The sequence below is a fragment of the Collinsella tanakaei genome, assembly GCF_021531055.1.
GTDB classification, from domain to species: domain Bacteria; phylum Actinomycetota; class Coriobacteriia; order Coriobacteriales; family Coriobacteriaceae; genus Collinsella; species Collinsella tanakaei_B.
The window spans coordinates 1-115,343 of the sequence record NZ_JADYTL010000001.1 but is presented as its reverse complement, the minus strand read 5'-3'; the positions used below and the strand labels follow the sequence as shown (position 1 = coordinate 115,343).

The window sequence follows — 115,343 nt, the reverse complement described above, 5'->3', positions numbered from 1 at the left end:
GAAAGCTCGGTCCACACGTCGTTGAACGAGCCCCACGCGTCGCCCTTGACGTTGGCACGGGCGCGCTCGCGCTGCGCCTCCATCTCGCGGTTGAAGCCGTCGATATCGACCTCATGGCCGGCACCCTGGGCGATCTCGACGGTCAGGTCGATCGGAAAGCCGAACGTGTCGTGCAGCATGAAGGCGGACGCACCGTCGAGCACCTCGCCCTCGCCGAGCTTGGCGAGCGCTTCGTCGAGATAGACGCGGCCGTTGTCGAGCGTCGTGGAGAAACGCTCCTCCTCCGCGCTCACGATGCCCTTGACCAGCGCGACGTTCTTGGTGAGTTCCGGATAGGCGTCGCCCATGAGCTCGTTCACGCGATCGATGAAGCGACCGAGGAACGGCTCGGTCACGCCGAGCAGACGTCCGTGGAACACCGCGCGGCGCAGCAGACGGCGCAGCACGTAACCGCGGCCCTCATTGCCCGGCAGGATGCCGTCGGAGATCATGAAGTCGACGGAGCGCGCATGGTCGGCGATGATACGCAGCGAACGGCTCGGACCGATGTAGTCGTCGCTCACATAGGACGCCCCCGAGATCTCCTCGCCGAGCCTGATGAGACCCTGCATGATGTCGCCGTCGAAAAACGAGGTCTTGCCCTGCATGATGGCGCTCATGCGCTCGAGGCCCATGCCGGTGTCGAGGTTGCGATGCGGAAGCTCCGGCATCGAACCGTCCTCCTGACGGTCGAACTGCGTGAACACGAGATTCCAGTACTCCAGGAAGCGGTCGCAATCGCACCCCGGCGCGCAGTCGGGACGACCGCATCCGACGTCCTCGCCCATGTCGTAGTAGATCTCGGAGCACGGACCGCACGGACCCGTGGGGCCGGCCGCCCAGAAGTTGTCGTCCTCGCCGAGACGCGAGATGTGACTCTCCTCGACACCGAGGGAACGCCAGATCTCGTAGGTCTCATCGTCGTCGGTGAAGACCGTGAAGTACAGACGCTCGATCGGGAGCTTGAAGACCTCGGTGGACAGCTCGAGCGCCCATGCGCACGCCTGCTGCTTGGACACGCCGCCGAACGAGAAGTTGCCGAGCATCTCGAAGAACGAGGCATGGCGGCCATCGGTGCCGATGATGTCGATATCGTTAGTGCGGACGCACTTCTGGCAGGACGTCGCACCGATCTCGTGCATGGTCTTCTTGCCCTGGTAGTACTGCTTGAACTGGTTCATGCCGGCGTTGGCGAGCAGCAGGGACGGATCGTCGGGGATCAGCGACGAGCTCGGGAACAGCTTGCACCCGCGCTCCTCGAAGAAGTGAAGGAACGCCGAGCGGATCTCGGCGGTCGTCATGGTCGGATTACCAGCGGTCATGCGTTCGTCTCCTCATGTTCAACACGGTAGATAGGCGTAAACGCACCTAGTATAGCCGACGCGTGCGGCCGTAAAGGTAAAAACAGCCGCACGCACCGAAGCACCGCATATGACCGCGAGAGTATGGGATCGGGCCGCGATCAGCGGCCGTCGTCATCCGTTCCGTCATCCGACGGGGAACCCGTCTCCGAAGACGATCCGAACGGGATCTTGAACATGCCGGTCGAGCCGGGCTGCATGGATGCGAGCTTGACCCACGGGTTATCCAAATCGGATTTGGGCTTGGGCAGGGCCGTCGCATCGGGCACGACGTCATCCGGGATGAGCTCGGAATCGCTCACGAAGGTATCGTCGCCCAGCGCATCGAAGGCGGGAACCGGGTCCCCGTTCTCATCGCGATAGGGCGTGCCGCGGAAGATCGCGCCGTCATAGCCGACGAGCTGGCGCTTGGTGCTCTTCTCGAAGTAGAAGATGAACAGGCCCTTGAGCGCCGCGCACAGCGGGATGGCGATGACCATGCCCATCGGCCCCATGAGGGCCGAACCGATGACGATCGCAGCCAGGCTCATGGCGGGATGCACCTGTACGGTGGATTGCATGACCTTGGGCGACAAGACGTTGTCGGTGATGTTTTGCGCGACGACGACGATCACGAGCGTCCAGATCGCAAGCGCCGGGCTGTAGAACACGGCGATGATGATGGCGATCGCGGCGGAGAACCACGGACCGATCACGGGGATAAGGTGGAAGATACCGGTCGCGATGCCCATAAGGCCCGCATAGGGATGCCCGGCGATCAGAAGGCCGACGAACACCATCACGCCGTTGATGGCCGACGTGATGATCATGGAGCGCATGTAGCCGCCGACGGAACGCGAGAGGATGGCGACGATGAAGCGGTAGTCGTCGTCTTTACCCTCGCCGAGCGCATAGCCGATCTCGCCGTGGATCTTCGGGTAGTCGCAGGCGAGCCAGTAGGCCAAGACGAGACCGAGGAACACGGTGAACAACGTGTTGGCCACGCCCCCGAGCGCCGGCATGACGCCGCGGCCCAGGTCGGTGGCAAGGTCGGTCACGAACGCGGTGGCGTTATGCTGCAACGACAGCAACACGTCGTCGACGCCGCCGAACATGTCGCTCGAGGTGAGCGACCGGACGTTCTCCATGAGGTCTTGGATCTGCAGGGAGAACGCCGAGAAGTAACGCGGCATCTGGTTGAGCACGTCGACGATCTGCTCGATGAACATGGGCAGCAATAGCGTGAACAGGAGTGCCACGACGGCGATCACAAGCAGAAGGCCCACGAGCGCCCCGAGCGAACGCGGCACACCGCGATGCTCGAGCGCGTTGACGATCGGCGACTCGACGAAGGCGATGAGCGAGCCCACGGCCAAAAACTCGACGACCGGTGCGAGCACGCCCACGACGTTCAAGAGCATGGCGCCGATGATCAGAAGGCCGACGACCGACCAGATGCGCAGCGTCACGATACGGGTGTCACGCAGAATCCTATCCTGCGGATGCTCGGGTTGGGAGGAACCGCTCATCGCTTCTGCATGACCCCCTCGGGATCGATCTTCTCTTGGATCTTCTTGAGCGTGCGGCGCAGCAGGCGCGACACCTGCACCTGCGAGACCCCGAGCTTCTCGGCGATCTCGATCTGGGTCATGCCCTGCACGAACCGCATCTCGATCACCTCGCGCTCACGCGGTGAGAAGCCCTTCAGGGCCTCCTCGATGACGAGTCGATCGTCGGTGAAGGACAGGGCGCTGTCCTCGGAGGCGTAGCGGTCGAGGACCGAAGGCGTGTCATCGGAATCGGTGCTGCCGGGCGCCTCGAGCGGCACGGAGGTATAGGCCGAGGAGGATTCCATGGCCTCGAGGACCTCGTCGACCGATGCATCGAGATAGTCGGCGATCTCCTCGACGGTCGGAGAACGCTGGAGCTGCGTGGTCAGGGTATCGGTCGCCTGGTTGACCTTCGCGGATAGTTCCTGCAGACGGCGGGGTACGCGGACGCTCCAGCCCTTATCGCGGAAATGGCGCTTGATCTCGCCCATGATGGTGGGCGTGGCGTACGTCGTGAACTCGAGTCCGCGATCGGGGTCGAAACGGTCGATAGCTTTGAGCAAGCCGAGATAGCCGACCTGCATGAGGTCGTCGAGCGGCTCACCGCGGTTCTTGAATTTGTTGGCAAGGAAGCGGACGAGGTTCAGGTGGGACATGACGAGCTTCTCGCGGGCGTCCATGTCGCCGTGTTCCTTATAGCGCCGGAACAGCTCGTGCGTCTTCTCCTTATCCCATGCCGCCTTGCCGGAAGCGGTCTTATCTGCCATTACACATCAGCTTTCAAGGTCATGACGAGGGCGGTCGGAGCGGTGCGCTTCTCGTATTCGTCGCACACGGCGCCCAAGATGAGGTCTGCGTAGACCGCCGACTCGGAACCCGCGGCATCTTCGAAGGACGCATCGCCGAGCTCGAAGACCATGCCCACGCGCGTCGCATCGACGTCGAAGCGGATGGCGACGTCGGTTCCGGGGCACAGCCCGCACGAGAAGACGAACGCCTCCTCGGCGGCCATGCGCATATCCTCGACGCGCTCGACCGACATCGAGCTCAGCATGGCGACGTTGGCGGCCGTCATACGGACGAGGCGTGCAAGATGCGGATCGGCAGCCACGGTCAGGCGTACCGTCGTCATGGAATCACTCATCGGACTTCTCCTGCTGCTCGGTTACGGGATCATCGTAGGTGTAGTACTGGCGACGCGGGGCGGACTCGGGCGTCGCCGCGCCGTCGGGGTCTTCGTCGTGCGAATCGGCGGCATCGGCGCGATCCTCCTGGACGTCGGACGTCCTGTCCGCGATCGCGCGATCGGTGGCGGCTGTATCGACCCCGTGCTTGGAGAAGAGACGCTGGACCTTCTCCGAGGCGGCGGACGCGATACCCGAGACGGCGCCGGATGCGCTCGACATGCTGCCGGTCACCTCGGAGACGTCGCGCAGCACGCCGTTGACCTCGATCAGGTCGGCGGAAAGCGCCTCGATGGCGATGCTTCCCTGCTTAAGCAGCGGTTCAACCTGATTGAGCGCGGGCTGCAGGTCGTCGAGGGTGGTATCGAGCTTGGCGATGACGGGACGCGCCTCGCCGAGCGTCTCGTTCAGCTCGCCCACGGCACGGTCGACCGTCTGAATCGTCGAACGGCTTTTGCGCAGCGTGAGGGCGAGCTCGACGACGGCCCAGACACCGGCGACCGCGAGCACGATAAGGACAATCTGTAGGGGCTCCATGCTAACTCCCAACGTCGAGATGGACCCTCCGCGTCGATCGCGGAAGATGCATATTCAATCATAGTACCCAACCCGCATGGCTCCATGCGGGTCATCACATCAATTCGCCGCTTCATCGTCCGATACGTCGGGGGCGTTTCCCGACCGGTCGCGAGCCGACTGCTCGAAGCGCCACTGCTCCCATCCCCTGCCGGATGGCTGCCAAAAAGCGCCGCGTTCGAGCCCCTCGGGCAGGTAGCGCTGATCGACCCACCCGCAAGGGTAATCGTGCGGATAGCGATAGGTGCCGTACTCGTCGGAGCCAGGGCGATGCCGGTCACGCAGATAGCTCGGCACCTCGCGCTGCCCGCTCGACCGCACGTCGGCGAGCGCCGCATCGATGGCGGCCTCGCAGGCGTTGCTCTTGGGGGCGAGTGCGTTGTAGAGCGCCGCTTGGGCGAGATTGATGCGACACTCGGGATACCCGATGACCTCGGCGGCCTTGAACGCCGCCTCGGCGATGAGGAACGCCTGCGGGTCGGCGTTGCCGATATCCTCGGATGCCTGGATCATGATGCGCCGCGCGATGAACTTCGGGTCCTCGCCGGCATCGATCATGCGCGCAAGCCAATAGACGGTGGCATCAGGATCGCTGCCACGCATCGACTTGATGAACGCCGAGATGATGTCGTAGTGCATGTCGCCGCTCTTGTCGTAGGACAGCCCGCGACGCGGGTTGGCGGCCCGAACGTCGGCGACCTCGATCGCGATGGGCGCATGGTCCACACCCTGCAGCTCGGCGGGGTCGTGGCGCGTGAGGGCGATCTCGCTCGCGAGCTCGAGCGTCGTCAGCGCGCTGCGCGCATCGCCCGCGGCAAGCGTGCAGATGGCCTTCACGGCGTCATCGTCGAGCGTGTAGGCTCCGGCAAGGCCGCGCTCGTCGTCGACTGCACGACGCACGAGCACCTCGATATCGGCATCGGAGAGATGCTCGAGCTCCACGACGCGGCTGCGGGACAACAGCGCCGAATTGACCTCGAAGTACGGATTCTCGGTCGTCGCGCCGATCATGATGACGGTCCGGTTCTCGACCGCATGGAGCAGCGCGTCCTGCTGCGAGCGCGAGAAACGGTGGATCTCGTCGATGAACAGGATCGTTCGGCGGCCGAACGCCATCAGGCGCCTCGAGGCCTCATCGATCTCGCGGCGCAGGTCCTTGACGGAACCGGTCACCGCCGAGACCTCGACGAACTCGCTGCGGGTATGCGCGGCGATGATATGCGCGAGCGTCGTCTTGCCGGTACCGGCCGGGCCGTACAGAATCACGCTCGAGAGCACGTCGTGCTCGATCGCACGACGGAGCCACGAATCGGGGCCGACGGCCTTCCGCTGCCCGACGTACTCATCGAGCGTCGTCGGGCGCATGCGGACGGCGAGCGGGGCGTACTTGACGCGCTGGGCTCGCTCGTTGTTGCTGAATAACGTTTCCATAGCGTCCAGTCTACCCTATCCCGCGCCAATTGGTGCGCCCTAGCGCTCGTTGATGTAGGTACGCTGTGGAAAGCGGATCTCCGGGAACAGCTTGCTGGCGAGCTCCGCGAAGTACCCGTCGCTCATGCTCGCGATATAGTCGACCACGGTCTGGTCGAGATCGCGGTCCCACTCGTAGCGCTTCCCGTAATGGGAGAGCGCGGCATCGATGCGCCTGATGTGATGGCGGAAGATGTAGCTCGATTCGTCGCGGGCGCGCAGATCACCCAGGCAATGCTCGTACATGAGACTGAACGCGCGCGCCAGCACCTCGGCACGCTCCCCTTCGATGCCGTTGGATCGGTAGATCTTCGCGTAGTTCTCGGCCTTGGCGCGACGAAGCTCGGCGAACATCTCCTCGCTCATCTCGATGCGGTCCTTACCGTAGCTGTGCTCGATGATGTCGACCGTCGCATGGGATAGGATCCACGAGTTGTAGCGCCCGCCGAGTCCGTCGGAGAACACGTCCTCGTCGAGCAAGCCGGCCGCGATGGCATCCTGACGATCGCGCCCGACATAGGCGATGATGTCGGAGATACGCACCACGCAGCCTTCGAGCGTCATGGGACGGAGCTTCCCGATCGCAAGGTCGCCCATCGAGGCGCATTGCTCCACCGTCCGGTCGAACTCCTCGAACGACGACAGCCCCGATAGCTCGAAGGTGCGCTGCTCGTATTCGCCGTTGTGCGTCAGGCACCCATCGAGCGTCTGCAGGGTGAGGTTGCGGCCGTACAGGACATCGAGCACGCGAACCGAATGGACGTTATGGAAGAACCACCGTCCGGTACGCGCATGGTACACGTCGTTCAGCGCGCGTTCCCCGGCATGGCCGAAGGGCGTGTGGCCCAGATCGTGGCCGAGCCCGATCGCCTCGATGAGATCGCAGTTGAGGCCGAGGGCGTATCCGATATCCCGCGCGATGCGGCTGACGAGCTGCACATGGATGCCGCGGCGCGAGAGGTCGTCGTTGCTCCTGAAGCTGAACACCTGGGTCTTGCCGGCGTACCGGTTGTACGCTGGCGTGTGCATGATCTTCTCGACGTCGCGCACGAACGCGGGCCGCCAAATGCTCGCCGCATCATGCGGGCTGTCGTCTCGACGGATCGCCCGGGCGTCATCGGTGCGGAAGGGATTCACCCAGCCGCGAGCCCGATCGTCGCGCATGCGCTCGGTCAGCTCGGGAGACAGGTCGTCGGGCAAGGAGGCGATACGACGCAGCACGTCCTCGCGAAGCGTCGAGTTGGTCACCGTATCCATACATCTTCCTCTCATCGTGTTCTCGGCGATATCATCGCACACCGCACGGACACATCGCCGCATGGACGCCGTGCGGACGGATGGGCGACCTAGAAGGCGGCGCAGATGACACTCGCCACGGGAAAGCACGTGACGGCAAACGGAAGCAGCGGCAACGATGCGCGGCGAAGCGCGATGCCGGAGGCGGCGAGCAGCACCAGCGCGCAACAGAACGCGAGCACCGCCACGACAGGATCGAACAGGCAGGTTGCGAACAGGTACTTGATATCGCCCATGCCGATGCCGATCGCGCCGCGATATCGCCGCCAGACGAGCTCGACGGCAACCAGGAGCATGCAGATCGCGAACCCGACCGCGGCGTTGCAGGCAAGCCGGATTGGCCCCTGCGCGATACCGGTTCGGACGGCGGTGCATAGTCCTAAAGCCAACCCTACCGCACACGGAAAGCGCCGATGGCGGGCGTCGACCAACGCGGATACCACCATGAGCACCGCGAAGATCGCATCGATGAAGGCAAGCACGCCGATCGCCCTCCCCACATCGCACGGAGCAGCATCGTTCACATGGGTATATGGTAGAGGCGGCGGTGGCGAGCGGATGCGGAATCGAACCTTCGAATCCCCGCGCCCGACAAACGCCCGACACCGCACGCTCGAACACGATACCGAAGAGAAGATGCCATATACTCAAGACATGTCTGATGAGAGGAAGCACCCGTGCACCCAAGCGATACCGCATCGACGGCAAAAGACGATCGACCCGCGTCGATCATCCCATCCGAGCGCCACATCGAAAGCGCGAGCGCCTCGACGGCGCAACAGGACTCGACGCGCTTCGCCTACGCGCTGACCCTCGGCGTGCTCGTCATCGTGTCGCTTTTCGTCATCGCGCTGGCGCTGCTCATGTACACGGTCGCCGCCCGCGCCGCCCAAGAGGGTGATCAGTGGTCCTGGCTCCAGGAGTACCGCGAAGCGCCCCTGGCGTCAGGAGGAGAGCCGTCTCGCACGATCGGCCTCGATTTCTAAGGGACGATCGACGGCACCCCGTTATCGGCTAGGGGCGCCGGTATGGCCCGAACCGCTACCGGGCACCTTCCATGACCTCGTCGAGCGTCACCGAGACGTCGTGGGGCGTAGGCACCCAGTCGACTTTGAGGAAGAGCGCCGCGACGGTGATCGGGATATAGGTGAACATGAACAGCGGGAACGTGAACAGGTTCGTCACGATGCGCAGCTTGCTCGGGCAATGGATATGGGAGCGCTCGATCACCGTGGTGAGCAAGCCGAGCACGAAAAACGTCGCGTACATGGAGACGAGCGTCATCACCATCGAACCGAAGCACATGGAGAGCTCCGCCTCGGTGGCCAGAAAACCGTGGCTGAGCGACCCCACGATGATGAACGTCACGTTGACGAGCACCGAGATCAGCGTGAGCAGCATGCCGGGGGCGATGGTCATGAGCAGATCGTACGCGGCAAAGCGCCGGAAAAACGCGATCGATTTGACCAGGTGCGCACCATAGGTGAAGAAGACCTGGTAAAAGCCCTTCGTCCAGCGCATGCGCTGCTTCCACGACGCGGCGAGGGTGACCGGCTGCTCGTCGAAGAACTCCGCCGGCGCGTAGCCGATGCGCACCCCGTGGATGGCGCAGAACGTCGAGAACTGGATATCCTCGGTGAGGGTATGGAAGTCCCAGCCGTGCATGCCCTCGATGATCTTCGCCGACACGAGATAGCCCGAACCCGAGACGGCGCACGAGGTACCGCACAGCATGCGCGCGTTGTTGAGGAAGCGCGCCTCGCGCAAAAACCACGTCGCGTACCCTGCCGAGATCCACGAGCTGCCGAAATTCTTGGAATTGCGATAGCTCGTGATGGCGAGGTAACCCTGATCGAACACGTCGTTCATGACGGACACGTAGTTCTTGGAGAGCAGGTTGTCGGCATCGAAGATGATGAACGCCTCGTACTTGCCGGGATACTCGTTGAGGATCCGGTCGAACCCGTAGTCCATGACCCAGCTTTTGCCCTTGCGTGCGAGGTCGTTGCGCTCATAGACGATGGCGCCGGCCTCGCGGGCGACGCGGGCGGTGTCGTCGGTGCACGCATCGGCGACGACGAAGATATCGATCAGCTCGGAGGGGTAATCCTGGTCCTGGATCGAATGGACGAGGTTGGCGATGACGGACTCCTCGTTATGGGCGGCGATGAAGAAGGCGTAGCGATGCTTGCGGGTCGCGGGCGGGACCTTCACCTCGCCACGGAAGAAACCGACGAGGAAGAAGACGACCTGGTAGAGGAAGCAGACCGAGAACAGGCCGCCGACGATGAAGTTGAACATCACCAGCGGGGTCATATGCGAGAAATCGAATAGCATGCCAAGCCCCTATCGATAACGAACGTACCGGCAAGTGTAGCGCAGGGGTGTCAACCGTTGGTGGAGCTTATGTGGCAACACGGACGTCGCAAAGAGGTGGCACACGTCGTTCGCGACGCCCGCCATCCGACTACTCCTCGAGCAGATACGGGATGATGCCGTCCCCCGCCTCGGTGCGGCCCATGGAGCGATCGGCGATCTCGTCGTACGCCGCCGCAAGATCCCAGGGCAGGACATCGCGCCGCTCGATCACCTCGCCGGTCACCGGATGATCGAACTTCACGCGCCATGAGTGGAGGAACTGGCGTGTGAGGTCGAGATTGGACCGGACCGACCCGCATCCATAGAGCGGGTCGCCCACGAGCGCGTGGTTGATATGGCGCATGTGGACGCGGATCTGATGGGTACGGCCGGTATACAGATGACATTCGACAAGCGTGTAGCCCTCATCGCCCCGATGGGCCTCGAAGCGCTCGAGCACCTGGAACGTCGTGATGGCCTGGCGCGCGAACGGGTCGTCGGATACGGCCATCTTCACGCGGTCGCGGGTCGAACGCGCGATACCCGTGTTGATCGTGCCGGAATCCATGGCGATGTAGCCGTGGCAGAGCGCGATGTAGCGCCGATCGAGCGTGCGCAGGCGGATGAGATCCTGCAGGGCGCGCTGGGTGTCATCGTCTTTTGCCGCGAGCATGAGACCCGAGGTGTCCCGGTCGAGCCGGTGCACGATGCCGGGGCGATCCTCCCCCTGGAGGGTCCCCAGGTGGTCGATACCGCAATGGTAGACGAGCGCGTTGGCGAGCGTTCCGGAATCGTGACCGTGCGCGGGATGGCACACCAACCCGCGCTGTTTGGAGAGCACGATCAGGTACTCGTCCTCATAGCGGATATCGAGCGGGATCGCCTGCCCCTCGATAGCGCCGGGTTCGCGGATCTCGGGAAGGTCGACCTCGATACGGTCGCCAGACGACACCGCGTATTTCTTGGAGTAGCAGTCCTCGCCGTTCACCGCGACGGACCCCGCCTCGATTAGCTTAGCGCAAGCCGAACGGGTGGGGCAGCTTTCCTGGGCACCGAGGAACGCGTCGAGACGCATGCCCTCGTACTCGGAGGTGACCAGCAGGTGGACGTCGGCCATCCTCTACTCCCCCTTTCCCTCGCCGCCGGCAGGTCCGAACGCGAATCCGATAAAGGCGAGCACAGCCCCGCACGTGATACCGATATCGGCGATGTTGAACACGGGAAACGACACGAACAGCGTCGCGATGAAGTCGGTCACGAACCCGAACAGCATACGGTCGACGGCGTTGCCGAGGGCGCCCCCGACGACCATGCCCATCCCTGCGACCTCGAGCCACGAGACGCGGGGCGCACGCAGGAGGTAGACGATGCAAAACGCGGTGACGACGATCGCGAGCACGGCGAACAGCGGCGCGAAGCCCTCGCCCAAGCTGAACGACGCCCCGATGTTCTCGACGTAGCGCAGACCCACAACGCCCGGGATCACATCCATGCCGGAAAACCCGTGCGCGACGGCATCGCGCACGATGATCTTGCTCACCTGATCGACGAAGAAGAAAAACGATGCGAGCACGCCGGCGACGAGCATGCGCCCCAAGATGGACGGGTCATGTGATTGGGATCCGCGATCCAAGTCCGCTCCTTGTCGTACGAGATGGAAACGGCGTGCCGCCGTCGGAAGCCCGCGAGCGCACACGCCATCGCAGGCGGGACGCCGCACTTGAGGCGCGGCGTCCCGCATTGCATGCGACTTATGCGTCGATAGCCTCGGCGCAGCGGTCGCAGATATGGGCATGCTCGCCGTGAACGCCCGTGGAGGCACGGAAGTTCCAGCAACGGTCGCAGCACTCGCCGCGCGCAGCCTCGACCGTGGCGGTGAACTCGTCGCCGCAGGTGAGCTCGAGCTCGGACACGATGAAGAACTCGGCGAGATCGCACGCCTTGTCACCGATGAGCAGCGTATAGGCCTCGGCGGGCGCCGTGGCGACGACGCGCGTCGCCTGACTCTTGGTGAAGGTGCCGGCGGCGCGGGCCTCCTCGAGCGCCTTCGTCACCGCACCGCGCAGCTCGAGCGCGGCCTCGAGCACAGGCTTGTACTCGTTGGCCTCCTCGAGCGTGATCGGAGCATGGTACCAGTCGAGCAGGGCCGCGTAACGCTGGTTGTCACGGCAGCCGGCAGGCGCGAACTCCATGACCTCGTCACAGGTGTAGGCCAAGATGGGCTGCAGGTCGCGCAAAAGCATCGAGAGCAGCTCGGCGAGCACCGTCTGGGCGCTGCGACGCGCGAGCGAACCGACCTTCTCGCAGTAGAGACGATCCTTCAGGGCGTCGAGGTACACGTTGGAGAGCTCGGTGACGACGAAGTCGTACAGCGTGCGGTAGACGCGGTTGAACTCGTAGCCGGCGAACGCCTCATCGACCTCGGCCTGCACCTGCGTGAGCCGTGCGAGCATGAGCTTGTCGAGCGGCAGCAGGTCGGCGAAGGCCACGCCCTCGGTCGCCGGATCGAACTGGTCCTCGAGCTCGCCGAGCAGGAACCGGAAGGTGTTGCGGAAGCGGCGGTACGCATCCGAGGTGCGCGCGAGGATCTCGTGGTCGATCGCGACGTCCGTGGAGGTGTCCACGCTCGCGACCCACAGGCGGATGATGTCGGCGCCCATCTCGTCGCAGACCTTGTTGGGGTCGATCACGTTGCCGAGCGACTTGGACATCTTGCGACCCTGGCCGTCGAGCGTGAAGCCCTGGGACACGACCGCCTTATACGGCGCGATCCCGTTGGCGCCCACGCTCGTGAGCAGCGAGCTTTGGAACCAGCCGCGATGCTGGTCGGAACCCTCGAGGTAGACGTCCGCGGGATACTCGAGCTCCTCGCGGCCCTGGCACACGGCACGCCAGGACACGCCGGAGTCCCACCACACGTCCAGGATGTCGCGGTCGGCTTTGAGATGATGGCCGCCGCACTTGGGGCACACGCAGGCGTCGCCCAGGTAGCTCTCGGGCGCGTCGGTGAACCAGGCGTCGGAGCCCTTCTCGTGGAACAGCTTGATGACAGCGTCGAGCGTGTCGTCGTTCATGATCTTCTCGCCGCAGTCGGCGCAGGTATAGCTCGGGATGGGCACGCCCCAGTTGCGCTGACGGGAGATGCACCAGTCGGGGCGCTGCTCGACCATGGCGCCGATGCGGTTGGCAGCGTGCGCCGGATACCACGTCACGTGGTTCTGGATCGCGTCGCTCGCCTGGTCGCGCAGGCCGGTCTTGTCCATGGAGACGAACCACTGGTCGGTCGCGCGGAACAGCACCGGATGCTTGCAGCGCCAGCAGTGCGGGTAGCTGTGCGTGATCTTGACGGACGCGACGAGTGTGCCGCGCTCGCGCAGAAACTCGATGATATGCGGGTTGGCCTCATCGGTGTCCATGCCGGAGAACGGGCCGCCCGTGCCGAAGGTGTCGCCGACGTAGAACTTACCGTCATCGTCGACGGGCATGCAGATGTCCATGCCCTCCTTCATGCAGACGTAATAGTCGTCCACACCGTGACCGGGCGAGTTGTGGACGATACCGGTACCGTCCTCAGTGCCCACGTAGTCGGCGAGCAGCGCCACACCCTCGACGTCATCGAAGATCGGCTGCTTGTAGTGCAGGTGGTCGAAGGTCTCGGCCGGCACCTCATACGGCTTTCCGTCGACCATGACCGGCGTGCACTCCCAGCCGGCGATACCGCAGACCTTCTCGGCAAGATCCTTCAGCATGATCTCGGCGCGGCCCTCGTGCTCGATGGCGGTGTAGATGGCGCCAGGCTTGAGCGACACAGCCTGATCGGACGGGATGGTCCACGGCGTGGTGGTCCAGATGATGAAGTCGACGGGGCCGTCGAAGGACTCCAAGCCGGCGGGCTTGGACGTCAGCTCGAAGCGCACGTAGATGGAAGGCGACGTCTCGTCGGAGTACTCGATCTCGGCCTCGGCGAGCGCGGTGTGGCAGTGCTTGCACCAGTGCACCGGCTTATGGCCGCGGTAGATCATGCCGCGGTCGAACATCGCCTTGAAGACCTCGATATCGGCGGCGTCGTGCTGGTGATACAGCGTGAGGTAGGGGTTATCCCAGTCGCCCAGCACGCCCAGGCGCTTGAAGCCTTCGCGCTGCAGGTCGATGTTCTCGACGGCGAACTTGCGACACAGCTCACGAATCTCGGCCACCGGGGTCGCGTTGAACTTCTCGGTGCCGAGCATCTCCTCGACCTTGTGCTCGATAGGCTGGCCGTGGCAGTCCCAACCGGGGACATACGGCGTCTGATAGCCCTGCATGGCCTGATAGCGCTCGATCATGTCCTTGGAGATCTTGTTCATGGCGTGGCCGATGTGGATCGGACCGTTGGCGTAGGGAGGTCCATCGTGCAGGATGAACTTGTCGTGACCCTCGTTCTTCTTGAGCATCAGCTCGTAGACCTTGTCCTGCTGCCAGCGGCGCAGGCGCTCGGGCTCCCGCTGCGCGAGGGCCGCGCGCATGGGGAATTTGGTCTTGGGCAGGTTCATGGTGCCCTTGTACTCGTTAGCCACGAATACCCCTTTCGTCGTGGGCGCTCATGCGTACGAAAAAAGCGCCCGTCCCTGCAAGCTGGGACGAAGCGCTTTTGCAACGCAGGACATCGCCTGCGGACAAGCTCCTCGTTCTACCACCCAGCTTAGGCACGTTTCGTGCCCGTACTCGGCCGACCTCATGACGGCGGTCGTCCCGGCGACGTCTACTGGGATGCGAAAACATGTCTGGCATAATATCGCATACCGTTCGGGCCGCGGCTCCGGGGTGATATTCGCTCGGTCGCGCGCGCGGACTTCACAGCTACCGTCCGCTCTCTTGTGCACGCGGGGGCCGGCTACTCCTCCCCTTCACAGCCATTGCGCGCTATTGTAGCACGCAGCGTCGCACACGACGCCATCTCGCACGCGAATCCATATCACAGCTCGATGACGTCCAGATCGTCGGGAACGAGCAGATTTCCGTGGTAATAGCGTGACCCTTCCGCCGTGTACAGCTCGCGACGGCGTGCGATGTTCCTATCCTCCGTGTGATAGAGCACCAGGTTCTCGACGCCGAGCCGTTCGGCAAGTTCACAGGCGTCCTTGACAGTGGAATGGTGCTTTTCGTACGGATGGAAGATATCGGCTTGCCCGTGGAGGCAAAAAGCCTCATGCAAAAGCCACGTGGCGCCCGAGGCGTACGGCTCCTCGCGCTCGTTGTAGGGCTCATCGCCGCAGCAGCACAGGCTGCGGCCGTCTCCCAGATCCATATGGAAACCGAACTGCTTGGCCTTGGTCGAGGCGATGTCGAAAAACGTCACGTCATGGCCGATGAGCTCGACGTGCTCGCCATCCTCGACGACCGCCAAGTGCAGACGATCGTCGATATAGGCGGCATCTTTGGCGGCAAGCAGGGTCTGCGCCATATCTCGCAAGATCTTGATGACCTCATCGTGCGCGTAGATGGTCGCCTCCCCCTCATAGGTCCCACGACGCATGTTCTGGCAGATCATACGCATGAGCCACGCGATTCCGAGCAGATGATCGATGTGCTTGTGGGTGACGAAGATCTCGCGCAGATCCTTCCAATCGATGCCCGCGCGTTTGAGCTGCGCGAGCACGGTGTTGCCACCGCCGCCGTCGACAAGCAGATGACGCGCGCCGTCGGAGATGACGAAGCAGGTGTTATAGCACTCGGTGACCGGCGCGTTGCCGGTGCCCAGCATGGTGAGCTTCATGTACACTCCATTGTGGGGACGATTCGGATACGGCCGACCCATTGTGGCGCATCGGCATGCAGAAGAACCGTCTCGTCTCGATATATCACGAAAGGAGCAGCATATGCGCGTGGGATATATTGGAGCCGGCAACATCTCATCGCAGATGGCCGAGACGATCGCCCGGATGGATGAAGCGTCCAACTACGCCGTTGCCGCCCGCGACCCTGAGCGCGCTCGCGCCTTCGCCGCCCGCTATGGGTTCGACGTCGCCTACGACAGCTACGACGAGCTGCTCGCAGACCCGGATGTGGACCTCGTCTACATCGCGCTCCCCCACTCGCATCATCGCACGTGGACCATCCGCGCGCTCCGTGCCGGCCATCACGTCCTGTGCGAGAAGGCGTTCGCCGCCAACGCGCACGAGGCCGCCGAGATGATCGAGGTCGCGCGTTCCGAAGGGCGCTTGCTCGCCGAGGCCATCTGGACGCGCTACATGCCTTCGCGCCGCATCATCGACGACCTGGTCCGCGGCGGCGCGATCGGAGCGGTACGCACCGTCGACGCGAACCTGGGCTACCGTGTGGACATGAACCGCCGCATGGTCGACCCCGCGCTTGCCGGCGGGGCGCTGCTCGATCTCACGGTCTACCCGCTCAACTTCGCGAGCATGGTGCTCGGAGACGACATCGCGCACATCGACGCCCACATGGTGCCGATCGAGACGGGCGTCGACGGCCAGGACTCCGTCACCCTCACCTATGCCGATGGCGCCATGGCGACGATGTTCACGACCATGCACACCATGACCGACCGGCGCGGCCTCATCTGCGGCACCGACGGCTTCATCCGCGTCGAGAACATCAACAACCCGCAGCGCATCGACGTCTACGACGCCGACGGCCTCACCTGCTCGCTGCGCGAGTCGATCGAGGTTCCGCCGCAGATCAGCGGGTACGAGTACGAGATCCTCTCCTGCAGGCGCGCCATCGAGGAAGGGCGCATCGAATGTCCCGAGATGCCGCATGCCGAAACCCTCGAGATCATGCGACAGCTCGATGCGATCCGCGCGCAGTTCGGCATCGTCTTTCCCTTCGAGGAGGGTTCGCGATAGCGAAAACATTCGCGTACGCGTGCGGCGACTCGACGTATAATCGACAAAATGGACATATACGAGCGGAAGGAAGGCGTACCCATGCGCACCATCCAAATGAGCGATTACACCGTCGGCGAGGACGCGTTCGACGCGATCCCCGCGACCCTTGCGAGCTATGGAGCCACGTCCGTCGTGATCGTCGGCGGCACGCGCGCCCTTGCCGCCGCGGCAGACGGCATCAAGGAGGCGCTTGACGGCACCGGCATCAAGATCCTCGACACCATCGTCTACGGCACCGATGCCACGCAGTCCAACGTCGATCGCCTCGTCGCCACATCGGCGTTCGCCGAAGCCGATGTCGCGTTCGCCGTCGGAGGCGGTAAGGCCATCGATACCGTCAAGACGGCCGCCAAGGAGTTCGACAAGACCGTCTTCTCGGTTCCCACGATCTGCTCCAACTGCTCGGCCGCGACCGCCATCGCGGTCATCTACAACGACGACGGTTCGCTCAAGGGTTACGCCTATCCCCCGTGCCCGGCGCACATCTTCATCAATCCGCGCATCATCGCCGAAGCCCCCGAGGAGTACTTCTGGGCGGGCGTGGGCGACGCCCTCTCCAAGCAGCCCGAAGTCGAATGGGCCACGAGCACCCGCGAGCTCGGCCATACCGCGAGCCTCGGTCTGGCACTCGCCCACACCTGCACCGAGCCTCTTATGACCTGGGGCGTACAGGGCCTCGCCGACGTCCGCGAGAACCGCTCGAGCGAGGCGGTGCGCCAGATCGCACTCGACATCGTGATCAACACCGGTTACGTGTCCAACCTCACCAACCAACCGGATTTCTACTACAACTCCACGCTCGCCCACGCGTTCTACAACGGATCCACGGGTATCCATCGTGCGGGACGGACGCACCTGCACGGCGAGGTCGTGTCGTTCGGTGTGCTCGTCATGTTCGCCTACGCCGGCAATCAGGCCGAGCTCGAGCGCTATGCCCGTTTCAACAAACAGATGGGCCTGCCGGTGACGCTCGCCGAACTCGATTTGGACGAGAGCCACCTCGAGGCGCTCACGGCCTTCGCCCACGAGACGAACGAATGGAAGCAGGGCAATCCCGAGCCGTTCGAGGATTCCCGCTTCATCGACGCCATCAAGGCCGCCGACGCGTTCGGTCGCTCGCTGTCGTAATCGGACCACGGCAAGAGAACCTCGAATCACCTGGTTCCTGCATGAACGAAGGGCATCGACCTGGATCGATGCCCCTCGTTTCGCACACAGGCTGATTCTCGGTCGATGCCGATGCACCACCTATTCGCCGAGCTTGGACCCGCAGCTCATGCAGAACAGATCGCCCTCGTTCACCGCGAACCCGCAGGCTGGACACACGGGGGCAACGGGGCTTTCGGCCCCATCAGCTGAGCCATCGTCGCGCGCCGACGCCTGCGCGGCCTCGGCGATCGCGGCCTCCACCTCGACACGGGGCTTGCCGCAGCCCGAGCAAAAGCGATCGGCCGCCTCCATATGCGTATGGCAGAACGGGCAATCGATGCCGGCCGCCACGCGCGCAGCCTCGGCCGCCTCACGCTCGATCTCGTCGAGCTTTGCCTGGATCTCGGCGCACTCCGCATCGATCGCGGCGATTCCGTCATAGAGTTCCTCGCGTCCTTCGCGAAGTGCCGCATCGTCCTTGGTGACCTTATACAGGCTTGCACCGAGCTCGGCCGCGAGCTTCTCGCGACGGCCGAGCGCGTCGCCCATCTGGCCGTTGAGCTTCATCGTCTCGACACCGCGGCTCGCACCATCGATACCGCGGTTGACAGAGGCTTGCACATCATCGAGAAAGCCCATCGGACTCCCCTTTCGCATCAGGTTTCCGCTACCGCACCATTGTGCCACCACAGATGAAAATACGTCAGACGTATTTTCACATCTTCTCGCCGTCGATGACGCGGATGTTGACATGACGCCGTCCACCTTCGTCCACCGGCTCGTCGAACTCGTACACCCCGAGCGATTTCAGAAACGGACGGAGCTTCTTGTAGCCGTAATTTCGCACGTCGAAATCGGGCAAGCGCTTGCCGAGCTGATCACCCATGAGCCCGAGGGAGACCCAGCCGTCCTCATCGGAGAACTTATCGACGATGGCGTTCACCGTCTCGCGGATCTTCTTGAGATGCCGACGGCGATCCGCTTTGGACATCTCGCCGAACGCGACCTCTGAGGGCTCTTCGGCATCATCGTCGGTATCGCCGGGAACGTCCGCTTGGCGACCGTCTTTGCCCTCATCGGCATCGGCTCCCGGCATCGGCACGTCCTTGCGCTTGGCGACTCGGGTACGCGGGCGACGACGCTGACGGGGCCGCTCCTCCCCTTCGGCTTCGCCCTCGTCTTCCCCTTCCTGCTCGGCGGCATGGGCGGCATAGAGCAAATCGAGGTACTTGAACTGGTTGCACGCGGAGATGAACGGCTGGGGCGTCTTCTGCTCGCCCATGCCGATCACCTGCATGCCGCTTTCGCGCAGACGGGAGACGAGCCGCGTGAAATCCGAATCGGAGCTGATGATCGCGAACCCGTCGACCGTACCCGAATAGAGGATGTCCATCGCGTCGATGATCATCGCCGAGTCGGTCGCGTTCTTGCCGAAGGTGTAGCTGTATTGCTGCATGGGGATGATCGAGTTATCGAGCAGGCATCCCTTCCAGCTGGCCAAACGCGGGCTCGTCCAGTCGCCGTAGATGCGCTTGTACGTGGCGACGCCGTAGTTGGCGACCTCCTCGAGGATGATCTTGATGTACTTCTCCGACACGTTGTCGGCGTCGATCAGGATGGCGAAGCGCAGGTCGCGCTCGTTCGAATCGCTCATGGACCACCTTTCTCCATCGTGGGGTATCGATACGGCATGCGGCCCCGTCGCGCGTGGTGACGAGGCCGCATGGGAAACTGTTCGGCTGGACTTACGCCTGCGGCGTGTTCGCACCGGGGATGAAGGGGTTCTCGCGCTTGAGGAGCGTCATGAACTCCTCGCCCGTGATGGTCTCCTTCTTGTACAGGTAGCGCGCGAGCTCGTGCAGTTTGAACTTGTTCTCGCGCAGGATCTGCAGGGCGCGGGCGTGCGCGTCGGCGATGACCTGCTGGACCGCGGCGTCCACGCGCTCGGCGGTACCGGGAGCGCAGGTGAGCGACGTGTCCTGGTTGAGGTAGGCGTTCTGGACGGTGCCGAGCGCCATCATGCCGAACTCGTCGGACATACCGAAGCGCGTGATCATGTTGCGCGCGAGCTTGGTGGCCTGCTCGATGTCGTTGGCGGCACCGGTGGTCATCTCGCCGAAGATGAGCTCCTCGGCGGCACGGCCGCCGCAGTACACCGCGAGCTTGTCGAGGACCTCCTGCTTGGTGGTCAGGAACTTCTCGTCCTGCTCGACCTGCATGGTGTAGCCGAGCGCACCGCTCGTACGCGGCACGATCGTGATCTTGGTGACCGGCGCGCCCTCCTTCTGACTCGCCGCCACGATCGCATGGCCGATCTCGTGGTAGGACACGACCTGCTTCTCGTGGTCGGACAGGACCGTGGACTTGCGCTGCTGACCAGCGATGACGACCTCGACCGATTCCTCGAAGTCCTCCTGACGGGCGCGGTTGCGACCCAGACGGACGGCGCGCAGCGCGCCCTCGTTGATGATGTTGGCCAGATCGGCACCCGAGGCACCGGGCGTGGCGCGCGCGATGGCCGTGAGGTCGATCGGCGGCTCGGTCTTGACGTCCTTGGCATGGATCTCGAGGATCGCCTTGCGGCCGGCAAGGTCGGGCAGCTCCATGGGCACGCGACGGTCGAAGCGGCCGGGGCGCAGCAGGGCCGGGTCGAGCGAGTCGGGGCGGTTCGTGGCCGCCACGACGACGATGCCCTTCTTGTTGTCGAAGCCGTCCATCTCGGTCAGCAGCTGGTTGAGCGTCTGCTCGCGCTCGTCGTTACCCGAGAACCCGCCGCCATCGCGCTTCTTGCCGATGGTGTCGATCTCGTCGATGAACACGATGCAGGGAGCCTTCTCCTTGGCCTGCTTGAACAGGTCGCGAACCTTGGCGGCGCCGCGACCGACGAACATCTCGACGAACTCGGAACCCGAGATGCTGAAGAACGGCACGCCCGCCTCGCCGGCGACGGCCTTGGCGATAAGGGTCTTACCGGTGCCCGGAGGGCCCACGAGCAGCACGCCGCGCGGCAACTTGGCGCCGATGGCCTCATAGCGCTCGGGCTTCTCGAGGAAGTCGACGACCTCCTTGAGGGACTCCTTGGCCTCTTCCTGACCGGCGACGTCCTTGAAGGTCACGCCGACGTCCTTGGAGGCGACGATGCGCGCGCCGGACTTGCCGAGACCGCCACCGCCCAAACCACCGAAGCCGCTCGAGAAGTCCATCGAGGGGTTGTCATCGCCCATGGCCTTCTTCATCTTGCGATTGAGCCACCAGCCCACCAGGAAGAAGATGATGAGCGGACCGAAGGTGATGAGCAGGTACAGCCACGTCGAGCTGTTGTTGGTCGCAATCGACACGACGACGTTGGCACCCGATGCGGCGATCAGCTCGGACAGGTAGTCTTCGGCGCCGGGAAGCACGGTCGTCTGATACGCGACGCCTTCCTCGTCGCCCTTGAGGGTGTACAGCGCGTCGGAATCCGATCCGACCGTGTATTCCATGTCCTTGACCCGCTCGTTTTTGAGGTCAGAGATCATGGTCGAATAGCTCGCCTCTTTGATCTGCATCTGCTGGCGAGCGATGTTCGGGAACAGCACCTGGTTGAGCACCAGATACAGCGCGAACGCGATCAGCACGTAGAGGATCATGTTCCGTCTACGTTTATGGTCATCCATCTCCATCGAATACTCCGTCTCGTACGGTTTGCAATGGTACAAAGATACCCGAATGCGCAGACGATAATCACGCCCCTACCCCGATTCCATCTTGGAGCGCACGGACGATGCGCGGTGAGGCCGGACGCGATCCCGCATGCGCCGAAGCTTCCTCCGCATGTGACACGGAAATCCCACCTTTCGCGTTTACGGTTCGGTTTTGAGGGCGACCTGTGGGTACACCGGCCCTACGACGCACAAAGTCCACAGGTAGAACGCGTACAGTTTCAGGCCCTACTCGTACAATCCAATCAAAACCGAACCGTAATCAAAGATTGCGTAACATCGGCAAAGGAGCGCCCATACCATTGCATGCTTCCTGCTGACCGAACCTTTGCCAACCATTACCTTGCACCTGCTATCATGCTCAAGGCACACAACGTGGAAGGGATGGGGTATGGCGTTCGGAAAACGCACGTCGCGGCATGCCGGCGCGGCTTCGCTCGACGTGACGCACGGGGTCATCTGGAAACAGCTTTTGCTGCTCTGCGTCCCGATCTTCCTCAGCTCGTTTTTCCAACAGGCCCACGCCCTGATCAACACGTTCATCTTGGGACAGTTCGGCGGCAAGCTCGCCTTGGGCGGCGTGCAGTCGACCGCCTCGCTGTTCGAGCTGGCGGTCGGCTTTTCGGTCGGCCTCGGCGCGGGCTGCGCCGTCATCTCCGGCCAGTTCTTCGGCAGCCATGACGACGAGCGTCTTTCGCGTGCCATCCACACCGCCATGACGATCGCGCTCGTACTCGGCCTTTGCATATCCATCGCCGGCGTCATCTTCATCCCGCACATCCTCGAGCTCATGGACACGCCCGCCGACCTTATGGGCGAGGCGGTTCCCTATTCGCGCTGGTACGCGGCGGCGATGGTGTGCTCGCTCGTGCTCAACATGGGCTCGGCCCTGCTGCGCTCGGTGGGCGACACGCGCACGCCCGCCCTCATCATCGCGAGCGGCTGTTTGATCAACGCCGTGCTCGACGTCATCTTCGTGGCGGCACTCGGTCTCGAAGCCGCCGGCTGCGGCATGGCGACCGCCATCACGCTCACCGTCAACGCCATCTTCATGACCTTGCGCCTCATGCGCGCCGACGGCGCCTGGCGGCTCGACCTGCGCCGCCTTGGCATCGATGGACGCATCTGCAAGAGCATGCTCGGAACCGGCCTGCCGCTCGCCATCCAGTCGTCGCTCTACTCGATCTCCAACATCATCGTGCAGTCGACCGTCAACACCTTCGGCACCGACGCGGTGACGGGCTGGGGTCTGTCGGCCAGGCTCGACGCGTTCATCTGGATGGTGACCGAGGCGCTCGGCGTGTCGATGACGACGTTTGCCGCCCAGAACTTCGGTGCACGAAATTACGAACGTATGCGGGCAGGCTACCACACCTCGCTTATCATCACGGTGCTCGTGATCGGCAGCATGTCCGCCGCGCTCGTCGTGTTCGTGGAACCCCTGTCGCGCATTTTCATCGACGACCCCGCCGTCACGGGCTACACGACCATCATGCTCCACTTCATCGCGCCGTTCTACGCGTTCTACTCCATCGTGGATAACACCTCGGGCGCGATCCGCGGATCGGGCGAGAGCCTGCGCCCGATGCTGCTCACCATCCTGGGCACCGTCGTGTTCCGCGTGATCTGGCTTTTGGCCGTCGTGCCCGCGCACCATACCATCGAGACCATGTTGCTGGTCTACCCGGTCACGTGGATCCTGACGGCGATCCTGTTCGTGGCCTACCACCACTGGGGCCACTGGCTGCGCCATGCCGAGCACAAGGCAGCCCACCTGAGCGCGGGCGGCGTGGTGTAGCCGCGAGCGCACCGCCGTTAGGCGAACATGCCGGGACGGTAGTGGTACGCGTTGTCCACATGCGGGCAGAGCTGCCAAAACGCCACGGCACTCGCGGCCGCGACGTTCAGGGAATCGACCCCGTGTGCCATGGGGATACGCACCGCCAGGTCGGCGCCGGCGATCGTCGACGCCTTGAGCCCCGCACCCTCGGTTCCCATGAAGATCGCCATGCGTTCGATCGAGGCGAGCGCGGGGTCGTCCAGCGACACGGAATCGTCGGTCAGTGCCATGGCCACGCAGGTGAATCCCGCCTCATGCAACGTCGCCAACCCGTCGTGCGGCCAGCGGCGCGCCTCGCTTCCCAGACGGCACCAGGGAACCTGGAAGACGGTCCCCATGCTCACGCGCACCGCGCGGCGGTACAGTGGGTCGCAGCAGGTGGGACTCACAAGGATACCGTCGACGTTGAGGGCGGCGGCGCTTCGGAAGATCGCGCCCACATTCGTGTGGTCGACGATGCCCTCGAGCACGCAGACGCGCACGGGACGTCCCTGAGCATGCGCGACGATTCCATGCAGGAAATCCGCCGCGTCGGGCATCGCGGGACGCCGAAACGCCGCGAGCGCGCCGCGCGTCACCGTGAAGCCCGTGAGCTGCTCCATAAGCTCCATGGAGGCGACGAACACGGGGATCTCGGTGTTGCCTGCCGCGGTGACGCGCTCGAGCAGGGGCATGAGCTGGTCGACCCAGCGCTCCCCCATCAAAAAGCTGACCGGTGTGAGCCCGGCGTCGACCGCCCGTTCGATCACCTTGGCGCTCTCGGCGATGAAGATGCCCTTCTCGGGCTCGAGCACGCATCTGAGCTCGCGTTCCGTGAGACGCGTATAGGCATCCAGCCGCTCATCGTCGAGCGAATCGATGCGGATCAGGCACGGGGTCGTGGGCATGGCGGCGCTACTTCCCACCGCGGCGGAAGAGCTTGCGCCCTGTGTTCTTGAGCTTGTCGAGCATCGTGGGGTCGGGATGCGCCGCATTCCACGCCTCACGGCGACGGCGCTTCTCGAGCTCCGCGTTGAGCGGCTCACCGTAGCCCTGCACGAGGTTGCGGTACCACGACACCATATCGGCGAGGTCGTCCTCGTTGGGACGACCCTTGTTCATGCCGCCCGTGAGCTTGAAGGGACCCCAGGTGTCAAAGCCCGCGCATCCGTGGCCTGCCAGGTAGTTGGCACGCTGCGCGCGGCAGATGCCATCGATGTCCTTGCCGTACCACTTGCTCTCACCGCCGTAGGTGAGCAGGCTGAACACGAAGGTGCCCTCGATGAGGGAGTTTTGCAGCACACGGGCAAGATCGCGGTCGATCTCGCCGTAGTAGATGCCGCTCGCCACGCCCACCAGCGGATACTCCGACAGATCGACCGTCTGACCCTTGTCGAGGGTCGCGACGTCGACGGTATCGACATCGTCGGGATACGCCGCCGCGATGGCGTCGACGATCTTCTTCGTGTTGCCATGATGCTTGGAGCGGTACAGGATCATCGTCTTGACGTGGACGTCCCGCTCGTCGGCGGCATCGGAAGCCGCGTCGGGCGCAGGCGCCGCCTCGGGCGCCGCCGTGCCCTCGCGACGGTACGTCACGAACTCGAACGCGATGCCGTGATCCTCCTCCTCGGGAGCGATCGTCATCGTATCGGAGGTCTCGGCGATCTCCCACCCGTCGAGCGCATCAAGATCGGGGAGGAACGTGTCGGCAAGGCGACGGCAATGCGTCTTGGTGACGACCACGCGATCGCAATGCGGCAGGAACAGCTCGTAGATCTCGGCACCGCCGATGACCCACGCCTCATCGTCGGCGGCGACGGCGGCGAGCGCCTCGTCGAGCGAGTGGACGACCTCGACGCCCTCGCGCGCGAAGGACGCATCGCGGGTGAGCACGATGTTGCGGCGGTTCTTGAGCGGACGGCCCCCGGGCAGGCTCTCCAGGGTCTTGCGACCCATGATGACGGTATGCCCGGTGGTGGTCTCCACGAAATGGCGCATATCGGCTCGGTTGGAGACGATCATATCGCCCTCATAGCCGATGCCCCAGTCGTCACAGGCGGCGACGATGGCGGAAAGCGTGCAGCTCACAGGTACTCCTTAGATGGCGATGGGAATGTTTTTGATCTGCGGGCCGTGCTCGTAGCCCTCCACGATCAAATCGTCGGTCGTGAAATCGTAGAAGTTCGTGACCTCGGGGTTCAGGCGGACCGTGGGCGCAGGATACTGCGGGCGGGCGATGAGCTCGCGGATGATGTCGACATGGCGGTCGTAGATGTGCGCGTCGACGATCACGTGCAAAAGCTCGCCGGCGACCATGTCCACCGACTGCGCGACCATCATGAGCAGGATCGCGTACTGGCACACGTTCCAGTTGTTGGCGGCGAGGATATCCTGGCTGCGCTGCATGAGCACCATGTTGAGCACCGGCTTGTCGTCGCCCGTGGCGTGCGTGACGTTATAGGTCACACTGTAGGCGCACGGGTACAGGTGCATCTCGGACAGGTCGGAGAACGTGTACATGTTCGTCATGATGCGGCGCGAGTACGGCGTATGCGTCAGGTCGTAGAGCACGCGGTCCATCTGGTCGAAGTCGCCCTCGGGATAGTGCGACTTTTGCGCGATCTGGTAGCCGTAGGCCTTGCCGATCGAACCGGTCTCGTCGGCCCATTCATCCCAGATATGGCTGTTCAGATCGTGGATGTTGTTCGATTTGCGCTGGTAGATCCACAGAATCTCGTCCATGGCGCTCTTCAGGGCCGTGCGACGCAGCGTGAGCGCAGGGAACTCCTCGCGCAGGTCGTAGCGGTTCGTCACGCCGAAGTTCTTGATGGTGTACGCGGGGGTGCCGTCCTCCCAATGGGGGCGCACCTTCTCGCCTTCCGTCGTGGTCCCATGCTCCAGGATGTCTGAGCACATGGATACGAACAGCTCGTCTGCTTTGCTCACGGGCGCTCCTCGGTCATCGACAACATCGAGCACCTATTGTACCCCGCGCGTCGGATATCGGGTGCGCGCTACACGGATTCAGCAGCCGACTCCGCGCGCACGTCCTTTTCCGCGAATCCGACGACGAAGTCGATCAGCGGCGACGAGATGCAGACGGTGATGAGCGAGAACATGATCTTCGTCACGGGGATATACGACAAAGACAGCAGCAGCACGGAAAGATCGGTCACCAGATAGCAGCGGGACAGGCGCCAACCGCTGAGTTTTTGAATCGAGAGCGCAAGGGCGTCGTCACCGCCCGCCGATGCACCGGCGCGCACGACGAGACCGGCACCCAGCCCGACGAAGACGCCACCTGCGATCGCGGCGACAAGCGGCCACGAGGACAGATCGGGCAGCAGATGGGGCAGATGCTCCCAGATGGCATAGAACCCGGCGATGCAGGCGCTCGAGACGACCGACCAGCCGAGGAAACCCGCCCCGAGCAAGCGCAGCGCCACGGCGTAGCACACGATGTCGAGCAAGGGCGACGCGATGGACGACGGGATGCCCAGCCAGTGGTTCGCGAGCAGCAACGCGCCGATCACGCCGCCCTCGGTGATGCCGACCACCTGATGGATGTTATGGATGCCGAAGGTGAGGATCGCCGAACCGGCGGCGATGCACAGGAGTCGTTTTGCGATGTCGCCGCGGTTGCGGCGCAGGTATGTCTTGAGATCCATCGGACCTCACCCTTTCGTTCTGTTACGGGCTTTCTCGATTCCCAGCCTAAACCTTGGTACAATACCAAGGTCAACGGCGACATGGAGAAGCTATGGATGACGGCCTGTTCAAGGAGCAGTATCGGATCGGCGAGGTCTCGCGTCTGTTCGGCATCGGGCAGGACTCGCTGCGCTATTACGAGCGGCTCGGCATCGTCGTGCCCAAGCGCAAGGACAACGGGTACCGCGCCTACGACCTCGACGACATGTTCACCCTGTCCCTCATCAAGGACCTGCGGCTCCTCGGGTTCTCGATGCAGCAGATCAAGACGTACCTCGACGATCGCACCCTGGAGAGCACCGGACGGCTCCTATCGGAGGAGGCCGCCCTGATCGACCGGCAGATCGAGCGTCTGCGGGAACGCAAGGCGGCGATCGAGCGCCATGAACGGACCATCCTCACCGCGCGGACCGCGGTGTGCGGGCGATTCCTCATCGAGCGCATGCCCGAGCGCCGCTGCATCGAGCTCGCGGCCCGCATCGAGGTCGACGAGGAGATGGATGTCGCGATCCAGAGCCTTCGTCACCGCCTCAAGGACGTGACGCCCCATCTGAGCGACATCACGATCGGCGCGAACCTCTCGCGCACGGAACTTGAGGCCGGCGCCACCAACATCTACGATTCGGTCTTCTTCGTATTAAAGAACGAGCCGATAGCCTGCGACTTCCGACTGCCGGCGGGAAACTACCTCATCTACCGTTATCGCGGAGCCTACGAGCAAAACGGCGATGTGCTCCGCTCGATGCTCGCCTACGCGCAGCAGCAAGGGTTGAACGTCGGTGAACCCGCGTTCGAGATCTACGAGTTGGACAACCGCGACACGTCGGTAAGCGACGAGTACCTGACGCGCGTCGAGATACCGCTGCTTACGTAACGAGATGAGCCGCCGAGATCGATGCACGGACTCGGCCAAAGCGCTCTGCTGACAGCCGGGGCTCCGTACTGACAGTTGGAACCCTGCACCGACACCCGAGGCTCTGTACTGACAGTTGGAACCCTGCACTGACACCCGAGGCTCTGTACTGACAGTTGGGGCTCTGTACTGACAGCGAAAACTCTGTACTGACACAAGAAACTCCCAACTGACATAAACCGGCGAATATCATCGATTTGTGTCAGCTGGGAGTTTTGCCTGTCAATACAGAGTTTTCGCTGTCAGTACAGAGTTCCTACTGTCAATACAGAGCGCCAGCTGTCGGTACAGAGTTTTACCGTCAGCGCAGAGCCGCAGCCGGCACCTCGGAACGGCCGGCGGCGGCACGGCATCCCGTGAGCCCCCATACCGACGGCACGGAAACCCTACTTGCGGCGCATCTGCTTTTCCATCTCGCGCAGCATGTCCATCTCGGACCCGCCGCCAAGGCCGCCGAGACCGCCCATGCCGCCGAGGTTACCGAGGCCGCCCATGCCGCCCATATTGCCCATGCCTGGGATGTTGGGCATGCGCATCTTCTTGCCCTTCTTCCCCTTCTTGCCCTTCTTGCCGCCGGCCTGCTGGGACATGGCGCGCACGCGGCTCATCATCTTGTTCATCTCGCCCCACTGCTTCATGAGCTGGTTCACGTCGGTGGGGGTGACGCCCGAGCCGCGGGCGATGCGGGCGCGGCGCTGACCGTTGATGATCGAGGGCTTCATGCGCTCCTCGGCCGTCATGGACATGATCATGGCCTCGTTGCGAGCGAAAATGGACTCGTCGAGGTTGCCGCCCATCTGGTTGAGCATCTTCTGGCCGCCCGGAAGCATGCCCAGGATGGACTTCATGCCGCCCATCTTCTTGACGGCGCGCATCTGCTCGAGCATGTCGTTCATGGTGAAGCCGTCGCGCAGCATGCGCTCGGCGCTCGCGATGGTCTCGGCATCGGCAGCCTGCTGGGCCTTCTCGATGATGCCGACGACGTCGCCCATGCCGAGGATGCGCTTGGCCATGCGGTCGGGATAGAACGGCTCGAGCGAATCGGGCTTCTCGCCCATCGACACGAACTTGATGGGCTTGCCGGTGACGGCGCGCACGGACAGCGCACCGCCGCCGCGGGCGTCGCCGTCGAGCTTGGAGATGATGACGCCGTCGAAATCGGTACGCTCGGCGAAGGTCTGGACCACGTTGACGATGTCCTGACCGGTCATGGCATCGACGACCATGAGCACCTGGTCGGGCTTGACGGCGCGCTTGATGTCGACGGCCTCCTGCATCATCTGCTCGTCGATCTGCAGGCGACCGGCGGTGTCGACGATCACGACGTCGCGCAGGTTGTCGATGGCCTCGCGCACCGACGCGCGCGCGATGCCGACCGGATCGGCGCCGTCGCCGCGGAACACCGGCACGCCGATCTCGCCACCGAGCGTCGCGAGCTGGTCGGCGGCGGCGGGGCGGTAGACGTCGCAGGCGGCGAGCAGCGGCGAGTGACCCTGTTTCTTGAGCATGTAGGCGAGCTTGACCGCAGCCGTCGTCTTTCCGGAGCCCTGCAGGCCGACGAGCATGATCACGTTGGGGATGCGGTTGGACAGGACGAGCTTGCTTTCGGTGGAACCGAGCAGCTCGGTCAGCTCGTCCAGGACGATCTTGACGACGTTTTGCGCAGGCGTCAGCGACTCCATGACATCGGCGGTCAGGCAGCGCTCGCGGGTCTTGGCGACGAAGTCCTTGACGACCTTGAAGTTGACGTCGGCCTCGAGCAGCGCCATGCGGATGTCGCGCATCGCGCTGGTGATGTCGGCCTCGGTGAGCTTACCCTTGCCGCGCAGACGGTCGAAGGTATCGTTCAGGCGATCGGACAGACTCTCGAACATGAAGGCTCCTCGCTCGTTGGAACAGGTCGGACGCGCGCACGCGCGGCCGTGGAAACGTACAGGTTAGGCGTCGGCGCCCACAAGCGCTCGGCAGAACTCGCGGGCGTCGAAGGGCTGCAGGTCGTCGACCTGCTCGCCAACACCGATGCGCAAGATGGGCAGCTTGAGCTTCGAGGCGACCGCCATGGCGATGCCGCCCTTGGCCGTGCCGTCGAGCTTGGTCATGATGATGCCGTCGATGCCGAGCGCCTCGTTGAACTCGAGCGCCTGGGACAGGCCGTTCTGACCCGTCGCGGCGTCGATGACCAGGACGACCGAGACGGGCATGGGGCCGCGGGCGCACGACGCAGCGCGCTTGCGGGTGACGTTCACGACCTTGGCGAGCTCGCGCATGAGGTCGGCCGAAGTATGGAGACGACCGGCCGTGTCGATGAGGACGAGCTCGCTCCCCTCCCGCTCGGCAACGTCGAGCACGTCGTAGCACACGCTCGCCGGATCGGCGCCGCGCTCGCGCTTGACGACCGGCACGCCGGCGCGTTCGCCCCACACGTCGAGCTGCTCGATGGCGGCGGCACGGAAGGTGTCGGCGCTGCCGATGATGGTCTTGATACCGGCGTGCGCCGAGGCGCTCGCGATCTTGCCGACGGTCGTCGTCTTGCCGGCTCCGTTGATGCCGACGAACAGCACGACGGACGGGACGTCGGAAAACGGATCGCGCTCGGGCGCCGCGAAGGTCTCGGCAAGGCGGTCGGCGAGCGCCTCGCGCAGCTGACGCGCGGACTTGAGGTTTTTGCGGGCCGCGAGCTCGCGCAGGTCGTCGGACACCGAGATGGCGATGTCGGCGCCCATGTCGCCCATGACGAGCGTGTCCTCCAAGTCCTCCCAGAAGGACTCGTCGACCTCGCCGCCGAAGTAGAAGATCTCGTTGATGGCCTCGCGGCTGCGCTGCAGTCCGCGCGACAGGTTCTCAAAGAATCCCATTTATGCGTTCACGACCTTTCCTGTCGTTCGATCGAGCCGTTGGCTCACCACGCGGCTCACGCCATCGGCCTGCATGGATACGCCGTACAGGACGTCGGCGTCCTCCATGGTGCGGCGCTGGTGCGAGATGACCAGAAGCTGCGTGGTCCGGCGCAGATGGTCGATCGCGCCGATCAGCTTGCCGAGGTTGGAATCGTCGAGCGCCGCCTCGACCTCATCGAGGACGTAGAACGGCACGGTACGGGTGCGATATACGGCGAACAGCAGCGCGAGCGCCGTCAGGCTCTTCTCGCCGCCGCTCATGAGGGTCATCTTGGTGATGCGCTTGCCGCGGGGCTGGGCGACGACCTCGATGCCGGTCTCGGAGGGATGCTCCGGATCGGTCATCTCCAGATGGGCCTGACCACCGGGGAACAGCATACCGAAGACCTCGCGGAAATTCGCGTCGACCGCCTCGAAGGTGGTCAGGAACTGGCGGCGCATCTTGCGGTCGATCGCCGCGGTGATCTTGGTGAGGGCACCGCGCGCGTGCTCCAGGTCGGCGAGCTGGGCGGCGATATAGTCGGCGCGCTCGCGCAGCTGCTCGTATTCCTGGAACGCGACCTGGTTCACCGGTCCCAGGTTGTTGATCCGGCGGACGAGGTCGGCGAGTTCGCGCTCGCAGGCGGCGCGGTCGTCGGGAGCCGGCAAGGTGAGGGCCTCCTCGAGCACGGTCGAGCCGTCGGCGGTGATGGCGGCGATGGCGTTCTCGACCTGGACCTCAAGTTTACCGCGCTCAACCTTGAGCGAGGCGATGGCCTCGTTGGCGGCGTCGACCTCGGACTTCGCCGCGGACACGTCGCCGCGCGCGCCCTCGATCGTCTTTTTGAGGGATGCCGAATCGGCCTCCTCGAGCGACGCCTGGTCGCGCAGGCGGGCGGCCCAGTCCATGGCGCGCTCGCTTAAGACCTGATAGCGGTCGTGCAGCGGATCGACGCGGAGACGCAGAACCTCGAGCGAGCGGGATGCCTGACGCGTCGCGCGGATGCGATGGTCGATACGGTCGAGGCGGCGCTCGAGCTCCGGTGCACGGGTCTCCAAGCTACGGAGACGCTCGGCCGCCTGGGCCTGTCTGACCTTGGCGTCGGCGAGCTTGCCGGCGGCCTCGGCGTCGTCGCGCCGCACGCGCTCGAGCTCATCGGTCGCCTGCTCGATACCGCTCGACAGCTCGTCGGCGCGCTCGCGGGCATCGTCGCGCGTAGCGGCGAGCTCGTCGAGCTTGGGCTGGATCTCGCGCACGGCCTCGGCCGCCTGAGTGCGGCGACGCTCAACCTGCGCGCGCTCGGAGGCGGACGTCGAGACGCTCTGCTCGAGACGACCGATCTCGGACAGCAGGGATGTGCGCTCGCCCTCGAAGCGGGCGATATCGCCGGCGATGTCGGTCTCGGCGGCACGCGCGACGGCCAGCGCCTCGGTCGCCTCGGCGACGAGCGATGCGGCGTGCTCGAGGCGGGCAGACAACTCGGGCTCGAGCTCCTCCAGCTCACGGATGCGGCGCTTCCGCTCGAGCGTACCGGCGCTCACGTCGCCCGCGGAGCCGATCCGGACCACGCCGCCATGAGAGACGCGCGCGCCGTCCAGCGTCACATAGACCACGCCCGGCGCGAACCCGGCCGCCAGCGCCTCATCGATCGTGTCGACGACGCGATAGGCGCCCAACAGGGCTGCCACGGCGTTGCCGTACCCCTCGCGGACGCGCAGGCGCTCGACCAGACGGTAGCCCGCCGCATCCTCCCCGTGCGGGGCAAGCGGCACGTCACGGGCGACCATGACGGCCTGGCCGCCAGCCTGCTGCTCCCGCGCAAACGAGCCGAGCGAGGAGAGCGCCCGCGCGTTGTCGACCACGAGCGCATCGATATCGACGTCGAGCAGGGACTCGACGAGCTCCTCGAGCTCGACGGGAGCCTCGATGACATCGCTCAGGCGGGCGCGGACGGTACCGGCGTGGGCATGCGCGATCTTAGCGGTCAGCGACGAGCCGTCGGTGGCACGCTCGTCGAGGCGCTTGAGGCTCGCGAGCTCGGAGGTCGCCTCGGCATGGCTCGTGCGGGCGGACGCCTCCTGTTCGCGGCGCTCGTCGAGGGCGGCTTGGGCGGTCTTTATGGCACCGCGCGACTCGTCTCGCTGCACGCGGGCGCTCGCCAGATCACCCTCGAGCCTGTTCAGGCGCTCGCGGCGATCGTCGAGCGATGCGGCGATCTCCTCGATCTGCGCATCGAGCTGCTCCAAGCGCGAGGCGTACATGGAGTCCTCGAGCTCGGCGTTGGAGACGGTCTCCTTGGCCTTGACGTAATCGAGGGCGGCGGCGTCGGCGATGCGCTGCGACTCGCGGCGCTCACGCGTCAGGCGCGAGATCTGCTCGTCGAGCTCGACGCGACGCTCGTGCAGACGCTCGGCGGCGGGGCTGAACTCCTCGACGTCGGCGGCCGCGATCGCGGCGAGCCCGCGGACCTCATCGAGGTCGCGCCGGACACGGTCGAGCTCGTCGGCGGCCTGACGGCGCTGATGCTCGGAACCCGAAAGCGTCCCGCGCATCTCGGAGAGGCGCGCGACCATGTTGCGCCCCTTCTCCTCGAGCAGGCGCATGTCGGAGCCGATGCGACCGACGATATCCTGCATATGACGGCGTCGCTCGCCCAGATCGCCGACGAACAGGCCCTTCTCCTCGAGCATGACCTGCAGCTTCTCGAGCTCACGCTCCTTTTCACCCAACCGGTAGCGGGCGAGCTCGAGGGTGGCCGATGCCTCCTTGGAGCGGCTCTCCAGGTCGGTCCATGCCGCCTGCAGCGAACGGAGCTCGTCGACGGCGAGGATCTGCGTGAGCTCATGGGCGCGCTCGGTCAGCTCGCGATGGCGACGCGCGCGGTCCACCTGGCGCTCGAGCGGTTTGAGCTGACGCGTGACCTCGCGATTGATATCGCGGGCACGCGTGAGGTGCTTGTCCATCGAGGCGATCTTCTTGGCGGCGCGCTCGCGGCGGCGCTTGTGCTTGGAGATGCCGGCGGCCTCCTCGATGAGGCTCCGGCGCTCCTCGGGACGGCTCTGCAGGATGCCGTCGAGCTTGCCCTGGCTGATGATCGAGTGGGTATCCTTGCCCAAGCCGGAATCATGCAGGATGTCCTGGATATCCATGAGTCGGCACGGACTCGAGTTGATCAGGTACTCCGACTCGCCGGAACGGTACATCCGTCGCGTGATGGCGACCTCGTCGAACTCGACCGGAAGGACGTGGTCGGAGTTGTCGAGCACGAGCGTGACCTCGGCCACGCCGACGGGCTTACGGGCGGAGGAGCCGGAGAAGATGACGTCCTCCATGGCCTGGCCGCGCAGCTGCTTGGCGCTCTGCTCGCCCAGAACCCACAGGATCGCATCGGAGATATTGGATTTGCCGGAACCGTTCGGACCGACGATGACCGTGAGCCCGGGCTCGAACGTCATGTGCGCCCGATCGGCGAACGATTTGAATCCTTTGAGGGTGAGGGATTTCAGGTACACGCGTCGACCTCGCTAACCGAGCTTGCGCTTCAAGATGACGCCGTTGTGCGTATAACCCATCCGCTCGAGGGCATCGAGCGCAGCTGCGGCCTCGGCTTCCTTCTTGGAGGAGCCGCTCCCCCGCCCGCGACGGATGCCGTCCACGATGGCGACCGCGGTGAAGGTCGGCTCATGCGCGGGGCCGCTGCTGTCGACGAGCTTGTAGGCGGGCGCTTCCATCCGATCGCGCTGCACGCACTCCTGCAGGTAGGACTTGGGATTCGTGGGGTGCTCGGCGCGCTCGTCGGCCAGATGGGGCTTGAGCGTGCGCGTGATGAAGGCCTCGGCGACATCCCAGCCACCATCGAGATACAGCGCGCCGACGAGCGCCTCGTAGACGTTCTCGAGGGCGGAATGCATACCGCGCGCGCCGGTACCCATCTCGGAGGACCCGAAGATGATGCACTCATCGATGCCGAGCTCACGACCGACCTCGGATAAGGTCATGCCCGAGACGAGCGAGACCTTGAGGCGCGTGAGCTTGCCCTCGTCGAAGGAGGGATACGCCCGATACAGGGACAGCGCGACGACCGACCCCAGAATCGAATCGCCGAGAAACTCCAGGCGCTCATAGGAAGCGTCGACCGGCTGCCCCTCGACGGCCGAGGGATGGGTGATGGCGGAACGGAGCAGCACGCGGTCGCTGAACGTGTGACCGCAGATCTCCTCGATGCGGGCGAGCTTATCGGATACCGGCACGGCTTCAGCCCTCCAGCGCGGCATCGATCGCGTCGATGGCGTCGGCGACCGAGGCGATCGTGGTCAGACGCTCCTCGTCGAACTCGATATCGAACTCGTCCTCCATGGCGGTGACGAGCTGGAGACGGTCGAGCGAATCGGCGTCGAGGTCGTCGAAGGAGGTCTGCTCGGTGATGCTGTCGATGTCGACCCCGAGGATATCGGACGCCACGTCGGCGACTTTGGCGAAGATTTCCGTGCGCTCCATCGCGCGCTCCTTTCATGAAACCCGGCGCGACCCTGCGCCGGATACCCTGCGTCTGATTGTACCCGCATACCGCACGGCCGCAGGCGCCGGCGCGCTAGCGGACGATGTTATCCATGGAAGCGGCGAGCATCTCCACGAGATTGCCGCGTACCGCGCTGGCGGCGGCGAGGGTGCCGTTCTTGACGGCCTCGACGCTCGTGGCGCCGTGACCGATCACGACGACGCCGCGCAGGCCGAGCAGCACCGCACCGCCACGCGCATCGCCCGAAAGGCGGGCCTGGATGGACTTGAGGCCGCGCTTGACGAGCAGGCCGGCGATCTTGCCGGACGTCGAGGAGAGCAGCACGCGCTTGAGCTCGTGGAGCAGCAGCTTGGCCGCGCCCTCGGTCGCCTTGAGCGCGATGTTGCCCGAGAAGCCGTCGCAGACGACGACGTCGAAGTCTCCGGAGGTGAGATCGGTACCCTCGCAGTTGCCGACGAAGCCCTTGACGTTGTCGCGCATGAGCGGGAAGCACTCCTTGGTGAAGTGCGAGCCCTTGGTGTCCTCGGAGCCGTTGGACAGCAGGCCGACGCGCGGGTTGGCGATACCGCAGACCACGCGGGCGTACGTGCAGGCCATCTGCCCGAAGCGCACCATGTCGTCGGCATCGATATCGGGATTGGCACCCATGTCGGCCAAGACCGTGAAGCCGTCCGCACGATTGGGGATCTCGCTCACGATGCAGGGACGGATCGGGCGTTTCTCGCCCGCCTCGTTGAGGTACTTGAACGGCGTCACGTACGCGGTCGCCGCCGCCGTCATGGCACCGGTGGAGCCCGCGGAGAAGAAGCCGTCGGCCTCGCCCTTCTTGACGGCACGGCACGCGAGCACGATCGAGGACTTGCGCTTATGCATCACGGCCTGGATCGGATCGTCCTCCATCGTGATGACATCCGGTGCGACCAGCGCCTCGACGCGGTCGCGCTCGGCGGCGAAGGGCTCGACGATATCGGCGGGACCGACGGCGAGCACCTCCAGCTCCGCGTCGGCGGCAAGCGCGGCATCGATACCGTCGAGGACGACCTTGGGCTCCTCGTCACCGCCGACCACGTCGACGGCGATACGTACCTTCTTCACGGGAATACCCCCTTAACGACAAATGGCCGACTCTGCGAGCCGGCCATACGGTTCCATGTCTCTCACGCTGCCATAGACACATGCGCGATCGAAGAGGCAAGACACCGAGTTACTCGGTGACGATGACCTCGCGATCCTTGTAGTAGCCGCAGTTGGGGCAAACGTGATGCGGAAGCTTGACGGCACCGCAACGAGGGCAAACGGAGCGGGAGGGCGCATCGATCTTCATGTTGGCGGAACGACGGGTGTGAGTGGCTCCGCGGCCCTTCTTTTGCTTAGGTACTGGCATGATAACCTCTCTTTATGACTGTGTCCTGGCACGATTACGCGCAAGTAGCGATATTAGCATAGAACGCGCCCGTGTCCAGATGTTTACAATCTCCACACGCGCTGCAGGCGATCAGGCGTCGCCATCGTCCCCGAGCTTGAGGTTGCGCAGGGCGGCGAAGGGGTTGTCGTCGCCGTCGACCCACGCCTGCTCGGCGGCCTCGGCGCAACCGCAGGGTCCTTCGTTCAGATTCGCGCCGCACGTCGGGCACAGACCCGCGCAATCGGGGCGGCACAGCACGACGAACGGGGTGTCCATGACCATGGCGTCCCAGATGGCGCCGGATAGGTCGACCGTGTGCTCGGGCGTGACGAGCTCGAAGCCGTCCTCGTATTCCTCGGCGTCCTCGGGCTCCTCGAACAGGTAGTACTCCTCGATCTCGCCGGCGATATCGAAGTGCGCCGGCTCCAGGCACCGGTCGCAGGCCCCCTCGGCCGCCGCGCGGACAAGACCGGTCACCAGGATGCCGTCACCGGCATTGGTAAGCACCACGTCATAGCCCACGCCGTCGGCAAGCGAGAAGCTCTTCTCGCCGGTGGAATAGGTATCGATATCGACGCGACCGGTCAGGGAGAAGGAATCGCCGGGATTCTCCAAGCGATCGGTCAGGTCGATGACGACGGGCTGGATCCCCTCCATTACCAGGAGCCGTTCTGGGCGCTGGAACCCTCGTTGAGCTGCTGGCGGCAGCGCGCGACCGTGGACGTGAGCGACTTGAGGTTCTCCTCGAGATGGGTGAACACCTGCTCGGCGTAGTCCTCGGCGGCATAGCGGGTCTCGCGCTCGTACTGCTGCGCGCGCTCGCGGATATCGTCGGCCTGCTGCTGGGCCAGACGCACGATCTCCTGCTCGCCGGCAATGGTCAGCGCCTGCTGCTGCGCATCGGCGATGATGGAATCGGCCTGCGCCGTGGCGCTGGCCATAAGCTCGTCGCGCTCCTTGAGGATGCGGCGGGATTTTTGCCACTCCTCGGGATAGCTCATGCGAATCTCATCGAGGATGTTGTAGAACACCTCGGTCTCGATGACTTTGAACTGAGCGGATTTGCCGAAGGGAGGCTTGGCTTCGTCGATGATGCCCTCAAGCTCATCGACAAGGCTCTCGATCCTCTCGCCGGGAAAGTTGTCGCCAGCCATCAAGTCTCCTTCCGTTGGCTGCTGTCAACAGGTAATAGTACCACATGCGCGCAGATTGCCGGACAGGCGCGCACCTTTGTGTTCCTTACTTGAAGTGCTCACGCAGGGCCGCTTGGACGTTTTGGGGCACCAGCGAGCTCACGTCCCCGCCGAACGAGGCGATCTGCCGCACGACCGAGGAGGAGATGTAGCCGTACTGGGGCGCGCTCATAACGAAGATCGACTCGAGGTCGGAATCCAAACGATAGTTGAGGTCGGCCTGTTGGAGCTCGTATTCGAAATCCGTCATGGCGCGCAGGCCCTTGACCAACGCGCCGGCACCGACCTCGCGGGCGAAATCGACGAGCAGGCCGCGAAACGGCCGGACCTCGACGCCCTCGATGCCTGCGAGCGCCTCGCTGGCGAGCGCCACGCGCTCCTCGAGACTGAACGTGGGGCCGGAACCGTTCTTGCCGATGGAGGCGGCGACGGCGACGGTGACGCGCGGGAACAGGCGACGCGCACGCGTCACCACGTCGATATGGCCGAAGGTGATGGGGTCGAACGTACCGGGTACGAGCGCATGCTCGATGATTGCCTGCATGGGATCGCTTTCTGATCGAAACGGATGGGACTGCTAGTTCATGCGCAAAAGGTCGACGGCGATCGACCCGTAGCGTTTCTCGCGGACGACGGTGAAACCGTCGGGTCGGGCGCCCGCGTCCTCGGCGGCGTGCTCGACGATCGCGATGGCGTCGGGCGACAGCTGACCGGTCGCGGCAAGTGCGGAGAGCAGCGACTCGGCGGGCTCGGCTCCCAAGGCGTACGGGGCATCGATGAACACGACGTCGAACGGGCCGCCCGCAACGCGCCCGCGCTCGGCATGCGCTATCACGTCGCCGCAGGTCACGCGATAGCGGTCGCGCGCGCATCCCAGCTGCTCGAGGTTTTTGCGCACGAGTGCCGCCGCACCGCGGTCGATGTCGAAAAACGACGCGAAGGAGGCGCCGCGCGAGAGCATCTCGATGCCGAGCGCACCGGATCCGGCGAACGCGTCGAGCACGACCGCGCCCTCGATGCCCTCGTCGCGCGCCGATGCGACCATGGATGCCATGGCCTCGCGCACCCGATCGGTGGTCGGCCGCGTCACGGCGCGACCCGTGGGCTCGCCGATGCGGCGTCCTCGCCACATACCCGCAACGATCCTCATCCCCCACTGACCTCCTTGAAGATATCGCCGTAGCGCTCGATCACACGGTGGCGCAACGGCAGAGTCGCCGTCGCGTTCAGCGTGGGAGCATACCGCAAAAGTTCGACGGCATCCATATGCGCTGCCTCGATGAGGTCGGCGTCGGCATCCAGATCGACGAAACGCAGCGTGACCCCGCCGTGTTGGCGCAGGCCCAAGATCTCGCCCTCGTGACGGAGCCTGAGGTCCATCTCGGCCAAGGCGAACCCGTCGTCGGTCTTCTCGAGCGCTTCCAAGCGGTCCGTCGCGACGGTGCGCTTGGACCCACCCGCACCGCGGGAGATGACGAAGCACGTACCGGGCAGCGAACCGCGCCCCACGCGGCCGCGGAGCTGATGGAGCGTCGCCAGTCCGAATCGTTCGCCGTTCTCGATCAGCATGACGGTCGCATCGGGCACGTCCACGCCGACCTCGACGACGGTCGTCGAGACGAGGATGTCGATCGAGCCCGTGCGGAACCCGTCGATCACACGATCCTTCTCCGCCGCGGAAAGCCTGCCGTGAAGGGCCGCGACGGTCGCCTCGGGAAAGATGCGGGCGATGCGCTCGACCTCGGTCTCGACGGCATGGAGCTCCGGCAGCGCACGGGCGCGTCCCTGCTCGTCATCCTCGGTACCGACGACGTCCTCGAGCTCGTCGGGATCGTCCTGCTCGCTGACGAGCGGGCAGATCACATAGGCTCGCTGTCCTGCCGCCACGGCATCGCGGATCGCGCCGTAGGCGATGTCGTGGTTCGCCTCGTCGAGCACGCGCGTGCTGATCCCCGCCCCTTCGACGGGACGGTGCCGGATGATACTCGTCTCGAGGTCTCCGTAGACGGACAACGCGAGGGTGCGGGGAATGGGCGTGGCGCTCATCACGAGCAGGTCGGCCCCGGGGCCTTTGGCGCGCAACGCGTTGCGCTGCCCCACGCCGAAGCGGTGCTGCTCGTCGATCACCACGAACGACAGGCGGCGGAACGTCACATCGTCGGAAAGGACCGCATGGGTGCCGAACAACACGTCGATGGCACCGGATGCGACGTCCTCGACGATGCCCGCGCGCTCGGAGGCGGGCGTGGAACCGGTGAGCAGCGCGGCGCGGATTCCCGCCTCGGCGAGCAGGGGGATGCATTTGACCGCGTACTGCTGTGCGAGCACGCCGGTGGGCGCCATGACGCACGCCTGCGTCCCCGTGTCGGCGACGGCGGCGAGCGCGACCAAGGCGACCGCGGTCTTGCCCGTACCCACATCGCCGAGCAGCAAGCGGTTCATCACCCGCTCGCCGCATGCGAGATCGCCCAAGATATCGTCGACGGCATGGGCCTGCTCGTCGGTGAGGGCGAAGGGCAGCGCCGCGCGCATCGCCTCGACATGGGGACCGACCACGTGGGCGATGGGCGCCACGTCGAGCAGATTGGCGTCGTTGCGCAGGCGCAGCGCGAGCTGCAACAGCAGCGTCTCATCGTAGGCCAAACGCCGACGCGCGAAGTCGCGCTCCCCCATCGTAGAGGGGAAATGGATCGCGCGAAGCGAGCGAGCGAAGCTCATGAGACCGCGACGGACGCGAAGGCGCGCCGGCAGCGGATCGGGAACGGACGCCACCGTCTCGAGCGCACCCGAGACGATACGGCGCATCCACGCCTGGCTGATACCCTCGCCCACCGGATGCACCGGCAGGATCGAGCCGGTGGCGGCACCTCGGTCGAGCTTCTCGAAATGCGGCGAGCTCATCTGCTTGAACCCGTAGGCGAACTCCACGGTCCCCATGACCGCCAATCGATCCCCGACGGCCAGATCGCGCGAGATCCACGGCTGCTTGAAGAAGGCGACCTGCATGACGCCCGTCGAATCGACGAGGCTCACCTCGGTCACGACCATACGGGGACGCGGGCGCTTCTCGCGCACGCGGTCAACGGTCGCCACGATCGTGCAGACGCTCCCGAGCGGGGCGGCCTCGATCGTGTAGGCATGGCTGAAATCAAGGTACCGGCGCGGGATATGGCAGAGGAGGTCCTCCACGGTCTCGATACCGAGACGTCGGAGGGCCTCCTCGCGGGCACCCGAAACGTATTTGAGTCGAGCGATATCCTGGGCGAGCAGCGACATCCTCGCCAGACGCGAGGATACCCGCGGCGCGGTGATGTTGCACGCTGCGGGCACGACGCTACTCGATGGAGAAGATCACCGGGTACAGGGGCTGCTCGCCGCGGTGCGAATCGATCTCGAGGTCGGGCTGGGCCTCCTCGATCGCGGCGATGAGGTCCTCGAAGGCCTCGTCGTCCATGTCGGAGCCGGCCAGGATGGTGAGCGTATCGCCCTCCTCCTCATCCTGCATGCGGTTGATGCAGTCGAGCGTGACCTGCTTGACGTCGCTGCCGACGACGTCGATGGAACCGGAGATGATGCCCATCACGTCGCCCGCGTGGATGGGGCTGCCATCCGCGGCGGAGCTGTCGCGCACCGCGGTCGTGACCTCGCCGTCGCGGACTTCCGCGGCCGCCTCGGCCATGGCCTCGGCGACCTCATCGGCAGGCGTCTCGGGCATGACGGCGAACAGGGCGGAAAACGCCTGCGGGACCGTCTTGGTGGGAACGACGAGGACCTGCTTGTCGGTGCAGGCCGAAGCGGCGGCCTCGGCGGCCATGCGGATGTTGCCGTTGTTGGGCAAGATGATGACGGCCTCGGCGTTCACCTGCTCGACGGCGGCGAGCAGGTCGGCCGTCGAGGGGTTCATGGTCTGACCGCCGGACACGATCACGTCGACGCCCATGGAGGTGAGGATCTCGCCCTCGCCCGAACCGGCGGCCACCGCGACGAAGCCGAGAGGCTTGGCGGGCTCGGCCGCCGCCTCCTGGTCGGCGTGGATCTTGGCGGTGCGCTCATGGGACTCCATGTCCATGTTGTGGATGAACACCTCATAGACCTGGCCGAACTGGAGCATGTGCTCGAGCACGAGGTTGGGGGTGTTGGAGTGGACGTGGATCTTGTAGTCCGGATAGGCGCCGACGAGCAGCTCGCAGTCGCCCATCGAGGCGAGGAACTTCAGGCATTCGTCCTCATCGAAGCGCTTCTCGGCCTTGAAGAGGAACTCGTTGCAGTACCTGAACTCGGAACCCTCCCAGTCGTCGTTCGCCTCGATCTCGACGCGACCGAGCGCGCCCTCGCGCGCGGAGGAGGCGTCGAAGGTGGTGGCGATGTCCTCGACCTGCGAGGTACGACCGAGCGCCGCGGCGACGAAGTTCTCGAGGAAGATCGCGAAACCGAAGGCGCCGGAGTCCACCACACCGTTCTCCTTGAGCACGGGGAGCAGGTCCGGAGTACGCGCCACCGACTGGTAGGCCTCCACGACGATGGCGTCGAGGGTCTCGTCGAGGGCGAGCTTCTTCTTCTCGCACTCGTCTGCCTTGGTGGAGATATCGCGCAAGACGGTGAGGATCGTGCCCTCGACGGGCTTGCGGACGGCCTGGAACGCGACCTTCACGGAGCGGCGCAGGGCGGCGGCCACGTCGGCGCTCGTCGTGGGCGAGGAGGCGCCGATAAGGCCCTCGGCGGCGCCGCGCAGGATCTGCGAGGTGATGACGCCGGAGTTGCCGCGGGCGCCCATGAGCGAGCCGTGCGTGATGGCGCCGGCGATGGCCTCCATGTCGGCGTCGGCGGACAGCGAGGTGAGCTCCTTGACCACCGAGGCGAGCGTGAGCGACATGTTCGTGCCGGTGTCTCCGTCGGGGACGGGGAACACGTTGAGCTTGTTGATGTCCTCCGCCTTGTCGGCAACTGCCTTAGCCGCGATCGGGAAGCACGTGCGGATGGTTTTCGCGATCATCTTCTCTTAACTCCAAAACTCGATACGGTGCCTAGCCGCGCGACTTGAGCGCGTCGATGTGGATGGCGATCTTGAGATGCGAGGGATCGATCTGCGCGATCTCGGCGAGTGCGAACGACACCGCGCTCGCGAGGTTCTCGCAGACGGACTTCATGTTGACACCGCTCTCGATCACGATATGGAGGTCGAGCTTGAGTCCGTCCTCGGTGGAGGATACGAGAACGCCCTTGCGCAGACGCTGGCCGGGAAGCAGACGCACGGACTCGACGCCCTGCTGCTGCTCGGCCATACCGACCACGCCGTAACACGAAAGCGCAGCATACCCGGCGATATCGGCGATGACGTCGTTGGAGACGCTCAGGCTGCCGGTGATGATCTCAGACACGATGGTCTCCTTCCTAGATGCGCGAGGCATCGTCCACGGGAGCAATCATTATCGTATTCTACATCGCCGGACGGGACGTGTCCTCATCATCTCGACGTTCCACATGTTGCAGGGGGCGGACGGTATCGCGCAGACATGCACGCGCCGATGGCCGCCGGCAAAACCCATCGCGATCATCGGATACGAATTCGCTCCATACGCGCGGAGCTCGGGTAGAATCATGAGTCAGATGCCCCCGTCGTAAAGGATGGTCACCATGGTAAAGAAGCTCATCCTCGTCCGCCACGGCAAAGCGCGCGGCACGGGCCCGGGCGAGTCGGATTTCGATCGCGAGCTCACCGATTCGGCCCGTTCCGTCCTCGCCTCGGTCGACGGCTTCATGCGCTCGTTCTATCTGCTGGACGCCCACAGCGCCTCGCATGCGACCATCTGGTCGAGCCCTGCCGTCCGCGCCCGTCAAACCGCCGACGAGGTCGATCGCACGCTCGGAGGCGACCACGACATCGTGCTCGTCGACAGCCTGTGGGAGCAGGATGAGGACACCTTCATCTCCCAGATCGCTGCGACCGATGCCGACTGCCTGATCGCGGTCGGTCACATCCCGTTCATGAACAACGTCATCAGCCGTATCAGCGGCGTCGACCTTGCGCTCAAACCCGGCGGCATCGCCTCGATCGATCTTGACGACAGCGGCGTCGCCGGCGCCCTCGAATGGTTCGTCCAAGGCCCCGTCGTCGACTAAATCCCGCACCTCGCGTACCCAAGGAGCAACCATGCCCGTCATCCGCGTTCACGCCTCCACCGCCATACCCCGCGAGGCGCAGCTCGCCCTCAAGCGCTCGTTCGGCGACGCCATAGCGACCGTCCCCGGCAAATCCGAGCAGTGGCTCATGTGCACCTTCGACGAACAGGCGCCGATGTTTTTCGCCGGCGATGATACGCAGCCCTGCGCGCTCGTCGAGGTGAGCGTCTTCGCACGTACCCAGATCGCAGCGGAGGTCTGGGAGGAGCTGACCGGCCTTCTCACCCCTGCCGTGAGCGAGGCGCTCGGCATCGATCCGGCACGGATATACGTCGAATACCGCACGACCGCCCATTTCGGCTGGAACGGCTCGAACTTCTAGCTCCGATGCCGCCCGTGGCAGAAAGCGTCGACCCATGGATCAGGACACCTCGTCGCCCATACGCGATGACAACTCATTCGAATATTCCTGGCACGTCCGCTACAGCGAGGTGGGTCATCGCGGCCTCATGACGCTGCCCGCGCTCGTCAACGCCTTCCAGGATTGCAGCACGTTCCAATCGGAGGCGCTCGGCGTCGGGATGGAATGGCTCAAACACGAGCAACGGGCCTGGTTCCTCACCCATTGGCAGATCGTCATCGATCGCTATCCCGCCCTGTGCGAGCACGTCGTGGTCGGCACGTTCGCGACATCGTTCAAGGGCGTGACCGGGCGACGGAACTTCTATCTCAAGGGAGCCGACGGTTCGCTGATCGCGCGAGCGGATTCCATATGGGCGTTCCTCGACCTTACGAACGGCCGACTCGCCAAACCCGACGAGCGCCATGTCACCCCCTACGGCTCGCATGAGCCGCTCGCCATGCCGCACGAGGGCCATCGGATCGACCTCCCCGATGCGCTCGAACAACGAGAGCCCCTCGTCGTCGGTCGCGGCCTCATCGACACCAACGAGCACGTCAACAACTGCCAGTACATCCAAATCGCGCTCGACCAGCTCCCCCGCGAGGTGCTGCCGAGCCGGGTGCGGGTGGACTACCGCCGAGCGGCGGTGCTGGGCGACGCCCTGTACCCCGCCGTGGGCAACCTCGATGGAAACACGGTCGTGGAGCTCGCCGATGAGACGGGCAGCCCCTATGCCGTGATCGAATTCCGCTGAGAAAGGCCGCCCCGCATGAGCGCCACGCGACTCGAGAACATCGTGTTCGACATGGGTAACGTCCTCATGACGTTCGACGGCCCCGCCTTCTCGCGCTGCTTCACCGATACGCCCCGGGATGCCGAGCTGCTGTACCGTGCCCTGTTCGGGCGCGCGGAGTGGGCCCTGCTCGATGCCGGCGCCATCGACCACGAGACGATGCGCCGCATCGCCGAGGCGCACCTGCCCGAACGGCTCCACCCGAACCTGCACGCCTGCCTGGAAGGCTGGCCCGAGCGATCCGAGCCGCTCGGCGAGGTGTGCGACCTCGTCGTTCGACTCAAACGACAGGGATATGGCCTCTATCTGCTCTCGAACGCCTCGACGCGCATCGACCTCCAGCTCGCGGGATGCCCGGTCTACCCCCTCATGGACGGTCGGATCGTCTCGGGATACGAGCGGATCATGAAACCCGACCCGGCCATCTACCGGCTGCTCTGCGCGCGCTACGGCCTTGAGCCGGCCAGCTGCCTGTTCGTGGACGACAATGCGGACAACTGCGCGGGCGCGAGGGTCGCAGGCATGGCGGCGTTCCACTTCACGGGCGACGCGCACGCCCTCGAACGTGCCATTTTCGGCTAGGCCGCATCGCCCACTTGGGCGGGCCTGACCTTCCGGTAGAGCGGATACACGGCGAACATGGCGAGCGATATCGCCACGAACGCCACATCAAGCGTATCCGACGCGTACCCGATGACCGAAAGCAGCGCCTTCACGAGCTGCACGATGACCAGCAGCACGAATGTGACGCCTCCGTAGCGCAGCAGCTCGCCCTTCTTGCCGGTGAACTCGCTTTCGCGATCGCCGATGATCTCATGCCAGTCAACCATGGTCGCCACCTCTCCCAAGACGTCGTACATCTTGTTCTTACCGCGTCCGGGGCAACACACGGTCATGGATGCGTCAGGATCGTGTAAGCATTCGAGCCGATGATCAAGGCAAGCGCTTGCCCACCCATTGCTCGATCATGTGGCGGGCGATCGACGCGCGTCCCGGCGATTCGATCTCGCCGGTCGCCACGGCACGGATCAGTTCCTCGCGCGTGAACCAACGTGCTGAGCCGACCTCATCCTCGTCGACGCGGATGTCGGTGTCGCAGGCGTGCGCCCGAAACGCGAGCATGATCGAGGCGGGAAACGGCCATGGCTGAGACCCGAGGTAGCGGACATCGTCCACCTCGATACCGACCTCCTCCTTCGCCTCGCGACGCACGGCATGCTCCAGGCTCTCCCCCGCCTCGACGAATCCCGCCGACACCGAATGGAACCGGGGCCGCCATGCGCGGTTGTGCTGAAGCAACAGGCGGTCGTCATCATCCACGATCGCGGTGATGACCGCCGGCTCTATGCGTGGGAAGAGCAGCCGCCCGGCGTCGTCGGGATTCGAGCAGGTCTGCGCCCAGCCCGACCAGATCGGCACCACCGGCGAGCCGCAGTACGGGCAAAAGCGCTGGCTGCGCTGCCACGTGGTGATGGCGATCGCGCTCGTGGCGAGCCCGGCGTCGCGCGCGGAGGCGCAGGGCGCAAAGGAGCGCAGCTCGAGCCAGTCGAACCAAGCCGGCTCCCCGTCGCCGAAGACGGCATCCGCCCCATCGGGCTCGTGATCGGCGCCGGCACGTCCCAGTTCGCTATCGGAACGGATACGCGTGATATCGAGTGCGAGATACGGGATGTCGGCAGTATCGCCATGCTCGCATCCAAGGTATACGACGAGCGCACCGGGACGTCGCGCGTCACGGCGGACGTCGGCGGCGGAGATCAGCGCCAAGTCGAGCTCGCCTGCGGGAGCACCCGCATCGGGACGGGGCGCCGCCGGATCATCGGCGCACGAGAGCGCCGCTGCCGCGGCGGTCGATGCCGCACCGCGCACCGCAACCGAGCCCTCGCGCACGAGCAGGACCTTGGTCGCCTCGTCATCGAGCAGACGGTCGATGAGGCCCTCGTCGGTCCTCGACGCCACATCGAAGTCGATCTCGCTTTGCGCCAGCGGAAGATCGCGCAACGGCTCCACGTGCCGCATCGCATCGCTCATGCCCGTGCCTCCTTATCGGACGTCGCGCCTTCCCGGGCGGTCACGCGGAACAGGGCGCTGCGGTCGCCTTGGCGCACCCGGTCGCGATAGCGCTTGACGATACCGATGCGCTCTCGCGTGCTCCGCGCGAGCGGATGGGGCAGGTCGTCGGGCTCAAACCAGCCGACGTCGGTGCTCTCCTCGTCGCCGACGTGCGCGTCGTCCGCATCCCCGACGAGTTTTGCGAGGTAGAGCAGCTCCAGATACTGCACCCGGTCGCCGTTATCGTAGGTGAGGATGCGATTATCGGCATGGACGTCCACCAGCGCGGTGGGCACGATGCGGACGCCGGCTTCCTCGAGCGCCTCGCGCACGATGGTGTCGGCGGGTTCCTCGCCCGGCTCGTTGATGCCCGAGATGAGGGCCCAGCACCCGGTGTCGGTGCGCCGACCGAGCAGGATACGGCCGCGGTCGTCCTCGATGAAAGCCGTCACCCCGACGAGCCATAGAAGCTCATGGCCGATATGCTCGCGAAGACGCACGATGAAATCAGGTGTCGGCATACGCTCCTCCTTTGCCGTTCCCACAGGCTCCATCCTACTCCACGGGCAAGGATGGGGCTATCATGATGGGTACCCTTTTGCGACGAGCCGAAGCTCGTCGCAGCCATCCCGTCCGAAAGAAGGCCCCATGCCTTTTCGTCATCCGATCGAACGTCGCCACCTGCTGTCCCTGATCGCCGCATCCACCGCATGCGCCGGCGCATGGCTTGCAGGTTGCAGCGAGACCTCCTCACCCGAACGTGCGGGCGCGGACGGCTCGTCCGACGAAGGTGCCCGTGCCGCCTCCTTCCGCAACACCGACCTGGGATGCGACCTTGGAGCGGCGCAGCCGATCGAGCTCGATGCGGCGCGCAACTTCACGCTCGATCGCCTCGAGGATGGCGAGGTTCTGATCTGCACCGCAGGTGACGAGCGCTTCCTCGTCGTCGACGCGCCGTGGTCGGCACCGGACGGACTGGCTGAGGATATCGCGCTCATCAGGCGGCCCCTGACGAGCGTCTACCTGGTTTCGACGGGCATGATCTGCCTGCTCGACGAGATCGATGCGCTGGATTCGGTTTCCGTCTGCTCGGTCACCGCCGACGACTCCCCCAACGAGCGCCTTGCCGAGAAGATCCGCGCGGGCAAGATCGCCTACGGCGGAAAGTACCGCTCCCCCGACTTCGAGCTCATTGCCGAGGCGGGTTGCACGCTCGCCATCGAGAACACCAAGATCAACCATGCACCCGATGCCAAACGCAAGCTGCAAGACTTGGACGTGGCGGTGCTGACCGAGCAATCGAGTAGCGAACCCGAGGTTTTGGGAAGACTCGAATGGATCAAGCTGATGGGTGTGCTGTTCGATCGCGAGGATGCCGCACAGGCGGCATATGGGGATATCGCCGAGCGGGTGCGCGGAATCGCCTCGCTCGAGCCGACCGGCAAAACGGTCGCCTTCTTCTACATCAACGAGGACGGCGCCGCCGTCACGCGCCGCTCGACGGACTATTTCTCGCAGATGATCGATATGGCGGGCGGCACCTTCGTCGCATTCGACCCCGACGACGAGGAGGACGGCTCCTCGTCGGTCCAATCCGTCATCGATCTCGAGACGTTCTACGCGACGGCCAAGGATGCCGACGTCATCATCTACAACACGACGGTCGACACCGCGGTGACCGACATCGACGACATCCTGGATAAGAACCCGTTGCTTGCAGATATGGCCGCCGTGCGCTCCGGTGAGGTCTACGCCTGCGACGAGAACATGTATCAGGCGATGAACGCGACCGACGAGATCCTGGAGGATATCAGGTCCGCGCTCGAGGAATCCCTGCCCGCAAACGGTTACCTCTGGAAGCTCGCATGACCGCACGCGGCTCCACGGACATACGCCGCATGCGGCTCGCCGGTGCGCACATCGCGCTCGCCATCGCGCTGATCGCGCTGTTCGTGGCGAGCCTCTGCGCGGGAAGCGCCGACCTATCCCCGGCGGAAAGCCTGGGGCTCGTGCTCGCCGGCCCTGCGGACTCGACGGCAAGCCGCATCATCTGGGAGATCCGCCTCCCGCGCGCCATCATGTCCCTGGTGCTCGGCGGGGGCTTGTCGCTGTCGGGCTTTCTGCTGCAGACGTTTTTCGCCAACCCGATCGCCGACCCCTTCGTGCTCGGCATCTCCTCCGGAGCGCGCTGCGCGATCGCCGTGCTCATGATCGCCGTGCTCGGAAGCGGACAGATCCTCACGCCGGCGATGTCGATCGCCGGCGCGCTTGTCGGATCGCTGGCGACGATGGGCCTCGTGCTCCTGATCGCCCGGCGCGTCAGGACGCAGAGCATGCTCATCGTCGCCGGCGTGATGGTGGGCTACATCTGCTCGGCCGTCACGAACTTCCTCATCGCCTTCGCCGACGACCAGAGCATCGTCAACCTGCAGAGCTGGTCTCAGGGCAGCTTCTCCGGGTCGCGCTGGAGCGAGGTGGCCGCCGCGGTCGTTATCGTCGTCGCCGCGACGGCCGTCGTGATCGCGCTGTCCAAACCCCTCGGCGCCTATCAGCTCGGCGAAACGTATGCGAAAAGCCTCGGCGTGCACGTGATGGGCCTTCGCATGCTCATCGTCCTTATCTCGAGCCTGCTGTCGGCGTGCGTCGTGGCGTTCGCCGGCCCCATCTCGTTCGTGGGCATCGCCGCGCCGCACATCGCCAAGATCGCCATCGGGTCGTCGCGCCCGCTCGCAGTCACGCCGCTGTGTTTTCTCACGGGCGCGGTCTTCTGCTGCGGCTGCGACCTCGTGGCGCGCATGCTGTTCTCCCCCGTCGAGCTGTCGGTCAGCGCCGTGACCGCCGTGTTCGGCGCGCCCATCGTGATCGCGCTCATGCTGCGTACGAGGACGTTTAGATGAGCGCCCGCGATACGGATATGCTCGCGCTCGTCGCGCACGGGCTGGCGGTCGGACACGGCGCGCATCCGCTCATACGCGGTATCGACCTCGCCGTGCACCCCGGCCAGGTCGTCGCGCTCATCGGCCCGAACGGCTCGGGAAAGACGACCCTGCTCAAGACGCTTGCCGGCCATCTGGCACCGCTCGCAGGCGATATCTCGGTCTTCGGGCAGGCGCTTCGCGACGTGGACGGCACCGCCCGTGCGCGCACGATCGCGTGCCTGTTCACCGAACGCCCCCGCACCGAGCTCATGACCTGCCAGGATATCGTCGAGGCGGGACGATATCCCTATACCGGCAGTCTGGGCATACTCGACGCGAAGGACCGCGAGGCGGTGCGCGCCGCGCTGACCGAAGCGGGCATCTGGGACATTCGCGACCGCGATTTCGCGCATATGAGCGACGGCCAGCGCCAGCGAACCCTGCTCGCCCGCGCGCTCGTGCAGATGCCGCGTCTGCTGCTACTCGACGAGCCGACATCGTATCTGGACATCCATGCGCAGATCGAGATGCTCGCGCTGCTGCGACGCCATGCACGGGAGCGGAACATGGCGATCGTCGCGTCGCTGCACGAGATCGAGCTCGCCCAGAAGGCGGCCGACCACGTCGTCTGCATCCGCGACGGCCACGTGATCCGCCAGGGTACGCCCGATCGGGTCATGACCGCCCAGGCGATCGAGGACCTTTACGGCCTCGATGCCGGATCGTTCGAGCCCGCCTTCGGCAGCGTCGAGCTTCCCGCACCGACCGGCGCCGCCCGCGTATTCGTCCTCGCAGGAGCGGGTACGGGGGCGCCGTGCTTCCGCGCGCTCCAGCGCGCCGGGATCCCCTTCGCGACCGGCGTGCTCTACGAGCACGATATCGACTGCGTGCTCGCACGGCACCTTGCCGGCACCGTGATCGCGCAATACGCCTACGAGCCGATCGATGAGGAGCTGGTCGCGCAGGCATGCCGGACCATATCCGCATGCGGAACGCTCATCTGTTGCATCGACGGGGGAAACGAGGACGCCACCGCCCGTGTGCTCATCGACCACGCCGTACGGTCCGGTGTCGCCGTGTTCCGCTCGGTCGATGCGTATCTCGGCACCCTCGATCGCGGATAGCGATCAGCGGCCGGCCGCGGCGGCGACGAACGCCTTCCACAGATTGAAATCGGTCGGCATCGTGCGCCAGGTGTACTCGGGATGCCATTGGACCCCGAGGCAAAAACGCTCGGAGGGAACCTCGATCGCCTCGGGTACGCCGTCGGTCGCGCGCGCGACGAGCTCCACGCCCTCGCCCAGGCGATCCACGCAGCAATGATGGCTCGAGTTGGCCTGGATCGACGTGAAGCCGCCGAGGGCGCGCTCCAGCAGGGAACCCGCACGGACCTCGACGGGATGCGCGGGGTCACTCAGGATGGGGCGGTGCCGCCACAGCGCCATGCCGTCGATCGGCTCGAAACTCGGCACGTCCATGCACAGGGTGCCGCCGAGGGCGACGTTGAGCACCTGGGCGCCACGGCAGGTGGCGAACAGGGGCTTATGGGCCGTCAGGGCCATCTTGATGAGCCGCACCTCGAAGGCGTCGCGCTCAGGGCACAGCAGCGCGGGATCGTACGGCTCGGCATCGCCCCACAGCGCGGGGTCCACGTCCTGTCCGCCCGGCAGCGCGATGCCGTCGGCCATGGCGACCATCGAGGCGAGCACCTCGTCGTCTTCGGTGAGCGGCATGACGAGCGGCAGGCCGCCGGCGGCAAGTATCGCGTCGAGGAAGACGGTCGCCGCGGTTTCCTCCGGCGCGAGCGCCTCGGGCATCTTGAGGCAGGGCTGGCAATGCTCCAAGCGCGGCGACACCAAAATGAGCGGGCGGGCGCCCGCTGCCGTATCCGTGGGTGTGACGTCGATTCCGTCCATACTGTTCAAACTCCTCATCGTCGTGCGAATACCGCGTATCGCGACGTGCGCGTCGCCCCTCAGTGACCCTTGATGGAATCGAGGAAGTCGCGGGCGCGCTGCGTCTTGGGATGATCGAAGAACTCGTCGGGCGAGCCCTCCTCGACGATCTGGCCATCCGCCATGAACACGACGCGGTCGGCCACGCGACGGGCGAAATTCATCTCGTGCGTGATGACGACCATCGTCATGCCTCCGCGGGCGAGCTCGACCATGACATCGAGCACCTCGTTGATCATCTCGGGATCGAGCGCGCTCGTGGGCTCGTCGAACATCATCGCCTTGGGGTTCATCGCGAGCGACCGCGCGATGGCCACGCGCTGTTGCTGGCCGCCGGAAAGCTGCGCGGGGACCTTGTCGGCCTGCTCGGCGACACCGACGCGCGCGAGCAGCTCCATGGCGCGACGCTCCGCCTCCTCGCGCTTCATGCCGAGCACGTCGATCGGGCCGAGGGTGACGTTCTCCAGAATCGTCTTGTGCGCGAACAGGTTGAAGCTCTGGAACACCATGCCGAGCTCGGCGCGCATGGCGGCAAGCTCGCGCCCCTCGCGCGGAAGCGGCTTGCCCTCGATGAGCACCTCGCCCGAATCGATGGTCTCGAGCCGGTTGATGGTCCGGCACATGGTGGACTTGCCCGACCCCGAAGGGCCGATGACCACGAGCACCTCGCCGCGCGAGACCTTGAGGTTGATGTCGCGCAGGACGTGCAGGTCGCCGTAATGCTTGTCGACGTGGCGAAGCTCGATGACGGGCATCTCGTCGGTGTGATCCAAAGACATGGTACCTTCCGTTCTGTTGGCCGGCCTAGCGGATGATCTTGACGCCCATACGCTCGGCGACGACGGCGGACAGCTTGTTGATGGCGTAGTTGAGCAGGATGTAGACGATCGCGATCGTGAAGTACATCGACACGAGGGCGTCGTAGTTCGTGATGAGCACGCGGGCGTTTTGCATGAGGTCGGGATAGCTCACCACGTAGGCGACGGTCGTGTCCTTGACCACCACGACGAGCTGTGAGATGAGCGAGGGGATCACGAACCGGATCGCCTGCGGCAGCACGATCTTGAACATGATGCGGCCCCGACGCATGCCGAGCGACATCGCCGCCTCGACCTGGCCTTTGGGGACGGCGTTCACGCCGGCGCGCATGACCTCGGCGAGCACGCCGGAGGCGGCGAGCATGACCGGCAGCGTGATCATCCAGAACGCCGAGAGCTTGATGCCGTACTGCGGAACCACGAGGAAGAAGAAGTAGATGAGCAGCAGGCTCGGCACGCCGCGGAAGAAATCGGTGACGATGCGGCAGAGCGCGGACAGCGGGCGGATGCCGCTCGTGCGACCGAGCATGAGCACCAGACCGAGCACGAGCGACATCGCGCCCGCGGTGAGCGCGACCGAAACCGTGCCGCGGAAACCCTGTAGCAGGTAGCGCCAGGTGGTCGGCTGCGCCAGAAACGTCCAGTAGCGCGGCGCGAGCTGCCCGGTGATGTAGAACTGACGGATGATGAGCGCGATGCCGATGGCGACGAGCACGAGCGAGACGGCGGTGCCGATGACCATGCGCCGCTTCGTGCGGGGGCCGGGGGCCTCGTAGAGGGCATCGCGGATGCTCAGGGGCTTCGCGTGCGCACTCATCGCAAGATCCTCACTTTCCTATCCAGGCGGTTGCCGATAAAGCCGATGGCGAGCGCCGTTCCCACGTAGCCGAGCGCCGCGATGAGGAAGGCAAGGATGCCGCCGGTGGACCGGGTGTTGATATAGGACACCACGCCGGTGAGCTCCTCGGGGCTCATGGGCACCTGGGAGCCGAGCGCGGTGGTGAGCATCACGGCGATCAGCAGGTTGGTCATGGGCAGCACGGCCGAGCGCAACGCCTGCGGGATCACGATCTGCGTGATGATCTGACGGAAGGTGAGACCCAGCGAGCGCGCGGCCTCGATCTGCCCGACGCCGATGGTGTTGATGCCGCTCATGAAGTTCTCGGAACCGAAGGCGGAACCCATGAGGATCGTCGTGACGATCACGCAGGTGGTGTAGTCGAGCACCACGCGAAGGTTGGGCAACGCGTACACGATGATCACGAGCAGCGCGACGCCGGGAATGTTGCGGAACACCTGGACGTACAGGTCGCCGACGATGCGCAGCGGCTTGAGCGGCGAGATGCGCATGACCGTGACGAGCACCGACAGCACCATCACGAACGCGAACGAGACGGCCGTCATCCACCAGGTGGTGAGCAGCGCCGTGAGGTAGTCCTGTCCGTAGATGGACAGAAGCTCGGTCAGTCCCAATGCAGCCTCCTTACCCTTACTCCCCCGCCGCGCGCACCTGGCCGCGGCGACCTAAAGACAGGGGCCGACGAAGCGTTTCGCCGGCCCCCGCATCCCGATTCGCATGCAATGCGCCTGCAGGCGCATGATGATGCGCTACGCGCCGATCGCGGGCGGCTCCGGAGCCTCTTCGATCTCGGCGCGGTCGCCGATGCAGACCTGCCACAGCTCGGACCAGGTGCCGTCCTCCTCGATCGTGGTGAGGAACTCGTTGACGAACGCGACGCCGTCGGAGTCGTGCGGAAGGCCGATGCCGTAGGGATCGACCGGGCCGAACTCCTCGCCGGCGAGACGGTACTTGCCGGGGTTGCGCGTCATGGCACCCATCTGCATCGTGGCGTCGATGACGTAGGCGTCGACGCGACCCTGCTCGAGCGCGGTGCGCGCCTCCTCGTCGGTGGTGAACTCCTGGACCTTCGCCTCGGGCGCGTACTCCTCGAGCACCGACGGACCGGTCGAGCCGGACTGGGCGGCGACGTTCTTGCCGGCGAGGTCGTCGACACCGTTGATGTCGGCGTTGTCGGCCATGACCAGGATACCCTGCTGGGTGGTGTAGTACGGACCGGCGAAGGAGATGATCTCCTTGCGCTCATCGGTGATCGAATAGGTGGCGAACACCGCGTCGACCTGGTCGTTGGTCAGCACTGACTCGCGCGTGTCCGACGTCACCTGCGTGAGCTCGTAGGCGTCCGGATCGCCCAGGATGTAGTTGGCGAGCATCTGGAACAGGCCGGCATCGAAGCCACGGACCTTGTTGTCCTTCTCGTTCATGAGGCAGAACAGCATGGAGGTCTGGACGCCGCCCACGCGCAGCGTGCCGGCCTCCTTGATCTTGGTCGCCCACTCGCTTGCCTCGATGGCGGCGGCATCGGCGACCGGGCCGGACGCGACAAGCTCGTCGTAGGCGGCGGCATCGATCTGCGCGCCCTCGGACTCCTCGTCGGTCGTGGAGCCGGCAGACGAGCCCTCCGGCGCGGGAGCCTCCTCATCGGAGCAGCCGGCCAGACCGAACGCGGCGACACCCGTCAGGGCGCCGAGACCGGCAAGCGCTTGACGACGGTTGAGAACGAGACGATTGCCCAAGGAGAGCTTAGACATAGATGATCCTTTCGGTCGTGTGCACCAGTGCACTAAAGTGTGACCTGCGATAGGCCGCGTAGGGGCATTGTATCCGAAAATCATACCCATATACTCGAAATTGAAAACGTAACACGCCCTGGGAAAATGGGGACTGTCCCCATTTTCCCACTACGCGTGCGGAGTGCCCCCCCCCTCACGCCTCGTTGAACTGCGAATTGTAGAGCTCGGCGTAGAATCCGTCCGCGGCGAGCAGCTCCTCATGGGTGCCCGATTCGACGATATCGCCGTCTCGCAGCACGAGGATCACGTCGGCGTTGCGGATCGTCGACAGGCGATGCGCGATCACGAAGCTCGTCCTCCCCTGCATGAGGGCGTCCATGGCGCGCTGGATGCGCTCCTCGGTGCGTGTGTCGACGTTCGAGGTCGCCTCGTCCAGGATGAGGATCGGACGGTCGGCGATGAAGGCGCGCGCGATGGTGAGCAGCTGACGCTGGCCTTGGCTCACGTTCGACGCATCTTCATTGAGTTCGAACCCGTAGCCACCCGGCAGCGTGCGGATGAAGTGGTCCGCGAGGGCCGCCCTCGCGGCAGCGCGCACCTCGTCGTCGGTCGCATCGGCGCGGCCGTAGCGGATGTTCTCCATCACCGAACCGCTGAACAGCCAGGTATCCTGAAGGACCATCGCGAAGTCGGCACGCAGATCGTCCCGCGCGACGTCGCGCACATCGACGCCATCCACGAGGATCGCGCCCGCATCGACATCGTAGAAGCGCATGAGCAGCTTCATGAGGGTCGTCTTGCCGGCACCGGTGGGACCGACGATCGCCACGGTCTGACCGGGCCGGATATCGCAGGAGAAATCGTGGATGATGGTCTTGCCGGGCACGTAGCCGAACCGCACGTGCTCGAAGCGCACCGCGCCCTCGGTGCGGGCACGGCGCGCGGGTGTCTCGGCGTCGGGGGTCTCCTCGGCCTCGTCGAGGAACTCGAAGATGCGCTCGGCCGCCGCCGACAACATCTGCAGCATGTTGGACACCTGCGTGAGCTGCGTGATCGGCTGCGTGAAGTTGCGCACGTACTGCATGAACGCCTGGATGTCGCCCACGGTGATCGCGCCGCCTATCGCCAAAAACGCACCGAACGCCACGACGCCCACATATGCGAGGTTCGCGACGAGGTTCATGATGGGCTGCATGAGACCCGACAGGAACTGGGAGCGCCACCCGGCGTCGTAGAGCAACGTGTTCGCCCCGTCGAAATCGGTCACGGCGCGCTGCTCGCGATTGAACACCTTGATGACGTTTTGCCCCGAGAAGCTCTCCTCGATGATGCCGTCGACGCGTCCGAGCAGGGCCTGCTGCTGGCGGAAGTAGCGTTGCGACGTACGCACGACGAGCACGACCAGGACAAGCGACACGGGGATCGTGAGGAAGGTCACGCCGGCCAGCGCGACGGACACCGACAGCATCATCACCGTGACGCCGACGATCTGCGTGATCGACGTGATGAGCTGCGTCACGCACTGATTGAGCGACTGCCCGACGGTGTCGACGTCGTTGGTGATGCGCGACAGCACGTCGCCCACCGCGTTGCTCTCGAAGTAGGAAAGCGGCATGCGATCGATCTTCTCGACGATCTCGCGGCGCATGCGGTAGCACACGCGCTGCGTGACGCCGGTCATGAGCCACCCCTGGCAGAAGTTGAACGCCGCCGAGGTGATATAGAGGCACAGCAGCGTCGCCAGGACGCGCCCGATGCCGGAAAAGTCGATCGAGCCCGTACCCGCGACCTTGGCGGCGAGCCCTTGGAACAGCATCGTGGTCGCGGAGCCGAGGATACGCGGCCCGATGACGTTGAAGACGACCGAGGCGATCGCGCACGTCAACGCGATGAGCACCGGAACGCGCTCATGCGAAAGATAGATGACGAGATGCTTGAGGGTCCCTTTGAAATCGCGAGCGCGCTCGGAGGCGGGACCGCGACGACCATGTCCCGGCATCAGCGCTCACCTCCTTCCCGTGCCACGCCATCCGTCGCGGCGCCTTCGACGGACGACGACGTCTCGACAAGGCCGAGCTCTGAGGTGGACAGCTGGCTTTTGGCGATCTCCAGGTATTCCGGACAGGTGCGCAGCAGCTCGCCATGGGTGCCCCTGCCCACGATCCGCCCGTCGTCGAGCACAAGGATCTCGTCGGCGTGCATGATGGTGGCGATGCGCTGTGCGACGATGATGACGGCGGCATCGGAGCACGAGCGCTCGAGCTCCGCACGCAGGGCGGCATCGGTCTTGTAGTCGAGCGCCGAGAACGAATCGTCGAACACGAGGACCTTCGGGCGGATGGCGAGCGCGCGAGCGATGGAGATACGCTGGTTCTGACCACCCGACACGTTGGAGCCACCTTGGCTGATGGGACTCTCGTATCCATCGGGCTCGGTGTCGATGAACTCCTCGGCCTGCGCGATCCGTGCGGCGCGGACCATGTCGGCATCGTCCATGGCCTCGTCGCCGAACTTGATATTGCTCTCGATGGTTCCCGAGAACAGCATGCGCTGCTGCGGGACGTAACCGATCACGCGCCGGAGCTCCGCCAGATCGATGTCGCGGATGTCGACGCCGTCAAGCGTGACCGACCCGCGCGTGACGTCGTACAGGCGTGGGATGAGCTGGACGAGCGTCGACTTGCCGCAGCCGGTCGAACCGATGATGGCGAGCGTCTTGCCGGGCTCGACGGTAAAGCTCACGTGCTCGAGCGTGGGCGCATCGGCACCCGGATAGGAAAACGTCACATCGCGGAAGGACACGACGCCGCGCCATCCCGCGCCGTCCTCGCGCGTGACGCGGCGTGCGGGATCGGGATCGCAGATGGACGTCGGGGTCTCGAGCACCTCCTGAACGCGATCGGCGGCCACGCCGGCGCGCGGCAGCATGACCGAGATCATGGTGAGGATCATGAAACTCATGATGACCTGCATGACGTAGTTGATGTAGGCCATGAGCGTGCCGACCTGCAGGCTGCCCGTATCGACACCCTGGGCGCCGAACCACACGATGCCGACGGTGGTCGCGTTCATGACGATCATCATGACCGGCATGAGCAGCACCATGCAGCGGTTGGTGAAGATATAGGTACGCGTGAGCTCGCGGTTCGCCTCGTCGTAGCGCTCCTCCTCATGACGCTGACGACCGAAGGCGCGAATCGGCATGATGCCGGTGAGGATCTCGCGCGCGATGAGGTTGTTGCGGTCGACCAGCGACTGCATGATCTTGAACTTGGGTAGCGTGACGCCCATGAGCACGCCGATCGCGATGGCGATGACGACGATCGCGACGACCAGGATCCATTCCATGCCGGTCGGGGTCGAGAGCACGCGCACCACCGCGCCGATACCCATGCAGGGGGCGAACAACACGATGCGCAGGCACATCACCGTGATCATCTGGATCTGCTGGATGTCGTTCGTGGCCCGCGTGATGAGCGAGGCGGCCGAGAAGCGGTTCATCTCGGCCGGCGAATAGTCGAGCACGCGCTCGTAGAGGCGATGACGCAGGTCGCGACCGATCGCAGCGGAGGTACGGCTCGCGTTCAGGGCCGACAGGATGGCGCAAAGCGCGGACAACAGCGCGAAGCCGAGCATGGTCGCACCTTGACGGATCAGATAGCCAGACTGGACGGCGTGAAGGTCGACGCCGGCGCGCTCGTAGGCGCCCTCCACATAGGCGATGGCGCGGGATTCGACGAGTGACTCCCCCGTATCGTCCAGCTTGTCGACGAGCGCCTCGCGCATCTGGACGAGGTCGTCGCGCGACATCGCGCCGGATGCTGCCAGCGCCGCGATGTCGTCCATGTCGACGGTGGCGCCCAAAAGCTCCTCGGCTTGACGGCGCGCCCCTTCCACAGCCTCGGGAGAAGTGCCGGTCGAGAACAACGGGGCCATCGCGTCGAGCAGCGTATCGGTCGAGATGCCCTGCTCGAACCGATAAGCCACCATCTCCGCCTGACCCAAGAAACCCTCGAGGTCTTTTCGGGCGGTATCGTCTCCAGTGAACGTCCTTACGCCATCGGCGACGGGACTGTAGGATGCATCGACATGTTCGGCCTCTTCCTGCGTGAGGAAAAGCTCGAGATCCGCAAGGTCGTCGGCGCGGATCGTATCGGGCACGACGCTCGCGATGCCATCCTGCCCGATACCGACGTCGACGATATCGCTCATGAGCCCCGGCAGCGTGAGCTCGCAGTTCGCCTGTGCGAACAGCAGCACGAGCGCGATCAGGAAACTGACCTTATGGTCTTTGAGGAAGCTGAAGATCTTCACGGTCCGCTCTCCATCCCGTGGATTCACAGATGCCGGTTATTCTTTCCGAATTACATTCGGCGATGCGCCCGGTACGCCGATTCACAGAAGTTTCGTCGGTCCCGCCGGGCGATATGGGCCCATCGGGATCGTACGGCCGCGTCGGGATCGCCCGCATACCTGCAGCAGAAATGCGCACTTGTAACAGGCATGAAAAAGGCACCCCGCGGGGTGCCTGTAACATTTGCTATCCGATTGCTCGGTTCACGCGCTGTCTGCCGTTAAGGCTCTTAGGAACGGGCAACCTTGCCGGACTTGAGGCAGTTGGTGCAAACGTTCATCTTGCGACGATGACCGTCGACGACAACATACACGCGCTGGATGTTGGGACGGAACTTACGGATGGCGACGCGGTGCGAGTGGCTGATGGAGCGACCAGCAACAGGGTGCTTACCGCAGATCTCACAAACCTTGGACATATCAGGTAACCTCCTTGGACGGCAAACGGACAGCCGCATGAACAAACAGCATTGCACTATAGCACAGAACACGGGACATGTGCGGAATCTACATAAGCGAGCGATTCCGTGCAGTGGAGACAGAGTAACCCGCACCCGCGCCATATGCAAGATGCTGGATCGATCGCCCCGATGCGAAGAGACGTCAGGCGAGCCGACAGACACGATTTCGCGTTGGCCGGTCCGAGAATATGTCCGCATCCCCAGTTCCCCATCGGCAGTTGGGGCGTGAAAACGTCAGGCGCCGTTTCGCAAGACACCGCTTCACATCCGCATCGGAACTCCCTACTGACACTCCGGACTCCCTACTGACAGTTGGAACTCCCTACTGACATAAAGAATGCGTTTGGATCAAATGTTGTCAGCACGGAGCTCCTCCTGTCAGTACTGAGTTTGGACTGTCAGTACTGAGTTTGGACTGTCAGTACTGAGTTTGGACTGTCAGTACTGAGCTCGGAGTGCCAGTGCCGAGTCCCTCAGGCGAGAGGTGAGTTCAGGTCGTAATGTGAGGTGTGAAAAACGTCAGACGCCGTATCTCCAATGAGGCGCCGTTCGCCGATAGCGTCATTTCGATGCGCATATACGCGAAGTGTTCGACGGCGCGCGGTTCCTCGCGCCGTCAGCCCGATTTCGATATCCACCTACTAAAGATTGAAGCGTTTCACTATTCATGTGGTCAGAACGGACTCATTTTGAACGATTTGACGGTTTTGCGAGGTCGTTTTAGGTGGATTTGCGCGATGGTATCTCAGGACTTCTACATATCTTTGTCATATATCGGTCAGGATTCGCATGTTGAAGCGTTTCATTCGACCGTTTACGGTAAAGAATCGCCAACGACGCCATATGACCCCCCGAACCTTATATAGAATATAGGCCATAGGCAGGCACCGATGAAAAGGAGCTCAGCATGGCAAAAAAGCCAACGGTCGAAGCCGCCCCCGCAATCGTAGATTCGATTGAGGCCTTCGAGGCCAAACTCGCGAGCATGCGAGAGGCCCAGAAGGTCTTCGCCACCTACACCCAGGAGCAGGTGGACAAGATTTTCTACGAGGCTGCCATGGCGGCCAACAAGGCCCGTATCCCCCTGGCCAAGATGGCCGTCGAGGAGACCAAGCGCGGTGTTCTCGAGGACAAGGTCATCAAGAACCACTACGCGGCCGAGTACATCTACAACGCGTACAAGAACACCAAGACCTGTGGCGTGATCGAGCGCGATGAGGCCTACGGCATCACCAAGGTCGCCGAGCCCATCGGCGTCGTCGGCGCGGTCATCCCGACCACCAACCCGACCTCGACCGCGATCTTCAAGTGCCTCATCTGCCTGAAGACCCGCAACGCCATCATCATCTCCCCGCACCCCGCCGCGGCCAAGTGCACCATCGCCGCCGCCAAGGTCGTGCTCGACGCCGCCGTCAAGGCCGGCGCCCCCGAGGGCATCATCGGCTGGATCGACCAGCCCACCCTCGAGCTCACCAGCAAGCTCATGAGCGACGTCGACATCATCCTGGCCACCGGCGGCCCCGGCATGGTCAAGTCCGCCTACTCGAGCGGCAAGCCCGCCCTGGGCGTCGGCGCCGGCAACACCCCCGTCGTCATCGACGAGACGGCCGACATCCTGAACGCCGTCAACTCCATCATCCACTCCAAGACCTTCGACAACGGCATGATCTGCGCCTCGGAGCAGTCCGTGACCGCGCTTGACTCCGTCTACGACCAGGTCAAGGCCGAGTTCGAGCACCGTGGTTGCTACTTCGTCAAGAAGGGCAAGGAGCTCGAGGCCCTGCGCGAGACCATGTTCAAGAACGGCGCGCTCGACCACCGCATCCCCGGCATGCCCGCCGCCAAGATCGCCGAGCTCGCCGGCATCTCCGTGCCGCCCAAGACCAAGATCCTGATCGCCGAGGTCACCTCCACCGACCCCGCGACCGAGGAGTTCAGCCACGAGAAGCTCTCCCCCGTCCTGGCCATGTACCACGCCAAGACCTTCCAGGAGGCCGTGGACAAGGCCGAGCACCTCGTGCTCGCCGGCGGCCCGGGCCACACCGCGTCCCTGTACGTGCACCCTGCCGAGAAGGAGAAGATCGCGCTGTTCGAGGACACCATGAAGGCGTGCCGCATCGTGATCAACACCCCGTCCTCCCAGGGCGGCATCGGCGACCTGTACAACTTCGGCATGAAGCCGTCCCTCACGCTGGGCTGCGGCTCCTGGGGTGGCAACTCCGTCTCCGAGAACGTTGGGGTGAAGCACTTGCTCAACATCAAGACCGTGGCCGAGCGCCGCGAGAACATGCTCTGGTTCAGGGCTCCCGAGAAGATCTACTTCAAGAAGGGCTGCACGCCCGTCGCCCTCGACGAGCTCGGCCGCGTCATGGGCAAGAAGCGCGCCTTCATCGTGACCGACTCCTTCCTCTACAAGAACGGCAACTGCCGCGCCATCGAGGCCAAGCTCGATGAGATGGGCGTCGCGCACGATGCGTTCTACGACATCTGCCCCGACCCGCGCCTGCAGGACGCCCAGAAGGGCGCCGAGCGCATGCGCCTGTTCGAGCCCGACCTCATCATCGCCGTCGGCGGCGGCTCCGCGATGGACGCCGGCAAGATCATGTGGCTCATGTACGAGCACCCCGAGGTCAACTTCGAGGACGCCGCCATGGACTTCATGGATATCCGCAAGCGCGTCTTCACCTTCCCCAAGCTCGGTGAGAAGGCCTACTTCGTCGCCGTCCCGACCTCCTCGGGCACCGGCTCCGAGGTGACCCCGTTCGCCATCATCACCGACGCCGAGACCGGCATCAAGTGGCCGATCACCGACTACGCGCTGCTGCCGAACATGGCCATCGTCGACGTCGACAACGCCATGACCGCCCCGAAGGGCCTCACCTGCGCCTCCGGCATCGACGTCATGACCCACGCCATCGAGTCCTACGTCTCGATCATGAGCTCCGACTACACGCGCGGCCTGTCCATGCGCGCCGCCAAGCTCGTGTTCGAGAACCTGCCCGCGGCCTACGAGAAGGGCGCCGCCGATCCGCACGCCCGCGAGGAGATGCACAACGCCTCTTGCCTCGCCGGTATGGCCTTCGCCAACGCCTTCCTCGGCGTGAACCACTCCATGGCCCACAAGCTCGGCGCCTTCCACCACCTGCCCCACGGTCTGGCCAACGCCGTCATCCTCACCCGCGTCATGCGCTACAACGCCGCGGAGAAGCCCGTCAAGATGGGCACCTTCTCCCAGTACCAGTACCCGCACGCGCTCAAGGACTACGCCGACCTCGGCCGCTACTGCGGCTGCACCGGCAAGGACGACCATGAGGTGTTCGAGAACTTCATCGCCAAGCTCGAGGAGCTCATGGAGTCCATCGGCATCAAGAAGACCATCGCCGAGTACGGTGTCGACGAGAAGTACTTCCTCGAGACCCTCGACGAGATGAGCGAGCAGGCCTTCAACGACCAGTGCACCGGCGCCAACCCGCGCTACCCGCTCATCAGCGAGATCAAGGAGCTGTACCTCGACGCCTACTACGGCCGCGAGCCCCAGAGCTACGAGGCCTAATCGAGGGAACCGTTCCTCGAATCCGCGTGTCGCCCGGGGCACGCACGCGCGTGTCCCGGGTATAAGTAGATGGTGCAAACCACAGAAAGGACGGTAGCGCCATGATTCTTCCCGATACCAAGGTCGAGCTCGCCCGCCGCGGCAACAAGGTCGTCTACGACCTCGGCGACAAGATCGTCAAGGTCTTCAACGAGACCAAACCCGTCTCGGACGTGTTCAACGAGGCCCTGAATCTCGCCCGCATCAACGAGTGCGGCATCCGCAGCCCCCGTGCCCTCGAGGTCGCCCAGGTCGAGGACGGCGGCTGGGCGCTCGTGACCAGCAAGGTCCCCGGCACCACCCTCGCCGAGAAGATGGCTGCCGAGCCCGGTCGTTTCTACGAGTACCTGGAGCAGTTCGTGGACCTTCAGATCGAGATCCACTCCTTCCGTTCCCCGCTGCTTCCCCGTCAGCGTGACAAGTACGCGCGTATGATCAACTCCCTCGAGGAACTCAACGCGTCCACGCGCTACGACCTGCTGCAGCGTCTTGACGGCATGAAGCTCGAGACCAACGTCTGCCACGGCGACTTCAATCCCACCAACGTCATCGTCGGTGACGACGGTCAGCTCTACGTCTGCGACTGGGCGCATGCCACCCAGGGTGCTCCCGCCGCCGACGCCGCGATGACCTACCTGCTGTTCGCCCTGCAGGACAAGCAGCAGGCCGACGCCTACCTCGAGCTGTACTGCAACCGCGCCGACGAGCCGGTTCAGATCGTTCGCAGCTACCTGTCCATCGTCGCCGCCTCCGAGCTTGCCCGCAAGCGCGGCGGAGCCAACGATGAGTTCCTCATGAGCTGCATCGACGTGTTCGATTATCAGTAAGGGGTAAAACTCCCGGCGGAACCCCGCCAAGGTTTCCCGAGCGAACGTCCTCGGCCTTCGGCCTGCGGAATGTTCGTCCAGGAATACCTTGGCGGGGTTCCTGCGTTTACCTTACTGCGGGTAATCTGCGGTAAGCACAATCGGTGAGCGCCGCTTTGCGGCGCTCTTTTTAGTTAAAGAGCCAGCAGATGAGGGTGCCGGTGTGGCAGGTGATGGTCGCACCGTCGCGCTCGATGACGTTGGAGATGCCAAGATCGCTCAGCAGCTCGACGCGATGATGGTCGAGCTCCCAACGCATGCCGGCTTCGGATACCGTGACCTCGCTCGACAACGGGATAAACGAGAAGCGGGAGCCCACATGCGACGATATCGTCCACGCTCCCCCGTCGCGCAGGACACGTCCCGCGAACGAATCCTCGACCAGCTCGACCGAACCGTCCCAGCCGCCAAGACGCCCGAAGACGCCCAGCAGGTGATCGGGGTTGCCACCGGCAAGACACGTGCACACGAGGCCCGGCGTGCCCCACCGCTCGCTCACGGCGCGCAACACCAGGGACAGGTCGGTGAAATCCTTATGCGGGTTGTAGCGCTCGACGGCGAACAAAGACGCGTCGTCGCCCTCGGCGGCGCGCACGAGGCTCGCCCCCTCGGCGCTCACCGAATCGGCATCGCCGCAGAACAGGTCGATGTTCACGCCGGCCGCCAACGCCGCATCCAGGCCGCGGTCGATCGCGACCACGACATCGCACCCCGATGCGGCGGCACGGATCGTCGCGGCAGACGACGGCTCGGGAGATCCGCCGATCACACAGACGCGCTCGACCTCAGCCACGATCCACCTCGCACGTCGGTGCACCGTCGGCATCAAGGGCGAGCTCGGTGAACTCGTCGACGAACACCTCGCAGGTCCGCTGCACGTCATCGCGAGCCGCACGGCCTTCGTAGTCGTAGACGCCCACCCGGCGATACCCCGCCGACCCCGAACTCATAAGACCGAACAGGGCGTCCTCGAACACCCAGACGTCGGCGTGATCGGGCACCGCGATCCCACGTGCCTCGCACAGGCACTCGAGCGCGAGATCGTACACATCGGGATGCTCCTTGGACGCACCCGCCTGCTCGGTGGTCACGAGCGCCGAGAAAAAGCCGTCGATCCCGTTATGGGCGAGCGCGAGACGGACGAGGTCCTCGTCCGTCGAGGTCGCGATCGCCACGGGGATGCCCACGGCGTGCGCCGCCTCCAAAAACGCGCGTACCCCGGGACGGAGCAGGACGTCGTGCGCGTACTTCTCGCGCAGCATCTCGCGTGCCTCGTCGATCAGGGCTTCCGCGCTCTCGCCGATACCGAGCATGCGATGGTAGTACGCGATCTCCTCGGGCATGGCAAGGCTCTCGGTCGCCGCGAAATCCTCCGGCGTCATGCTGATGCCGTAGCGCGCGACCAACTCGGGATAGAACGACAGCCACATGCCCATGGACCTCACGAGCGTACCGTCGCAATCGAAGATGAACGCCTGCGGACGCCCGCGCGAAACGTCGTTCACGGATACCACTCCCCGCACTCGGAAACCTCGACAGAAACCGAACGTATCGTACCAGATGGACGGCTCCGCGATGCGCCTTCTCGACGACGACCTGAATCGGAAACCGCGCATACGGGATGGAATGGCCGATCCGCCACCTCTCGATGCGTTTACGGTTCGGTTTTAACGGCACCCATCGAGTAGACGGAAAAGAGACCCTCTTGCTACCTGCGGTTTTTCTTCATTCGCATGCGCGTCTACTCGGACACCTCTCGCAAAACCGAACCGTAAACGCGAAAAGGTGTTCCCGGACAGAACAGGCGGACCACACACCCCGTGGAGACGAAGCGACCCGGCGACTCCGCCCTCGACGACCGATCCCCTACCACAGTGATCCAAAAGAAAAAGGGCCAAAACGTCCATGTGACGAAATCGACCGTCCCTCGGCTCGTCCTCACGTCGCCTGCCTTCAAGTGTTAAATTATGGATGTTGCGGTATTCTCGACCCACCGATGCGCCATGGCACCGGTGGAATCGGTTCCGCAACCGCATATCCACTCCGGATGGCTCGAAACCATCCATGTCGATTGGACGGACGCGATGGACCGTACACGTGCTGAGCTCGACGCAACGAAGGCGGCATCTTCGACCGAGACCGAGGCTCCCTGCCTGATCATCACCGAAGACGACATCCATCTTTTCGCTCAGGGATCATGGAACCGAAGCTGGGAGAAGATGGGCGCCCACCCCGACACGCAAGACGGTGTCGAGGGGTGGCGTTTCTGCGTATGGGCCCCGGACGTCAAGAGCGTCCACGTGGTCGGCGACTTCAACGGCTGGGATGAGCATGCGAACCCGCTGAGCCCGCTTCCCACCGGTGGCCTGTGGCATGGCTTCGTGCCGGGTCTTTCTCAAGGCGATCTGTACAAGTACGTCATCGAGACCGATGAGGGCAAGCTACTCTATAAGGCCGACCCCTACGGCTTCTACAGCGAGCAGGTCCCGGGAACCGCATCGCGCCTCATGGACATCGCGGGTTACGAGTGGGCCGACGGCGACTACATGCGCGAGCGCAAGGGTCGCGACCACATGAAGCAGCCCCTGAACATCTACGAGGTCCATCTAGGCTCGTGGAACCGCCACGGCGATGAACCGCAGGGCGACCCCGACGAGAACGGCAACTACCCTGGACCGATGGACCCCTTCCCCGCGCAGCGCGGCCGCTACTACACCTACGACGATCTGTCCGTCGAGCTGGTCGACTACGTCAAGAAGATGGGCTACACCCACATCGAGGTGCTGCCGGTCCAGGAGCATCCCTTCGACGGCTCGTGGGGCTACCAGGGCACCGGCTACTACGCCGTGACGTCGCGCTACGGTGAGCCCAAGCAGTTCATGCACTTCGTCGACGCCTGCCATGCCGCCGGCATCGGCGTCATCCTCGACTGGGTGCCCGGCGGCTTTTGCGCCGACGCCCAGGGGCTTGCCACCTTCAACGGACACATGCTCTACGAGCGCGAGATCCATCCCAACTGGGGCACGCACAAGTTCGACTTCGGCCGCGGTGAGGTCCGCAGCTTCCTGATCTCCAACGTGCTGTTCTGGATCGAGCTGTTCCACGCCGACGGCATCCGTATGGACGGCGTCTCGAGCATGCTCTACCTCAACTTCGGCGTCGACGATCCGTCGCAGAAGAAGTTCAACAAGTACGGTGACGAGGGCGATCTCGACGCCATCGACTTCATCCGCCGCGTCAACACCACGGTCGCGCAGGCCTTCCCCGACGTCATGATGATGGCCGAGGAGTCCACCGCCTGGCCGCTCGTGACCTATCCGCCCGAGGACGGCGGCCTGGGCTTCAACTACAAGTGGGACATGGGCTGGATGAACGACACCCTGCATTACATGCAGACCGACTTCCCTTGGCGTCCGGGCAACCACAACCTGCTCACGTTCTCGATCATGTACGCCTTCTCGGAGAACTTCATCCTGCCGCTGTCGCACGACGAGGTCGTCCACGGCAAGTGCTCGCTGATCGGCCGCATGCCGGGCGACTGGTGGCGTCAGTTCGCGGGCCTGCGCACGCTGGCCTTCTACCAGATGACGCATCCCGGCGCCAAGCTCAACTTCATGGGCAACGAGATCGCCCAGTTCATCGAGTGGCGCTACTACGAGTCGGTGCAGTGGTTCCTAACCGAGCAGTACGAGACGCACGCCAAGCACCAGCACTTCATCGAGGCGCTCAACCATCTCTACACCGATCAACCCGCCTTCTGGGAGCGCGCCTACGTTCCCGAGGGCTTCGAGTGGATCGACCCTAACGATTCCGACCAGTCCATCATCTCGTTCGTGCGCCACGGCGATAACCCCGACGAGGACGTCGTGATCTTGATCAACTTCGACCCCGCGTACTACGAGACGTTCGAGATGGGCGTCCCGCGCGAGGGCGATTACATCGAGATCTTCAACACCGACGATCCGGCGTTCGGCGGGTCGGGCAAGCACAACGACCACGTCCTTTCGAGCCATCCCGAACCCAAGCACGGGTTCGACAACTCCATCGAGCTCCTCGTGCCTCCGCTTGCGGGCATCGTCCTCAAGCGCCAGGGCCCGAGCTCCTACAAGCCGCCCAAGCCCAAGAAGACGACGCGCCGCACGGCGAGCGCCAAGAAGACGGGCACGGGCACGGCGACCACGACCAAGAAGACGACCGCCAAGAAGGCCTCGTCCTCCACATCGAAGACCGCCAAGACTACCTCGGCTGCCGCCAAGAAGACCAAGGCGACGGCATCCACCTCATCTTCCACGGCCAAAGCCGCGAAGACGCCGAAAGGCACTCGGAAGTCCACGACGGCTTCCACCAGAAAGGCTTCCTCGAAGCGCACGGCAACCTCGAAGAAGCAAACCGATTAAAGGGGAGAAGAACACCGTATGACGAAGATTTTCGAAACGACCGAGGACTTCAAGCGCGACTACCGCGCGATGCTGATGGCCGAGGTCGGAAAGGACATCGACGCCGCCAAATCCGGCGAGCGCTACCGCGCCCTCGCCAAGCTGATCGCCTCGCGCGCCAATCGCCAGTTCGCGCTGTCGGACAGCGAGAACGGCAAGAGCGACCAGAAGAAGGTCTACTATTTCTCGCTCGAGTTCCTCATGGGTCCGCTGCTCGACAACTACTTGCTCAACTACGGCATCCGCGACATCGTCGAGGAAGGCCTCGACGAGATGGGCATCGATCTTGACGACCTGCTCCAGGAGGAGGGCGACCCGGGTCTGGGCAACGGCGGTCTCGGCCGTCTCGCCGCGTGCTTCCTCGACTCCATGGCCGCCGAGGGGATCCTCGGCTTCGGCAACGGCATGCGTTACCGCTACGGCCTGTTCAAGCAGGAGATCCGCGACGGCCGTCAGGTCGAGGTGACCGACAACTGGCTCGCCAAGGGCTATCCGTGGGAGACCAAGCATCCCGAGAGCCGCGTGATCGTACGCTTCGGCGGCGAGGTCGTGCGCCACGGCAACGAGGACGGCACCTTCAGCTTCGACGTCGAGGGCGGCGACCTCATCGAGGCGGTCCCCTACGACGTGCCCATCATCGGCTACGGCGGCAAGACCGTGAACCGCCTGCGCCTGTGGAGCGCCGAGCCGGCGGCGGCCGACTTCGACCTCGACGCGTTCAACGCGGGCGATTACGCCAAGGCCAACAAGTTCCGCACCGACGCCGAGGCCATCTCGGAGATCCTGTACCCCAACGACGCCGGCGAGCACGGCCGTATCCTGCGCCTCAAGCAGGAGTACCTGTTCGTCGCCGCGGGTCTGGCCTCGATCCTGCGCACCTACAAGGCCGACTACGGCACCGACGCGTGGGACCGCTTCCCCGAGCTCGTCGCCATCCACACCAACGACACCCATCCCGCCATGTGCGGCGCCGAGCTCATGCGCCTGCTCATGGACCAGGAGGGCCTGGATTGGGATACCGCGTGGGACATCGTCACGCGTTCGGTCTCCTACACCAACCACACCGTCCTGCCCGAGGCGCTCGAGAAATGGCCCATCGACACGTTCCGTCGCCTGCTGCCGCGCGTCTACATGATCATCGACGAGATCAACCGTCGCTTCATGGAGTCCTTCCCGCGCGATATCGACCACTGGCAGGATAAGCTGCGCAACACCGCCATCCTATGGGACGGCCAGGTGCGCATGGCGAACCTCTCGGTCATCTGCTCGCACTCCGTCAACGGCGTGGCCCAGCTGCACACCGACATCCTGAAGCGCGACACGCTCCACGACTTCTACGAGCTCACCCCCGAGAAGTTCAACAACAAGACCAACGGCATCTCGCCCCGCCGCTTCCTGGGCAACGCCAACCCCTGGCTGTCCCGCCTGATCACATCCAAGATCGGCGACGAGTGGTACCGCGACGCCTCGCAGCTCAAGCGCCTCGAGGCTTTCATCGACGACAACGAGTTTTTGGACGGCCTGGCCGCCGCCAAGCAGGAGAACAAGAAGCGCCTGGCCGCCTACGTCTCGCGCACCTGCGGCGTCGAGCTCGACGTCGACTCCATCTTCGACGTCCAGGTGAAGCGTTTCCACGCCTACAAGCGCCAGCTGCTCAACATCTTCAAGGTCATGCACATCTACAACCGCATGCTTGACGATCCCAACTACAAGCCCCACAAGGCCTCGTTCATCTTCTCGGGCAAGGCGGCGAGCGCCTACACCTTCGCCAAGGAGGTCATCCGCCTCATCAACTCCGTGGCCGATGTCATCAACAACGACGACCGCGTGAACGACTACATCAAGGTCGCGTTCATCCCCAACTTCGCGGTCTCCAACGCCCAGCTCATCTACCCCGCCACCGATATCTCCGAGCAGATCTCGACGGCCGGCAAGGAGGCGTCGGGCACCTCGAACATGAAGCTTATGATGAACGGCGCCATCACCCTCGGCACCCTCGACGGCGCCAACATCGAGATCGCCGAGCTCGCGGGCCTCGAGAACGAGAAGATCTTCGGTCTCAAGGAGAGCGAGGTCGAGGCGCTGCGCCACGGCAACTACTTCGCCTGGGACGTCTACAACAACGACCGCAACGGCGTGGGCCGCTGCGTCGATCAGCTGGTCGACGGCACCTTCGCCCGCCTGTCCGGCAACTTCGAGTCCATCCAGGCAGAGCTCATGAACAACAACGACTACGACTTCGTCCTCGCGGACTTCGCGAGCTACGTCCAGGCCTGGGACGAGCTCACGGCGGTCTACGACGACACGCGCACCTGGCAGAAGATGGCGCTCATGAACATCGCCAACTCCGGCCACTTCTCGTCCGACCGCACCATCCGCGAGTACCGCGACGAGATCTGGCACGCCTAGCGCGCACCGATGGCCTTAGCGGGCCGCGCGTCTCGGGGCATACGGGTGCGCGGCCCGACGATCGCATAGATAGGCAAGGTTTTAGCAACGGCACGGCAATGAAGGAGAATTCGATGAGTAAAAAAGAATGCATCGCTATGCTCCTCGCAGGAGGACAGGGAAGCAGATTGGGGGCGCTCACATCCAAGATCGCCAAGCCGGCGGTTTCGTTCGGCGGCAAGTACAGGATCATCGACTTTACGCTGTCGAACTGCGCGAACTCCGGTATCGACACGGTGGGCGTTCTGACGCAGTACCGTCCCTACCGTCTGCACGCGTACCTTGGATCGGGTTCCTCGTGGGATCTCGACGAGCGCGGTGGCGGCGTGTCCATCCTTCCGCCGTACGCCACGCAGGAAGGCGGCGCCTGGTACAACGGCACCGCCGACGCGGTGACGCAGAACCTCGACTACATCAAGTCGCACGACCCCGAGTACGTCTTGATCCTGTCCGGTGACGCGCTGTACCGCATGGACTACCGCGAGATGCTCGACAACCACATCAAGAACGGGGCGGACCTCACCATCGCCGTCATGCCCGTGCCTTGGGAGGACGCGAGCCGCTTCGGCATCCTGACCACGGATGACAACGACCGCATCACCAAGTTCACCGAGAAGCCCGAGAAGCCCGATTCGAACCTCGCGTCCATGGGCATCTACATCTTCACCGCCGACTTCCTGATCCAGGCGCTCGAGGAGGACGCGCTCGATCAGCGCTCCAGCCACGACTTCGGCGGCGACATCATCCCCAAGGCCCTCGCCGACGGCAAGCGCCTGTTCGTCCACAAGTTCCACGGGTACTGGAAGGACGTCGGCACCATCGCGAGCTACCACGAGACCAGCATGGGCCTGCTCGGCCAGAACCCCGAGTTCGACATCTACGACAACTCGGCGCCCATCATGAGCAACGACACGACGCGCCCGCCGCACTACATCGGCCCCAACGGCCGCGTCGACGACTGCCTGGTCTCCAACGGCTGCGAGATCTTCGGCACCGCGCGCCACTCCATCCTGTCCACGGACGCCGTGATCGAGGAGCGTGCCGTCGTCGAGGATTCCGTCCTGCTTCCCGGCGCCGTCGTCAAGAGCGGTGCCCATGTGGTCCGCGCCATCCTGGGTGAAAACGCCATCGTCGAGGAGGGCGTGAAGCTCGGTAGCGTCGACACGCAGAAGGACACCGCCGTCGTCGGAAACGACGTCGTCATCGGGAAGGGGGAATGATCCGATGATCAACAACAAGGCCATCGGTTACATAACAGCCAACTACACGGCGCTCAAGCAGGAGACCCTCCTGCAGAGCCGCCCCATCGCGTCGGTTCCCGTCATGGGACGCTACCGCCTGATCGACTTCCCGCTGTCCAACATGGCCAACGCGGGCATCAAGACGGTCGGTCTGGTCATGCCGGGTAACTACCGCTCCATCATCGACCACGTCGGCCACGGCAAGGACTGGGGCCTCGACCGCAAGCGCGGCGGCCTGTTCCCGCTGCCCGGCAACCCCTACGGCACCACCAAGGCCGGCATGCGCTTCCTGCTGCGCGACATCATCTCCAACAAGACGCTCTTCCAGCGTGCCAAGGAGCCCTACGTCGTGCTCATGGGGTCCAACATCATCTTCAACATGGACCTGAACGCCATCATCGACGCGCACGAGGCCAGCGGCGTGGGCATCACCATGGTCTACGTCAAGGCCGAGCGCGACCATGAGGACGCCTGCTCGCTCGTCATCGGCGACGCCGGCCGCGTCCAGCAGGTCCGCGAGGGCTGCAAGTACGGCGACAACAAGTTCGTCGACTGCTTCGTCATCAACCGTGAGCTGCTCCTCAAGATCATCGACCGCTACGCGTCGGCCGACTACCTCGACATCTTCGAGGCCATCGCCGGCGACTTCGCGCGTATCGATGTGTGCAGCTACGAGTTCAAGGGCCTCGCCGTCGGCATGTTCGACGAGGTCACCTACTACCAGCGCAGCATGGAGATGCTCGATCCGGTCATCAACAAGCAGCTCTTCGATAAGGATCGCCCGATCCTCACCAAGGCCCACGACGCGCCGCCGGCCAAGTACGCCGCCGGCTCGGTCGCCTGCAACTCGCGCATCTCCGCGGGCTGCGAGATCATGGGCACGGTCCGCAACTCGATCCTGTCCCGCGGCGTCATCGTCGAGTCCGGCGCGAACGTCGTGAACAGCATCATCATGCAGGGCGTCCACATCAAGACCGGCGCCCGCGTCGAGAACGCCATCATCGACAAGAACAACGTCGTGCCCGCCAACACCGAGCTGCGCGGTACGCCCGATGCGATCCTCTCCGTGGGAAAGGCGCCCATCACCGCGTAACGAACGTTACGAAATGACCCCTCGGCCACGCATTCGCGCATTTCGAGGTATCATTGAATCGCCGTCCGGCCCGCGCCGGGCGGCGATTTTGCCACTGAACGCTGAAGTAACAGGAGAGATTTTCCATGGCAAGAAAGCTTAACGTCGTGTTCGCGAGCGCCGAGGCGGCCCCCTTCGTCAAGACGGGTGGTCTGGGCGACGTCGCGGGTTCGCTGCCCGCCTACCTTGTCGCCGCCGGTGCCAACGTCATCGTCATGGTTCCGAAGTACTCCACCATCGCGCAGACCCATAAGGACCAGATGGAGCACGTCGGCCAGTTCTACGTGCCGCTGGGTTGGCGCAACGAGTACTGCGGCCTCGAGCGCCTGGTCTACGATGGCGTCACCTACCTGTTCCTGGACAACGAGCACTACTTCGACCGCAGCTATCCGTACGGCTTCTTCGATGACGGCGAGCGCTTCGCCTTCTTCTCCAAGGCCATCTGCGAGAGCCTGCAGTACCTGCCCGACGGCTTTATGTGCGACGTGCTCCACTGCAACGATTGGCACACCGCCATGGCCCCCGTGTTCCTGCGCGAGTTCTACATGGCCAACCCGATCTACCAGAACGTCAAGACCGTCTTCTCGATCCACAACATCGCCTTCCAGGGCCAGTTCACCGACATGCTGCTCGGCGACGTGCTCGGCCTGTCCCACATCGAGCCGGCCGTCCGTCAGCTGCGCTGCGACGAGCGCTCCATCAACTACATGCAGGGCGCGCTGAACTACACCGACGCCATCACGACCGTCTCCCCCACCTACGCGTGGGAGATCCGCACGCCGGAGTTCGGCGAGGGCCTCGACGGCGTGCTCCGTCGCCGCGAGAACATCCTGTCCGGTATCCTGAACGGTCTGGACACCAAGCGCAACGACCCGGCGACCGATGACCGCATCCACGCCAACTACACGGTCGAGGACCGCTCCGGCAAGGCTGCGTGCAAAGCCGCCCTTCAGGCCGAGCTGGGCCTCGAGGTCCGCGATGACCGTCCCCTCATGGTCATGGTCACGCGTCTCACCCGCCAGAAGGGTATGGACCTCGTCACCTACTCGCTCGACCGCATCCTGTCCGGCGGCGTCCAGGTGGCCGTGCTCGGCACCGGCGATGCCGAGTACGAGGAGGCGCTGCGCTACTTCGAGCGCACCTATCCGGGCAGCATGGCCGCGCGCATCGAGTTCGACCCGTTCCTCTCGCAGCGCATGTACTCCGGCGCCGACATGTTCCTCATGCCGTCGCTGTTCGAGCCCTGCGGTCTGTCCCAGATGATCGCCATGCGCTACGGCACCCTGCCCATCGTCCGCGAGACCGGCGGCCTCAAGGACACCGTCATCCCCTACAACATGTTCACCGGCGAGGGCACGGGCTTCACCTTCACCCACTTCAACGGCGACGAGATGGGCGATGCCGTCTTCCGCGCGGCCCGCACCTTCTGGGACGACAAGGACGCGTGGAACAAGCTCGTGGACAACGCGATGACCGCGGACTTCAGCTGGACGCGTTCCGCCGACCAGTACATGGACCTCTACTACGGCTTGCATCCCGAGCTCGAGCGCTACGTCCCTTTTGCGGCTGAGCCGGAGACCCCGGCGACCGACGACGAGCCCAAGGCCGAGCCCGCCAAGGCGGAGGAGAAGCCCGCCGCTGCCGATGAGGACAAGGCTGCCGATGCCGCGGTGAAGACCGCTGACGACGCGCCCGCGAAGGCCGAGCCGGCACCTGCCGAGTCCGCGGCGAAGAAGGCCGCGACCAAGGCGACCAAGACCGCCACGGCCAAGAAGCCCGCAGCCAAGAAGACGACCGCGACCAAGACCGCGACTGCCAAGACCGCGACCGCCAAGTCCACGGCCGCCAAGGCGACGACCGCGAAGACCACGGCTGCGAAGTCGACTGCCACCAAGGCCGCCGCGGCTACGAAGACCGCCGCTTCCAAGACGACGGCCAAGGCCGCTTCGACCAAGGCCGCAACGGCTACCGAGACGACTGCAGCGAAGGCCGAGACGACCACGAAGGCAACCACGACAACCAAGACGGCTGCGGCGAAGACCGCGACCGCCAAGGCGACCGCGACCAAGACCGCCAAGGCGACGAAGACGACCGCGACCAAGACGACCTCCGCGAAGGCCGCTGCCACCAAGACCACGGCGACGAAGACGACCGCGACCAAGGCGACTGCCGCCGCGAAGGAGACCGCAGTCGCCGAGAAGACGACGGCAGCCACGGCGACCGCGACCAAGACCGCTGCCGCCAAGACCACGGCGACGAAGGCGACTGCCGCCAAGAAGACGACGGCCAAGGCGACCGCCTCGACCGCGAAGACGACGGCAGCCAAGCCGGCGACCGCTGCCAAGGCGACCGAGACCGAGGAGAAGCCCGCCGCCCCGAAGGCGACCACCGTCTCCGCCGCCCGCAAGACGACGACGCGCAAGAAGCGCTAAGCCGCGCATCTTCGCAAACAGTACGTCCGAAACGGGGCGAGCTTCACGGCTCGCCCCGTTTTTCTTGGTGGCCAAAACCCGTACAGGCTTCCTGCAAACAGCTCTTGAGCTGCCATTACAGCCTCATACCATCCGAAAAATCGGCAATTGGTCGGCAACGGTCCGTAATCGTTCCCGCAAGTACGATAAAATTGCACCGATATGTGACTCTTTCGCCCAGACGACTCGGGTGCATCCCCGAGATGGGCGTATCGATAACGCAAGGAACACGCTATGAAACTTCGTCACAACAGCAGGCTTCCCCGATTCCGCTCCCCCTTCGGTGCGGTCGAAGTCGGAACGACCGTGACGCTTTCCCTCGAGGTCTACAAAGAGGATGCCGCCGGCATCACCTGCACGGTCCGCACGTGGGTAGACGGCGTCGGTGAGACGCTCTACCCCCTGATCGGTGACGGCGAGGGCATGTACTCCGCACAGATCTCCCTCGACGAGCCCCAGATCGTCTGGTACCACTTCATCGTCCGCACGAACGACGGCTTCGAGCTCCGCGTCGGCGCACCCCAGGGCGCCACGGGCGGCGAAGGCGTCACCTACGATTACGACAACGTACCGTCGTTCCAGATCTCGGTCTACAAGCATCGCGCCCAGCGCCCGACGTGGTACGAGCGCGGCATCGTCTACCAGATCTTCCCGGACCGCTACGCCCGCGACGAGGATTGGAAAGCCCGCGCGCTCGAGCGCCTCGCGCACCCGCGGCGTGGCTGCAACCAGCATATCGTGGAGGACTGGAGCACACCTCCCGTCTACGACCGCGACGAGACCGGCGATATCCGAAGCTGGGACTTCTACGGCGGGTCCCTCCGCGGCATCGAAGAGCACCTCCCCCATCTCGCCGAGATGGGCATCACCTCGATCTACCTCAACCCGATCTTCGAGGCGGCGAGCAACCATCGCTACGACACCGCCGATTACATGAAGATCGATCAGCTCCTCGGCACCGAGGAGGATTTCCGCAGGCTCTGCGCGACCGCGCGTGCGCATGGCATCTCGATCATCCTCGACGGCGTGTTCAACCACACCGGCAGCGATTCGATCTACTTCAACGCGTACGGCAACTATCCCGAGCCCGGCGCCTGGTCGGGCGACAAGGATTCCGAGTGGCGCGACGCCTTCCGCATCAACGACGACGGCACCTACGATTGCTGGTGGGGTGTGGGCAACATGCCCGCGGTGAACCAGCAGTCCCAGGCGATCCACGACCTTATTTTGGGCCCCAACGGCGTGATCCGCTACTGGCTGCGCGCCGGTGCCCGCGGCTGGCGCCTCGACGTGGCCGACGAGCTTTCCGACGAGATGCTCGACGGCATCAAGGCCGCCGCGACCGCGGAGAAAAGCGACGCGCTCGTGCTCGGCGAGGTCTGGGAGGACGCCTCCAACAAGATCGCCTACGGCAAGCTCCGTCACTACCTGCTCGGCGACCAGCTCGATTCGGCCATGAACTATCCCTTCCGCGATATGGTGCTCGGACTGCTCACCGGCGAGAACGACGGCTACACCGCCTACCATGCCGCCGAGGCGATCGAGTCGCTGCGCGAGAACTACCCGCGCGAGGCCCTCTTCTGCGCCCTCAACCTGCTGGGCAGCCACGATCGTCCCCGTATCGTCTCGGTGCTGGGCGGACTTCCCGATATCGACGCGCTCCCCGAGAACCAGCGCGGGTCCTGGCGCCTGTCCGACGATGCGCTCGGCCTCGCCAAGAGCCGCTTTTGGCTCGCCTCCCTCATCCAGATGACCTTCGCCGGCGTGCCGTCCATCTACTACGGCGACGAGGCCGGCGTGCAGGGGCTGACCGACCCCGGCAACCGCGCCACCTATCCGTGGGGTCACGAGGACACCGACTTCTTCAACATGGTCCGCGACACGGTGGCGCTGCGTCGCACGCTCCCGCTGTTCGTCACCGGCGATATCGAGGCGCGCGCTTTGAACGACGACGTCCTCATGTACACGAGGCGCGGCGAAGACGGACAGCGTGCGAGCATCGTCGTGAACCGCAGCCTGGATAAGCGACATGTGGTGTCCATCCCCTTCGAGGGCGAGATGGGTATCGACGTGATCGGCGGCGCCGACCTGGTCAGACGTGATGACGGTACGGCCGAGGTGGCGCTATGGCCGCTCGGCAGCGCCGTCGCCTACTTCCACGATGTCGAACGGCTCCAAAAGCCGCTCGACCGCGGCTGGGGCGTCGTATGCCACATCACCTCGGTCCCCAACGGGGATCGTCCCGGCACGCTCGGTGAGCCCGCCAAGCGCTTCATCGACCACCTCGTCGACATGGGCGCCCGTTACTGGCAGGTCCTGCCGGTCAACCCGACCGACGCATACGGCTCGCCCTACGCGGGCCCCTCGGCCTTCGCCGGCAACATGGCGCTGCTCGAGGAGGATGCCGACCAGCTGCGAGGCGAGTTCGCGGACTTCTTCGCCGGCGGCGGCGAAGACGACCCCGACTACCTCGCGTTCCTCGAACGCAACGAGGTCTGGCTCGACCCGTACTGCGCCTTCATGGCCGTCAAGGACGCCTCCCGCGGTGCCAGCCGTCACCGGTGGCCGCGCGCCTACGCCCACTACGACGTGCGCATCCTCGATGACGCCCGCTTCATCGAGAACGGACGCTTCCATGCGTTCACGCAGTACCGCTTCGATATCGAATGGCGCGAGCTGCTCGCCTATGCCCACGAGCGTGGCATCGAGATCATCGGCGACATCCCCATCTACGTCTCCGACGACTCCGCCGACGCCTGGAGCGAGCCTGAGATGTTCTCGCTGTCGGCATACGGCATGCCGACCGAGATCGCCGGCACGCCGCCCGATCGGTTCTCCGAGACCGGCCAGGTGTGGGGCAACCCCACCTATCGGTGGGACCATATGCGCGCCGACGGCTATACCTGGTGGATCGAACGGCTCCGCCGGTCGTTGGCGCTCTACGACCGCGTGCGCCTCGATCATTTCCTGGGCTTCCAGTCGTACTTCAGCATCCCCGCCGGCAAGGACGGCAGCGCCGGGCGCTGGCTGCCCGGACCGGGTATCGAGCTGTTCGAGCGCGCCAAGCGCGAGTTCGGACCCCTCCCCTTCATCGCCGAGGACCTGGGCTACCTCACGCCCGCGGTACGCGCCCTGACGGCGTCTTGCGGCTTCCCGGGCATGGACGTGCTCGAGTTCGAGGACTACGACATCCGCGACGGCGTGCGTCCCGGTGCCGAGAAGATCGTCTACACCTCGACGCACGACACCTCGACGCTCGTCGGCTGGACGTCGGCGCGCTGGGCGGCCGACAAGACGACCGACGAGCAGATCGAGCTCGCGAAGGACATCGCCAAGCTCGCCTTCGAAAGCGCCGCCGATGTGGTCATGATGCCGCTGCAGGACGTGCTGCTGCTCGATGACGACGCGCGCATGAACGTCCCCGGCACGACCGAGGGCAACTGGTCGTGGCAGGCCGACGAGGAGGCCATCGAGCGCTCCTGCGCCTGGATCCGCGAACTCGGAAATGCGACGGGACGAAGCGCGGGCAAGGCGTAAGATCCGTCGCAGCGCGATCACGGCGCGCGACTCGGGGCCTCATGTGGAAACGCGTGCGGATGCGTTTGCATCGCAGGGGGTTTCGGGTACAGTATGCAAGGTTGAACAATCCCCCGCCGCTCGCCCGGCGGGGGTCTGAGCAAAGTGGAATTCGAGGTATCCGATGGCACGTTACGATTACCGCTGCACGTCGTGCGGCTCCGTCTTCGAGGTCGAGCACGGCATGCTCGAGCGCCCCGACGTCACCTGTCCCGACTGCGGCAGCCCCGCGGAAAAGGTCTTCAGCCCGAGCGGCATCGAGTTCAAGGGATCGGGCTTCTACAACACCGACCAGCGCGGCGGAAGCTCCAGCACCGCGGCGACCTCCGGCAGCTCCGCGTCCACGGACGCCCCGCACTCCTGCGAGAACTGCCCGCATAAGGACAATTAGAGGATTCGAACGCGCGCCGCAACGGGCTGTGACGACCCTATCGGACGCGCACGAGACGGGCACAAAAATGCCCGTCGAACGACCCCGACGAAGGCGCAGATTGGAAACATCCATCTGCGTCTTCATTCGTTTGGAGGCATCCCGCCGCCCCCGCGAAGCCGGCGAGCTGGAATATAGCGGCATCGGAAACCGGGACGAGCCGGAAAGCCGATCCTTCGGCGGTATTCAAAAACGCCTCGACGACCGCCTTGTTTTCGGACGAAAGCACCGAACAGGTCGCATAGAGCAGCTCGCCGCCCTCGCCCACGCGCGACGCCGCCTGACGCAGCAACGCCAACTGCAAGGCAGGCAGCGCATGCCGCACATCCTCGGTCGTGAGACGCCAGGCGATCTCGGCGTGGCGGCGCATCGTGCCCGTACCCGAACACGGAGCGTCGACGAACACCGTATCGAACCGGCGGTGATCGTCCGCATCGCCGAACACGGCATCGAGGTCGCAGCCGTCGCCATGGACCGTGTCGATACCGACGAAGCCCGCGCGCGCAAGGCGGTCGGCATTCGCCCGGCATCGGCGCTCCGAAAGATCGAGGGCGACATGAGCGCGACGATACCCCGCGCGAACGGCCTGCGAGCACATCACGAAGCTCTTGGTGCCGCGACCCGCACCGATCTCGAGGCAGGTGCCCGGACGCGTCGCCGCGGTCGCGATCAGCTGCGCATGACGGTCCGACACGACGGCGTCCGCCCGCGCGAGCACGTCGTCGCGGCCGATCGAGGCGCCCTCGACGCCGATACGGCAACCCGGCAGCACGTCGGCGGCACCCGAAACGGCATCGGCAGCGCCCTCCACGCGAGGATTGAGGTGCAGGGCGAGCGGCGCAGGCTCGAGCGCCGAGGCGAGCAGGCCGTCGGCGCGCGGACCGAGTGACGCCCGCAGCTCGAGCACGAGCCAGACCGGCAGACCGGACCGACGTGCGCACGCGACGACCTCACGGTGTTCGACATTGGCATCTTCCGCCGCAAGAAACGCCTCGCGGCCTTCTGCGACGCGCCGCAGCACGGCGTTGGCCAAGCCGGCGGCACGACGAGCGACGGAGCGCACGAGCTCGACACCTTGGCTTACGGCGACCTCGGTCGGCGTATCCAGGTAGAGGATCTCGAACGCCGCGACGCGCAGTGCCCATCGGACACGAGGCGCCACCTTCTTCGGCTGGTCCAGCTGTGCGTTGAGCGCATCATCGAGCACGCCGACCGCAGACGTCACCCCGAGCACGAGCCGCAAGGCAAGTGCACGGTCACGGGAATCGAGGTGTGCGGTGGCGTCAAGACGATCGAGCCGCTCACGCGCATACGCCGCGGCATCGGAATCCGCGAGAACGCTCAGCGCAGCCGCGCGGGCACACGACAGGGTACTCACGAGAGCAATCCCCACGTACCCTGTTTATCGCGCAGGCCGGCAGCCCATGCGCTCGCATCCATGGCGCGCTTGCCGTCGGGCTTGAGGGAGACGACCTCCAGGACGCCCTCCGCGCAGCCCAGCAGCACGCGGCGACCCGATACGCTATAGGTGCCCTGCTCGACCGCGACGTCGTCGAGGACCTCGGTCGAAAGGATGCGCACGGGCTTGTCGGCGACCGCGCAGCGCGCCGGCGCCGCATCCGAGGAGGCGAGCACACGTCGAGCGTTATCCGTCGCCGGCATGGCGGGGTCGAGCCTCATCTCGCTCTTCTCGATCTTGGCCGCATGGGTCACCAGGCGCTCGTCCTGCTCGGTCCACACGGCGGATCCGTCGGCGAGCGTCGGCAGCACGGAGACGAGCAGCGAGCCGCCTAGCTCCGCGAGCTCGGCGGTCAGCTCGTCGGCGGTCTTACCGGGCACCGAACAGCTCGCCTGCGCGCAGAAGGCACCGGTATCGACGCCGTGCCCGATCCGCATGATGGAGACGCCGGTACGCTCGTCGCCGGCGAGGATGCAGCGCTGGATCGGGGCGGCACCGCGCCAGCGCGGCAGCAGCGAGGCGTGGACGTTCACGCACCCCAGAGGCGCCATGGTCAGCACCTCGTCGGGCAGGATGCACCCGTAGGCCGCGACGCAGAACACGTCGGCATGCGCCGCGGCGAGCGCGTCGAGCACCTCGGGCGTGATGCGCTTGGCCTCGAGCACCGGCAGACCGAGCTCGAGCGCGGCGACCTTGACGGGCGACGGCTCGAGCTTCCTGCCGCGGCTGCGCACCGCATCCGGGCGCGTGAGCACGAGTGCGACCTCGTGCTCGGCGGCAAGGTGCTTTAACGACGGCACCGCGAAGGCGGGCGTTCCCATAAACACGACGCGCATGGCGCGCTCCTCTCCTTTGGTGGGGCCGGATTCTTCGGCAGCTCCGTCGGAGCGATCGTGCATCCGACGGGACAACCAGGCGGCGGACGCGACTACTCGGTATCGCCGGGCTTCGCTCCGCGGGCACGCGCCTGCTGGTACTCGCGCATGGCATGCATGCGTGCGGAGGGCTCCAGGCGCTCGAACATCGTGATGCCGTGGAGATGGTCGATCTCGTGCTGGAGGCACACGCACATCAGATCGCCGCTCGCCTCGTAGCGGATGAGGTCGGCGTTCAGGTCGTACGCCTCGACGACCACGTGGTCCGGACGCTCGATCTCGACGTTGATGCCGGGGATGGACAGGCAGCCCTCGTTATACGGGACGAGGGTGTCGGAGGTCTCCACGATCCGCGGGTTGATGAGCACGTAGGGATCGTAATCCTTCTCGCTCGTGTAATCGGTGTCGATCACGACGAGCTGGATCAGCTCGCCGACCTGCGGCGCCGCCAAGCCGCATCCGCCGTTCTCGATCATCTGGCGCTTCATGCGCTCGGCGAGCTTGACGATATGGCCGTCGATCTCCTCGATCTCGGCGCACTCCTGACGCAGCCGCGGATCGGGCGAAAGCACGATGCCGTTGAGTTCCATGGTTATCCTTTCGAATCTTCTCGTTGCTCAATCCCATCTATTGTATCCGCCCACGGATGCTTTCATGCGCGAGATGTGGGGGTGAGCCTGCCCAGCGCACCCATCGCGCATGACGCGACGCGATCTCACATGAGGTCATAGGCGTCGACGTCGACGCTGACGCTGATGCCCTGCTGTGAACCGATGTCGGAAAGCGCCCTCGACACGATCGAGGACACGTCGAAGCCGAGCGGCGTCTTGATGATGAAGTGGTGCCGGAACCGATCCTTGGCGCGCTCGATGACGCAGGCGGTGGGGCCAAGGATCTGCGGCCGCTCCGATTCGGGCAGCGCGGCGCAGGATGCGTCGAGCCCCTCGCCCACACGGCGCGCGAGCGCACCGATATACGCCTGGACGCGATCGGCGCGCGCACCGCGCACCAGCACGTTGGTCAGGCGGACATACGGCGGATAGCAGGCATCGAGGCGCTGGACGGCATCGTGCTCGGTGAAGATCGAACGATCGTGGGCCGCCACCGCGCGGATCACCGGGTCGTCGGGCAGGTAGGTCTGGATGATGACGCGACCCGGGTCCTTGCCACGGCCGGCACGTCCGGCGACCTGCTCCAGCAAGTCGTAGGCGCGCTCCTGAGCTCGGAAATCGGGCATCTTGAGCGCGTAGTCGGCCAACACGACGCCCACGAGCGTGACCTCGGGGAAATCCAGGCCCTTCGCGATCATCTGCGTGCCCAGCAGCACGGCGCAATCCGCCGCGTCGAACTCCTCGAGCAGGCGCTTGTGCGCGTCCTTTCCGCGCGTGGAGTCGGCATCCATGCGGATGACGGCGACGTCGTCGGGCAGCATGGCGAGAAGCGCATCCTCGATCTGCTGCGTGCCCATGCCCATCTTGGCCAGATAGCGGCTGCCGCATTTGGGACAGGCGCTGCCGGGGGCCGGATAGGGCCGCACATGGTAGACGGCACCGCAGGTATGGCACTCGAGCGTATGCGTGCGCTCGTGGTAGGTCAGCGCCGTCGAGCAGTGTTTGCAGGTGGGCACGCAGCCGCACTCGCGGCACATGAGGAAGGGGGCGAACCCGCGCCGGTTGTGCAGCAGGACCGCTTTCTCGCGGCGCTCGACGACCTCCATGAGGGCATCGTGCAACGGGCGGGAGAATATGGAGCGTGCCCCGCTCGAGAACTCGCGCCTAAGATCCGCCACGATGATCGTGGGCAGCGTCGCATGGCCGGGACGCTCGGGCATCTCGACGCGACTCCATCGCTGGCCGAGGTACTCCCCCGCCCGGCAGCGCGACAGCGATTCAGCCGAGGGCGTGGCGGTCCCAAGCACGAGCGGGAACCCACCCACCCGGGTCATCTGCGCCGCGACCTCGCGCGCGTGGTAGCGCGGACTGGACCCCTGCTTGTAGGACTGCTCGTGTTCCTCGTCGATCACGATGAGACCGAGGTTCGACAGCGGGCAGAACAGCGCCGAGCGCGCGCCCACGACGACGCGCGCGGCACCGCTACGGACCATATCCCACTGGTCGAGCCGCTCACCTGCCGAAAGGCGCGAATGGAACACCGCGACCGAGGCGCCGAAGCGGCTGCGGAAGCGACCGACCGTCTGAGCGGTGAGCGAGATCTCGGGAACGAGCACGCACGCGCTCTTCCCCTGCGCCAGCACGCGCTCGATGGCGGCGAGGTAGACCTCGGTCTTGCCCGAGCCCGTCACGCCGTCGACGAGAATGACGTCACCGGCGTTATCGTCGAGCGCGCGCCCGATGGCGTCGAGCGCCGCACGCTGTCCCGCGGTGAGCTGTCGCGGAGCCGAGGCACGGGCCGAGGACAGCGTCGTGTCCTCATCGCACCCGCGCCACGCACGCCGTTCATCGACGCGGACGACACCCTTGCGCTCGAGCGCGCGGACAGCCGCCGACATATCGGTGTAGAGCAGGTTGAGTTCGCGCGTCGTCACCGGACCGTACGACAGCGCCTCGATGAGCTGCCGCTGCCGCGTCGCCCGGGCCGACGGCTCGAAATCGGCCGCCGCGGGCGTGAGCGACACCACGCGCTCGTGGACCTCGGGCGTCGCGGCGCGCTCAAGCCGATAGGAGCCGTCCTCACCTTTGAGCAGCCGCGGCGTTCCACCGGGTGGCAGGAACAGACGGACACACTCGGCGAGCGGGGCCACGTACTCGCGGCTCATCCAAAACGAGATGGGCCCGAACAGGTCCGAACACGACGGCGGCGCGAGCACCGCATCGATCGGACGGACGCGGGACGCCTCGAGGCTCTCGGTGCCGGGCAGCGCGGCCAGCGTATCCGCGAGCGCCACCACGTATCCCAGCGCGGGCCGATGGCCGAAGGCGACGAGCACCGTGCAGCCGACCGCCATGTCGTCGGCAAGCGACGACGGGATGGCATAGGCGAACGGCTCGGACAGCGCGCGGGCGGGGATATCGACGATGACGGAGGCAAACGAAGCGGGTGCCAGGGCGACACCGGCGTCATCGAGCGGAGACGTTTCGGCAGCCACGCTGGCACCCCCTCAGGTTGAATTCATATGATGCTCGACCGCACCGGATCGCTCGCCCGAGCAGCCGTGGTCGTTTTCCAGACGGCGCTACGCGATGCCGCAGGCGGCGCGCAGCTCGTCGGTACGGTCGGTGCGCTCCCAGGTGAAATCCTCGTCCTCGCGGCCGAAATGCCCGTAGGCGGCCGTCTTCTCGAAGATGGGGCGACGCAGGTCCAGATCGCGGATGATCGCGCCGGGACGCAGGTCGAAGACCTGCTCGATCGCCTGCTCGATCCGCTCGACCGGCACGTGCTCGGTACCGAACGTGTCGACCATGAGCGACAGCGGATGGGCCACGCCGATGGCGTAGGCGAACTGCACCTCGCAGCGATCGGCAAGACCGGCGGCGACCACGTTTTTGGCGACCCAGCGCGCCGCATAGGCGGCGGAACGGTCGACCTTGGTGCAATCCTTGCCGGAGAAGGCGCCGCCACCGTGACGGCCCATGCCGCCGTAGGTGTCGACGATGATCTTCCTGCCGGTCAGGCCGGTATCACCCATCGGGCCGCCCACGACGAAGCGCCCGGTCGGGTTGACGTAGATGGTCGCGTCGCGCCAGGCGATGCCCTCGGCGTCCATCACCGGGGCGATGACATGCTCGATGAGGTCGGCGGAGATGTGCTCCATGGACTCGACCTCGGGCGCATGTTGCGTGGAGATGACGATGGTCTCGACGGCGACGGGACGATCGTCCTCATAGCGCACCGTCACCTGCGTCTTGCCGTCGGGCCGCAGGTAGGGCAAGGTCCCGTCATGGCGCACCTCGGCCAAGCGCTCGGCCAGGCGGCTCGCAAGGTAATGGGGCATGGGCATGAGCGTCGAGGTCTCGTTCGACGCATAGCCGAACATCATGCCCTGGTCGCCCGCGCCGATCAGGTCGAGCGGATCGACCGCGCCGCGCTGCGCGTCGTAGGACTCGTCGACACCCTGTGCGATATCGGGGCTCTGCTCGTGGATCATGTTGATGACGCCGCAGGTCTCGGAGTCGAAGCCGAACTTCGCGCGCGTATAGCCGATGCGCTCGATGACGCGACGGGCGATCTTCTGGACGTCGACGTAGGCCTGGCAGCGGATCTCGCCGGACACGATCACCGAACCGGTGGTGACGAGCGTCTCGCAGGCGCAACGGACGTTTTCGAGCTTGGCGGGAACGCCCTTGTGATCGGTGTAACCCTGGGCCTCGAGCTTGGCCTCCTTGGCGAGGATAGCGTCGAGGACGGCATCCGAGATCTGGTCGGCGATCTTATCGGGATGGCCCTCGGTGACCGATTCGGACGTGAACACATAGATGCGCGTATCGCGCGTGGAACGAGTCTGATCTGGCATGATGCCCCTTTCGTGATCCATGGCCCGACGACCGTTACCATTCCGTCGGACCGCAAACGTTTCGACATTGTATACCCCGTGGGACGCACGCCGCCGCACGCGACCGCTCCTCTGCCAAAGCAGCACAGGATCCCATGGTGCAGATGGGTTGGTTGGGGACGTGTTCGCTCCAACCCATGTGGCTCAACTTTGGGGTGCAGATGGGGATGAATCCCATCCATCCCCTGTATGACGCGTACCGAATGTGGAAGGAAAAACCGAAACGTGTTCACGGTTCGGTTTTGACGGCACACTTCGAGTATGCCACCTACGGACACCTTCGCTACCTGCAGGTTTCATGAAGAGAAACGCTTGTCTACTCGGACAACCCCCGTAAAACCGAACCGTAAACCCAAAACCTGATTCCGGCGACGGAGCCGACATATGCGCAGGCCGAGAATGCAATATAAGATATTGCATCCTCGGTTATCGAATCCGTGATGGGACGAGCCGCGCGCTAGGAAACGTCCGACGAGAACGCACGCTCAGGGTGCACGGTGCGGCGTGCCACGGTGCGCGCGACGGCGACGACGATCGCCACGATGGAGAGCGCGGCTAGCAGCATCCATGCCACGTCCACGCCACGGCCCGTACCCGCGATGAGCGAACGAAGCGCCTGCGAGACGACGGGAATGGGCAACACGTCACCCAACGCGGCGAAGATGCCGCCGGACAACGGCACGGGAAGCACCGCGCCGGCGCAGAGCAGCTGCACGACGAGCAGCGCGGCGAACACCCACGCGAGCCAACGGCCGCATATCAGGCGCAACGCGCAGGCGAGCAGGGCAAACGACGCGCCGGTCGCCAACAGCATCCCGGCGAACGCGATGGGCTCGGACGGCGATACGCCGACCGCGACCGACACGACCGCGACGATGATCGCCTGGATGACTCCCACGACCAGGTAGGTGGCGAGCTTGGCGACCGCACTGCGCGCCCCCGACCCCGCCGCCACCGCGCGCATGTCGCACGCCGGTAGCGAGCAACCGGTCAGGCATGCCCCGACCCACAACGTCGCGGCGGCGAACGCGGCGGCCACGGCCGCGGCCGAAGACGTCTCGTGGATGCGCGTCGAGGTGATGGAGACGGGACTCGCGGCGACTTCGGCGCGGTCCTCGCGCTGGTCGGCAAGGTCGGATAGCTCCTCAGCCGCATCGGCGGTCGCCTCGTTGATCTGCGAGGAGGCCTCTTTGAGCTGCTGAGCGCCCTCGCCGAGCTGTGTTGTCGCCTGCGCCATGGCACCGAGTCCCGAGCCGAGACCGGATGTGCCGGATGCGACCCCGTCGAGCGCCGCGGCAAGGGTGGTGTTCACCGCGGCGAGCTGGTCCGCCCCGCTCGCGACCGGTGACATGGCGGCATCGAGCGCACCGATGCCCGTGGCGATGCCGGAGACGCCCTGCCCGATGGCGCCGTCCGCGGAAAGCTGCGACGCGAGCAGGCTCACGCCCTGCCCGCTCGCCTGGAGCGCCGGACCCATCTGCTCGAGCGCGGCCTGTGCGGCGTAGATGCCCATGACCGCATCGGATGCGGGCTCCACCGCCTGCACGGCAAGATCGGACAGATCGTCGGCCGCCGAAGTCGCCTGCTCCGACGCGTGCTCATACGTATCGACGGCATCCTGCAGCTGCCCGCGGGCATCATCGGACGCGGCGAGCTGGTCGGAAGCGCTCCCCGCAGCCTCGCTGAGCCCGCGAGCGCTCTCGGCGGCCGAGGACGCCTGCTCGGACAGCGCCGCCGTACCGTCGGCAAGCCGGGTCATATCGCTCGTGAACGACTCGATGAGCTGGAGCTGCTCGGCAGTCGCCTCCTCGCCCGCCGCGTAGGCCTGCGCGAGCTGCTGCTGCATGGCGGGATCGGCCCACGTCGCGGCCGTCTGCGCGACGCCGGCAGCGCTTTGGGCGAGCCCGGGAGCGGCCGCGTCGTCGCTCGAAAGCGAGGTCGCGAGCTCGTCGGCACCCGTCTGCACGGCATCGATCGAATCGCGCGAGCCCTCGACCGACGATCCCACCGCCTGCGCGGCGGCAAGCGCATCAGCGGAAGCGTCGGACATCGTCTGCAAGGCGCCGGCAAGCGACTCGGCCGGCTCCGCCATCGACACACCCAGGCTCCCCAGGGCGGCAAGGTCCTCGTCGTCGAGCGCCAGCTGTTCGGCGAGCGCGGTCAACTGCTCGCCCATGGCGCCCACGCCGTCTCCCATGCCGACCAGCTGGTCGGCGACGGCATCGAGCCCTTCGCCGAGCGTCTCGGCACCCTCGCCGAGCGGCGTCAGCGCCTGCTGCTGGATCTGGGTGAGGCCCGCGCCGAGCGCCGCGGTACCGGCACCTGTCGCCTCGACGCCATCCGCTATCTGTCCAAGACCGCTGCCGAGCTGGTCGGCACCGGACGCCGTCTGCTCCAGCCCCTCGGCGATCGCATCCGACCCCTGTGTGAGGGCGTCGTAGCCCTCGTCGAGCATCACGGCGCCATCGCTGGTCAAGGTGAGCGTGGTCGCCTTTCCCTGTACGTCGGATAGGACCGAGATGAGGTAATCCTCCCCCAGCGAGGCGCGCAGCCGGGCCTGCGCCTGGCGCAAGACGGCGCTACCCGCGGTCGTCGCCAGCACGTTCTCGCTCCCGGTCGAGACGAGCTCGACGGTCGCCTTCTGCGGGTCGTCGCCCTCCAGGCTCATGACCTTCTCGGAGTAGTCGGCGGGCACCTTGAGCACGAGCGCGTAGGTGCCGTCCTCAAGGCCGGCGTCGGCCGTCTGCTCGTCGACGACGTCCCACGTCAGCGTATCGGTATCCGTCAGCTCGTCGACCAGGCGCTCGCCTTCGCGCACCGTGCCGCCGTTGCTGCCGGCGGCACCCTCGTCGAGGTTCACCACCGCGACGGGGATGCGCTCCGAACCCTCGAGCGCCGGGGCGAGGCCGGCGATCAGGACGACGGCGAGCACCGCGGGCACGAAGAGCGCGAGCAGCAGCCGACGCGACGAGCGCGAGCCGCTGATCGAGGCGACCAGCGTGCGGATCGAAAATGCTATCCGGTTCATGCGTCGACCTCCCCCTCATCCGTGCTTGCCATCTTCAGATGCGCCGGACGCGGCGCACGCGACCGTCGCAGCCGTTCGGCCGCGTCGATATCGAGGGGATAGACCCGCGTGAACGCGTCGCACGCATCGGTCTCGCCCGTCGCCACGACCGCACAGGCCCCGCGTTCGGCGCAATATGCGCGCAGCAGCCCCATGGTCTCACGGATATCGGCGAGCGACGCGCCGTCGAGGAAGGGGTCGTTCAGGTCGAACGTAGCGAGCCGGACGCCGCCCGCACACGCAAGCGCCGCCGAAAGACGCGCGCGCGCCGCCGGATCGAGCACGGCGAGCGTTCGGTCGGCATGGGTCGCCAGCCCGAACGCCGAAAGATAGTCGAGCACATCCGTCGAGCGATCGCCGCGATAGGCGCATTCCCGCGCGACCGCCTGTTCGACGGTCAGCGCGACATCGACGTCGAACAGACCGGTGAAGACGCCCACGCCCGCGAATCCGCGCGGCAGCGAGGGGGCCCGCAGCGACCGCCGAGCGCGGCGCGCGAGCTCGACACCGTCGACCGCAAGCGAGCCTGACGTCGGATGGACGAGCCCCGCGCAGGCAAGTACCGCATCGCGCGATGCGGCGGTATCGACCGAGACGAGTGCCACGACATCGCCCGGACACACCTCGAAGGAGGCGAACTCGAAGGAGCGATAACCCGCCGCCCCGTAGGATGCGTCACGCGCGACCACGATCGGCGAAGGCTCGTCGGTATGGAACATATCGTTTGGAAGCACGGAACCTCCCAAGGATGGAAATCGGTGTGCTCAACACCATATACCCAATTCCGCGTCGCGAACGGCAAATGTGCATCAATGGCTAAGTCGCGCCGTACGGATCGTGCGCTCACGGCACACTGGTATAATGCGATCGATCCATACGAACCGAACCCATGAGGAGCATTTCATGACCTCTGACGTCCGCGTGCGTTTCGCGCCCTCGCCCACCGGCAAGCTTCACATCGGCGGCGCCCGCACCGCCATCTACAACTGGGCGTTCGCCCGCGCCAACCACGGCACGTTCATCCTGCGCATCGACGATACCGACCCCACCCGCTCCACCGCGGAGAACACCCAGGTCATCCTGCGCGCCATGCGCTGGCTCGGCCTCGATTGGGACGAGGGTCCCGAGGTCGGCGGCGCATACGGCCCCTATGCGCAGACCGAGCGCCTGGATATGTACCGCGAGGCCGCCGAGCGCCTGCTCGCCGAGGGCCGTGCCTATCCGTGCTTCTGCACACCCGCCCAACTCGAGGCCGACCGCGAGGAGGCGCGCGCCCGCAAGGATCCCTTCCAGGGCTACCAGCGCCGCTGCCGCAACATCCCCGCCGACGAGGCGCGTGCCCGCATGGAGGCCGGCGAGCCCTACACGATCCGCATCAAGGTTCCCGAGGATCGCGGCGACGTGGTGATCGACGACGCGGTGCACGGCCGCGTGGTCTTCGATGCCAAGGAGCTCGACGACTTCGTGATCTTCCGCTCCGACGGCACCCCCACCTACAACTTCGCCACCGTGGTCGACGACGCCGCCATGGGTATCACGCATGTCATCCGCGGCGACGACCACCTGTCCAACACGCCGCGCCAGGTCATGGTCTACGAGGCGCTGGGCGCGCCCGTCCCCACCTTCGCGCATATCTCCATGATCTTGGGCGCCGACGGCAAGAAGCTCTCCAAGCGCCACGGCGCCACGAGCGTCGAGGAGTACCGCGATGCCGGCTACCTGTCCGACGCATTCGTGAACTACCTGTCGCTGCTCGGTTGGTCGCTCGACGGCGAGACCACGATCATCCCGCGCGACGTGCTCGCGAGCCGCTTCTCGCTCGACCGCATCTCCAAGAATCCCGCGACCTTCGACCCCGCCAAGCTCGACTGGATGAACGCCGAGTACATCAACGCGATGGACGACGATACGTTCGTCGAGCAGATCGTGATCCCGCAGCTCGCCGCCGCCGGCAAGGAGGTCGTGCGCGGTTCGCACACCGACGCCTGGTGGAGCCTGCTCGCCTCCATCGTGCGCCCCCGCACCAAGATGCCGGCCGATGCCGCCCAGGTCGCCGCGCCGATCTTCGCCTCCGCCAAGACGCTCGCCTATGACGAGAAGTCCGTCGCCAAGGGCCTTGCCAAGGAGGGCATGGGCACCGTGCTCGACGCCGCGCGCGTGGCGCTCGGCACGCTGGCCGCCGACGACTGGACGGCAGCCAACATCGACGCCGCCTTGGAGCCGCTTCCCGATGCGCTCGAGCTCAAGAAGCGCATCGTGTTCCAGGCGATCCGCGTGGCGGAGTGCGGCAACATGGTGAGCCCCCCGCTCGGCGAGACGATGCAGCTTATCGGCCGCGACGACTGCCTGGCGCGCATCGACCGCGCCCGCGACCTCGCCATGTAAAATAACCCCAGGGGTTTTTCGACATGCGACATGCAGAAGCCCGCCTTCGAGGATTCGAAGGCGGGCTTCGTCGTTTCATCGGTACGATAGACGGCCCCGGTCGCGCGAAGCGGGAAGCTACTGCTCGGTGCCGCCGGTGGTGCCGACGATGTCGCCGTGCTCGACCTCCACGCAGGCCTCGATCGCAAGCGTCAGGCCCTCGACCATGGTGTCAATCGGCATCGAGGGCGTGCCGTCGCCCAGGCGAGCGGCCTGCTCGGTGGCATACGGGACGTGGATGAAGCCGCCGCGCATCTCGGGGTAGTCGGTCGCGCACAGATGCAGCACCGTGTAGAGCATCTCGTTGCAGCAATAGGTTCCCGCGGTGTACGACACGACGGCGGGAACGCCCGCGGCGCGCATCTTATCGACCATCGCATGGACCGGCAGCAATGTGAAGTACGCGTCCGGACCGCCCTCGACGATCGGCTGTGCGAGCGGCTGGTTGCCGTCGTTGTCGGGGATGCGAGCGTGCGCGTAGTTGATACCCACGAACTCCGGCGTGATGTGCGTGCGTCCACCCGCCTGCCCGATGCACAGGCAGACGTCTGGCTTGTGCTCGGCAACAGCCTCGCGCAGCACCTCGCCGTCGCGACCGAACACCACGGGCAGCTCGGCGGTGACCACCTGCGCGCCGGCGATGGTATCGGGAAGACGGCGCACCGCCTCGAGCGCAGGGTTCATGCTCTCGCCGCCGAACGGCTGGAAACCGGTAACCAAGATCTTCATCGTCTGTCCTTTCACGAGATCCGCCTCACCTGACGGATGTGTACCCACGGAGAGCCCCCGCCATCGCCTTGCCATACAAATCGGCCCCGCTGCACGCATGCGCTCCAGCGGGGCCGACGCGCGCCCTGCGATGGTGGCGGGCGCGGTTACGCCATGACGATCATGTAGACGATCTGCACCGCGAGCATCACGAGCGCGATGGGGATCTGTTTTTTGATGACGCCGTTCCTGTCCTTCATATCGAGGATCGCCACCGGCACCATGTTGAAGTTCGCCGCCATGGGCGTGCACAGCGTTCCGCAATAGCCGCAGGTGAGAGCGACGCTGCCGACGACGACCGGATCGGCGCCGAGTGCGAGCACGAACGGCGCGCCCACGCCCACGGTCATGACGGTGATGGCCGCGAAGGCGTTGCCCATGACCATGGTGAACACCGCCATGCCGACCGCGTAGACGACGATACCGACCACGAGGTTACCCTCGGGGATGACCGACGACACGAGCCCGGAGATGACCTCGCCCACGCCCGCCGCGGTGAACACCGCGCCCAGGCCGGCGAGCAGGATCGGCAGCAACGAGAGCGGCCCCACGGCATCGAGCATGCGGCGAGCGTCGTTCAAAAAGACCGTCGGGGTGTTCTTCTTGGAGTACGCGCGCAGGATGAACGCCGCCGCCAGCACGCCCACGCCGATACCCACGAGCGAGCTGATGGGTGTGAACAGGGCGAACGCCAGCGCGAACACGCCGATGCACAGCGCCGGCACGAAGATCTTCATGCCGATGCTGCGATAGTTGCCCACCATCTCGCCCTCGTCGGGGTCCTTACCCGAACCGGGGGCGACGCGCTTGAGGATAGCCGGAATGACCATCACGATCACGAGCGCACCGGTGATCTCGCTGGGAATCCAGGGGCCGACGATGAACAGGAAGCCGAGCAGCAGCCAGAACACCGCCGAGCCGACACGGTGCTCGTTGCCCGCGTCGTTCAGGTTCTTCCAGCCCGTATACAGCGCGACGATGCCGTTGACCACGTAGAAGATCTCGAGCAGCTTATCGGAGAGCGTGACGTCGCCGCTCATGAGGTAGTCGATGGGATTCATGCGGCTCACTCCCCCTTCGCATCGTCGGCGATGGACTCGGCCGACACGCCGGGGCCCTCTGCCTGCGCGGACTGCTTGGCGTAGGCACGGTCGAGCAGCAGATAGAACCCGATGGTCACCGCGGTCGCGATGACGGCGATGGGTATCTGGACCGTCATGAGGTCGATGAGCTCGGTCTCATAGCCCAGATCGCGCAGCGTGCCCTGCACGAGCAGCGCGCCGGAGGTACCCACGAACAGCATCTGGCCGAAGAACCACGCGACGTTCTCCATGCCGGAGGCCATACCCTTCATGTGCTCGAGGTACCTATCGGTGACCTTGCCCGCGCGGTTCTCGCCGGCGGCGACCGCCATCGGCATGACGATGGGCCGCACGAATCCCGCGACGCCGCCGAAGCTCACGTTGAAGGCGGCGAAGACCAGGCGGAAGATACCGTAGATGCCGATCACCACACCGGCGCTCGCGCTCTTGACCTTCCGCATGAGCGCGGCGGCGGCCTGCTTGAGGCCGTTGCGCTCGAGGGTGCCCGTCACCACCATCACGATGATGAAGATGAGCATGCTGCGGTTGGACACGAAGCTGTCGCCGAGGGTCTGGAGGAACACCACGGGGTCGAGCCCGCTCACGAGTGCCGTCGCCACCGCCGCGATCATGATGACCAGGATCGAGTCGAGCTTGAGCGCGAACCCGATCACGACGATGACGATGCCGATGAGCTTGATAAGCTCCATTCGATCGCCTTCTTTCCTGACATGTGCCCCGAGCGTGCGCGGGGCGCCGATCCGTGCGGTCACCTTGCGCCGCACGCCACCTATGCAGTACGGCATCCTACCAGAACGCCGATGGCAAGGGTCGCACGGGATGGCGGAGCGGCCGCATCCACCGGCGAGCCGTGTCACAAAAAGGGCCTGTGTCCCAAAAAGGGCCGGGAGAAATAGAGACATGGTGCGAAGCGAGCAGGCATCATGCCCCGCCCTCCGACGTCAAACGACCACGCGCGGCGACGGTCCGGGAAATGCGCCTTGTGCGATAGAAGCGATGTGCCACAATGGAGGCGACCGGACACCTCGACCGCGATTCAGGAGCATCCATGGCAGGCAAACCGCAAACCCTGGCGACCACCTCGGCATTCGAGATCTTGGGCCCCATCATGGTGGGACCGTCCTCGTCCCACACCGCCGGCGCGCTGCGCTGCGCGTCCGTCGCCGCCTCGCTGCTCGAGGGAACGATCGCATCGGTCCGGTTCACGCTGTGGAACAGCTTCGCCCACACCTATCGCGGCCACGGCACCGACCGCGCGCTCGTCGCCGGCATCATGGGTTTCGACACCGACGACGAGCGGATCCGCGACTCGTTCGCCATCGCACAGGAACGAGGGCTCACCTTCACCTTCGATGTCGCGGGCGACGACGGGACCCTGCATCCCAACACCGTCGACATCGACATGACCAACGACACGGGCGCCACCGCCGCCGTGCGCGGCGAGAGCCTCGGTGGCGGCCGCATCCGCATCAGCCGCATCAACGGCGTGGGCGTGGACATCTCCGGCATGTACAGCACGCTGTTCGTCGCCCATCGCGACGCCCCCGGCGCGCTGGCGGCCCTCACGAGCCTGCTCGCAGCAGAGCAGGTCAACATCGCGTTTTGCCGCACCTACCGCACCGAGGCGGGCGGCCAGGCCTACTCGGTGTTCGAGACCGACGGCGCGGCATGCGACGACGTGCTGCCGCACGTGCGCGCGCTCGACGCGGTCGATTACGCCACCTTCATCGAGGTGCCGGGTTCCGCCTCGACGCTGGCGCCCGGCGTCTCCACACCGGAGCTGTTCGACGACGGCGAGCAGCTGCTCGACGCCTGCGAATCGCTCGGCCTCACGATCGGCGCCGTCATGGCGGTGCGCGAGGCGAACCTGATCGGCGAGGAGCGCTGCGTGGCGTCCATGGCGCGCGTCCTCGAGGTCATGCGCGACGAGACGACCGCACCCCTGTCGGACCCCCAGCGCTCGCTCGGCGGCTTTATCGGCGGCGAGGCGAAACTCATGAACGCGACCGCGGATGGACCCGTCTCGGCCGCGCTGCTCGGCTCCGTGCAGACGGCCGCCGTCGCCCGCGCCATGGCCGTGCTCGAGCGCAGCGCGAGCATGGGCGTGATCGTCGCCGCCCCCACCGCGGGTTCGGCCGGCGTCGTCCCGGGCTGCGTGCTCGCGCTCGCCGATCACCTGGGACTCGACGACCACCAGATCATGGATGCCCTGTTCTGCGCCGCCGCCGTGGGACTCAACCTCTCCACCTCCGCCTGCGTCGCCGGCGCCGAAGGCGGCTGCCAGGCCGAGGTCGGCAGCGCGGCGGCAATGGCGGCCGCGGCGCTCGTGCAGATGCTCGGCGGCTCGCCCGCATGCTCGCTCGATGCGGCCTCCATCGCGCTGTCCAACCTGCTCGGCCTCGTGTGCGATCCGGTCGGCGGTCTTGTGGAGGTGCCCTGCCAGAACCGCAACGCGATCGGCGTCGCCGCCGCGTTCTCGGCGGCGCAGCTCGCGCTCGCCGGCGTGCGGAGCTTCGTGCCGTTCGACGAGATGGCAAAGGTCATGCTCGCCGTCGGCCACGCCCTGCCGGCAAGCCTGCGCGAGACCGCGAAGGGCGGCATCGCCGTCGCCCCGAGCGCGCGCGAGGCATGTCGTCGCTGCGGCATCTGCGGTTAGGTACACCCGTCCTGCAACGTCGGAACGACAGGGCTTCGACCCCCTATCGTGGTCGTCGCGTGCAGATGTCCTCAAATACCTGTGAAACAGGCGATCGAATCGGGCGAATGTCCACGTAGGCATATATAATTCAACTTCGCGAACAAAAGTGGCCCAGCGGACCGCGGGCCATTCGACCATAACCGTGAAGACCGAAAGGGAACAATGTCATACGATCGACGTGACGGTCACGCAGATCCTCTAAACCAACGCCCTGCCCGGGGCCTGCACATGAGGCCCAACAGCCTCGAGCCCGTCAAGCCCGGACAGATGCCCGCCCGTCGCACGAATCACGTCGGCGCCCACGCCGCGCCCGCAAAGTCCGCGCAGGCGACGGAAAAGGCCGTGACGTCCGATGCGACCCGGCAACCCGCAAGCACGCCCGCACCCGCTCCGACTCCGCGCCGCTACGGTCAGGCGCTCGAGCGCGAACGCCTCGAGCGTGCCCAGGCCGCCGATACGGCCCGCGAGCGGGACGAAGCCGATGCCGTCGCTGCGAAGGCCACGCTCGCCACCGCCCCCGATATGGACCAGACGATCATCGACGCGCGGCTGAACGTCGCCGACGACCGCGGCGGTACCGACCCGCACTTCGCGCCCCTGCCCGACATCCACGGCGCCGGCCCCGCGCGCGCCAAGGAGGATAAGCCGTCCGGATCCGGTCGCGGTGCCAAGATCGCGCTCGGCGTGGTTGGCGGCCTGCTCGTCGCCGGCTACGCCGCCGGTGTCGTCGCCTTCTCCAACCTGTACTACCCCGGAACCTCCATCGCCGGCATCGACGTCTCGCTCACCGATGCCGCGACCGCCGCGGAGCGCATCGAGTCCTCGGTCGGCGAGTACTCCCTGCATGTCTCCGGCGTCGGCCTGGACTGGACCTATACCCCTGAGGAAGGGACATTCGCCGTCGACGGCAGCGCCGAAGCCCAGGCGGTCCTGATGGACAACGAGGCGTTCGCATGGCCGGTGCGTCTCGTCTCCAACCTCATGGATTCCAATAAGGATGAGGAGGAGCCGGCAACCGGTCTCGTCGTCACCTACGACGAGGACGGCTTCGCCAAGGCCCTGACCGCCGAGGTCGACAAGATCAACGAGAACCGCCCCGGCACCTTCGACGCGGCGGGCGCCTACGACGAGGAGGCCGGTAAGTTCACCGTCGAGAAGGCGCGCTCGAGCCAGAAGCTCGATGCGGAGGCCATCGTCGCCGCCGCACAGGAGGCAATCTCGCACGCCGAGACCTCCGTGGAGCTCGACGACTCCATGTACGTCGAGTTCGCCGGCGGCGCCACCGATGAGGAGCTCCAGAAGGCCTGCGATGCCGCCAACGAGATCATCGGCGTGGACGTCGACCTCACCATGGGCGGCAAGACGGTCGCCACGCTCGACGGCAAGACCATGACCCAGTGGATCACCTTCGACGACGACCTCAACCCCGTCCTCGCGTCCGACGGGCTCACCGGGTGGATCCGCGAGCTCGCCACCTCGCAGCTCGATACCGTCGGCACCGAGCGCCGCTACACGCGCGCCGACGGCAAGGAGATCGAGGTCTCCGGCGGCACCTATGGTTGGATCAGCGACGAGGCCAAACTCGCCGACCTCATCCAGGAGGCAGTCGCCGAGAAGAAGACCGGCGAGATCGAAATTCCCACCAAGCAGTCCGCGGACGTCTTCAACGGCGCGGGCGGCCGCGATTGGGGCGCCTACGTCGACATCGACCTCACCGAGCAGCACGTACGCTACTACAGCGCCGACGATGAGCTGCTGTGGGAATCCGGCTGCATCTCGGGTAGCCCGGAGGACAACAACTACACGCCAACCGGCGTCTACATGCTCAACAGCAACGACGGTGGCGCGACGCTCGTCGGCAAGGACGAGGACGGCGACGGCGAGCCCGATTACGAGACGCCCGTCAACTATTGGATGCCCTTCGTCGGCGGTGCCGTAGGCCTGCACGACGCCGACTGGCAGGCCGAGTCGAGCTTCTCCGATCCGGATGCCTACACGTGGACCGGCAGCCACGGCTGCGTGAACTTGCCGCCGGCGAAAGCCAAGAAGCTTTCGGAGATGATCGAGGTCGGCACCTGCGTGATCTCGCACTACTGATGCGATCCGCACGAACGGGGCCCATGGGCCCCGTTTTTCGTTGCGCACGATACGGCGACTCTTTTCGTCAGGCACCGTTTCGCATGCGACATGTGACGATTCCGTCATGCGGGATGCGCCGACCCGCCCGCTCGGTCATGCTACGATGGGGCGGCTACCCGTTGCGCGTGAAAGGCGGTCCATGAGCTTGAAGATCCTCGTCGTGGAGGACGATCCGTTCATCGTCACGTCCCTCACCGAACTGCTTGCCGGCGAAGGCTACGCCGTCGACCACGTCGCCTGCCAAAACGATGCGATCGCCCGCGTGGAGCGCAACGGCGGCGCATACGCCCTCGTGCTGCTCGACGTCACCCTCGCCCAAGGTAACGGGTTCGCCACCTGCTCTGCCATCAAGCAGCTCGCGCCCGAGCTCCCCGTTATCTTCCTCACGGCCTCCGACGACGAGTTCGACACCGTCACCGGCCTCACTATGGGAGCCGACGACTACATCGCCAAACCCTTCCGTCCCCGCGAGCTGCTCGCCCGCATCGCCGCGACCATCCGCCGCGCCCATCCGGCAAAGCGCGTCATCGCGTTCGGTCCACTTTCCATCGACACGGACCGTGCATACGTGGAGCGCGGCGGCTCCGAGCTCGTCTTATCCGCCCTCGAGTACCGCCTGCTCCTGCTGTTCGCCACGAACCAAGGCAAGCTCGTCACGCGCGAGCAGATCCGCTGTGCCCTGTGGGACGATGCGGGCACGTATATCGAGGAGAACACCCTGTCGGTCTACATCAAGCGACTTCGCGACAAGATCGAGGACGACCCCGTGCGACCGATGCTTATCCAGACGGTGCGCGGAATGGGCTACAAGGCGCACGGATAGGGGCGAACGGCATGTCGATGCTGAGGAATCGTGAGGTCATGCGTGCACTTTGGGCATGGTCGGCGCTCACCGTGGTCACCACGGCGGTCGGTTACCGCCTCGCGGATTGGCCCGGTGCCGTATCGGCACTCGCCGCCTCCGTACTCGCCTGCCTCCCCTTCCTCGCACTCACGCGTCGTCGCTACCGCAAGCTCGCCCAGCTCTCCGCACGCATCGACGACGTCCTGCACGGCGACCGCACGCTCGACTTTTCCTCCATGTCCGAAGGCGAGCTCGCGATCCTTGGCAGCGAGCTCGACAAGATGGTCATGCGCCTGAACCTCACGGTCGATGAGCTGGCACGCGAGAAACAGGCGCTCGCCGACGCGCTCGCCGACATCTCGCATCAGATCAAAACGCCGCTCACCTCGCTTTCCATCACCACCGAGCTTGTGCGCAAACACCTTGCGGAGGTGCCCGAATGCGCCGAGGATCTTGAGCGCATGCGCCGTATCGAGCAGCTCGAGATCCGCGTCGAGCATTTCGTCGCATCTCTGCTCAAGCTCGCGCGGCTCGATGCGGGCGCGATCCGTCTTGCCAGCGATCAGGTCCTCGTGGACGACGTGGTCCGCTCGGCAGTCCAACCGCTCGCCATCGCCCTCGATATCGCCGACGTCGCGCTTCAGGTTGACATCGCAGACGGCTGCGGCTTCACCGGAGACCCCGCGTGGACCGCCGAGGCGATCGGGAACATCGTGAAGAACTGCATGGAGCACACACCGTCAGGCGGCACGGTACACATCGTCGCCTGGGAGGACGCGCTCGCCTGCCGCATCCGCGTGACGGACACCGGACCCGGCATCGCCGAGGAGGACCTCCCGCACGTCTTCGAGCGCTTCTACCGCGGCACCCATGGCGGCGAGGCGGAATCCGCCGTCAATCCGGCGGGCGTCGGCATCGGCCTCTCCCTCGCACAGAGCCTCATCACCGCACAGGGAGGCACGCTGACCGCGAAGAACGCCCATGACGATACCGGCCATGTATGCGGGGCGCAGTTCGACATCGCCTTCTTCCGCGCGATCGTCTAGCCGCTCCGGTGTAATTTCACCCCAGGGATTTTTCTACATCTCCGGCGCAAATGCGCCGGAGATGTAGAAAAATCCCTGGGGTGAAATTACACCGGAGCGGCATCGAACCGGAGCGAGCTTACACCGGAGCCGCTACCGTGACGGATGTGTCACGCGGCGGTCATCTGGGCGAAAGGACGCTCGTGCAGTATGGTTGGTGACGTATCCGCGCATCAGCAAGGAGCACCCATGAACATCCTTTCGGTTGAACATCTGACCAAGGTCTACGGCACGGGCGACACAGCCGTGCGCGCCTTGGACGACGTGAGCTTCACGGTCGACGCCGGTGAGTTCGTCGCCATCATCGGCAGCTCGGGCTCCGGCAAATCCACGTTGCTGCACCTCATGGGCGGCGTGGACCGCCCCACCTCGGGGACCGTTCGCCTGCAGGGGCAGGATATCTTCAAGCGCACCGACGAGCAGCTCGCCGTCTTCCGCCGCCGCGAAGTCGGCCTCGTCTATCAGTTCTACAACCTCATCCCCGTGCTCGATGTCGTAGAGAACATGACGCTCCCCGTGCTCATGGACGGGCGCAAGGTGAACGAGCAGCGGCTCGCGATGCTCCTCAAGGTGCTCGGTCTCACCGGACGCGAGCACAACCTGCCAAACCAGCTCTCCGGCGGCCAGCAGCAGCGCGTCGCCATCGGTCGCGCCCTCATGAACGCGCCGGCGATCGTGCTTGCCGACGAGCCCACCGGCAATCTCGACTCGAAGAACTCGGCCGAGATCATGGCGCTCTTGAGGAACTCGAACCGCCAGCTCAAGCAGACGCTCATCGTCATCACGCACGACGAGGACATCGCCCTCATGGCCGACCGCGTCATCGCTATCGAGGACGGCCGCCTCGTGCGCGACGAACGCCGCCGCCCCGCACCCTCTGCCGTCATGGGCGGCGCGGCGCGCAGCACGCAGGCATCCGCCACGCCTGTCCCCAACGTCATGACATTGGGGACTGTCCCCAATGTCAGGGAGGTGCGCTAGGATGGGCATCTTTACGCGCTTTACCCTGAAATCACTCAAGCAGAACCGCACGCGGACGGCTGTCTCGATCTTCGGTGTCGCACTTTCGGTCGCACTCATCACCGCCGTACTCACGAGCGTCGTGTCGCTCACGAACATGCTCATCGAGCGCACCGCCTCCGATGAGGGCTGGTGGTACGCGGAAGCCGCCGGTATCACAGCGGAAGACCTCGAGCGCTTGCAGAACGATCAGGAAGTCACCGACCTCACCGTTATTACCGACATGGGCACCATATCGCTCGGCGAGGATAACTCGGACATCTTCGGAAAATACCTGTACGCAAAGACGTGGCCGCATGACCTAGATGCGAGCGAGCCCCTCATCTCAACGCCAGAGATCGTTGCCGGCCGCGCACCCGAGGCCCCGGGCGAGATCCTGCTCCCCCACTCGCTTCAGAACGCCGAGCTCGCCCCGTGCGGCCTGACCACAGCAGATGGCGGCCCGATTGAGGTCGGCAGCCGAATCACGCTCGATTTGGGCACGCGCACGGTCACCAACCGGGAAGACGGAGCGAGCGTCACGACGACCGCGATACGCGGCGATTACATCGACGAGGCCACCCAGACCGAGACATACGAGGCGGACCTCGGACACATCGAAGGAACCGTCGTGGGCTTCTACCGCGCCTACGGTTACTCGACCATCTATTCGCTCCAAGGAAACATCGCCTACGTCTACGACGATGGAAACGCCGTAGACCGCGCAATCACCGACGATTCCGCCGCCACCTGGGCGGGAGCAATCTTCCGCACCGCGAATCCCGCAGACGCAGAGCCCCTCGCCGACGAGATCGTCAATGTACACGAACGGACCACCGACGGCGCATCAACGGTCCATTCCTCCCTCATCCGCTGGATGGGAGTTACGCCCGACACGGCCATCTGGAACACCCTCTACCAGATCGCCGCCATCCTCGCCGCCGTTGTGGTCATCGCGGGCGTGTCGCTCGTGTACAACAGCTTCGCCATATCGGTGGCCGAGCGTACGCGGCAGTTCGGCCTTCTTTCGAGCCTAGGCGCCAGCCGCCGGCAGCTCCGCTGCACGGTGTTCACCGAGGCGCTCATCATCGGCGGCATCGGCATCCCCGTAGGCCTTGCACTCGGTCTTATCGGCTGCTACGTGGTCTTTGGTATCTTAGGTGAAGGCATCGCCATGATGGCTGGCGGTGCGGAGGCTCGCGTCGTGGTGAGCCCCATCGCGCTTGGCATCGCAGCACTGCTCGGCCTCATCACGCTCATCGTGAGCGCTTGGATCCCTGCCGTCCGCGCGAGCCACGTCTCGGCGCTCGATGCCATTCGCCAGGTGCAGGATGTGCACCTCTCCCGCCGCGCGCGGCGCTCGCAGCGTCGGGCTGCCCGCCGTGGTGAGCGCGGTTCGCTCGCGCGCCCACTCGGCCTCGCGGGGCGGATCTTCGGCATCCCCGGCTTCATCGCCCACAAGAACCTCACGCGCGCAAGTTCCAAGGGGCGCGTGACCGTGGCCGCCCTCGCCGTCTCGGTCGCCCTGCTCATCACCTCCGGCTCCATCGCCGACGTCATGAGCTATGCGAGCGATACCGCGGTCGACACCATGGAAGGTCAAGACCTGCTGCTCTATATCGATGTGACCGGTGCCGGCGCGGACCAGACGCTCGCGCTCGCGGACGGCAAGGTGAATGGTCCTGCCATGCAGCAGGTGCTCGGGCGCTTCTATGCCGACGTGCAGGACGTCGACGGCGCCACGCCGAACGGCTACACCACGAGCTACGTCGCGGACGCGCTCATTCCGTCTGGCATGCTCTCCGACGACGTCACGAGCCTCAACGCCGGCGTGCCGCCACTTTCCGACGGCTCTTGGTACGGCAGCGCCTACGTCGACTTCCTGGACGAGGCGACTTGGGAGGCGTACGTGGATGAGCTAGGGCTTTCCCGCGAGGAGTTCTGCGACCCCGCACATCCCCGTGCCATCGCTGTGAATTCCTACGACGTCAACAACGGCGAGACGTACGGCCACTGCCAGCCCTTCACCGGAACGGGAACCATCGAATCGCTTGAGTTCGCAGATCTCGATGGGCGCTTCGTCTCGACCATCGAGGACGACCCGGCAGGCGGCCTGCGCGCGCTCTACTACGACGACGAGGGCGAGGCGCACTATCTTCCCTACGACGAGGCCATCGCGAGCGAGCAGGGCATCGAGGTGGGCGCGCTCGCGGACACCCGACCGACCTGCGTAACATCTTCTGGCACGCTGCAGCTCATCCTGCCCGCCTCGGCCATCGATCTCGCACAGAATTCCGGTTACCTGCGCGCGAGTATGTCCTTCGACACGGGCGGGGACGCAGCGCGCGCCACCGAGCTGCAGGATTCCCTCGAGAAAATCGCCGCCGACTACCCTGAGCTCGACATCACCTATACGAACGTCGCTCAGGGCAAGCTGCAGGCGCGCCTCATGGCCACCACGGTCAACACCTTCATCTACTGCTTCGCCGTCATCACGGGGCTCATCGCGGTAGCAAACGTCTTCAATACACTCGCAAACGCCCTCATCCTGCGCCGCCGCGAGTTCGCGATGCTCAAGTCCATCGGCATGGGCAACCGAGCCTTCCGTCGCATGATCGCCTACGAATGCGCGAGCTACGCCCTGCGCGGGCTTGTCATCGGCTTCGCGCTCGCCGCGCTCGCGACGCTCGGACTCCACGAGTCGATGCGCCTGTCGTTTTCGACCTATGAGCCCGCGCTGCCGTGGATGCAGATCGGCGCATCGGTGGCGATCGTCCTTGCGGTGATACTTGCAAGCGTGGCCTACGCGCTCATGCGGAGCCGCACGGCCAATGTCGTCGAGGCGCTCCGCGAGGACGCCATCTGATTGCGAAGCAGCGTCTGTCGCTCTTTCACAGCGTCGAGGGGCAGGTTCATCCACGCAGGTGAACCTGCCCCTCTCCGTATGCTGTGATGTGGGGCGGTGTCTGACGCACCCCTACATGGCTTTGACAGGTGCTGAGGCGGTTAGAGATGGCGGGAAAGGAAGTCCCCGACGATCATGGCATAGCGCTCGGGATGAACGTAGCTGCTCGCCCCGTGCCCCGCACCCTCGAACAGGACGCGCTCCTTCACAGGGCTCGCGCAGGCCTCGTACACCGCATCGAGCATGGCGGGCGGCACGAACGAATCGTCCGCGCCGTGCAAGAAGAGCATCGGCACGCGTGCCGAGCGCAACCGTTCCTGCGCGCTCGCCTCGCGAAACCCGTAGCCCGCCCGCGCGCGGCACACCGCTTCGGCGGCGTCGAGCAGCGGGCTCACCGGTAGGTGCATCAGATCTCGCATCTGGACGGCAAGCTCATCCCATACACTCGTAAAGCCGCAGTCCTCGATGATGCAGCGCACCTGCGGCGGCAGATCCAGCCCCGACGCCATCATCACCTCGGCGCCACCCATGGAGACGCCGTACAGCGCGATACGCGCATCCGGGTCGAAATCGACCAACGTGTCGATCCATGCGAGTAGGTCATATGCATCGAGCCATCCCATGCCCACGTAGCGATCGGCGTTGCGCTCGTGACCGCGCGCCGCGGGAAGCAGAACGGAAAAGCCCCTGCGATGCGCCGCATGGGCCTCGCGAGCAAGATCGCTCGGTCGCCCGCTGTACCCATGGCACAAGATCAGATATCTATGGTCGACATCGGCGCTCTCGGGCGAACGGCGGCCGTCCGGCGCCGGAACGACACCGTGCCCCCACACACGCCAACCATGCAGAACTCCCCCGTCGCGCGCCGCGATCGAAATGTCGCGCTTCGCCTCGTCGAACCACGCACGCGCGGCGGAGCGCGACGGATCGCTCGCAAAGATACTCATATCGGTCCCGGTCGCCTCGCCGGAGTTGATTCGTGCCATGATGGAATGCTTGGCGCGCGGATTGAGCGCCATATCGAACAGGGCGTTTCCGGCAAGCCCCAACCCGGCGCCGCCGGCGATGGCGATTCCGGCGGCCATGGACCCAAGAACATGGACCATATGCATCAGCTCCAAGAAAACGGCGCCTCCGCCTGCGGACGCGCCGTTCGCGATTCGTTATTTGGTACGGGGACGCTTTTTGGCGAGGGCGGACGGCGAGACCGTGATGCCACCCTCGGTGCGCCTCACCTGCGTGCCGCGATGACGGGGTGCACGGGGCGCCGGCTTAGCGACAGCGGGCTTCCCCCCTTCGGCTGCGGGAACTGCAGCGGCTTCCATACGCTCGACCTGGGCGGTCTCGATGCTCGAGGCGACCGCGGCGGAGCTCACCGCCGTCGAGCCGCGCTTCCGACCGCGACCGAGCTTGGCGATCGCGCGATCCCAGCGGTCGTGGATGCTCGCATTGTGCGAGCTTTTGAGCCCGAGCAGCGGCGCGGCGAGAATCGTCGGCGCGATGAAGGTGATCAGACGCCACAGCAGGTAGCCCGCCGTGGCGGCGCTGCCGTAGAAGTGGCCCAGGAACAGGGCGAAGCCGCCTTCGGCGCCACCCGTGCCGCCGGGCAGCGGCACGGCGGACGACAGTAGCTGTACAAAGGCGCTCGCCGCCATGACCGAGAAGAAGTCGACGTCGTGGTGGCCGAACGACAGCATGAGGAAATACGGCACCAGGTAGAAGAAGGCAAGCTGGAGCATGGTGATCACGACCGTGAGCGCCATGGAGCTCAGGTGGCCGGCAGCCAGCTTGAACTTGTCGGAAAAGGCCATGACCTCGTTATCCACGAACGCATGCCACGATGCGGTCTTCTCGCGGGCGACGCCCACGCGCTCCATCACGCGGATGATCCAATGCGCGACGTGCATGACCATGCGCGGCATGAGCGCCACGGCGAAGATGCCGAGCAGGATGCACACATGCCCACCGAAGCTGAACACGCACAGCAGCGTGATGTCGCCGTACTGCTCGGCGAAAAACGGCATGCGCGCGAGCAACAGGATGGCGCCCCATGCCACGAGGCCGAACTGGTAGACGATGAAACGCGTGAACTGGATGGCGCCTGCCTCGCCGACGTTTTGGCCCGCCTTGGTGAGGCGGTAGATCTGCGCCGGCGTGGAGCCCATCATCATGGGCGTGAGGTTGCCGAAGAAGATGCCGCTCGCCTCGACCGAGATCAGGTCGCGGATACCCACCGGCGAGGCGGGATCGAGCCACACGGCGATGGCGTAGGCGGCGATGCCGAAGATCAGGTAGAGCAACATACTCAGGCAGGCAAGGGCGAGCCACCCACCCTGCACGGTGCTCATGGCTTCCCAGAACTGCGCGACCTGACCGGTCACGACCAGATACGCCACGTAGATGACGAGCACGATGCCGATGAAGATCGCGCCGCGCCGGGCCCCCTTGTGATCGTCGCCGCCGGAGGGCTCGGCAGCCACCTTGGGCGCATGTGACAGGTTGTGAGAAGAATCCGACATGGGTCCACCTCAGATATAGCAAACGCCGACCGCCGAAGCGGAAAAGCGCACCATTCGCGTAACCATTCCATTGTAAAGCCGATTGACGATATGCCGAAGCGCGCATCGCCATACGGAATAATTCCAGACACGACGCCGCGGGAAAATGGGGACAGGCACTATTTTCCCACGGGGACGGAGCGGGGCTTCTCCCGCGTGGCCGGCGCACCCAACGGGGCCCGCGCATGAAAAAGGGCTCCCGTGGGAGCCCTGAGCGTACGTGGTAGCCCGTACCAGATTCGAACTGGTGATCTCCGCCTTGAGAGGGTTATCCCACAGCAGCGACTGAGGACAACTGACATACACAAAAGAGCGTCTGAGCAGGTCTTGTGCAGCAACGGACAGCGACTGACAGAACCTGACGAAAACAGAGTCCCGGGGGGATGCGGACGAAAAGTTGGACGCCCAGGCGTCCGGACGGGAGGTCCGCATGCACGACAGGGAGACGGTGGAGCTGGCGCTGGCGGCGCTCGGGGAGGGCATGACGCACGCCGAGGCCGCGGAGCTCGTCGGGGCCAGCGAGAGGTCGGTCTACCGATGGGCCGGGGGGCGGCTGCCGAGAAGCTGCGCCGGGAGGCCCCCGGGCTCGGGTAAGATGGGCGCGACGTCGGGCGAGCGGAAGGCGGCGCGCATGTCCACCAGGGGGCTGTACGACCCGCCGGCAACCGGCCCCCTCGCGGGGCTCGAGCCGGCCCAGATAGAGAACCTGCTGCTCAGGGCGGTGTTGGCCGACCTAAAAGCGGGAGGGTGGGACCCGGGTTCGATCTCGAGCAGGAGCAAGTGCGAGCTCGGCGAGAGATTGAGGCGGGAGACAGGCCTGCCCCTCCGCTCGATCACCGGTTTCTTGAGGATATCGAGGAGCTCCTATGAGTACCACCGGGCGAGGCTCGGCGTCGACCGCGACGCCGCCATAAGGCGGCGGGTCGTCGAGCTCTTCGAGGCGTCCGGCGGCGCCTACGGCTACCGCCGCGTCCACGCGGCGCTCCGGGCCCGCGGGGTCCGCGTCTCGGAGAAGCGCGTGCGGCGCGTGATGCGCGAGGAGGGGCTCGAGGCCGCGCGCCCCCGCGCCCGCCGCTACGGCTCCTACGCCGGCGAGGAGGGCCGCGCGCCCGCGCCGAACCTGCTGCTCGCCGACGCCTCCCGCGACCTGCACGACTTCTCCGCGACCGCGCCGGGCGAGGTGCTCGTCACCGACGTCACCGAGTTCAGGCTGCCCGATGACCGCCGGAAGGTCTACCTCAGCCCCTGCATAGTCCTCTTCGACGGCGACGTCGCGGCGTTCTCCTGCGGCACGAGCCCCTCGAAGGCGCTCGTCGGGGAGATGCTCGCCGTCGCCGCCACCGGCGGCGGCTTCACCCTTCACTCGGACCGCGGCTGGCACTGCCGCACGCCCGACTGGGTCGCCGGCTGCGCGGCGGCCGGCGTGACCAGGTCGATGTCGCGCAGGGGCCACTCGCCGGACAACGCGGCCTGCGAGGGGTTCTTCGGCAGGCTCAAGGTCGAGTTCTTCTTCGGCCGCGACTGGCGCGGCTGGACCGCCGAGGCGTTCATCGCCGAGCTGTCCGCCTACATCCGCTGGTACCGCGAGGGGCGGCTCAAGGCGTTCCGCGAGGGCGGGCGGACGGTGTACGACACGATCCGGGGCCGCAGGAGGCGGCTCGGGCTGGCCGCGTAGGCCGGTACAAGAAAATGTCCGCATCCCCCGGTCGTTGTTGTGTCCCGATTGTGTCCCGCTCTCAGCCGGGCCACAGACAAAGCCCTATTGAAGGAGAACACCATGATCCATAGCGCAGCAGACATCGAAGCTATGTGCGCACTCGAGGACTACTCTCACTTTCGCGCGGAGCTTGTCGAGATCTCGCCCCAAAGTTTTACGCTTGAGGAGCTGAGGGAAATCCTCGATGACATGATCAGGAGCAAGGTCGCCCTGGAAGACAGCGTGCGAGAGCACTTCACAACGCTCGGGGAAGTTGAGCAGACCCAGCTGCTCGACATGCTGGGAATCAGTAGCTGCACGGACCGCGACTGGTGGTATCGGATGCTCATGGATGGCCCGGTGCACCGGGAGTTCCCGACAATCTAGCGGCAGAATACGAGCAAGGAACCACGAGCGCCCTGAAGTCACGATAGAGGCAACGGGGGCGCTTCCATATAGAAATGGACCAAGAAATGGCCGTTGAGGGGACGGTAACGTACAATTTCTTGCGCACTTTGACAGCGGAATAGCGTCCAGACAGAGAGGAGGGCACGGCCCGCCCCGGTATGATTCGAGTTGCCTAGACAAGAAACATGCTGGAGGTGGACCATGCCCGATCCCATTGTATCTTTGAACGAGGAATCCCTGAGGGCCGATCTCGGCGAGCTCGTCAGGAGGACCGTCGAGGACACGCTGAACGGCCTCCTCGGGGAGGAGGCCGGAGACCTCGTCGGCGCCGAGCGCCACGAGCGCACCGCCGACCGGGAAGCCTACCGCGCCGGCCACTACGAGCGGAAGCTCGCGACGACGTCCGGCGAGGTGACGATCAGGATGCCCAAGCTCAAGGGCATGCGCTTCACCACGGCGATCATCGAGCGCTACCGCAGGCGGGAGACCAGCGTCGAGGAGGCGATGATCGAGATGTGCCTCGCGGGCGTCTCGACGAGGCGCATCGAGGACGTGAGCGAGATGCTCTGGGGCTCCAGCGTCTCGGCCGCCACCGTCTCGAACCTGAGCGAGAGGGCCTTCGAGGCCGTCGAGGAGTGGCGCAACAGGCCGCTCGAGCGCGCCTACCCCTACGCCTGCGTCGACGGCATCTACCTGAAGCGCAGCTGGGGCGGCAGCTACGAGAACGTCGCCGTGATGGTCGCCATAGGCGTCAACGACGACGGCTACCGTGAGGTCATCGGCGCCGCGGAGGGGTTCACGGAGTCGGCCGAGTGCTGGCGCGAGTTCCTCTCTTGGCTGAGGTCGCGGGGGCTGCGCGGCGTGCGCATGTTCACCGGAGACAAGGCCGCCGGGATGGTCGGCGCGATCGCCGAGGTCTTCCCGGGGGCCGCCTACCAGCGCTGCACCGTGCACTTCTACCGCAACGTGCTGGCCAGGGTCCCCAATTCCAGGCGCCCCACGGTCGCCGCCATGCTCAAGGCCATACACGCCATGGAGTCGCGCGAGGCCTCCGAGGCCAAGGCCATCGAGGTCGCCGGGGAGCTCGAGCGCATGAGGCTCGGGGAGGCCGCGAGGGTCGTGCGGGAGGGCTTCACCGAGACCCTGACGTACACCAGGTTCCCCCGCGAGCACTGGCGGCGCATACGCAGCAACAACGCCATCGAGCGGCTCAACCGCGAGATCCGCAGGCGGACCCGCGTGGTCGGCGCCTTCCCCGACGGCAGGTCGGCCCTCATGCTCGCGACGGCCCGGCTCAAATACGTCGCCGAGAGCGAGTGGGGCTCGAGGCGCTATCTGGACGTGACGCTGCTGGACGAGTAGCCGCACCGGACGGCGGGCCTAGGGGCTGTCGGAAAGTGCGCAAGAATCTTGACGGTACCAGTTGTGGCAGAATTGCCGGGCCCACAGGAAACAGCTCGTAGAAGCGCTTCATGTACCGAAGGTTGCGCGGCGAGAAGCTCTTGGCGTTCAGAATCTCCTTTTTAAGGTCCCTGCTCGGCGTCTCGAAGAACCCCGAGCCCCACCAACTCTCAGCATGCAACTCGGCAATGTCTTTTCCCAACTGCCAGCAGAACAGCAAAATCTCACGGTTTACCGAATCTGCCGCCTTGATCTAACTGCATATTTACATCATTAGCAAAGCCGCTAAGTCAAAGACAACGCTCAAGATGATTGATTAACGTCGTGTTCTACACCACGTCAGTTGTTTTCTAAACGCCATCTATACCCCAGCATATACTGCCGCATGATATAGTCTAATCCAGCAAGCTGGTTTCTGAATATCTGATATGACAGACAAAAAGCCGGCACTACACCTCGTGCCTTGTCTTCATGGAATTAAGCAGTCCTACGCCGACCTCTAGCGTCCAAATAATGGAGTCAAAAGTGTATTTATCGATATCTCCATGTGCAGCGCTGTTAAGTGGTGGTATCAAGTCTCGAAGGAGCGCATATTCGTCTGAATTAATCAGTTTGTCATTGAGCAGGATACTAGCAAGTTTGCCCAATCCACACCTGTAAAACTGAACATTGTTCTTTTCGGCAATTGCTCGTAACGTTTTTTCAAGCTCTATGCGCAGTGAAACTAAGGCGAGCTTTGGATCGCCCTGGACAATATCATCCAATGATCCATCAATCCTCTGCGCAGTTAGATTATCAACTTCGACTGCCTCAAGATTTAGATTTTGTATATTTTCCTGCATTTTTACCTGTGTTTCCCTGTCAATTAACTCAACTTTTCCGATACCGCTAATCTCCAAAGTCTTTATATAGGGAATTAACCACGGCATAAGAGCAAATATAATTAGGATGATGAAAGTACTGTCAATGCTGGCCTTAGGGAAAACTACATGAAGAATCGCTAGGGCGACAAATAGAGCAGTAATAATAATGCTTAGAGCAACCTTCGACTTCTTCATATTAATCATGAAAACCCCGATTCATGTCACATTTTCAGTCTCTGAATAGAGTATCAAAATTATGGGCCTTGAGAGGGTAATCGACTATGGGGGTGACAGGACCTCGAAGTCACGCTCGGGATGCCGTTAAGCGTGAGCGCAGATGACGCTCTAGTCCCATACATACAAATCGCACTGCTCTTTTGGGATTACCAGGCAGCTCTTGTCGAAGCTGCCCTTGAAGTACGCCTTCTTCCCCGCGAGGGCACATCGGATAGCTCAGAGTTATAAGCCGTAAGTGTGAGGTTGCCCAGCGTGTTGATGAGCTCTTCGTAGACGCGCTCGCAGTCATCCCCAAGCATCTCGCGCCACTCCGCACTAGCAAGCGCATTCAGCGACTTCGCGTGCCAGCTGTTCTCGAGCGTAGTAAGCAGGTAGAAGCCGCGCTTGAACGCGTAGCAGTCGCGCGTCCTGAGCGCCCGCTCGAACTCCGCGTCGCTCGGCATGCGTCGGGCCGTCCCCTCCTCGCCCAGAAGAATCGCCTCATAGGCCTCGCGGATATTGCAGCCGTCGTCCCTCACCGCGTTTAGCCGCGCAATCACGGACAAGAAGAACTTGTTCAGGCTGTTTGTCGCAACGTCACACACAGAGCGACGGAAGAGGTAGCTCTCCGTGGTCCTCAGCATGGAAGCGAAGTCGTCATGCGAGAGGGCATCGCCGACATAGTCCTCGAAGAAGGACATGAGCAGCGGGTTCACAACGGAGACGTCGAGTGCGTGGATGCGAGCGAGAAGAACGCGGAGCACCTTGTCCTCACAGGCACCAGCCGTGATGCACGCGTAGTGCCCGCCATAGCGGCGAATCTCCTTGAGGAGGTCCGCCATCTGCCCAGGCTTGTCGTAGCCATTGTCCATGACGTGCCGCTTGAACAGTCGGTACACGTCACGCGCGACGATGCTGGTCGGCGCGTTGATGACCGTCAGCCAGTTGCGCAGAAACTCGTCGAAGACCTCATCGTAGCTGTCCGCACCGAGTGTCTCCTCGATCTTGCGCCAGTAGTTGGCGTAGATGTCCTCCTGCTCGTCCATGGGAAGCCCCATGAGCACGAAGTTACGCACGAGGTCCGCCGTGGAGAGGTCCTTACCCGTAGAGTTCATCGACTCGAAGATAAGCTGCGGGTTGTCCTGGCCCTGCGAGAGCGTGATGGCCACGATCTCAAGGCGCTGAATGCCGTCCCAAACCACATTGGGGTCGTCAATGTTGCTCAGCCATGTGCGGAAGAGAGCGAGGTTGTCGACGATTCGGTGGGACTCACTCACAACCTCGACATCCGGGTTCTCCAGATGGTCGACAACGGAGCAGAGCGTCTTCTCGTCACCTTGCGAAAGGGTGAGACGGTAGTGGTCCTCCCCCTTCTTGTACTTGAGGGCAAGGTAGCCGCTATCGATGATCTCCTCGTAGGAGACATGCGTCAGCTTCTCAGGGTGCTCCCGGGCATACTCCGCCATCGCAGCGATAAGAAGGCTGAGCGTGGTGATGCGCTGCTGGCCATCGATGATGAGGAGCTTGTTCACACCCGAGGCGCTGAACTCCCCGCCCAGCACCATGACCACGGAGCCCGTGAAGTGAGTTCCAGAGCTTCGCCGCCCAACGGCGACAATGTCATCCCAGAGCTGCCGGCATTGCTCCTCATCCCACGAGTAAGCACGCTGGTAAACGGGGATGACCATCCGCTGGTTGGCGGAGGTGAGCAGGCTGACGATTGACTTTGGTCCGGCGTTCATAGTTGGGCTCCAAGGGACAAGGTGAAAGATGTGCCCATTCTACTCAATGACACAGAACGATTGCTTAGCCCCGAGCAGCTTGATGCCGCGGTCGTAGTTGAATGTCTTCGTCTCGAACTCGTAAGTGATGCTACCGGTCTTGTAACCCACGCTGCGCGTATAGTCTCCGAGGCTCGAAACCTGAATCTTCGGAACCATGATCTCCTTGGCGTTGCGGCCAGCGCGCACCACGCGGCGCGGGCTGCTCAGGCACGCGGAGACCGCCGTGCACTGGTACACCTCATCGAGGATGGTCGTGTAGTTCTTGGTGGATGCGATGCTGTTGGCCATCTGCCACTCCTCGTCCGCGATGCCCGCAATCTCGCGCCACCGCTTCATCGTCTTGCCCTCGTCTGATGCGGCCCCCGCGTTGGGAAGGCCGGTCTTGCCACCCTGTTGCTTTGCGGGGGTGTCGGCGAACAGCCACGGCTCGGCCTCCTTGAGCGCGTCGACGTCACCGGCGTGGTCGCCCAGGACAGCACGCGCGGCCTTCACGTTTCGCACGCCTGCCAGCTGCAGCTTGAAGTCAATCCGGTCGGACTCGCCCTGGGCCTTGAGCTCCGCGATCTCGCCACGTAGCTGTTCTGCCGTCTCTGCGTTCTTGGCGGCTTCGGCCACCCGCGTCTCAAGCGCCGCGATCTTCTCGTCACGCTCCGCGACGGCCTTCTCCCAATCGGTGCCGCTCACCTGCGGCTGGTCTTGCGCCGCCTGCTGCTGCCCGAGGTCTTCCTGGGCTTGCGGCTCCTCCTGCGTCTTGTCGCCATGGTTATTGAGTAATCGTCCTTCTCGGTACCTGGTGTAGCGCGAATCGATACCGCCCGGCGCCCCCGCCGATATTCCCGCTCGATACCGCCGATATTCCGCATCGATACCGCCCGCGGGGGCTGCGGCGCCGGC

At 64.9% G+C, this 115,343-nt stretch carries 94 protein-coding genes (1 of these 94 running past the window's edge); 31 read left to right on the top strand and 63 right to left on the bottom strand.

What is annotated here, in order from left to right; translation table 11 throughout:
* The 8 genes from alaS to I6E04_RS00430 form a co-directional block, all read right to left on the bottom strand.
* On the bottom strand, positions 1-1,361 hold the 5' portion of the coding sequence (gene alaS / locus I6E04_RS00465) for an alanine--tRNA ligase (protein WP_235421116.1). It extends 1,300 nt beyond the left edge of the window; only the first 1,361 of its 2,661 coding nucleotides appear in the window; it begins with the start codon at positions 1,359-1,361; its stop codon lies beyond the left edge, outside the window.
* A gap of 140 nt (positions 1,362-1,501) precedes the next feature.
* Positions 1,502-2,908, bottom strand: a complete 1,407-nt coding sequence (locus I6E04_RS00460; RefSeq protein ID WP_235421114.1) for an AI-2E family transporter — start codon at positions 2,906-2,908, stop codon at positions 1,502-1,504.
* Entirely contained in the window at positions 2,905-3,696 is a 792-nt protein-coding gene (locus I6E04_RS00455) for an RNA polymerase sigma factor SigF (RefSeq protein WP_235421113.1), read from the bottom strand. The genes I6E04_RS00460 and I6E04_RS00455 overlap by 4 nt, the downstream gene beginning before the upstream one ends.
* Positions 3,696-4,073 (bottom strand): ATP-binding protein, encoded by a 378-nt coding sequence (locus I6E04_RS00450; RefSeq protein WP_235421112.1) that lies wholly within the window; start codon positions 4,071-4,073, stop codon positions 3,696-3,698. Before I6E04_RS00450 ends, I6E04_RS00455 begins: the two co-directional genes overlap by 1 nt.
* Entirely contained in the window at positions 4,066-4,650 is a 585-nt protein-coding gene (locus I6E04_RS00445; RefSeq protein ID WP_235421110.1) for a DUF948 domain-containing protein, read from the bottom strand. Before I6E04_RS00445 ends, I6E04_RS00450 begins: the two co-directional genes overlap by 8 nt.
* A gap of 99 nt (positions 4,651-4,749) precedes the next feature.
* A complete protein-coding gene (locus I6E04_RS00440; protein WP_235421109.1) occupies positions 4,750-6,120 on the bottom strand; it encodes a replication-associated recombination protein A in 1,371 nt (456 codons plus the stop codon).
* A 39-nt stretch (positions 6,121-6,159) separates the two neighbouring features.
* On the bottom strand, positions 6,160-7,416 hold the full coding sequence (locus tag I6E04_RS00435) for a deoxyguanosinetriphosphate triphosphohydrolase family protein (RefSeq protein WP_235421107.1): 1,257 nt from the start codon (positions 7,414-7,416) through the stop codon (positions 6,160-6,162).
* 89 nt (positions 7,417-7,505) lie between these two features.
* Positions 7,506-7,937, bottom strand: coding sequence for a prepilin peptidase (locus I6E04_RS00430; RefSeq protein ID WP_235421105.1), 432 nt, complete (start codon positions 7,935-7,937; stop codon positions 7,506-7,508).
* Positions 7,938-8,132: 195 nt separating this feature from the next.
* Between I6E04_RS00430 and I6E04_RS00425 the strand changes: the two genes are divergently transcribed.
* On the top strand, positions 8,133-8,441 hold the full coding sequence (locus tag I6E04_RS00425; protein WP_235421103.1) for a hypothetical protein: 309 nt from the start codon (positions 8,133-8,135) through the stop codon (positions 8,439-8,441).
* A gap of 55 nt (positions 8,442-8,496) precedes the next feature.
* Here I6E04_RS00425 and I6E04_RS00420 read toward each other — a convergent pair whose 3' ends face one another.
* From I6E04_RS00420 to I6E04_RS00400, 5 genes are all read right to left on the bottom strand, one after another.
* Complete coding sequence (locus tag I6E04_RS00420; protein WP_235421501.1) at positions 8,497-9,771, bottom strand: glycosyltransferase family 2 protein; 1,275 nt, start codon at positions 9,769-9,771, stop codon at positions 8,497-8,499.
* A gap of 151 nt (positions 9,772-9,922) precedes the next feature.
* Positions 9,923-10,930 carry an RluA family pseudouridine synthase gene (locus I6E04_RS00415; RefSeq protein WP_235421102.1) on the bottom strand — a complete coding sequence of 336 codons (1,008 nt, stop codon included), beginning with the start codon at positions 10,928-10,930 and terminating at the stop codon, positions 9,923-9,925.
* Positions 10,931-10,933: 3 nt separating this feature from the next.
* A complete protein-coding gene (gene lspA, locus I6E04_RS00410; RefSeq protein WP_235421101.1) occupies positions 10,934-11,446 on the bottom strand; it encodes a signal peptidase II in 513 nt (170 codons plus the stop codon).
* Between the two features lie 118 nt (positions 11,447-11,564).
* Positions 11,565-14,369: an isoleucine--tRNA ligase gene (gene ileS, locus I6E04_RS00405; protein ID WP_235421100.1), complete on the bottom strand. Its 2,805-nt coding sequence runs from the start codon at positions 14,367-14,369 to the stop codon at positions 11,565-11,567.
* 398 nt (positions 14,370-14,767) lie between these two features.
* Complete coding sequence (locus I6E04_RS00400) at positions 14,768-15,568, bottom strand: MBL fold metallo-hydrolase (protein ID WP_235421099.1); 801 nt, start codon at positions 15,566-15,568, stop codon at positions 14,768-14,770.
* 103 nt (positions 15,569-15,671) lie between these two features.
* Here I6E04_RS00400 and I6E04_RS00395 point away from each other — a divergent pair, with 103 nt between their 5' ends.
* Together I6E04_RS00395 and I6E04_RS00390 are read left to right on the top strand one after the other, a co-directional pair.
* Complete coding sequence (locus I6E04_RS00395; protein WP_235421098.1) at positions 15,672-16,661, top strand: Gfo/Idh/MocA family protein; 990 nt, start codon at positions 15,672-15,674, stop codon at positions 16,659-16,661.
* 81 nt (positions 16,662-16,742) lie between these two features.
* Positions 16,743-17,831: an iron-containing alcohol dehydrogenase family protein gene (locus tag I6E04_RS00390; protein WP_235421096.1), complete on the top strand. Its 1,089-nt coding sequence runs from the start codon at positions 16,743-16,745 to the stop codon at positions 17,829-17,831.
* Positions 17,832-17,951: 120 nt separating this feature from the next.
* On the opposite strand, the gene I6E04_RS00385 is transcribed toward I6E04_RS00390, so the two are convergent.
* From I6E04_RS00385 to ftsH, 3 genes are all read right to left on the bottom strand, one after another.
* Positions 17,952-18,491 carry a double zinc ribbon domain-containing protein gene (locus I6E04_RS00385; RefSeq protein WP_235421095.1) on the bottom strand — a complete coding sequence of 180 codons (540 nt, stop codon included), beginning with the start codon at positions 18,489-18,491 and terminating at the stop codon, positions 17,952-17,954.
* Between the two features lie 76 nt (positions 18,492-18,567).
* Positions 18,568-19,506, bottom strand: coding sequence for an NYN domain-containing protein (locus I6E04_RS00380; protein ID WP_235421093.1), 939 nt, complete (start codon positions 19,504-19,506; stop codon positions 18,568-18,570).
* A gap of 91 nt (positions 19,507-19,597) precedes the next feature.
* Positions 19,598-21,514, bottom strand: a complete 1,917-nt coding sequence (gene ftsH / locus I6E04_RS00375; RefSeq protein WP_235421092.1) for an ATP-dependent zinc metalloprotease FtsH — start codon at positions 21,512-21,514, stop codon at positions 19,598-19,600.
* A gap of 430 nt (positions 21,515-21,944) precedes the next feature.
* Here ftsH and I6E04_RS00370 point away from each other — a divergent pair, with 430 nt between their 5' ends.
* Positions 21,945-23,351 carry an MATE family efflux transporter gene (locus tag I6E04_RS00370; RefSeq protein ID WP_235421091.1) on the top strand — a complete coding sequence of 469 codons (1,407 nt, stop codon included), beginning with the start codon at positions 21,945-21,947 and terminating at the stop codon, positions 23,349-23,351.
* Between the two features lie 17 nt (positions 23,352-23,368).
* Here the strand turns inward: I6E04_RS00370 and I6E04_RS00365 are convergent, their stop codons facing one another.
* From I6E04_RS00365 to I6E04_RS00350, 4 genes are all read right to left on the bottom strand, one after another.
* The gene (locus tag I6E04_RS00365; protein WP_235421090.1) at positions 23,369-24,280 is read right to left on the bottom strand and encodes a TrmH family RNA methyltransferase; all 912 of its coding nucleotides are present in this window, start codon (positions 24,278-24,280) and stop codon (positions 23,369-23,371) included.
* Between the two features lie 7 nt (positions 24,281-24,287).
* Complete coding sequence (locus tag I6E04_RS09845) at positions 24,288-25,463, bottom strand: dihydrofolate reductase (protein ID WP_235421089.1); 1,176 nt, start codon at positions 25,461-25,463, stop codon at positions 24,288-24,290.
* Between the two features lie 9 nt (positions 25,464-25,472).
* Positions 25,473-26,321: a thymidylate synthase gene (gene thyA / locus I6E04_RS00355; RefSeq protein WP_235421088.1), complete on the bottom strand. Its 849-nt coding sequence runs from the start codon at positions 26,319-26,321 to the stop codon at positions 25,473-25,475.
* A gap of 68 nt (positions 26,322-26,389) precedes the next feature.
* Complete coding sequence (locus I6E04_RS00350; RefSeq protein ID WP_235421085.1) at positions 26,390-27,043, bottom strand: YitT family protein; 654 nt, start codon at positions 27,041-27,043, stop codon at positions 26,390-26,392.
* A 92-nt stretch (positions 27,044-27,135) separates the two neighbouring features.
* Between I6E04_RS00350 and I6E04_RS00345 the strand changes: the two genes are divergently transcribed.
* Complete coding sequence (locus tag I6E04_RS00345; protein WP_235421083.1) at positions 27,136-27,957, top strand: MerR family transcriptional regulator; 822 nt, start codon at positions 27,136-27,138, stop codon at positions 27,955-27,957.
* A 425-nt stretch (positions 27,958-28,382) separates the two neighbouring features.
* On the opposite strand, the gene ffh is transcribed toward I6E04_RS00345, so the two are convergent.
* The 14 genes from ffh to I6E04_RS00275 all read right to left on the bottom strand — a co-directional run bounded on the left by ffh (position 28,383) and on the right by I6E04_RS00275 (position 43,368).
* Entirely contained in the window at positions 28,383-29,870 is a 1,488-nt protein-coding gene (gene ffh / locus I6E04_RS00340; RefSeq protein WP_235421082.1) for a signal recognition particle protein, read from the bottom strand.
* A 63-nt stretch (positions 29,871-29,933) separates the two neighbouring features.
* A complete protein-coding gene (gene ftsY / locus I6E04_RS00335) occupies positions 29,934-30,851 on the bottom strand; it encodes a signal recognition particle-docking protein FtsY (RefSeq protein ID WP_235421081.1) in 918 nt (305 codons plus the stop codon).
* On the bottom strand, positions 30,852-34,385 hold the full coding sequence (smc, locus tag I6E04_RS00330) for a chromosome segregation protein SMC (RefSeq protein ID WP_235421080.1): 3,534 nt from the start codon (positions 34,383-34,385) through the stop codon (positions 30,852-30,854). It lies immediately after the preceding gene.
* A gap of 12 nt (positions 34,386-34,397) precedes the next feature.
* Positions 34,398-35,123 carry a ribonuclease III gene (gene rnc, locus I6E04_RS00325; protein WP_235421079.1) on the bottom strand — a complete coding sequence of 242 codons (726 nt, stop codon included), beginning with the start codon at positions 35,121-35,123 and terminating at the stop codon, positions 34,398-34,400.
* A 4-nt stretch (positions 35,124-35,127) separates the two neighbouring features.
* Entirely contained in the window at positions 35,128-35,370 is a 243-nt protein-coding gene (locus I6E04_RS00320; RefSeq protein WP_235421077.1) for an acyl carrier protein, read from the bottom strand.
* Positions 35,371-35,464: 94 nt separating this feature from the next.
* Entirely contained in the window at positions 35,465-36,487 is a 1,023-nt protein-coding gene (gene plsX, locus I6E04_RS00315; RefSeq protein ID WP_235421076.1) for a phosphate acyltransferase PlsX, read from the bottom strand.
* Between the two features lie 109 nt (positions 36,488-36,596).
* Positions 36,597-36,776 (bottom strand): 50S ribosomal protein L32, encoded by a 180-nt coding sequence (gene rpmF / locus I6E04_RS00310; RefSeq protein ID WP_204560275.1) that lies wholly within the window; start codon positions 36,774-36,776, stop codon positions 36,597-36,599.
* A gap of 111 nt (positions 36,777-36,887) precedes the next feature.
* Complete coding sequence (locus I6E04_RS00305) at positions 36,888-37,454, bottom strand: YceD family protein (protein WP_235421075.1); 567 nt, start codon at positions 37,452-37,454, stop codon at positions 36,888-36,890.
* A complete protein-coding gene (locus tag I6E04_RS00300) occupies positions 37,454-37,951 on the bottom strand; it encodes an ATPase (protein WP_235421074.1) in 498 nt (165 codons plus the stop codon). The genes I6E04_RS00305 and I6E04_RS00300 overlap by 1 nt, the downstream gene beginning before the upstream one ends.
* Before the next feature lie 85 nt (positions 37,952-38,036).
* Positions 38,037-38,534 carry a pantetheine-phosphate adenylyltransferase gene (coaD, locus tag I6E04_RS00295; protein ID WP_235421073.1) on the bottom strand — a complete coding sequence of 166 codons (498 nt, stop codon included), beginning with the start codon at positions 38,532-38,534 and terminating at the stop codon, positions 38,037-38,039.
* A 33-nt stretch (positions 38,535-38,567) separates the two neighbouring features.
* Entirely contained in the window at positions 38,568-39,140 is a 573-nt protein-coding gene (gene rsmD / locus I6E04_RS00290) for a 16S rRNA (guanine(966)-N(2))-methyltransferase RsmD (protein WP_235421072.1), read from the bottom strand.
* A complete protein-coding gene (gene recG / locus I6E04_RS00285) occupies positions 39,137-41,320 on the bottom strand; it encodes an ATP-dependent DNA helicase RecG (protein ID WP_328225205.1) in 2,184 nt (727 codons plus the stop codon). The genes rsmD and recG overlap by 4 nt, the downstream gene beginning before the upstream one ends.
* Before the next feature lie 4 nt (positions 41,321-41,324).
* Positions 41,325-42,983: a DAK2 domain-containing protein gene (locus I6E04_RS00280; RefSeq protein ID WP_235421070.1), complete on the bottom strand. Its 1,659-nt coding sequence runs from the start codon at positions 42,981-42,983 to the stop codon at positions 41,325-41,327.
* A 31-nt stretch (positions 42,984-43,014) separates the two neighbouring features.
* Positions 43,015-43,368, bottom strand: coding sequence for an Asp23/Gls24 family envelope stress response protein (locus tag I6E04_RS00275; RefSeq protein ID WP_235421068.1), 354 nt, complete (start codon positions 43,366-43,368; stop codon positions 43,015-43,017).
* Positions 43,369-43,624: 256 nt separating this feature from the next.
* Here I6E04_RS00275 and I6E04_RS00270 point away from each other — a divergent pair, with 256 nt between their 5' ends.
* Genes I6E04_RS00270 through I6E04_RS00255 form a run of 4 tightly spaced genes read left to right on the top strand, consistent with a single transcriptional unit; the run spans position 43,625 to position 45,888 of the window.
* Positions 43,625-44,110, top strand: a complete 486-nt coding sequence (locus tag I6E04_RS00270; protein ID WP_235421064.1) for a SixA phosphatase family protein — start codon at positions 43,625-43,627, stop codon at positions 44,108-44,110.
* 31 nt (positions 44,111-44,141) lie between these two features.
* On the top strand, positions 44,142-44,492 hold the full coding sequence (locus I6E04_RS00265) for a phenylpyruvate tautomerase MIF-related protein (protein ID WP_235421063.1): 351 nt from the start codon (positions 44,142-44,144) through the stop codon (positions 44,490-44,492).
* Positions 44,493-44,526: 34 nt separating this feature from the next.
* Positions 44,527-45,267, top strand: a complete 741-nt coding sequence (locus tag I6E04_RS00260) for an acyl-[acyl-carrier-protein] thioesterase (RefSeq protein ID WP_235421062.1) — start codon at positions 44,527-44,529, stop codon at positions 45,265-45,267.
* A gap of 15 nt (positions 45,268-45,282) precedes the next feature.
* The gene (locus I6E04_RS00255; protein ID WP_235421061.1) at positions 45,283-45,888 is read left to right on the top strand and encodes an HAD family hydrolase; all 606 of its coding nucleotides are present in this window, start codon (positions 45,283-45,285) and stop codon (positions 45,886-45,888) included.
* Here the strand turns inward: I6E04_RS00255 and I6E04_RS00250 are convergent.
* From I6E04_RS00250 to I6E04_RS00240, 3 genes are all read right to left on the bottom strand, one after another.
* Positions 45,885-46,136, bottom strand: a complete 252-nt coding sequence (locus tag I6E04_RS00250) for a hypothetical protein (RefSeq protein WP_235421060.1) — start codon at positions 46,134-46,136, stop codon at positions 45,885-45,887. The two genes, I6E04_RS00255 and I6E04_RS00250, sit on opposite strands and share 4 nt — an antisense overlap.
* A 103-nt stretch (positions 46,137-46,239) precedes the next feature.
* A complete protein-coding gene (nudC, locus tag I6E04_RS00245; RefSeq protein ID WP_235421059.1) occupies positions 46,240-47,337 on the bottom strand; it encodes an NAD(+) diphosphatase in 1,098 nt (365 codons plus the stop codon).
* Positions 47,334-47,879, bottom strand: coding sequence for an NUDIX hydrolase (locus I6E04_RS00240; RefSeq protein ID WP_235421058.1), 546 nt, complete (start codon positions 47,877-47,879; stop codon positions 47,334-47,336). Before I6E04_RS00240 ends, nudC begins: the two co-directional genes overlap by 4 nt.
* Before the next feature lie 127 nt (positions 47,880-48,006).
* Here I6E04_RS00240 and I6E04_RS00235 point away from each other — a divergent pair, with 127 nt between their 5' ends.
* From I6E04_RS00235 to I6E04_RS00225, 3 genes are read left to right on the top strand one after another with little or no spacing between them, the layout of a single operon-like run.
* Positions 48,007-49,227: an ABC transporter substrate-binding protein gene (locus I6E04_RS00235; protein WP_235421056.1), complete on the top strand. Its 1,221-nt coding sequence runs from the start codon at positions 48,007-48,009 to the stop codon at positions 49,225-49,227.
* Entirely contained in the window at positions 49,224-50,255 is a 1,032-nt protein-coding gene (locus I6E04_RS00230; RefSeq protein WP_235421055.1) for a FecCD family ABC transporter permease, read from the top strand. The genes I6E04_RS00235 and I6E04_RS00230 overlap by 4 nt, the downstream gene beginning before the upstream one ends.
* A complete protein-coding gene (locus I6E04_RS00225; RefSeq protein ID WP_235421053.1) occupies positions 50,252-51,400 on the top strand; it encodes an ABC transporter ATP-binding protein in 1,149 nt (382 codons plus the stop codon). Before I6E04_RS00230 ends, I6E04_RS00225 begins: the two co-directional genes overlap by 4 nt.
* Before the next feature lie 3 nt (positions 51,401-51,403).
* On the opposite strand, the gene I6E04_RS00220 is transcribed toward I6E04_RS00225, so the two are convergent.
* From I6E04_RS00220 to rpmB, 8 genes are all read right to left on the bottom strand, one after another.
* Complete coding sequence (locus I6E04_RS00220; RefSeq protein WP_235421051.1) at positions 51,404-52,192, bottom strand: gamma-glutamyl-gamma-aminobutyrate hydrolase family protein; 789 nt, start codon at positions 52,190-52,192, stop codon at positions 51,404-51,406.
* A 59-nt stretch (positions 52,193-52,251) separates the two neighbouring features.
* Complete coding sequence (locus tag I6E04_RS00215; protein ID WP_328225200.1) at positions 52,252-53,010, bottom strand: amino acid ABC transporter ATP-binding protein; 759 nt, start codon at positions 53,008-53,010, stop codon at positions 52,252-52,254.
* Positions 53,011-53,035: 25 nt separating this feature from the next.
* Positions 53,036-53,866: an amino acid ABC transporter permease gene (locus I6E04_RS00210; protein ID WP_235421050.1), complete on the bottom strand. Its 831-nt coding sequence runs from the start codon at positions 53,864-53,866 to the stop codon at positions 53,036-53,038.
* Entirely contained in the window at positions 53,863-54,522 is a 660-nt protein-coding gene (locus I6E04_RS00205; RefSeq protein WP_235421049.1) for an amino acid ABC transporter permease, read from the bottom strand. The genes I6E04_RS00210 and I6E04_RS00205 overlap by 4 nt, the downstream gene beginning before the upstream one ends.
* Positions 54,523-54,657: 135 nt before the next feature.
* Complete coding sequence (locus I6E04_RS00200) at positions 54,658-55,659, bottom strand: glutamate ABC transporter substrate-binding protein (RefSeq protein ID WP_235421048.1); 1,002 nt, start codon at positions 55,657-55,659, stop codon at positions 54,658-54,660.
* Positions 55,660-55,834: 175 nt separating this feature from the next.
* Positions 55,835-57,640: an ABC transporter ATP-binding protein gene (locus I6E04_RS00195; protein ID WP_235421047.1), complete on the bottom strand. Its 1,806-nt coding sequence runs from the start codon at positions 57,638-57,640 to the stop codon at positions 55,835-55,837.
* Entirely contained in the window at positions 57,640-59,955 is a 2,316-nt protein-coding gene (locus I6E04_RS00190) for an ABC transporter ATP-binding protein (protein WP_235421045.1), read from the bottom strand. Before I6E04_RS00190 ends, I6E04_RS00195 begins: the two co-directional genes overlap by 1 nt.
* Positions 59,956-60,224: 269 nt before the next feature.
* Positions 60,225-60,413, bottom strand: coding sequence for a 50S ribosomal protein L28 (rpmB, locus tag I6E04_RS00185; RefSeq protein WP_066832438.1), 189 nt, complete (start codon positions 60,411-60,413; stop codon positions 60,225-60,227).
* 949 nt (positions 60,414-61,362) lie between these two features.
* On the opposite strand from rpmB, the gene adhE reads away from it, so the two are divergent.
* Both adhE and I6E04_RS00175 read left to right on the top strand, forming a co-directional pair.
* A complete protein-coding gene (gene adhE / locus I6E04_RS00180) occupies positions 61,363-64,008 on the top strand; it encodes a bifunctional acetaldehyde-CoA/alcohol dehydrogenase (protein WP_235421043.1) in 2,646 nt (881 codons plus the stop codon).
* 101 nt (positions 64,009-64,109) lie between these two features.
* Positions 64,110-64,874, top strand: a complete 765-nt coding sequence (locus tag I6E04_RS00175) for a phosphotransferase family protein (protein WP_235421041.1) — start codon at positions 64,110-64,112, stop codon at positions 64,872-64,874.
* Between the two features lie 169 nt (positions 64,875-65,043).
* Here I6E04_RS00175 and I6E04_RS00170 read toward each other — a convergent pair whose 3' ends face one another.
* On the bottom strand, positions 65,044-65,706 hold the full coding sequence (locus tag I6E04_RS00170; RefSeq protein ID WP_235421040.1) for a thiamine diphosphokinase: 663 nt from the start codon (positions 65,704-65,706) through the stop codon (positions 65,044-65,046).
* Complete coding sequence (locus tag I6E04_RS00165) at positions 65,699-66,418, bottom strand: HAD family hydrolase (protein WP_235421039.1); 720 nt, start codon at positions 66,416-66,418, stop codon at positions 65,699-65,701. Before I6E04_RS00165 ends, I6E04_RS00170 begins: the two co-directional genes overlap by 8 nt.
* A gap of 579 nt (positions 66,419-66,997) precedes the next feature.
* Here I6E04_RS00165 and glgB point away from each other — a divergent pair.
* The 7 genes from glgB to I6E04_RS00130 all read left to right on the top strand — a co-directional run bounded on the left by glgB (position 66,998) and on the right by I6E04_RS00130 (position 80,608).
* Positions 66,998-69,310: a 1,4-alpha-glucan branching protein GlgB gene (gene glgB, locus I6E04_RS00160; protein ID WP_235421498.1), complete on the top strand. Its 2,313-nt coding sequence runs from the start codon at positions 66,998-67,000 to the stop codon at positions 69,308-69,310.
* Positions 69,311-69,328: 18 nt separating this feature from the next.
* On the top strand, positions 69,329-71,758 hold the full coding sequence (locus I6E04_RS00155; protein WP_235421037.1) for a glycogen/starch/alpha-glucan phosphorylase: 2,430 nt from the start codon (positions 69,329-69,331) through the stop codon (positions 71,756-71,758).
* A gap of 113 nt (positions 71,759-71,871) precedes the next feature.
* Entirely contained in the window at positions 71,872-73,017 is a 1,146-nt protein-coding gene (locus I6E04_RS00150; protein ID WP_235421036.1) for a glucose-1-phosphate adenylyltransferase, read from the top strand.
* Positions 73,018-73,021: 4 nt separating this feature from the next.
* A complete protein-coding gene (glgD, locus tag I6E04_RS00145) occupies positions 73,022-74,131 on the top strand; it encodes a glucose-1-phosphate adenylyltransferase subunit GlgD (protein ID WP_235421034.1) in 1,110 nt (369 codons plus the stop codon).
* 125 nt (positions 74,132-74,256) lie between these two features.
* Entirely contained in the window at positions 74,257-76,602 is a 2,346-nt protein-coding gene (glgA, locus tag I6E04_RS00140) for a glycogen synthase GlgA (RefSeq protein WP_235421033.1), read from the top strand.
* A gap of 273 nt (positions 76,603-76,875) precedes the next feature.
* Positions 76,876-80,178 (top strand): 4-alpha-glucanotransferase, encoded by a 3,303-nt coding sequence (locus I6E04_RS00135; protein WP_235421032.1) that lies wholly within the window; start codon positions 76,876-76,878, stop codon positions 80,176-80,178.
* A gap of 163 nt (positions 80,179-80,341) precedes the next feature.
* Complete coding sequence (locus I6E04_RS00130) at positions 80,342-80,608, top strand: FmdB family zinc ribbon protein (RefSeq protein WP_235421031.1); 267 nt, start codon at positions 80,342-80,344, stop codon at positions 80,606-80,608.
* A gap of 37 nt (positions 80,609-80,645) precedes the next feature.
* Here I6E04_RS00130 and I6E04_RS00125 read toward each other — a convergent pair whose 3' ends face one another.
* From I6E04_RS00125 to I6E04_RS00095, 7 genes are all read right to left on the bottom strand, one after another.
* Positions 80,646-82,025 (bottom strand): RsmB/NOP family class I SAM-dependent RNA methyltransferase, encoded by a 1,380-nt coding sequence (locus I6E04_RS00125; protein WP_235421030.1) that lies wholly within the window; start codon positions 82,023-82,025, stop codon positions 80,646-80,648.
* Entirely contained in the window at positions 82,022-82,942 is a 921-nt protein-coding gene (fmt, locus tag I6E04_RS00120) for a methionyl-tRNA formyltransferase (RefSeq protein WP_235421027.1), read from the bottom strand. The genes I6E04_RS00125 and fmt overlap by 4 nt, the downstream gene beginning before the upstream one ends.
* Before the next feature lie 92 nt (positions 82,943-83,034).
* Entirely contained in the window at positions 83,035-83,571 is a 537-nt protein-coding gene (def, locus tag I6E04_RS00115) for a peptide deformylase (protein WP_235421026.1), read from the bottom strand.
* A gap of 125 nt (positions 83,572-83,696) precedes the next feature.
* Positions 83,697-86,087 (bottom strand): replication restart helicase PriA, encoded by a 2,391-nt coding sequence (gene priA / locus I6E04_RS00110; RefSeq protein ID WP_235421025.1) that lies wholly within the window; start codon positions 86,085-86,087, stop codon positions 83,697-83,699.
* A gap of 87 nt (positions 86,088-86,174) precedes the next feature.
* Positions 86,175-87,452: a methionine adenosyltransferase gene (gene metK, locus I6E04_RS00105; RefSeq protein WP_235421024.1), complete on the bottom strand. Its 1,278-nt coding sequence runs from the start codon at positions 87,450-87,452 to the stop codon at positions 86,175-86,177.
* A 496-nt stretch (positions 87,453-87,948) separates the two neighbouring features.
* Complete coding sequence (locus tag I6E04_RS00100; protein ID WP_235421023.1) at positions 87,949-90,519, bottom strand: YhgE/Pip family protein; 2,571 nt, start codon at positions 90,517-90,519, stop codon at positions 87,949-87,951.
* A complete protein-coding gene (locus I6E04_RS00095; RefSeq protein ID WP_235421022.1) occupies positions 90,516-91,292 on the bottom strand; it encodes a hypothetical protein in 777 nt (258 codons plus the stop codon). The genes I6E04_RS00100 and I6E04_RS00095 overlap by 4 nt, the downstream gene beginning before the upstream one ends.
* Before the next feature lie 169 nt (positions 91,293-91,461).
* Between I6E04_RS00095 and gltX the strand changes: the two genes are divergently transcribed.
* Positions 91,462-92,943, top strand: coding sequence for a glutamate--tRNA ligase (gene gltX / locus I6E04_RS00090; RefSeq protein ID WP_235421021.1), 1,482 nt, complete (start codon positions 91,462-91,464; stop codon positions 92,941-92,943).
* A 117-nt stretch (positions 92,944-93,060) separates the two neighbouring features.
* On the opposite strand, the gene pcp is transcribed toward gltX, so the two are convergent.
* The 3 genes from pcp to I6E04_RS00075 all read right to left on the bottom strand — a co-directional run bounded on the left by pcp (position 93,061) and on the right by I6E04_RS00075 (position 95,542).
* Positions 93,061-93,711, bottom strand: a complete 651-nt coding sequence (pcp, locus tag I6E04_RS00085) for a pyroglutamyl-peptidase I (RefSeq protein ID WP_235421020.1) — start codon at positions 93,709-93,711, stop codon at positions 93,061-93,063.
* Positions 93,712-93,857: 146 nt separating this feature from the next.
* Positions 93,858-94,811: a DUF979 domain-containing protein gene (locus I6E04_RS00080; protein WP_235421019.1), complete on the bottom strand. Its 954-nt coding sequence runs from the start codon at positions 94,809-94,811 to the stop codon at positions 93,858-93,860.
* Positions 94,812-94,816: 5 nt separating this feature from the next.
* A complete protein-coding gene (locus tag I6E04_RS00075) occupies positions 94,817-95,542 on the bottom strand; it encodes a DUF969 domain-containing protein (RefSeq protein ID WP_235421018.1) in 726 nt (241 codons plus the stop codon).
* Between the two features lie 359 nt (positions 95,543-95,901).
* Here I6E04_RS00075 and sdaAA point away from each other — a divergent pair, with 359 nt between their 5' ends.
* The 6 genes from sdaAA to I6E04_RS00045 all read left to right on the top strand — a co-directional run bounded on the left by sdaAA (position 95,902) and on the right by I6E04_RS00045 (position 105,484).
* Positions 95,902-97,509: an L-serine ammonia-lyase, iron-sulfur-dependent, subunit alpha gene (gene sdaAA, locus I6E04_RS00070; RefSeq protein WP_235421017.1), complete on the top strand. Its 1,608-nt coding sequence runs from the start codon at positions 95,902-95,904 to the stop codon at positions 97,507-97,509.
* Positions 97,510-97,779: 270 nt separating this feature from the next.
* On the top strand, positions 97,780-99,648 hold the full coding sequence (locus tag I6E04_RS00065; protein ID WP_235421016.1) for a L,D-transpeptidase: 1,869 nt from the start codon (positions 97,780-97,782) through the stop codon (positions 99,646-99,648).
* A 181-nt stretch (positions 99,649-99,829) separates the two neighbouring features.
* Positions 99,830-100,513, top strand: a complete 684-nt coding sequence (locus I6E04_RS00060) for a response regulator transcription factor (RefSeq protein ID WP_235421015.1) — start codon at positions 99,830-99,832, stop codon at positions 100,511-100,513.
* Between the two features lie 38 nt (positions 100,514-100,551).
* Positions 100,552-101,580, top strand: a complete 1,029-nt coding sequence (locus I6E04_RS00055; RefSeq protein ID WP_235421014.1) for a HAMP domain-containing sensor histidine kinase — start codon at positions 100,552-100,554, stop codon at positions 101,578-101,580.
* Between the two features lie 228 nt (positions 101,581-101,808).
* Entirely contained in the window at positions 101,809-102,600 is a 792-nt protein-coding gene (locus I6E04_RS00050; protein ID WP_235421013.1) for an ABC transporter ATP-binding protein, read from the top strand.
* Between the two features lies 1 nt (position 102,601).
* Positions 102,602-105,484, top strand: coding sequence for an ABC transporter permease (locus I6E04_RS00045; protein ID WP_235421012.1), 2,883 nt, complete (start codon positions 102,602-102,604; stop codon positions 105,482-105,484).
* Between the two features lie 140 nt (positions 105,485-105,624).
* On the opposite strand, the gene I6E04_RS00040 is transcribed toward I6E04_RS00045, so the two are convergent.
* Entirely contained in the window at positions 105,625-106,635 is a 1,011-nt protein-coding gene (locus I6E04_RS00040) for an alpha/beta hydrolase (RefSeq protein ID WP_235421497.1), read from the bottom strand.
* 51 nt (positions 106,636-106,686) lie between these two features.
* A complete protein-coding gene (locus tag I6E04_RS00035; RefSeq protein ID WP_235421011.1) occupies positions 106,687-108,042 on the bottom strand; it encodes a lysylphosphatidylglycerol synthase transmembrane domain-containing protein in 1,356 nt (451 codons plus the stop codon).
* A gap of 469 nt (positions 108,043-108,511) precedes the next feature.
* Here I6E04_RS00035 and I6E04_RS00030 point away from each other — a divergent pair, with 469 nt between their 5' ends.
* The 3 genes from I6E04_RS00030 (at position 108,512) to I6E04_RS00020 (ending at position 111,547) form a co-directional block, all read left to right on the top strand.
* Positions 108,512-109,756, top strand: a complete 1,245-nt coding sequence (locus I6E04_RS00030; RefSeq protein WP_235421010.1) for an IS3 family transposase — start codon at positions 108,512-108,514, stop codon at positions 109,754-109,756.
* A 102-nt stretch (positions 109,757-109,858) separates the two neighbouring features.
* On the top strand, positions 109,859-110,164 hold the full coding sequence (locus I6E04_RS00025) for a hypothetical protein (protein ID WP_235421009.1): 306 nt from the start codon (positions 109,859-109,861) through the stop codon (positions 110,162-110,164).
* A 222-nt stretch (positions 110,165-110,386) separates the two neighbouring features.
* Positions 110,387-111,547 (top strand): IS256 family transposase, encoded by a 1,161-nt coding sequence (locus I6E04_RS00020; protein WP_235421008.1) that lies wholly within the window; start codon positions 110,387-110,389, stop codon positions 111,545-111,547.
* Here I6E04_RS00020 and I6E04_RS09920 read toward each other — a convergent pair.
* The 4 genes from I6E04_RS09920 to I6E04_RS00005 form a co-directional block, all read right to left on the bottom strand.
* Complete coding sequence (locus tag I6E04_RS09920; protein WP_419179983.1) at positions 111,480-111,839, bottom strand: DUF1016 N-terminal domain-containing protein; 360 nt, start codon at positions 111,837-111,839, stop codon at positions 111,480-111,482. The genes I6E04_RS00020 and I6E04_RS09920 overlap by 68 nt on opposite strands.
* 196 nt (positions 111,840-112,035) lie before the next feature.
* Positions 112,036-112,653, bottom strand: a complete 618-nt coding sequence (locus I6E04_RS00015) for a hypothetical protein (RefSeq protein WP_235421007.1) — start codon at positions 112,651-112,653, stop codon at positions 112,036-112,038.
* 179 nt (positions 112,654-112,832) lie between these two features.
* Positions 112,833-114,407, bottom strand: a complete 1,575-nt coding sequence (locus tag I6E04_RS00010) for a DUF262 domain-containing protein (RefSeq protein ID WP_235421006.1) — start codon at positions 114,405-114,407, stop codon at positions 112,833-112,835.
* 39 nt (positions 114,408-114,446) lie between these two features.
* Positions 114,447-115,343, bottom strand: an 897-nt coding sequence (locus I6E04_RS00005; RefSeq protein WP_235421005.1) for a hypothetical protein, incomplete at its 5' end; no start/stop codon positions are given.

What these genes read in the sequence shown, in the direction of transcription:
- I6E04_RS00460 (WP_235421114.1), bottom strand. Translation starts at nt 2,908, where the DNA reads ATGAGCGGTTCCTCCCAACCCGAGCATCCGCAGGATAGGATTCTGCGT.
- I6E04_RS00455 (WP_235421113.1), bottom strand. Translation starts at nt 3,696, where the DNA reads ATGGCAGATAAGACCGCTTCCGGCAAGGCGGCATGGGATAAGGAGAAG.
- I6E04_RS00450 (WP_235421112.1), bottom strand. Translation starts at nt 4,073, where the DNA reads ATGAGTGATTCCATGACGACGGTACGCCTGACCGTGGCTGCCGATCCG.
- I6E04_RS00445 (WP_235421110.1), bottom strand. Translation starts at nt 4,650, where the DNA reads ATGGAGCCCCTACAGATTGTCCTTATCGTGCTCGCGGTCGCCGGTGTC.
- I6E04_RS00440 (WP_235421109.1), bottom strand. Translation starts at nt 6,120, where the DNA reads ATGGAAACGTTATTCAGCAACAACGAGCGAGCCCAGCGCGTCAAGTAC.
- I6E04_RS00435 (WP_235421107.1), bottom strand. Translation starts at nt 7,416, where the DNA reads ATGGATACGGTGACCAACTCGACGCTTCGCGAGGACGTGCTGCGTCGT.
- I6E04_RS00420 (WP_235421501.1), bottom strand. Translation starts at nt 9,771, where the DNA reads ATGACCCCGCTGGTGATGTTCAACTTCATCGTCGGCGGCCTGTTCTCG.
- I6E04_RS00415 (WP_235421102.1), bottom strand. Translation starts at nt 10,930, where the DNA reads ATGGCCGACGTCCACCTGCTGGTCACCTCCGAGTACGAGGGCATGCGT.
- I6E04_RS00400 (WP_235421099.1), bottom strand. Translation starts at nt 15,568, where the DNA reads ATGAAGCTCACCATGCTGGGCACCGGCAACGCGCCGGTCACCGAGTGC.
- I6E04_RS00395 (WP_235421098.1), top strand. Translation starts at nt 15,672, where the DNA reads ATGCGCGTGGGATATATTGGAGCCGGCAACATCTCATCGCAGATGGCC.
- I6E04_RS00390 (WP_235421096.1), top strand. Translation starts at nt 16,743, where the DNA reads ATGCGCACCATCCAAATGAGCGATTACACCGTCGGCGAGGACGCGTTC.
- I6E04_RS00385 (WP_235421095.1), bottom strand. Translation starts at nt 18,491, where the DNA reads ATGGGCTTTCTCGATGATGTGCAAGCCTCTGTCAACCGCGGTATCGAT.
- I6E04_RS00380 (WP_235421093.1), bottom strand. Translation starts at nt 19,506, where the DNA reads ATGAGCGATTCGAACGAGCGCGACCTGCGCTTCGCCATCCTGATCGAC.
- ftsH (WP_235421092.1), bottom strand. Translation starts at nt 21,514, where the DNA reads ATGGAGATGGATGACCATAAACGTAGACGGAACATGATCCTCTACGTG.
- I6E04_RS00370 (WP_235421091.1), top strand. Translation starts at nt 21,945, where the DNA reads ATGGCGTTCGGAAAACGCACGTCGCGGCATGCCGGCGCGGCTTCGCTC.
- I6E04_RS00365 (WP_235421090.1), bottom strand. Translation starts at nt 24,280, where the DNA reads ATGCCCACGACCCCGTGCCTGATCCGCATCGATTCGCTCGACGATGAG.
- I6E04_RS00350 (WP_235421085.1), bottom strand. Translation starts at nt 27,043, where the DNA reads ATGGATCTCAAGACATACCTGCGCCGCAACCGCGGCGACATCGCAAAA.
- I6E04_RS00345 (WP_235421083.1), top strand. Translation starts at nt 27,136, where the DNA reads ATGGATGACGGCCTGTTCAAGGAGCAGTATCGGATCGGCGAGGTCTCG.
- ffh (WP_235421082.1), bottom strand. Translation starts at nt 29,870, where the DNA reads ATGTTCGAGAGTCTGTCCGATCGCCTGAACGATACCTTCGACCGTCTG.
- ftsY (WP_235421081.1), bottom strand. Translation starts at nt 30,851, where the DNA reads ATGGGATTCTTTGAGAACCTGTCGCGCGGACTGCAGCGCAGCCGCGAG.
- I6E04_RS00320 (WP_235421077.1), bottom strand. Translation starts at nt 35,370, where the DNA reads ATGGAGCGCACGGAAATCTTCGCCAAAGTCGCCGACGTGGCGTCCGAT.
- rpmF (WP_204560275.1), bottom strand. Translation starts at nt 36,776, where the DNA reads ATGCCAGTACCTAAGCAAAAGAAGGGCCGCGGAGCCACTCACACCCGT.
- I6E04_RS00305 (WP_235421075.1), bottom strand. Translation starts at nt 37,454, where the DNA reads ATGGAGGGGATCCAGCCCGTCGTCATCGACCTGACCGATCGCTTGGAG.
- I6E04_RS00300 (WP_235421074.1), bottom strand. Translation starts at nt 37,951, where the DNA reads ATGGCTGGCGACAACTTTCCCGGCGAGAGGATCGAGAGCCTTGTCGAT.
- coaD (WP_235421073.1), bottom strand. Translation starts at nt 38,534, where the DNA reads ATGCAGGCAATCATCGAGCATGCGCTCGTACCCGGTACGTTCGACCCC.
- rsmD (WP_235421072.1), bottom strand. Translation starts at nt 39,140, where the DNA reads ATGAGGATCGTTGCGGGTATGTGGCGAGGACGCCGCATCGGCGAGCCC.
- I6E04_RS00280 (WP_235421070.1), bottom strand. Translation starts at nt 42,983, where the DNA reads ATGATCGCGAAAACCATCCGCACGTGCTTCCCGATCGCGGCTAAGGCA.
- I6E04_RS00270 (WP_235421064.1), top strand. Translation starts at nt 43,625, where the DNA reads ATGGTAAAGAAGCTCATCCTCGTCCGCCACGGCAAAGCGCGCGGCACG.
- I6E04_RS00265 (WP_235421063.1), top strand. Translation starts at nt 44,142, where the DNA reads ATGCCCGTCATCCGCGTTCACGCCTCCACCGCCATACCCCGCGAGGCG.
- I6E04_RS00260 (WP_235421062.1), top strand. Translation starts at nt 44,527, where the DNA reads ATGGATCAGGACACCTCGTCGCCCATACGCGATGACAACTCATTCGAA.
- I6E04_RS00255 (WP_235421061.1), top strand. Translation starts at nt 45,283, where the DNA reads ATGAGCGCCACGCGACTCGAGAACATCGTGTTCGACATGGGTAACGTC.
- I6E04_RS00250 (WP_235421060.1), bottom strand. Translation starts at nt 46,136, where the DNA reads ATGGTTGACTGGCATGAGATCATCGGCGATCGCGAAAGCGAGTTCACC.
- nudC (WP_235421059.1), bottom strand. Translation starts at nt 47,337, where the DNA reads ATGAGCGATGCGATGCGGCACGTGGAGCCGTTGCGCGATCTTCCGCTG.
- I6E04_RS00240 (WP_235421058.1), bottom strand. Translation starts at nt 47,879, where the DNA reads ATGCCGACACCTGATTTCATCGTGCGTCTTCGCGAGCATATCGGCCAT.
- I6E04_RS00235 (WP_235421056.1), top strand. Translation starts at nt 48,007, where the DNA reads ATGCCTTTTCGTCATCCGATCGAACGTCGCCACCTGCTGTCCCTGATC.
- I6E04_RS00230 (WP_235421055.1), top strand. Translation starts at nt 49,224, where the DNA reads ATGACCGCACGCGGCTCCACGGACATACGCCGCATGCGGCTCGCCGGT.
- I6E04_RS00225 (WP_235421053.1), top strand. Translation starts at nt 50,252, where the DNA reads ATGAGCGCCCGCGATACGGATATGCTCGCGCTCGTCGCGCACGGGCTG.
- I6E04_RS00220 (WP_235421051.1), bottom strand. Translation starts at nt 52,192, where the DNA reads ATGGACGGAATCGACGTCACACCCACGGATACGGCAGCGGGCGCCCGC.
- I6E04_RS00215 (WP_328225200.1), bottom strand. Translation starts at nt 53,010, where the DNA reads ATGTCTTTGGATCACACCGACGAGATGCCCGTCATCGAGCTTCGCCAC.
- I6E04_RS00210 (WP_235421050.1), bottom strand. Translation starts at nt 53,866, where the DNA reads ATGAGTGCGCACGCGAAGCCCCTGAGCATCCGCGATGCCCTCTACGAG.
- I6E04_RS00200 (WP_235421048.1), bottom strand. Translation starts at nt 55,659, where the DNA reads ATGTCTAAGCTCTCCTTGGGCAATCGTCTCGTTCTCAACCGTCGTCAA.
- I6E04_RS00195 (WP_235421047.1), bottom strand. Translation starts at nt 57,640, where the DNA reads ATGCCGGGACATGGTCGTCGCGGTCCCGCCTCCGAGCGCGCTCGCGAT.
- rpmB (WP_066832438.1), bottom strand. Translation starts at nt 60,413, where the DNA reads ATGTCCAAGGTTTGTGAGATCTGCGGTAAGCACCCTGTTGCTGGTCGC.
- adhE (WP_235421043.1), top strand. Translation starts at nt 61,363, where the DNA reads ATGGCAAAAAAGCCAACGGTCGAAGCCGCCCCCGCAATCGTAGATTCG.
- I6E04_RS00175 (WP_235421041.1), top strand. Translation starts at nt 64,110, where the DNA reads ATGATTCTTCCCGATACCAAGGTCGAGCTCGCCCGCCGCGGCAACAAG.
- glgB (WP_235421498.1), top strand. Translation starts at nt 66,998, where the DNA reads ATGGACCGTACACGTGCTGAGCTCGACGCAACGAAGGCGGCATCTTCG.
- I6E04_RS00155 (WP_235421037.1), top strand. Translation starts at nt 69,329, where the DNA reads ATGACGAAGATTTTCGAAACGACCGAGGACTTCAAGCGCGACTACCGC.
- I6E04_RS00150 (WP_235421036.1), top strand. Translation starts at nt 71,872, where the DNA reads ATGAGTAAAAAAGAATGCATCGCTATGCTCCTCGCAGGAGGACAGGGA.
- glgD (WP_235421034.1), top strand. Translation starts at nt 73,022, where the DNA reads ATGATCAACAACAAGGCCATCGGTTACATAACAGCCAACTACACGGCG.
- glgA (WP_235421033.1), top strand. Translation starts at nt 74,257, where the DNA reads ATGGCAAGAAAGCTTAACGTCGTGTTCGCGAGCGCCGAGGCGGCCCCC.
- I6E04_RS00135 (WP_235421032.1), top strand. Translation starts at nt 76,876, where the DNA reads ATGAAACTTCGTCACAACAGCAGGCTTCCCCGATTCCGCTCCCCCTTC.
- I6E04_RS00130 (WP_235421031.1), top strand. Translation starts at nt 80,342, where the DNA reads ATGGCACGTTACGATTACCGCTGCACGTCGTGCGGCTCCGTCTTCGAG.
- fmt (WP_235421027.1), bottom strand. Translation starts at nt 82,942, where the DNA reads ATGCGCGTCGTGTTTATGGGAACGCCCGCCTTCGCGGTGCCGTCGTTA.
- def (WP_235421026.1), bottom strand. Translation starts at nt 83,571, where the DNA reads ATGGAACTCAACGGCATCGTGCTTTCGCCCGATCCGCGGCTGCGTCAG.
- metK (WP_235421024.1), bottom strand. Translation starts at nt 87,452, where the DNA reads ATGCCAGATCAGACTCGTTCCACGCGCGATACGCGCATCTATGTGTTC.
- I6E04_RS00100 (WP_235421023.1), bottom strand. Translation starts at nt 90,519, where the DNA reads ATGAACCGGATAGCATTTTCGATCCGCACGCTGGTCGCCTCGATCAGC.
- gltX (WP_235421021.1), top strand. Translation starts at nt 91,462, where the DNA reads ATGACCTCTGACGTCCGCGTGCGTTTCGCGCCCTCGCCCACCGGCAAG.
- pcp (WP_235421020.1), bottom strand. Translation starts at nt 93,711, where the DNA reads ATGAAGATCTTGGTTACCGGTTTCCAGCCGTTCGGCGGCGAGAGCATG.
- I6E04_RS00080 (WP_235421019.1), bottom strand. Translation starts at nt 94,811, where the DNA reads ATGAATCCCATCGACTACCTCATGAGCGGCGACGTCACGCTCTCCGAT.
- I6E04_RS00075 (WP_235421018.1), bottom strand. Translation starts at nt 95,542, where the DNA reads ATGGAGCTTATCAAGCTCATCGGCATCGTCATCGTCGTGATCGGGTTC.
- sdaAA (WP_235421017.1), top strand. Translation starts at nt 95,902, where the DNA reads ATGGCAGGCAAACCGCAAACCCTGGCGACCACCTCGGCATTCGAGATC.
- I6E04_RS00065 (WP_235421016.1), top strand. Translation starts at nt 97,780, where the DNA reads ATGAGGCCCAACAGCCTCGAGCCCGTCAAGCCCGGACAGATGCCCGCC.
- I6E04_RS00060 (WP_235421015.1), top strand. Translation starts at nt 99,830, where the DNA reads ATGAGCTTGAAGATCCTCGTCGTGGAGGACGATCCGTTCATCGTCACG.
- I6E04_RS00055 (WP_235421014.1), top strand. Translation starts at nt 100,552, where the DNA reads ATGCGTGCACTTTGGGCATGGTCGGCGCTCACCGTGGTCACCACGGCG.
- I6E04_RS00050 (WP_235421013.1), top strand. Translation starts at nt 101,809, where the DNA reads ATGAACATCCTTTCGGTTGAACATCTGACCAAGGTCTACGGCACGGGC.
- I6E04_RS00045 (WP_235421012.1), top strand. Translation starts at nt 102,602, where the DNA reads ATGGGCATCTTTACGCGCTTTACCCTGAAATCACTCAAGCAGAACCGC.
- I6E04_RS00040 (WP_235421497.1), bottom strand. Translation starts at nt 106,635, where the DNA reads ATGCATATGGTCCATGTTCTTGGGTCCATGGCCGCCGGAATCGCCATC.
- I6E04_RS00035 (WP_235421011.1), bottom strand. Translation starts at nt 108,042, where the DNA reads ATGTCGGATTCTTCTCACAACCTGTCACATGCGCCCAAGGTGGCTGCC.
- I6E04_RS00030 (WP_235421010.1), top strand. Translation starts at nt 108,512, where the DNA reads ATGCACGACAGGGAGACGGTGGAGCTGGCGCTGGCGGCGCTCGGGGAG.
- I6E04_RS00025 (WP_235421009.1), top strand. Translation starts at nt 109,859, where the DNA reads ATGATCCATAGCGCAGCAGACATCGAAGCTATGTGCGCACTCGAGGAC.
- I6E04_RS00020 (WP_235421008.1), top strand. Translation starts at nt 110,387, where the DNA reads ATGCCCGATCCCATTGTATCTTTGAACGAGGAATCCCTGAGGGCCGAT.
- I6E04_RS00015 (WP_235421007.1), bottom strand. Translation starts at nt 112,653, where the DNA reads ATGATTAATATGAAGAAGTCGAAGGTTGCTCTAAGCATTATTATTACT.
- I6E04_RS00010 (WP_235421006.1), bottom strand. Translation starts at nt 114,407, where the DNA reads ATGAACGCCGGACCAAAGTCAATCGTCAGCCTGCTCACCTCCGCCAAC.